The following is a 115,343-nucleotide window of genomic DNA, read 5'->3' on the forward strand; positions in this document are numbered from 1 at the left end:
CGGGAAGCTTCTCGCCCGGATGTTTAGCTGGAGTCCACACATTCAGGTACAGACAATCCTCGCTCATCGCAATGTCCGGTTCTACGGCCCATTCGCGGGTATAGATGTTATTATCATCCAGCTCTTGCCTTACCTGCATGGAGACCGGTGCGAACTGGTATGCATGCAGCACACCCTCCCAGTCTGCAGCCGGCTGTGGCGCCCGCCAGCGGTTGTCGCCTATAGGCGGAGCAGCGAAGGGTATCCCCTTGAAGCTTGTTATCCGGGGATCGGCTGCCGGCAGTCCCTGGACCGTCCCGTTTTCAACTTTTGCTATTCTAAGCATGTTCCCGACTCCTTTGTGAAGGTGAATGCGTTTTCAATAACTAACTTATACTACAAATTCTAATTTACCGCCCTATCGAAAACAATGATCTAAGCCAAATCATAATTGATGTATCCTAACATTCGAGTGGATCAGAGTTTATGCTATTTTGTACTCCAGACGATTCCCCCTGCTTTATTGATCAGATATGCGGATTGTTCATTGTTGATATCTTTGAACCCTTTGCCTGCTCCGGCTTTGAAATCCCGTACATATGAGAAAGAAGGCTTTACGATCACATCGCCCGCCACATTTTTGAAGCCGTACCCGCCGTCCTTATAAGAAATCATGCCATCGCCATACCCATTAATTTGATCGGCACCTGGAATGGCATTAATATTCCCATTAGCATCAACAAGCCGCTGTGTATAATCGTATTCTCCTCCGCTCAGCGTCAGCACAATATAACCGTCATGGAACTGCCCTACGAACCCATTACCAGTACTGAATTCAGGCTTCAGAATCAACTTTCCTTTGGTATCGAGGAGACCGCTTTTGCCGTTCAATGCCGCGGTAGCAACGCCTTCGGAGAACGAACTCGCAGAGTCATAGATTGGCTTGATTGCCCAATTCCCTTTAGTGTCGATAAAGCCGGTCCGGATGACGCTTTTACCGCCGCTTGTGGTACGTACAGTAACGAGCGCCAGACCATTCGAGAACGACTCGCTATTCTGCAGCCCGGATACGCCTGGTATAACTATTTTTCCACTGTGGTCGATGTACAAGGTTTTGCCTCCGGCTACCTTCGCGAGCCCATCCGAGAAATCATACACACGGCTGTAGATTGCCGGAATGACGATCTTGCCTGCACGGTTCATAAAGCCCATTTTCACTGAAAAGCCGCTGCTTCCCGTCTTGACCATATCCTTGAACCAGGCCAGCCCCTCATAGAACTGTCCCACTTGATAATGCGGCGTATCTAACACCAGTTCTCCTGCCCGGTTCATGAAACCAGCCGTATAGGCGGATGTCTTCACCGGAAGCAGTTCTTCATAACCAAAGTCATACACCGGAGTATTGGAAGTCCGTAGCTGCTCCTGCCCCTGATTATTAACAAATACCGTTTTGCCCTTATCCATGAAGTTGAACCAATACTGCTGCTCCAGCTGCTCCTGGGCATCGCCTGACACGGGACGAAGCTGAATCAGATTTGTCCCGGGAACTGTAGAGTGTCCTTGCCCGCCCATGGCTCCTGCCAGCGCCAGATCAATAAACCATGCACCGTTGTAGTTGCGGGGAATCTGCGCCATCAGCTGCGTTTTCGAACCGCCGTCATAATCGAGCAAAGCTGTTTTGGTGCCCAGCCGGACTACGGCTCTGTGCCCTTCCGCATTCTTAAGCACAATTTCCTTATTGCTTACGGACACAAAGGTATAGCCAAACCGCTCCGCTATCGGGCGCAGGGGCACCATAACCACTCCGTCAATCTCAATTGGCCCCTCCGGAAAAAATAAATGCTCGCCCTGGTCAAACACCTCCCAGCGGTCCGCATGGGCATATGCGCTGCCAAGCCCGAAGAAAGCGGCCAGTGCGAACAAACCCGCTGCCAAAACTGCCGCCAGCCGGTGATTCTGAATAAACGAACGATGTGAGTACATAGAATAAATCCCCCTGTGAAATGCTCCGAATGGATGATACTGGAATCTATTCTTTTAGACGCGAGTATTGTGAATTAGTTGCTGAGCTGCAATACTCCGGATTAGCCTACCCTCTATGCACCTGTGACTGGCGGAGGATAACCTGCTCCCGGTTCGGGCCGACAGATACCGTCGTAATCCCCACTCCCAGTTCTGATTCTATATAATCGATATAATCTCTTGCGGCTTCCGGTAAGTCTTCCAGCTTTGTAATCTGCGATATATCGCATTTCCAGCCCGGAAACTGTTTATATACGGGTTTGGCCAGGCTTAACTTATCCTGGTAAGGGAATTCGTCTACGACTTCCCCCCCGATCTCGTATCCCACACATACCGGAATCTCATCTAAATAACCCAGGACATCCAGGTTTGTAAGAGCTACGCTGGTTGCTCCCTGGATTCTGCAGCCATATCGCGTCGCGACCGCATCAAACCAGCCTACTCTCCTAGGCCGTCCTGTTACCGCTCCGTACTCACCGGCATCTCCACCCCGGCTTCGAAGCTCATCGCCTTTGCTGTCTTCCATTTCCACAACGAATGGCCCTGCGCCGACGCAACTGGAATAAGCCTTTGTTACCGCTACGATCTTCTCAATCGAATACGGCGGAAGCCCGGCCCCTACTGAAGCATATCCGGCAAGTGTAGAGGATGAAGTCGTGAAAGGATATATCCCATGGTCAGGATCTCTAAGCGCCCCAAGCTGTCCTTCCAGCAGAATCCCTTCTCCATTCCGATAGGCATGATGCAACAACGCTGTTGTATCGCACAGGTAAGGAGCGATAGCCTCTGCCTGCTCGCTTAACTTGGCTAACCACTCCTCTACCTGAATCGTTGACTGTCCATAAAGATGCCGGAGCAGTATATTTTTACTCTCCAACAGATTTTCCAAACGTTCACGAAGATAAGCCTTGTTGAATAAGCTGGAGATTTGAATTCCAAGCTTTGCATATTTATCGGAATAGAACGGGGCAATCCCGCGTTTCGTCGAACCGAAGCTGCGGCCTCCTAACCGGTTCTCTTCGAGCTCGTCCAGCAACCGGTGCACTGGCAGTACAATTTGGGCTCTCTCCGATATTCGTAATTGAGGGGCCGGGACTCCTCTAACGGTTAATGATTCCAGTTCATGCAGCAGCACTTCGATATCCACAGCCACTCCGGGGCCGATAACATTCACCACATTGGAATAGAAAACCCCGGAAGGAAGCATCCGCAGCGCGAATTTCCCGAAAGGATTAATTATCGTATGTCCTGCATTGCTTCCGCCTTGATATCTCACCACATAAGATGAAGCAGCTGCCATCATGTCCGTCACCTTCCCCTTGCCCTCATCTCCCCAATTTGCACCCACGATTGCTGTTACTGTCATATTCATAGCCTCCAATCCTAATTTGCTTACAAAACTAATGATAATCTAAGCAAAATATATTAGAATAATGCATATTAGTAATACTAGGTATAAAGAGAGGTAATATGAATGCCTATCAATTTGGAATGGTACCGAGTCTTTTATTGGATTGCCAGAACTGGCAGCTTATCGCGGGCAGCAGAGCATCTTCATATCACTCAACCGGCTGTCAGCCATACCATTAAACAGCTGGAGAACTCCCTTGGTGGACAGTTGTTCTTCCGCACTGCTAAAGGAGTCATCTTGACCAAGGAAGGCGAGGTACTGTTTCATTACCTGGAGCAGGCTTTCAATTTCGTAGATATCGGAGAAAAGGCCCTTGCAGAGATGAATAACTTGAACAGCGGAGAAATCGCAATCGGGGCAAGTGACACGTTGTGCAAATATTTCCTGTTACCGTATCTGGAGCAGTTTCATGCCCTGCACCCCCGGATCAGAATCCGGGTCACTAACCGGACGACACCAGAGACAATAACGCTGCTTAAGGAAGGAAAAATCGACTTCGGTATAGTCAGTCTGCCTGCATCTGACAAACAGGTCGAATTCTACGAGAGCCAACCGATCCAGGACAGTCTTGTCGGAGGAAAGGACTTTCAGAATTTGGCGGCAGAAGGCCCGCTTGCCATCGAAGCCCTCCATCACTATCCTCTGCTGATCCTGGAGCCGGGAAGCAGCACAAGACGTTATCTGGATCATTATGCCGCTTCATGTGGAGTAAAGCTGGAGCCTGAATTCGAGCTGGGAAGCGTGGATCTTCTCGTGCAATTCGCCAGCAGCGGATTTGGTCTTGCTTTTGTCGTGCGGAATTACATCACCGAGGAGCTGAAGTCCGGTAAGCTCTTTGAAATCCCTTTGAAGCCACCGATTCCTGAACGGCGGATCGGAATTGCGACGCTGCGGGGAGTACCTCTATCGTCGGCGACCCGGGCTTTCTTAGAGCTATTACCTAGAATGACCTGAATACGTTCAGGCAAATCGGGTAGGCAATCATAATCCAATCTTCCACTCCGTGTCTCCCTTTGTTACGCAGGAAATTACATTAAATTTGTATGATTATAATTTTCATATCTTCAATTAATGCCAAAAGCTGTCGATATACATTTGACACCTATTTTTGCGCAGCATATTGAGGAGTGGGAAACATGAAAGACACACAGAGAAACCTGTTGGGGAGCATGAAGTTGACGATTCGCATGAAATTATTGATGGGATTTCTGGTTGTGGTTGCACTGCTCGCCTTCGTAAGCACCTATGCCTTAAATCAGATCTATGTAATGTCCGAAACCTCCGAGGAAATCGATCAGGAGTGGATGCCGAGCGTCAGCTTACTTGGCATGATGAATGGTGACATTTCAGATGTGGAGCGGCTGGCTCTTGCCGTCATCGTTGAGACGGATCTGAGTGAAATTGCGAAGATGAATGAAGCTTTGGAGCAGCTCAAAGTCAAAATTGAGGATGAGCGCAAACAGCTGTTTACCCTCATTGAGGGCAGTGACGAAGCGATGGTAATGTATGATGCCTTCAGCACCAACTATGATGCCTATATGGCGAAAATGCCTGCCTTTATCGAATTTGGGTTAGCTAACAACTTTGAGGATGCCAGCAGGCTGCATACAGAGGCTTACCCGTTATGGTATACAGCCAATGACACACTCGCTCAGTTAATTGCCATGGGCAGTGATTTATCGGGACAGGCTACAAAAGATTCACTGTCAGAGGCCAATCGTGCATTCATTATCATTTTGGCGGTGACGATTATTTCCTTCCTGATTGCCTTATTTATAGCCTTCTTCATTGCAGCCATGATATCAAGACCCATTCAGAAAATGAATGCTTCGGCGTTGCTTATAGCGAACGGGGATCTAACCGGTGAAACCATCACACTTAAAAACAAGGATGAGCTCGGTACATTGGCTGCCTCCTTCAATACCATGACTGGTAACTTGCGGGCGATGATTCAATCCGTCTCCATGACTTCCGAGCAGGTAGCCGCTTCTTCGGAAGAATTGCTGGCGAGTGCAGAGCAAAATACGAAAGCCTCCGAGCAAATCTCCGAAACCGTCGAGGAACTAGCCTCTGGTACTTCTAATCAGGTGAAGATGGTGAATAATTCTTCACAGGCAATGAGCGAGATGGCCGATGGTTCGGAGCAGATCGCCCTCCTTGCCCAGAGCGTATCCGTACTCGCTGTAGATGCCGCGAATCAATCGGCTGAAGGCAACAAGGTCATCCGGCAGGCAGTGGACCAAATGGGCTCCGTGCGTACTTCTATATCCTCATTGACTGAGCTGGTTACCGGTCTGGGGGAACGCTCTGCTGAGATTGGCAGTATTACCGGGGTAATTAATACTATCGCAAGTCAGACCAATCTGCTCGCATTGAATGCGGCTATCGAGGCTGCGCGTGCAGGGGAACACGGCCGGGGCTTCGCTGTTGTAGCCGGAGAAGTACGTAAACTAGCCGAGGAATCCTCGAAATCCGCGCAAAAAATTACCGATCTTGTCCAGCTGATTCAGAATGATACGAACCATGCAATCCTGGCTGTGAAGGTAAACAGCAATGAAACCGAAGCCGGAATTGAGATTGTTACAGCGGCTGGAGAAGCATTCGAGCATATCTACGAAGCCGTGAACAGGGTCGCTGATGACATTCAGGGAGTAACTGCCGGTTCAGAAGAAATGTCAGCCAGCGCAGATGAAGTGGTCGGATATATAAGCCAGATCTCCAGCATTGCCGGGGAAGCATCCGGCGGGGTTCATAATGTATCTGCTGCAACCGAGGAACAGCTCGCTTCCATGGAAGAGATTGCAGCGTCGGCAGAATTCCTCTCTAAGATGGCAGAAGAATTGCAGGGACAGATCAACAAATTTAAAGTGTAGATAGTCACCATCAAATACTGCTCGTATGGAAAAGAGTCAGAATAAACAATATACTAGCTATACAGTTATTTGTTGAGGTGAATATCCAATGGATGAAATCGATGAATCAAAACAACTTGTATTACAAATCGGCAGTGCCTTGAAAAGGTACAGAAAAGAAAAAAACATGAGTCTGGAGGATTTAGCAGAATCAACGGGCGTAAGCAAACTTACTCTGGGTAATATCGAACGCGGAGAGACCAATCCGACTCTGGCGATGATATGGAAAATTTCAAAGGGCATCTCATTACCGCTGTTGGCTTTGTTCAAATCAGAGGACCCTGTCAGCTTGTACCGGGCAGGCGAAGGGCTCCGGTTTTCGAATGACAATAAGAATTGGAGCATAGAGCCCGTCTTCAAAAATGCCAGCAACGATATTGAAATGTGCCGGGCTTATTTAAACCCTAATAGTTCGTACCATCCTGAAGGTCATCATGTAAATACAACTGAAATTGCAACAGTAATGACGGGTTCTATTGAAATTCAGGTCAATGGAGAGCGTTACACCTTGAATCAATATGATACAATCAGTTTTCGTGCAGATAGTCCTCACTCTTATACCAATAATACGAATAGCGAAACAGTACTCCATATAGCCTTGAAATATGGTTTCTAAAATTCAAAGCCCCACTACAATATGCAACTCTGTATTCCATTTATATATGGGAACGCAGCGTTGCATTTTTGTTTTTAACGAATGTAATAATTTTAAATATTCAGGCATTAAATTCCTTAAAATCGTTAATTATAAAATACTTATTGTCAATTTTAATATATTATATTATACTTTCGTTGTCCGCGCGGATATTATACTATACTGTTCTGGTAGGAGAATGAAGAATGCCGAATAAAAAAAATTCACCATCATCTATTGGGCTGCTAATACTCGGCATTATCATTATTGCAGCTAATTTACGTGCTCCCTTAACCTCAGTCGGTCCTTTAGTAAGCCTTATAAGGGATGACGTTCATATTTCCAATACTTTAGCGGGCCTCTTAACAACGGTACCTCTGCTTACCTTTGCTTTATTATCGCCTCTAGTCCCAAAACTGGGACGGAAGCATGGAGTAGAACTTTTAATCTTGATTGCCCTGATCTTTTTGACTGTTGGTATTGGAGTACGTTCTTTATCTGGCGCTGTAAATCTGTATATTGGAACAGCAATTCTCGGATTCGCCATTGCGGTTTGTAATGTATTATTACCGAGTCTAATCAAACGTAATTTTCCTCACAAAATCGGTTCCATGACTGGTATTTTTGCAATTTCAATGAGTTTATCCGGAGCCGTCGCATCGGGAATCAGTGTACCGCTAGCCGCGGATGCTGGTTTCAAATGGCAGGGGTCCTTGGGAATATGGGGAATCCTAAGCTTCATATCGATTCTTTGCTGGTTACCTCAAATGAGAAATCATACGAAGCAAACAACCCTGACGGGCCAACAGCAGGCTGGCAATGATGTGAATGTCTGGCGTTCACCTCTTGCGTGGCAAGTGACGCTGTTTATGGGTACGCAGTCCATGATTTTCTATGTACTGATCGCTTGGTTGCCTGAAATTCTACAACAGCAAGGCATTGACTTAAACCAATCAGGATGGTATCTCTCAATTATGCAATTAGCGCTGCTTCCCTTTACCTTTATTGTCCCTGTTATAGCCGGGCGTATGTCAAACCAGCGTTCCCTGGTGGTCCTCACAACCATTTTACTTTTGACAGGAACGCTAGGAATGCTTTATGGAAGCTCCAATATCATTTTGTTGTGGATTATAATACTCGGAATTGGCGGAGGCTTCGCCTTTAGCTTATCCATGATGTTTTTCGGGTTACGTACTCATAACGCGCATCAGGCAGCAGAACTGTCAGGCATGGCCCAATCGGTCGGATACTTACTTGCCGCAATCGGCCCTGCCCTTATCGGTTATCTGCATGATGCCACAAACAGCTGGAACCTGCCGCTCTTCATTCTGCTTGGAGTTTCAGTCCTACTCTTCATAGTCGGCATAGGAGCAGCAAGTAACCGTTTTGTAGGCAGCAAGTCAAGTCAACGTGGTTAATGGCGGCCACAAGGATGTACAGCACGTAGAACATTAGCTCAAAAAAACAGCGGCAGTCAAGGATATTATTACATCCATGGCTGCCGCTAAATATGCTTTGTAGCTGGTAATCATTGCTTTATCACTCATAGCTACCCAATCCAAACTCCAACCTTATCTTTTTCATGAAGTGCTACCTTTATCATTTCCAGCGCATTTCTTATTCTGAATTCAATAAAGTCTTTAATATAGTCAGTGTGTTGGCTTATAATATCTAAATTATCTAGCAAAATGAGGAATTCACTTTTCAGCTTTTCTATCTCCTCATTAAATACATAAATATCTGTATCTTTTAAAGAATGTACTAATTCACACCCAAGTTCACTAATTAATTCATTTCCCCAGAGCGTTTTTCTGCATGACTCGAAACCAAATAAATCATTGTGTGGTGCTGGTACCTGAGCTTCCAGGAGATTAGTATCTATTAATATACCTCTTTTTTCAATTAAACTAACTGTCAAACTCATCTAGTCCACCCTTTCAGTGAGTTCACTTCACAACGTTCGGCTGTCACTGCTTCCTGATCTCCTGTTTCTGAAGTTAACGCGTAAAATATTTGGTAATCACTCTCAATAATAGACAAGTGGGTGGATGAAATTTCAAAAAAAACCTTCATCTTGATTGTATTCATCATTATATTTCAAGGGTGTTCGCTTAAGGATAACACTACCGAATATCCCGTACTTCCCTACCCACCAGTTATTGTATGGAATAACAAAGCCTACGTAGTTACTGATGACACAATCGCAGCAGAGCGGATAGGCAAAGAAATCGGAACTGTAAAAAGGTACATCGACCCGGACAAATCCTTGCCGGAGCAGGATGGCGATTCAACCATTGCCCCGAAGGGGAGTCCATTTTATGAAGTTGAGGGCCAGGACGAGGCTTCCGTTATCGCTGTCCAGATTGAAGGAGAGTATAGAAAAGCTTTCAGATAACTGCACGGTAATAATCACTGCTGGGAAGCCGCGGCATCGTCAGCCTTCACACAATCAATGGCGACCACAATCGCAATGATGACGGCCTCCATCTCCTCTTTGAATACTTGAACACTGTAGCTATCGCCCCAGGTGAACCACTTCTTGTTGACCTCACCTATGACGGCTCCGCGTTGGATGACCTGAAAATCCATGTCCCACCAATTCCCATGCACCTCAATGTCAGCCGAATCTATCGTATAGCGTGCTTTCAGGAAAGAAAATTCCTTCTTAATCGTGAGCACCTCCCGGCCGTCCACCTCCACAAAAAACTTCGGTAAAAAGCTGAATACCTTCTTGGTAATCAATGCGACTTCCTCATCTGCTGTATTCATAATAGAGAAAGTCTTAGGAATCCTCATAAAGCTGCCTTCTACATAATAGACATCCTGCTCCTGCTGATTCTTCACCGTAAACTTCTCTCTTAGACTGAACACCTTCTGCTTAATAAAAAGCTCCGTCATCCCCGTCTCCTCCTATGTCATAGAGTCTGATTGTTTTCTGAATACTATAAGTATGAGGCAACTATTTAACATTAACCAGCAATGTAGTCATTGACATACGCCCATGTATACAAAAAAAGCCTGAACCCTATGAACAGGCTCAGGCATTCAGGCATTTCAGTCACCGGCCGGGCTTGATGCCTACTTGAAGGTCTCCCTCCAATTCTCTGCGTTCGTCGCGAGATATAACTCCTTCAATTTGCCGTATTTCTTATACGGACAGCAAAATTCCTTACGCAGTACAAGCAGGCAGGCGTTACAGGAAATACAATCCGCCCTGGTGAGTCCTTCCCCGTGCAGCCAGCGGTTAGGCAAATCCGGCTCGGAAATAAGCGGACGGCACAGCGACAGGAAATCGGCGTTTCCGTTCTGCGCGATCTCTTCCATCCGCTCGATATTACGGTGTCCGCCTACCAGGATAAGCGGAATGGAGAGACGGATATCCTTGATATAATCATAATAATACGACTGCTTGGCAAGCCCGCCAATCTTCGTTCTTGCTTCGGGAATCGGGACCGGTGTAAAGCCTAATTCGTCCTCGGACCGGACGAGACAATCCCACATGCCCCCGCTTACCTCGATGGCGTCGACGCCGGTCGTTGCAATTTCGTCCAGCAGCTCCGGGAAGTTGTCCTTGTTAATGCCGCCTTCTACGTGATCGTCGCAGTTCAGCTTGATGAGGATCGGAAAGTCGCCAACTTCCTCTCTCGCCAGCGCAACGATGTCCCGGATAATGTTCGCCCGCTTCTGCACCGAACCGCCGTACCTGTCAGTACGCCGATTCGTATAAGGGGACAGGAAGGAGCTGAGCAAATAGCCGTGCGCCGCATGAAACTGCACACCGTCGAACCCGGCCTTTTGAACCCGGACAATCGCATTGGCGAAATACCGGATGATTTGCCCGATTTCATCCGGCTGCAGCTCCCGGGCTTTTTTGATCAGAATCGGAGACTCCACAGCCGAGGGCGCGATGCAGTCCGCCGTTACATAGTGATGCACCTGCCGGCCGGGATGGTTTAACTGCGCGATGACGATGCATTCCGGATCGGTCTCATGAACGGTGTGCGCGATTTTGGCTACCTCGGGAATGAATTCGTCATCGTAGATGCAATATTGGCCCTCCGTTCTTTTGGCCGTCGGCGTTGCCGCCATGGCGCCGGTAACGATGGTTCCGACTCCGCCCAGCGCCAGATCCTTGTACACCTGCAGAACCGATTGCGAGATTTTCCCGTCCGTCGACATTTGGCTCTCACCTGTAGCAGAGCGCACCAGCCGGTTTTTCATGACGAGATTGCCGATTCTTCCTTCGGAATATACCTTATAATGCTGCCTGCTCATGAGTAAGTCCCCCATTCTAATGATTCGCCCTCAGTATTTGATTCTCTTCAATTAACGCAGCGATCGCCTCGGCCGGCGGACCTTCCATACGGTACAGCATTCTGCAAAAGGTTCGTACCGCTTCCATCGCGCGCAGATCGGACAACATCCGGTAATGGCTGTCCGATCCGGCTGTCATAACCGACATGCGGGGCAGCCATTCTTCCCACGCCTTCCAGTAAGGGATAGCGTCAGCCGGTCCTGTCCCGTTGTCATCCAGGCAAAAATAAGGCTCCAGCTCTCCATAGAATGACCCGCCCCGGCAGCGGAAATAATAACAGGACGGTTCTTCCGGTGCATCCAGTGGCGCAATAACGTACCGGTCAAGCCCGTAAGCCTCCTGAACCCGAATGCTTTGCTTCAGCCGCTCGCGCCACGCTGCTTCGGACCCGTTCAACCCCCGTGCACCGGCCATCTCTAGCAACTGCTCCAGGAACAACTCCGGATCTTCGTGCAAATAAGCACGGGCCTCGTCCTGATGGATAAGACGGCCCGCCCATGATTTGGGCTCCGGTGATAACGCGGATAAGAGTGCCGAGTTCACCGCCTGCAGCGCAATCGTTTTTCTGTAGAATGCCTCGTCTTGAAGCGCTTCCCGGTAAGGGGTGTGCAAATAAGAATCGAGCATGACGATTGTCTGAACGCCCTCTCCAAGCTCTTGAAGCTGCCGGGCAACTTCGTAAGCGATACGCCCGCCAAGCGAGAAACCTCCGAGGTCATACGGACCTTTCGGCTGAACAGACATGATGATATGGACATAGTACGCCGCCATCGCTTGAATGCCGTGCAGCGGCTTGCGGCTGGACATCCAGCCCCGGGCCTGGATGCCGTACATCGGACGTTCGGCTTCTTGAGCGATCGGCTTGTAGCCGCTGACGATGGCGCTTCCTCCGTGAATCCAAAACACAGGACGTCCGGAAGTGCGGTGATTGAGCGCAATCAGCTCGGGAAATAAGGGCCGTGAGCTGGCGGCTTGGCCGGCAGCTTCAGGGCGCTCATGCAGCTTAATTGGGGCGGCTTGAGCAGTTGCATGCGCTTCTTCTATAGGCTCATATATGGGCAACGTGACAGTAGGGAACTGTTCCGCAGGGACCGCTGCCGCCTCTGCGTTCACGGCGGAAGCCAGCCATACCGAAAGCTCCCGCAGGCTCGCGTTCGCATGGATATCCTCCAGGGTAACCGGGACGCCGAAGCGGTTATGAAGGTCCCGGACCCATTCGACTCCCGATATGGAGTCCAGCCCAAATTGGGTGAACGGCTCCTCCGCGTCCACATCCCCCGGCATCATGTCAAGAACGCCGGCCAAGCTTACCGCCAGCTCTTCCCTCAGCTTCTCCGCAGTTGCGGTTCCCGCTACAGCGCGGGAATGGCCTTCATCTGCAATGCCCGGCAGCAAGGCTTCGGATAAAGGGCGAAGCGTAATGCCGCCCGGCTTCGCGGATGCCAGGGGAGACACTGCGGGCTCCGCTTCCGGTGATAACCGCTGCACCTGGTGACCAGCCACAGCGTTGTCAGAGTAAGAGCGGGCAGCGGACAGCTCCCCGTTCAGCTCTTCAAGCACATTGCCGTGAAATTGCCGCAGCAAATCAAGCGCCTCGGCCTTAGCCAGACGATGCTGTTTCATCTCATTCAACACATATTGCAGGAATTCAGCCATAGGTCCTCCTTTGACGGATCACGTCTCTTATATTCGATTGGATCTCATCGGCCGCACGGTCGATGCTGATGGAATCGTCCATGATCCGATCCAGCAGCTTGCCATAGAAGCTGCTGTCAAATACATCGCTGCTCAAGCCGCTTGCAGCTGTTGACGCCAGCATACCGGGGGTCCCGGTTCCTGCCGTCATGAGCCCCGCGGCTGCCGGTTCATCCTTATGCGGGACCGGGATCGCAAGCGGCTCCGCCGGCGGCTGTTCCGCCTGAGGCTTTTCTGCCAGTGGCTGACCTTGGCTGCTTCCCCCTCCGCCCTCCGTAAACCAATACCGTTCTCTGGCGAACGGATAGGTTGGCAGGCTGATGCGCTGCGGATGCGGGCCGTCGTAGAGCTGTGACCAATCGAGCTGCAGGCCTCTCGTCCACAAGCTCAGCAGCTTGTCGAACTTGCGCTGCCGCATCCACTTGCTCAGGACCTCCTGCATTTCATCGTCGGAGCTGAGTGCGGCGATTGTGTCTTTGTTCTCCTTAACCCGTCCCCGGTATAGACCCGGCACCTCAGAAACACCGTCGCCGAGAAGCTGCAGCACTGCGCCTAACTCTTCAAGTGTTCCGGCAACGCAGGCAGCTCTTTCTTCCATCGCTTCCCGCCCCGTCTGGAGCGTATAAGCGATCCGGCTCAAATCTGATTCTTCATACCGTCCTTCCTGAATGGCAGACGCAAGCTGCTGGGCGATCAGCTTAAGCTGATCCCCGCTTCTGGCCGACAGCACAATGAGGCACGGCCTGGATGCATCCGTTCTCTGCTGCGGCACGGTGTACGGATTCGGCATATATTCCTCCACGACAAGATGCGCATTGGCGCCTCCCGCCCCAAACGAAGAGATGCCGGCCCGGCGCGGATATTCCCGCCGGGTGCCGTCAATGGTAAGGACAGGCCGGTTCCAATCGGCAAGCTCCTGCTGGACGATGAACGGCGTGTTACCGAACTCGATGCCCGGATTCAGCGTTGTCGCGTGCAGAGAAGGGACGAGCTGCCGGTGGCGGAGCATTAGCAGCACTTTGGTCAGTCCGGCGATGCCGGCTGCGCTCTCAGAGTGCCCGATGTTGGACTTCACCGACCCTAGGGAGCAGAATTGCTTATCTTGCGTATCCCGTTCAAACGCCCGGGTCAATCCGGTGATCTCAATCGGATCGCCAAGCGCGGTTCCAGTTCCGTGAGCCTCTATGCAGCTAATCGTTCTGGCATGGACATTGGCCCGTTTGAGCGCATCTGTAACGACCTCATACTGGGCCAGCGGGTTCGGGACCGTATAACCGTTCGTCCGGCCTCCGGCATTGAGCATGCTTCCTTTAATAACGCCATAGATGTGGTCGCCGTCCCGCACCGCTTTATCCAGCGGCTTCAGCACAATGGCGCCTACGCCTTCCCCATCAACGAAGCCGTCAGCTCCGGCACCGAACGACCTGCATTGATCCCCGGAGGACAGCATGTTCATGGCCGACAGCCTTAAATAATGGTTCGGAGACTGAATCAAATTGACACCGCCGGCGATTGCACATTCGCTTGTGCCGTTGTTCAGGCTGTCAATGGCCAGATGAATCGCCGTTAACGAGGAGGAACAGGCCGTATCGACCGCCATGCTCGGGCCACGGAAATTGAACAAATAGGAGATGCGGTTCGCGATGGACCAATAACTGGCACCCGTCGGATAATTCCCGTTCATCGCCCCGACATATACGCCTACCTTGCCGCTGGCGCATAGCGTAGCAGGCGTATAGCCCGCATCTTCTATGCTTGAATAAGCGGTTTCGAGGAATAGCCGTTCTTGAGGGTCCATCTGCTTCGCTTCTTTCGGCGAAATGCCGAAGAACAGCGGATCGAACCAGTCGTATCCTTCAATGAATCCGCCCCATTTGCTGTACATCGTCCCTCTTTTGCCGCGCTGCGCTTCATAATAATCCGCCCAGTCCCAGCGATCCTTGGAAATTTCGGTAATGCCGTGTCTTCCCGCCTTCAGCTGCGCCCAGAATTCCCGGATGTTTCCGGCACCCGGATAACGTCCCGACAGCCCAACGATAGCGATATCGGCTGACGCCGTTACGGCCGCGGATGTCCGGGCAGTATTCTGCGGAATCGAAGCAAACCGGCTGCCCGGCCGCGGATTTCCGGCTGCGCCTGCAAGGGCCGGCTCCGGCTGTGGCCCTTGGATACCGCCGTCATTAGGCCGTGCCCCGCCGGTCCCGGATTCATCCGGTCCGAGCAGCACCGCGAGCGTCTCCTGATGTGCCGTCAAGAAATATCCGGCAAGCTCTTCGACCGTCTGATATTCGAAGAATACCGTGCTGTTCACGCTGCCGAACTCTTCACTTAACGCATTCGTCAGCTGTACAACCAGAATGGAGTCGATACCGTAGTTTTCGAACCGCTCCCTAGGATCGAGCTGTCCGGTTGGCATCTTGAGCACTTCCGCTATGCGCCGGCGCAAATATGCAATAGTCTTCTCCCTCAGCGTGCCTGCGTAACGCTCTTCTGCCCCTGCCTTCACCGGCTGGACGGGCAGAACGCTAACACGATCCTCCTTGTTCGCCGCCTCGCTTTTCTCTTGAACGGGCTTCACCTGCTGCCGTACCACGCCATCGCTTTCCGCCATAATAATCTGCTGGCCCCATGAGTGTACAGTCTCAGCAGGGAAGTGAACCGAACGGAATCCTTCGTCTTCAAGCACGTTCAGCCACGTCCCCGGCGATAAACCGGGTGAGCCCGGCATACGAAGCCGGGCGTCTTCATACCGCCACCACCCATCGAGCAGCCCGAAGGTCAGATGCGTAAACATGGATTGTCCGTGCAGCTCGTTCAGCAGCAGCAGGCCGTTCTTTTTGAGTACGGCTTTGGCGTTGCGCAGCGTGTGGCGAATGTTCTTCGTCGCGTGAAGTACGTTAGCCGCAATGGCGATATCGTATTCGGCCGGAAGAATCTGCTGGCCGGATAGCGGTGACTCGACATTGAATAGCTGATAAGTCAGGAATGAATGGTCCGGTCCATATGTCTCCTTCGCATGGATCAGGAAGGCTTGCGAGATATCGGTATAGCGATATTCCTGAATGTTGTCGGCATATGCCTTCAGCTTGCGCAGGACCCCGGCACTCGTGCCGCCGGTTCCCGCCCCGATCTCCAGAATGCGAATGCGGGCGGACGGATCTAGCTGAATCCGCTGCTTCACATAAGCGGCAACGACATCGCCGAGCACTTCATTGAAAGCGTCCGCCACCGGATTATGCTTATAGACGCCTTCTACGAGCTCCATGGATGAATTCGGAAACATTACATCCGTTGCCGGAAGCTTGCCCGATAAAATATCCGGCAATGCACGCAGCGCCGTCTCCGCGAGCGCAATCTGTGCCGCCATTCCGCCGAAGGCGAGCCATTCCTTCTTTTTGCGGTCCCAGTCGGACCACAGCGCCTCCATCCTGGCATTGGCTGGATACAGCCCCTTGCCGGCGCTGTCTTGCTGCACACCCTTTCGCTCTCTAAGCAGCGCAATACTCGCATCAAGCCATCTTGAATACCGGCCATGTACGCCGTTTCCCTGCACGTAGCCGGTATTGTCCGCTGCCCGGCTGAACATGCCGGACGCAAGCAGCTGCCCTTCGAGCATCCGGCAGAGCTGTGACTCCATATCTTGAAGCGCCGCATATCCTTCCCCCGTAAGTCCTGCCGCCGCGGCTGCCGGGTCAGGGAGAACACTGGCAAGTTGCTCCGCCGATTGAACGCTGTTGTCCGGATGCAGGAATAGCTGTTCGTCCTGCGAAATGCCCTCGATCGTAAGGCCCCCAGTGGTCTTGAGCAGAGCCAGCTGATTCAGCGGGCCGGACAGAAGTCCGCCGAGCGCCTCCATCGCCTCCTCCGGCTCAATGGATCCTATCCCCATCTGTGCCATTCGTTCCTGATAAGCATCGGAAGCAACGACACCAACGCCGCCCCAGTAGCCCCAGTTCATCGTTTTGACCGGATAAGGCGAGCGGGCGGCAAGCTGATGCGCATAAGCATCCATGAATGTGCATCCGGCGGCGTAATTGCTTTGACCCGCCGATTTCATGAAGGCATTCATGGACGAGAAGAACAGAACGAAATCGGGCGTTTCCCCGGCGAGCAGCTCCGCCATATTGACGCTTGTATCGACCTTGGCCACAAGGGCGGACCGAAAACGGGCTTCGTCCATGTTCGCAAGACTTTGGTCCGCCAGCACGATGGCCGAGTGAACAACCCCGTCAATGCGGCCGAACCGTTTCTTCGCCGCGTCGTAGGCAAGCTGCAGGGAGCTGCGGTCGGATGCGTCCCCGGAAATATAGACAGGTGCTTCACCGAAGGCACCCAGCCGGTCAAGCTTCGCCTGGATCAATTCATCCTTCTCGCGGCGTCCGATCCAGACGATATGCGCCTGCCAGGTGCGGATCATATATTCGCTCCAGACCTCGCCGATGCCGCCGGCTCCGCCGATCACCACGTAGACGCCGCCTTTTCTGTACAAAATCCGTTCCGGGGTATTATTGTTACTCCGGTTGACCGGAATGAGCTTCTGGCGGAACCACTCTCCGCTTCGGTAAGCCCAGGCGTTGCCCTGCCGGTCTGCGGGCAGCGACAATAGCTCCTGAAGCGGCCACTGGCCGCCGGACTCCAGATCGATTAGCCGTACGCTCCAATTCGGATATTCTTTGGCGAGCGAACCAATCAGCCCGTGCACGCCGGCGTGTGCCGCATCGACGTCATCTCTCCGGCCTACGCTCTGCGTATGTCCGGTAATGACCGTCCAGCCGGTTTTGCTGCCTCCTCCGCCTGCAAGCAGCACGGCCTTGATCAGCTTGAACAGCTGGAAGACGCCGGCTTGCTGCGCGCGGGTCAGTGAAACACCGGGCAGCGAGCCTTCGGCAGCATCCGGTGCAATCCAAACGATATGCTCCGGCATCCCTCCGTCCGCAAGCCGCCGGGCGATCTCTTCGATCGTATCCTCCGGCTGGAACCTAAGTGATTGCGCGTGTGGAAGCAGCTGTTCCAAAGCCGAACTGTTCTTAGGACCGGCATCGCCGACAATCGTTATGCGGCTATCAGGCTTCGGCCACTCTTGAACACGTTCGACAGGCACGGTGTCCCATACAGGGTGTAACGTCATAAGAGCGGAAGGAGTCTGTCTATCCGCTGCCGCCGTTGCCATAATACTGGGCTCCGTCCGAACAGCGGGTACGGCATCGCCATCCATCCCCCTTACGGAATAGCCTTTCAGACTTGCGATAACACCGCCCTGCTCATTGCACAGGTCAATGTCCATCTTCCGTACTTTGCCGCTGGCCGTGTCGCCCCCGCTCCAACGGACATAAGCCCATACGACGGAGGAGTAACGGCCGTAAACGGTCAACTCCTCAAGTGTAAACGGAAGCATCGGCTTCAAGCCGGCATCCTCCTGCCCGATGCCGTCCATCAGACCGATCGCAGCTTGGAACGCCGCGTCCGTCAAGCTCGGATGCAGAATGAACCGGTCCGCCGAAGGGATGGCCGATGCAGGAAGAACCAGCTTCGCAAGCGCGCGCCCGTCACCCGCATACACGCAATCAACAGCCCTGTGGGCTGCGCCGTACTCAATCCCCATCCTTTGGAACGCCGAATAACAATCATCGGCCGTCAGGACGCGAATGCCGCACTTTGCGCGCAGGGACGCCAATTCCAGTGCAGGAGCAATTTCACTGCCGCTCCATTCCGCACGTCCTTGGCTATAGATGTTATCCCCGCTTGCTCCTGCATTGCCGCCGTAGATCTCGAATGCGATGTCCCCGCTCTCCTGCGGGCGCAGCCCGATATGAACGTTCGACGTCCCTTCGCTGATTGTGCAAGGTCTCACCCAGACCACCTCCTTCAGCCGAAGGCCCACCGGAATGCCTTCACTCCTGCCGCTGGCTTGGGCCGCAGCATAAATGGCCATCTCCAGCTGCGCCGCGCCGGGCAGCACCTTCTGCCCCCTGACGACATGATCGGCAAAGAAAAACTCGGTTCCCGTAAAGGCCGAGCTGTAACGCTGCTCCGAGAAGTCGGATGTATTGGCGTACAGCAGCGGATGCAGCAGCTCACCGGCAGGAGCAGCAGACCCGCTTCCCTCGCCTGCGGAGCCGGTATGACCGCCTCCCGCATCCGCCCCCGGCTTCGGAGACCAGTACCGGTTCTTGGCGAACGGGTATAGAGGGAGGGCAATCCGCCGAGGCTTCCGTCCCTGGTACATGCTGCTCCAATCGACCGAAAGCCCTTGCACCCACCAGTCGAGCAGCTTCGTATACTTTCTTTTGGCAAGCCATGCATCGACCGTGTGCTGCAAATCCTCATCTGCCGTTAAGACGGCCGCTGCGCCGTCATTAATTCTTCCCCGGCCGTAGAACAGATCCCCTGTCGTACGGTCTCCTCTCAGGTAAGCGGCCAGCTTGCTCTCAACCTCGCCTATGCTGTCTGCCAGAAGCGCGAGCCGTTCCTCCATCACCTCCCGGCCGGTCTGCAGCGTATGGGCTATACTGGCCAAGTCGGCATCGGTGAACGCTTCTTCACGAACTGCATCCAGCAGCGCCTGCGCAAGCGCGCGCAGCCGTTCCTCGTTCTTGGCGGACAGCACGATCACCGCAGGCAGCGGATAAGCCGCCGCGGGACCCGCACCCGCCTCTGCGGCAGGAATATATTCCTCCACCAGCAAATGCGCATTGGAACCCCCGGCCCCGAAGGACGATATACCCGCCCTGCGCGGATATTCCCGCACCGAGCCGGACTCACGCAGGACCGGCCGCTTCCATTCCGCCAGCTCCCGCTGTACGACGAATGGCGTTGAGGAGAAATCGATGTTCGGATTGAGCACGGAGGCATGCAGGGACGGCGCCAGCTGCCCATGCTTCAGCTGCAGCAGCACCTTCGTCAAGCCGGCAATCCCGGCCGCGCTTTCGCAATGGCCGATATTAGACTTGGCCGAGCCGATGGCGCAAAATGCCTTATCATCCGTATATGCCGAGAACGCGCCCGACAAGCCCGCGATTTCTATAGGATCGCCGAGCGATGTCCCGGTACCGTGAGCCTCGATGTAACTGACCGTTCTCGGGTCGAACCCCGCCCTGCTCAGCGCCTGCTTGATCACTTCAGCCTGGGCATTGGGATTCGGAACCGAGTACCCGTTCGTTTTGCCGCCGTGATTGATTGCACTTGCTTTGATCACGCCGTAAATCCGGTCCCCGTCCGCAACCGCTTCGGACAACGGCTTGAGCAGCACCGCGCCGACGCCCTCCCCGGGCACGTAGCCGTCGCCGCCTTCGCCGAAGCTTTCGCAGCGGCCCTTGCTCGACACGAATTTCCCCTGCGCAAGCATCAGATATTTGTTCGGATGAAGCGACAGGTTGACGCCTCCGGCAACGGCTACGCCGCACTCCCCTTGCTGGATGCTTTGGCAGGCCAGATGAATGGCGGTCAAGGACGAAGAGCACATCGTATCGACGGCTATGCTGGGCCCCTGGAAGTTATACCAATAGGACACCCGGTTCGCAATCGAAGACGGGCTGCCGGCGTAAGCGATTCTTCTGCCCGAAAGCTGCTCCTGCGCCCCGTACAGCTGGTACTCCTCATACATGACGCCGGCATAAATACCCACCGGAATCCGGCGGTTCAGCTTCCGGTTGAACGCAACCGATTCCCTCGTATAACCGGCGTCCTCCAGTGTATGGTAGACGCATTGCAGAAACAGCCGCTCCTGGGGATCCATTACTTCTGCCTCCAGGGGCGAAATCTGGAAGAACAACGGATCGAACTGATCCATCCCGTCCAGGAAACCTCCCCATTTGCTGTAAGTGGTGCCCAGCTTGTTCTTATCTTCGTCGAAATAAAGGGAGTGATCCCATCTTTCCGGCGGGATCTCCGTAATGCAATCCCGTCCCTGCTGCAAATTGCGCCAGTATTCCGCCACGTCCGGCGCTCCCGGGTAACGTCCCGCTATGCCGATAACGGCAATATCGATTGGACCGCCCTGCCCGTGCTGCATTAATGACGGGGAAGGGCTGCCTGCCGCCGCCAACGCCGGTGAAACCCGGGAACGGGGCTGCCTCCCTGTAGAAGGCCGGATAAGCCCGGGTGCTGTCTTGGCAGCAGCTCTGTTATCATCCGCAGGTGGTCTGCCGGAGCCCAGAAGCTCCTTCAGTTTGGCTTGATGCGCCCCGAGGAAATAGTCCGTTAAGGCGGCAAGGTTCTGGTATTCAAAAAACAACGTTTTGGACAAGGGGCCGAACACTTTCTCCAGTTCTCCGGTCAGATCCATCACCATAATTGAATCGATCCCGTACTTCTCCAGCGGGACATGCTCGTCGATCCGGTGGGACGGCAGCTTGATCGCAGACGAGAGCAGCTTTTTAAAATATTGGACCGCCTGCTCCCGGAATGCGGCCGGCAAGTCGGCAGGCGCGGAGGAAACCCCTTCCGCATGCACTGCAGGAGCCTCCAGTGGTTCAGCTTCCCTTGGAGTAGGCATACGTTCCGCTAAATGCTCTGCCAGCTGGCGAATGGTCGGATATTCAAGCAGTTCGACTGGCGTTACCTTGAACCCGACGGCCTCGCCTATGCTCACTGCGGCAGTTTGCATCTGATGCGCATCGAAGCCGAATTCGTCCCAATCGGTATCGATATGAATCTCGCTGCCGGGGACGGTGAGCAACCCGGATACGGCACGGACTGCGGCAGCGAGAATCTTCTGCTTCGTATCGCCATCCGTATTCCGCTTCACAGGAGCTGGTGCCGGGGACGGGATAGCCCCAACCTTTGAGCTAGCCGCCAGCTTGTGCAAGGCGCTCCGCAATTGTGCCGGCTTGCCTTGGACGACCATGACCTGGCTTCGCTCTGAAGCGAAGGCGCGATAAAAGGCGGAGAAGCCGCTGTCCGTCTGAAGCGGCACGAAGCCGAACGTATCCTGGAGCCTCTTCACCGTGCTTTCGCTCACGCTCATCCCGCCGTCCTTCCAAAGCGGCCAATTGATGGACAGCGTGCGGCCTTGGCGCTGCCCGGCTGCCGCCAGCTCGCTGCGGTATGCAGCGAATGCATCCATATAGGCATTGGCTGCCGCATAATCGGCTTGACCGGCGTTCCCCATGCTGCCCGCAGTGGACGAAAACAGCACAAAAAAGTCTAGCTCGAGATGGCGGGTCGCCTCATCCAGATAGGCTAAACCGGTTACTTTAGGAGCCAGTACGTCCGCAAGCTCCTGTATGCCCTTCTTCACGATCAAGCTGTCACGCACGATTCCCGCACTGTGGATAATACCGTGCAATTTGCCAAAGCGTTCCCCGATATCCCGTATAAGGCCGAACATGGCCTGCCTGTCGTTCATATCGGCCTGCCGGTATTCTGCCCGGACGCCTGCGGCGCGAAGCTGCCGGAGCTGCTCCTCCTTATCCGCATCGAGCGGAGACCGTCCGGTCAGAACAAGCGTTGCCTGCTTGGCCTGCCGGCCTGCCTCCCTGGCGAATAGCCGGCCGAGGCCGCCTGTGCCGCCTGTAATTAAGTACACTCCATTCTCTCTCCACGGCTCAGCCGCAAGCCCGCCGGATGCTTCAAGCTCATCCCAGCGCAATACATAGCGGATGCCGTTCTGATAGCGGATTCTCGTGTCCTGCGGGCTTCCGCCGTCGTTCTGCAGCTGAATGGCGAAGTCCGGAGCACTGCTTCCGGCTCCGGCTTCCGCTTCGATCAGCTGAACGGCAAGCTTCGGATGCTCCAGGGCGGCCGTCTGCAGCATTCCTGCCAATCCAGACAGCAGCCGCTCTTCGCCCTTGCCGGAGATGATGAGCTGCACCAGAGCCGAGCCGATGGAAGAATCGTTCGCAACGGCTTGCAGCTCGTTCAGTGCCAGCGCTGAGTACCGGCCGAAACGCAGACAGGTTTCTTCCTCCGCAGCAACCAGATTGCAAATGCGCCAGCGGCGGCTAAGCGGCCTGCCGTTCCAGCAAGCATCCAGGCTGTCTGCCAGCTCTTGCTGCCCGCACAGCATGACGAGATGAAGATCGAACGGTGCCGTTCTGCTGCCTTGATCGGATTGGCCCGCTGTTTGCCCTTCCCAGACGGGCTCAAGCAGCAGCGTTTCCATTGAATCTTCTTCCGCCGGGTGATCCAAAGCACGAACGGAGAAACCTCTGATCTTCACGCATACGGCTCCTTGTTCATCGCATAGGTCGGCATCAAGCTTCCGAACGCCGCCGTACACCTCTCCTTCACCTGAGCGGATGTACACCCACATCGACGAAAGGCATGGACTGATCACCTCCACGTTCTCCACGGCAAAGGGGAGAAGCGGGCGAAGGGGCGCCCGACTTTCTTCCCCGATCAGCAGCCCGAGCGACGCCTGTAAAGCGGAATCCAGCATGCCCGGATGCAGAACGAAGGCATCGCCCGTTCCCCATACCATTTCGGGAAGCTTCAGCCTGGCGAGCACCTGTCCCTTGCCGATATACATTTCTTCCAATCCCCGGTGGGCCGGGCCATACCGGATTCCCATCGCTTCGAACCGATCATAGCTTTCGGAGGCAGTTATCCGCGCTGTACCACATTGCGAGCGGATCGCATGCAAATCGATCACGCTCCGCGCTTCGGATGAAGCCTCCAGCATCAGCCGGCCTTGGCTGTGTACGGCCGCAATGTCCCCGGATTCGGCTGAGGAGCCGGTGATCTCGAAGGATACGCTGCCGTCCTCTTCCGGATACAGCGTGATATGAACGTGAACAGGCTCTTCCCCTGCGGCGAGAGGACGGGACCATGAGACATGCTGAAGCCGGATTCCTGCCGTTCCGGCCCGAAGCGATTGCTGTGCGGCAGCATCTGCCGACTTCTCCAATGCGGCCCGGGCCATTTCGAGATAGGCCGATCCCGGCAGGAGCCGCTGGCCGCTGACGACATGATCCCTGAAGAAAAACTCGTCCCCCGTGAACACGGAGGTGAATTTCTGCCCGGCAAGATCGGACGTATTGTGCTGCAGCAAAGGATGACCCGGCGCTGCCGGACCAAAGCCTTCCGCCAAGCGTGTGCTCAAGACAGGCTTGATGTCAGGAATAGCAAACCTTTCCCGGGCAAAAGGATGTGTCGGCAATCCCGCCAGCCGCTTGGCGGCCGTTTGGCGGTACTGGAGGACAGCCTGTCCCACATCGGTTCCGCCAACCCACAGCTCCGCCAATTTTTTGTATTTCCCGCCCGTCAGCAATTGCTGCAGGAATTGTCTGCCTTCCGCCGTGTCGGCGAGATCAGTGCCTTCCTTCTTGCCGGCCACTCCGGCATAGCAGCCCGTTGCCGGTGCCGGTGCAAGCCGCTGCTCCACGGCCAGATCCTCCAATTGCTGCGTAAGCTTGGCTACGCTGCCGGTTACGGCCGCAAGCCGGTATTCCATCGGGGTTCTGGCTGCTTGATACGTATACAGGAAGCTCCCGGTGTCCACGTCAGGGTGTGAACGTAAATACGCATGCACAGACCGGGCGTACTCCCGCAAGCTTGCCTCGCTGGCCGCAGAGAGCATGAACAAGCCTTGTTCCACGGCAGCCGGCCTGTCATACGCCAACGGCACGGCTGCTTCATGCGCCTCAACGACGAGATGCGCGTTCGTGCCGCTGAAGCCGAACGAGCTTACCGCAGCGAGCCGCGACGATTTCGCGTTTAGCGGCCATTCCTGCAGACATGTGTTCACGTAGAAAGGACTGCCTGCGAAATCGATATGCTCATTCTCTTTGCGGAAGTGGATCGAAGGCGGCATCTGCATATGCTTGAAGCTAAGCAGCACTTTTATTAAGCTAAGCACGCCTGCGGCGGCGGTCGTATGCCCGATATTGCCTTTCAGCGAGCCGATGGCACAATACTGTTTGTTCGATGTAAATTTGCCGAACGCATGGCTCAGCGCGTGAATTTCAACCGGGTCGCCCAGCTTCGTAGCCGTTCCGTGCGCTTCCGTATATTGAATATCCTCCACGTTGATTCCATACCGCTCATACACCGATTGCTGCAGCTTGCTCTGGGAGAGGAAGCTCGGCGCCGTAATGCCTGAAGTTTGACCGTCCTGGTTGGTGCCGCTCCCGCGAATAATCCCATAGATCGAATCGTTGTCGCGCAGGGCGTCCTCAAGCCTTTTTAGAATGACGATGCCTGCGCCGTCACCGACGACGATGCCATCCGCATCGTTATCGAACGGGCGGCACATTCCCGTAGGAGACAGCATGCCGGCATTGTTCATGAACAGAAAGGCACCGGGATGGGTATAGATCGTTATTCCGCCGGCAATGGCCAGATCGATAGCGCCATTCCGCAGCTTCTCACAAGCAAGGTCGATGGCGACCAGGGAAGAAGAGCATGCCGTGTTGACCGCAAGCGCCGGACCTTTGAGATCCAGGCAATACGCAATGCGGGCCGCCATAATACTCGTGTCGGTGCCCAGCATAGTATGGTGGGAGTAATCCTGCGCGGAGGGATACCCCATCGAGCCTATGAACGTGCCGACCTGTCCGCCCTGGCGGGCATATCCGGCATCTTCCAGCGCCCGGTAGCATTCCTGCAGAACGATGCGCTGCGCCGCATCCATCGCTTCCGCTTCTTTGGGCGATATATTGAAGAACAGCGGATCGAAGTGCTCGATACCGTCCATAGCGCCATACCGGAGGGGCACAGGCGAGGAGGAATGCGCTTGGATGTAAGCGATCCACTCCGGATTGTCCATCATCCGGGTGCAGTCCTTTCCTTGCGAAACGATCTCCCAGAACTCGTCTTGATTAGCAGCCCCGGCGGTGCGGCACGACAGCCCGATGACGGCGATCCCGCCGGAGACGGACCCTGCAGGGTTCGCCTCCGGCGGCCGGGATACACTCCCCTGTTGCTGCGATTGCTGCACCTTCTCCTCCCGGGAAGGTACACCGGCAGGCATTCCGGCCGGTCCGGGAACCGGAACGAAGTCCACCGCGGGACCCGTTATTTTTGCCGCGTATTCTGATGGCACCTTCGTTACCGGCCCGGCGGACGGCAGAGCACCGCTTGCGTGCAGCTGCCCGGCGACATAAACGGCCAACGCTTCGAAATGATGGCATTCGACGAGAATGCTGGTCGGGAGTGACAAATCGAAGCGGACGTTGATTGCTTCCAGCAATTCGACCAAATTAACGGACGAGATGCCAAGCTCCTTCAGCGATTCCGCCTCCAGCAATTCTTCCCGGTCCAAACCAAGGACCTGCCCGAATACGAGCACCAAGCTTTCTCTAACAACATCCAGCCTTTCTTCAAGTGAATCCGGCCTATTCCCAGAAATCATAAGATTGCTCCCTTCAACGGTCTCTCCTGCTGCGTTATAGACGCCGGCGGATAGGGCTTCTGCCCGAGATGCTTCATTTCGTTCAGCGCTTCCGCGTACGGGGTTTTGTGCGCGATTCTGATTTCGTTGAACGATTTCAGCTCCGCTTCGGTCATCGCCGTCTCCTTGCAGAGCTTGAACAGGCAGTAGCTGGTCCAGCCCCGCTCGAGCGAGATGGCGTTATTGGCATAGCTGCGCAGCGAATCACGCGCGACCGGAACTAATCCCTCCGTGTTCCGCTCGCAATCCGGATCGTACAAATAATTGGCGACCCGGGATGAAACGTCGATAATCTCCTCGATAGCCAGGCCGCAGCGCGCCAGCACGCCGGCCCATTCCGCCGCAGTCGCAATCGCAATGCCAATGTCCGCATCAACGATCGGCCCGCGCAGATTCGCGATGAAATCCATCAGCAGCACTTGGCCGTCTTCCGCCAAGGAAGCGGCAATATTCGCGAACAAGGCGGTTTTGTCCGGGATGTGGCAGCACACCTCAATCCCGATGACGAGATCGTAGCAGTCAGGGAAGCGGTCAACCGCGCTGTCCCGGTGATAAATTGCTGCACGGGAGCTTAGATTCAGCCCTTCAATCCGTTTGTTGCCCAGCTCCGCCTGTCCCTTCGAAATGGTATACCCGTGCGCCTGGATATCTGGATACAGCGAAGCGATTTGAATGACATCGGTACCATGGCCGCAGCCGATATCCAGTACGGAGCGGACACGGCGGAAATCCGCTTTATAGAACAATACCTGCCGCAGTTCGATCTGTTTATCCTTGACAAGGGCTGCTTCATCCGGATACCGCTCCGGATTCAGCAGCACCCTGCTCATCGAGAAGCCGGGAATCCGCGATTCGAACGGGCAAAACGTTAAATATTCCTCCTGAAATTCCGCCGAGCGGTCGACGGTGTTGAACGAGTACAGCTCCGCCGCCTTATTGCCGCCGTCCGGCCCCGAAGGAGGCAGGCTTACAGCCGTATGCTGAACGGATACGTTACGGTTCTCTTGCGGCCAACATTTTCTTCTTCTGAAAGGATACCCCGGAGCTGAAACGATTCTGGCGCTTCCGGCTTCGTACAGTTCTGCCCACGGCACCTGCATCCCCCCGGCCCAAAGCGAGGCGAGCTGTAGAAGGTCGTGCTCCCTCACCGCCTTACCGGCTGTCCCGGCAGTGGCGGATGCAGGCGTCTGATGTCCGTGAGTTCCCGAACTTCCGCCATAGATGGCAAGCCCGCCGGGAAGCGTTGCGGCCGTTCCTTCGATATAAGCGCTTAAGCCCTGCACCAACGCTTCTTTCGATGGTGTCACAATCGCAAGACGACATTTCATCGCCTCTCTGCCCACGCTCAGCGTATAAGCCAGGTCGCGCAAAGCGATGTCAGCCGAACGGCCGCTGTCCATATAATCTGCTAATTGCCGGGCCGCCGCCTGCAGGCGTTCATCGTTCTGCGCAGACAAAATAACGGCATAAGCCGCCGGTGAAGGGCACTCCCCCTGCGGCTCCGTTAATGAAGGAATATATTCTTCAATCACGGCATGCGCGTTCGTCCCGCTAATTCCGGTCGTGGATACCGCTCCAAGTCTGGCCTGGCCTGGCCGGGATGTCCATTCCCGCACTTCCTGCGCAATATAAAACGGGCTTTCCTTGAATGAAATCAGCTCGCTCAGCGATTCAAAGCCGGACACCGGCACAATCGTCTTCCGGTGTAGTGCCGTCACCATTGCGATTAGACTGACAACCCCCGAAGCGGCGAAGGTATGACCGATCAGCGGCTTGACGGAACCGACAGCGCAGTGGCCTTTTACATCGCTAAGCTTCCGGAATGCAGACGAAAGAGCCTCCATTTCGATCGAGTCTCCGATCTTCGCGCCAACGCTGTGTGCCATCAAAAAACCGATTTGTTCGGGACGTATGCCGCTGCGTTCATAAATCTGCTTAATCAGCTGCTCCTGGCTTAACGGGTTCGGAGCGGAAATGCCATTCGTCCGGCCGTCATAATTGACACCGCTTGCTTTGATCGTGCCGTAGATGCGGTCGTTATCCGCGATTGCCTTCGACAGCGGCTTGAGGACGACAACTGCCGCCGCCTCGCCCGGAACGAGTCCGTTGGCCCGGCCGTCAAATACGCTGCACGTACCGTCCGGCGACAGCATGTTCGCTTTGCCGAGTCCGGCATACATGCGGGGCGATACGGTTAGGCTGACGCCTCCCGCCACCGCCATGTTGCAGTCCCCGCTCCGCAGCGCCAGGCAGGCTTGATGCACTGCTACCAGGCCGGAGGAGCAAGAAGCCGTCAACGTGAAATTCGGCCCTTTCAAATCCAGCTTGTATGCGATCCGTGCCGACAAGGTTGCATTCTGATTGGAGCTGATCTGCCCTTCCCCTCCGGTGACATCAGCATATTGGCTCTCTTCCGCTCCCACATACACACCGCAGAGCTTCCCTCTGATCCGTTCGCCCATGTAGCCCGCATCTTCCAGAGCATGCCAGGCTTCTTCGAGGAACAGCCGCTGCTGAGGGTCCATCAGCTCCGCCTCTTTGGGTGAGATCTCGAAGAACAAAGGATCGAACCGGTCAATATCCGGGATGAACCCTCCCCATCGGGACACGCTGGTTCCCGGCTCCTTGCGGGGATCGCCGCTATATTTCCTCCAATCCCATCGTTCGGACGGTATTTCCGAAATGGCGCTTGTTTCCGTCACAAGATTGCTCCAGAAGGTGTCAATGTCGGATGCGCCGGGGAACCTCCCGCTCATGCCGATGATTGCAACCGGCTCCGGAATACCGGCAGTTGAAGCGCCCTTCGGCACCTGCGCCGCCGGCTGCGGCGAACCGGACGATTCGGATACCAGGGCAGATTTCTGTTCACCGGAAACCTCACCGGACACCTCGTTGACAACAGGTTCCAGACTTGCCTGCACATCCGCTTCTTCAGCGCGCAGGTAATAGGACCGGACAGCATTCTCATGGCCCGTAAGCAAATATTCTTTTAGCTTCTCAATCGTCGGATAGGCGTAAAATAACGAAGGCCCGAAGTCGATTTCATACTGCTTGGCCAGCAGCCTGGCGAACTGCGTGAGCGAGATGGAATCGAAGCCATAGTCTACGAGATTCTCCCCGGAATCCAGCTTGTTCAGCGGAATGCTGAGCAGGCTGCCGATATGATTCTTCAGATCACGCTCCATGTACTCCTCCAGTCGGAGAGGACCCTGCGCATACTCCGCTGAGCTCCCTGAGCGGACGAAAGATGCAGGCACGAAGTCCGCTGAAGAGGTACCGGTGCCCAGAAAGCGCCCGATTCTTCTGCTGTCCCCGGCAAGTACCAGATAGCGGCCGCCGGCCCTAGAGATGAGATCACTGAATACAGCAAGCCCTTCTTCCGCTTCAAGATACCGCTGTCCGCTCGCTTTCAGATACATGCCGCTCTGCTCTTCCTCCGAGAAGCCCATGCCCCCGTCTCTCCATAGAGGCCAGCCAACGGCAGCCGTATGGCCGCGCCGCAGCCCCTGCTTCCGCAGCGCGTTCCGGTAATCCGCATAAGCCATCTGGAACCGGTTGGCGGCGGCATAGTCACAGGAACCGAAGTCACCCAGTACGGCAGAGGTTGAAGAGAACAGACAGAAGAAGTCAAGCGGCTCCTCCAGCAGCAGCTCGTCCAGGATAGCCGTGCCCTCCGTCTTCGGAAGAAGCACCTGCCGGAATTCCTCCGCACTCTTCTCCATAACGCTGCGGTTCACCTGGATACCCGCAGCGTGAATAACTCCGTTAATCGGGCCGAACCGTGCTTTGGCCCGGGCGATTCCCTCCTGCATACGCGGAAGATTGCATAGGTCTGCCTGCACGTATTCGACACTGCTGCCCAGTGCCTCCAGTGTCCCGAGCTTCTTCTTAATTGTGTCATCCACAGCCGAACGTCCGGTTAGAATAAGCTGAACCCCGTGCGTCCTGGCGGCGTGCTCGGCGAACAGATAACCAAGTCCCCCGCAGCCGCCTGTAATTAAATAGGTGCCCCCCTTCTTCCATACCGGCTGAACACAGACATGATCTGTTGCCCTGCGTACTGTGCAGACGTTACGCTTACCTTCAACATACAGCACATTCCGTACGCCGGAAGAGCGCAGCTCTGCGCCTATTTGCTCCAGCCAATCCTTCATGCCCGCGTCCTGCCCGTGTAATCCGGCCTCCGCCAGCCATACCCCCATAGACGTATCGGGAAGCACATTCCCAAGCGAGCGCTGTATCCCGATCCACGATTCGGCATAGCAGCGCTCAAGCCCGTTCGCAAAGGCAGCCGCAGCTATTAATTTCCGCACCTCGAACTTCGTAGAGGCAAGTGCCTGAATGGTATGAACAAGTGCAGACGGATCTTGAATATGCTGCGGATTTTCGAGCGGCCACATGTAGAGCAGCGCATCAGCGTTACCATACTTGACGGCTATGTCACAGAAAGCATCAGCCAAGGAGGCGCTATCGTCTCCCCGGGCCCTGTACGTATCCTCAAGCCGCTCGCCGCCGTCTGGTTGTTCGCTCACGAAGACGATGCGTGCAGTAGGTGAGCTAAGCCTCACCGCATTGGATAGAATCTGCTGACTCCGGCGGTCCGACAGGAAGCACACAACCGTTTCAAGCTGAACTTGCCCGGCAGCAGGCATTTCTGCCCCGGTCTCTTCCTCCCAGATTTCCTCAAAGATCATGGGTTCGTCTTGCTCCTGCGGCGCCGGGTGACGATTCGGCCTTTCGGCCTGACTGTTCTTCGGGAGTACCAGCTGCGCACCGGCTGTGTCCATGGCAGGTGCCGCAGGGAAGGGACTTCCCTCCATCCAATACCGTTCTCTGGCAAAAGGATAGGTCGGCAGCGATATGCGCCGCGGCTTAGCCGGCAGACCATCATACAGCCCGCTCCAATCCAGACGAAAGCCCTTGACCCATAGGTCGAGGAGCTTGGCGAATTTGCCGTGCCGAATCCATTTGTCCACGGTTTCCTGCATATCCTCATCCGCCGTCAGCGCCGCCAGCACTTCCTGGTTCGCTTTCACATGACCGTGGTGCAGCTCTGGCTGATAGCCGTCCCCGCGCAGATATTCGTGAAGCCGCAGGTGCAGGTCGGCCATTGATAACGCTGTGAACGCTAACCGTTCCTCCATCTCCTCGCGTCCGACCTGCAGCGTATAGGCGATGTCCGCAAGATCGGCATCAGAATAGCCATTCGTTTCGGCCGCCGCTAGCAGACGCTGGACTCTCTCCTTCAGGCGGTCCCCGTTTCTCGCTGACAGCACAATCAGGAACGGACGGCCTGGTGCAGCCGCTGCGGGTCTTTCGCTCCGAACCTCCGGAACAAATTCTTCAACGATCAGATGGGCATTCGCTCCGCCTGCTCCGAAGGAGGAAATGCCCGCACGGCGCGGAAATTCCCTGCGGATGCCGCCGAGCTCCACAGTCGGCCTTTGCCATTCCCCAAGCTCCTGCTGAACGAAGAACGGAGTCTCGCCGAATGTAATATCCGGATTGGTCTCCTGCGCATGCAGAGTAGGCGCAATCTTGCGGTGCTTCAGTTGAAGCAGCACCTTAGCCAGCCCTGCCATGCCCGAAGCGCTTTCCGTATGGCCGATGTTGGACTTCACAGAGCCTATAGCGCAAAACTGCTTGTCGGACGTTTCCCGTTCGTACGCTTTGGTAAGACCGGAAATTTCGATCGGATCGCCGAGCGCCGTCCCCGTGCCATGCGCCTCCACATACGTAACGGTTCGGGCCGGAACGCCTGAGCGCCGCAGCGCTTCTGAGACCGCCCCGCGCTGCGCATCCGGGCTGGGAACCGTGTAGCCGTTCGTCCGCCCGCCTGCGTTCAAGGCGCTTCCCTTCAGAACGCCATAGATATGATCGCCGTCTGCAAGGGCGGCCTCCAGCGGTTTAAGCACGACTGTGCACACGGTCTCGCCATCGACGAAGCCGTCCGCTCTCGCACCGAACGCCCTGCAGGTATCGCCAGGGGAGAGCATGGTTGCGGCCGACAGCTTCAGATAATGGACCGGGTCCGCGATCAGGTTAACACCGCCGACGACGGCGCATTCGCTCATCCCGCTGTAGAGGCTCTCCAGCGCCAGATGCACAGCCGTCAAGGAAGACGAACAGGCTGTATCGACCGCCATGCTCGGCCCCTGAAAGTTCAGCAGGTATGAGACCCGGTTGGCAATCGACCAGTAGCTGGCCCCTGTCGGATAGCTGCCATTCATCACCCCGGCGAATACGCCGACCTTCCGGCTGGTGCTAAGACTTGCAGGCGTATAGCCCGCATCCTCTACGGAAGCGTAAGCAGATTCAAGAAACAGCCGCTCCTGAGGATCCATCTGGGCGGCTTCCTTCGGCGATATGCGGAAAAACATCGGATCAAAGGCATCGATATCCTCAAGAAAGCCTCCCCACCGGGTATACATCGATCCGCTCTTGCCTTTCTCTTCGTTATAATAACTTCGCCAATCCCACCGCTGCGGCGGAATCTCAGAGATACAGCTTCTTCCCTGCTTCACGTTCTCCCAGAATTCGTTCACCCCGCCGGCCATCGGGAACCGGCCGGATAAACCGATGACCGCGACGTCCCGCACGTACGATGGCTTGGATTCCGAATTTGATACCGTCCTCGGTACGGATTCAGGCTCCGTTACCGTCCTGGAAACAAACCGGCGCTTGGTCATCAAGGATGCCGTAGGTGGACGAAGCGGCGCGGAATGTACAGAAGGCGCGGAACCGGCTCCCGGACCGGCAGCAGAAGCTTCCGGTAATCCGGCTGCCACCGCAATGCCGTTCTCCATGCCGACCAGCTTCCGCAATCCGTCCTCCTGCGTCAGAATGAAATGCTCGACCAGCGAATCAATCGTCCTGTGCTCGAAAAACAAGGTTGAGCTGACCGAAGGTAGCGCTCCGCGCAGTGAATCCGTCAGCTGAACGACCAGAATCGAGTCGATGCCGTAGCTTTCGAACGGTTCTGAGGCGTCGATCCGGTGATCCGGCAGCTTAAGCACGTCCCCGATCAGCCGTTTGAAATAGCTGCGGCTTCGCGCGCGCAGCTCCTCCTCCTCCTGCACACGGGTATCCGCAGCCTCCGCAGCAGCCGCAGGTTGGTTCCTTTGGAAGCTAACGGCTTCAACTTTTGCTGCCGCATGACTCGCCTTTACTTCCTTATGAACCTTTGGACTGCCGTCCGGTTGGGCCTGGAGACGTTGCCTTGCGATCCCGTCACTGTGCGCCGCAATAATCTGCTGCCCCTTGTCATGGGCGGCACCGGCCGGGAAGATGATCCGCCCGAACCCTTCCCCGGCGAGAACAGCCTGCCACGTATCTGGAGCAAGCCCCGGACAACCCGGCGCGCGCAGCGCAGCATCTTCATACGCCCACCAGCCTTCCAGCAGACCGAAGGTGATATGGGTGAACAAATCGCTGCGCGTGATTTCGTTCAGCAGCAGAATGCCCCCGCTCCGCAGCAGCGCCTTCGCATTGCGCAGCGCCGTGCGGATATCTCTGGTCGCATGCAGAGCATTCGCCGCGATGACGACATCGTAGACGCCGGCCGCATACCCCTGCTCCTGAATGCCGTTCTCGGCATTAAAGATGCCATAAGCCAGATAAGGATAACGCGGGCCGTATTCCTTCTCTGCATGCTGAAGAAACGCCCGTGAGAGATCCGTATAGGCGTACTCCTGGATCCGGTCCCGGTAAGGCTCCAGCTTGCGCAGCACCCCGCTGCTCGTTCCGCCGGTCCCTGCGCCGATCTCCAGAATGCGGATCTTTGCGGACGGATTGTGCCTGATACGCTGCTCCACATAGGCGACAGCCGTGCCGGCCAATACGCCGTTGAAGTAATCGGCATGGGGATTGTTCTTATATATTCCTTCGACCAGATGCATGGAGGAATTCGGGAACATGACATCTGTGGCCGGCCGCTGCCCGGTTAGAATATCAGGCAGCGCGCGCAGCATCGTCTCCGCCAGGATAACCTGTGCTTCTAACCCTTCGGTGTCCAGCCATTCCTGCCTGCGGCCGCTCCACTCCTGCCAGAGTGCAGCCGTCTCCTCCTCAGGCAATTCATTCAGCGGATCGGACACTCCAGCGTGCTCCGCAAGCAGTTGTACACTTGCCTCCAGCCACTTACCGAACATCGCCTGCCGCTCCAGCCTGCCGTTAGCAAGGGGGGCAGCGGTTGTACGAAGCTGCTTGAGCAGTAGCCGCGCTATCAGCTGTTCCAGCTCACGGGCCGCCGGGCTGCTCAGCGCTTTGGCCTGCCGGGTCTGCCCTTCCTGGATATCATCCGCCATGTGATGGAATATGCCGGCGCCCGGTGAAGCATCCGCTTGTGCGGAATAGACTGAGGCTGCCTGCCGGACATCGATCATTTCCATAGTCCCGGGGTTCGCCGTCCGGACCAGTGCCATCTGATTCACCGGACCGGCCAGCAGCGACTCCAGCGCAGCCATTGCCTCCGGCGGCTCGATGGAGCCGATTCCCCTGTTAGCCATGCGCTCGCTGTATTCCCGGGATGCGACAGCTCCGACGCTTCCCCAATATCCCCAGTTCATCACCTTGACGGCACACGGCCACACTCCTGCCAAATAGCTGGCATATGCATCCTTAAAAGCGCAGCCTGCGCTATAATTGCTTTGTCCTGCGGATCTTGCAAACGCATTGATGGAGGAGAAGAACAGCACGAAATCGAGCGGCTCGTCCCGGAATACTTGGCCTATCCTCACAGATACATCTACCTTGGCGGCAAGGGCCGCCTGGAAACGTTCTTCGTCCATGTTCGCAAGTAACTGATCCCGCAGCACAAGCGCCGCATGCACAATGCCGTTAATGCGGGAATAGCGCTGCTTGATCTCAAGATAAGCGCGCTGAAAAGACTGCAGGTCGGCCGCATCTGCCGTAATATATCCAGGCGCCGGACCCAGAGCCGCAAGCCGGTCGATGCCGGCTTGAATGCCGGAATCCTTCTCCCGCCTTCCAATCCATATCACATTGGCCTGGTAGGTCCGGATCATATATTCGCTCCACGCTTGGCCGATGCCGCCTGCGCCTCCAATTACCACATACACGCCGCCCTCCTGGAAGAGCGTCGGTTCGGAAGCGGCTTCCTGAATCGGGACGAGCTTCTGCTTGTGCCATTCGCCCGTACGGTAGACCCAGGAATTTCCTTGCGGTTCCGCCGGAAGCCTGAACATGTCTTCAACAGGGAACTCCCGGCCCGCTTCCAGATCGACAGCGCGTATCTGCCAGCCCGGATATTCTTTGGCCATTGACCCTGCCAGTCCGTGAACCCCGGCATGTGCCGTCTTCAGCGGGTCACAGGAATGGATGGGCTGCGACTGCACCGTCACCAGCGTCCATTCCAGCGGCTGGCCGCCATATTTTAATTGAAGAAACGCTTTGATCAGGCGGAATACTTGCAGCACCCCGCGCTCCTGCTCCCCAATCCATGCTTCATCAGCAGGGGATTCGATCGTATTCTCCGCTGCAATCCACACCACATGGCGGACCGGACCCTGCGCCTGAAGCCGCTGCGCAATCATATCCGCCGTTTCTCCCCCCATAAGCTCCATCAGGGAAGCACCGGCAAAGTGCTGCATCACCCGGTCGCGTATCACCCCGGGCGTTCCGATCAGTAATAATCCTTCTCCATCCCGTGTATTGTCCTGCTTCATTGCAGGTTTAACGGCATCCCAGACCGGCAGCAGGCTTAATGTCTGCATCTGCGGCTTCGATGCGCTTGCTGCCGCTCCTTCTTCCTGCTGGCGCAGCGCTTCCGGGCCGGTTTTACGAACCGTGAACCCTTTTAACCGGGCACAGACCTTCCCGCTCCGGTCGCATAAATCAATATCGAATTTGTCGGTGCTCCCGTCTGCCGGGCTTCCATCGCTGTAACGGACATGGGCAACCATCCGGGAAGCGCAGGCTCCCGTCACCTCCAGCTCCTCCAAAGCAAAAGGCAGATAGAGCCCCTGGGCGTCCGCTGCCTTTCCTGCGTCAGCCTCAGCGAGGCGCAGTCCTGCCGACGCTTGAAGCGCCGAGTCGAGCAAGCTCGGATGCAGCATATAGGTATCCTCAGTCCCCGCCAGGCAGTCAGGCAGCGTAAGCTCGGCCAGCACTTGTCCTCGGCCGGTGTGCAGCCTCTCGATCCCCCGGTGGCCGGGCCCGTACCCGATCCCCCTCAAGCGGAAGCTTTCATACACGGTACCGGCATCGAACTGCTGCCCGCTGCAGGCCGCATAAAGGGCGTCCAGGTCTAGCAGCGGGGCATCTTCTACCGCATACAGCTCCGCCCGGCCGCTGCTGTAGACCGGCGTACTGCCGTCTTCCCCGTTCCCGTATATGTCGAACATAATTTCATCCCGCTCACCGGGATGGAGTCCGATATGCACTTGAACGGGCTGTGTTCCCGCGATAAGCGGGCGGGGCCACGTTACGCCGGACAGCCGGATGGCTGTCGGCTCGTCCGTCAAGCCTGCAGCCGCGTCTTCTACGGCAGCACGTGCCATCTCCAGCAAAGCGGCGGCAGGCAGCATGGATTGCCCGTTCACCACATGATCCTCCAGATAAAATTCCGCCCCCGTAAACAAAGAAGTATACCGTTGCTCCGCCAGATCCGATGTATTGACATGCAGCAGAGGATGAAGATAAGCCTGCCCGGCACTGCCGCCGGATACATCGGCATGTTCTTGTCCGCCGGCAACCCAATACCGTTCTCTGGCGAAAGGATAGGAAGGCAGCCGCAACCGCCGCGGCAAGAATCCCGAACCGGTGTAAAGCCGGGACCAATCCACTGCCCCGCCCCTCACCCAGAGCCCGAGGAGCTTGTTCCATTTGCCTTTTGCCATCCAATGATCCACTGCAGCAGCCATATCTTCATCTTGGGCGAGCAATGCCATCATTTCTTTATTGCGTCTGATCCCGTCCCGGTATATGTCCAGGGAGGCTGCCGCAGGGTTTTCTGCGTAAGCCGTCAGCTTCTGCACCGCATCCGTCATCGTCGCCGCCGCAAGCGCCAGCCGTTCCTCCATGGCTTCGCGGCCGACTTGAAGTGTATACGCCAAATGCGGCAAATCCGTATCTGACAGTCCTTTGCAGCGTATCGCCTCGACAAGCCGCTTCGCCTGCTCCCGGAGCCTCTCCTCATCTCTTGCGGATAACAGAATAAGCGCAGGATGCACCGGTGTACCCGCAGACTCCCCGTACATTGCCTCCGTGACGGCCGATACGTATTCCTGAATAATGATGTGGGCATTAGAGCCGCCCGCGCCGAATGATGACAGGCCCGCTGTCCGCCGGTGCTCCTTCGCCGTTCCGTCCAGGTTAAGCAGTGGTCTTGGCCATTCTGCCAGCTCCCGTTGAACGGTAAAAGGCGTATTCGTAAAATCGATATTAGGATTCAGCACTTCCGAATGGAGCGACGGCACGAGCTGTTTATGCTGCAGCTGCAGCAGCACCTTGGTGAGTCCGGCAATGCCGGCCGCGCTTTCGGAATGGCCGATATTCGACTTGACCGACCCGATCGCACAAAATTGTTTATCCTGCGTATAGGTCCCGAAGCATTTGGCTAACCCCGCGATCTCAATCGGATCGCCCAGTGAAGTGCCCGTTCCATGCGCTTCGATATACGTGAGTTCCCGGGCATCGAGTCCCGCTTCCCTAAGCGCTTTGCCGATGACCTCCGCTTGGGCGTTCGGATTCGGGACGGTGTAGCCGTTCACCTTGCCGCCGTGATTGACGGCCGTTCCTTTAATCACGCCGTAGATCGGGTCGCCGTCGGCAATTGCCTGATCGAGCGGCTTAAGCAGAACGGCGCCGACTCCCTCGCCGGGCACATAGCCGTCTCCCCCGATACCGAAGCTTTCGCATCGGCCTTTGCTCGACACGAACTGGTTTTGCTCAAGCAATATATATTTGTTCGGATGAACCGATACGTTGACGCCGCCGGCTACGGCCATCTTGCACTCGCCCAGCCGCAAGCTTTGGCATGCCAGATGAATCGCCGTCAGAGAGGACGAGCACATGGTGGCAACCGCCATACTCGGTCCTTGAAAATTGCAATAATACGACACCCGGTTGGCGATGGATGCCGAATTACCCGAAAGTGCCACCGCTTTTCCCTGTATCTGCTCGCGAACACCATACAGCTGATATTCCTCGTACATGACCCCGACGTATACGCCCACACTGCCCGTATGATACGGGGCGGAGGCTCCGCCTGTCAGGCGCACATAGCCCGCATCCTCCATCGCTTCATAGACACGCTCCAGAAAGAGCCGCTCCTGCGGATCCATCATCTCCGCTTCGCGCGGGGAGATGTTGAAGAATAGCGGATCAAATTCGTCGACGCCATCGATAAAACCGCCCCAACGTTCAGCGTTCCGGCCTTCGCTCCCTTTGCGGTGGCGGCTGTTATCCCAGCGCGCAGCCGGAATTCCGGTAATACAATCCCTGCCGTCCTTCAGTACCTGCCAGAACTCCTCCAAGTCCCATGCTCCCGGGTAACGTCCCGACAAGCCGATAATGGCGATATCCTTTGCGGCAGCCGGCAGACCCGCCGCTTCTGCAGCGGTATCCTCGCTATTACCGCGGTGCAGTCTGCCGGATGGCCGGGAGCGGGGCGTGAGCCTCTTCACCGTGCCGTCTTTTGCAGTCTCAGCCGGAACCTTGGCGGCTGCTGTCTCCTTCAGCCCGGCCGGTTCGCCTGACAATGCGGATATCCTGCCCGGGTAAGCTTTGGTCAGATATGCCGCCAATTCCTGCAAATTCCGGTATTCGAAGAACAGAGTCTTCGGCAGTGTCCCGAATCCTTTCTCCATTTCAGCAGTCAGCTGCATCGCTACGATCGAATCCATGCCGTACTCCTCCAAGGAGGTGACGTCATCAATCCGGCTGACCGGCAGCTTGGTCACTTCGGCCAACAACCTGGTGAGGTACCGTACTGCAAAGCCGTAAAGCACATCTATTTCGGCCAAAGTCCCGTCCGCACCGGCGCCGGTCTGTTGTTCCCATGTGGCGGACTGCTGCTTATCGATGTCCAGCATACGGGCAGCGTCTCCCTCAAGTACCAGTACATGATCCTTCTGTGCAGCCCATGCCCGGTACAATGCCCGGATGCCGGAGGCCGTCCGCAGAGGAATCAGGCCTTTGCTTCCAAGCAGTGCTGTCTCCGCTTGTGCCTCCAGCCTCATTCCGCCTTCCGCCCACAGCGGCCAGCCAACCGACAGCATCCGGCCGTTCCGCTTGCCGGACTGGTAGAGCGTATTGCGGAACCCGGCATAAGCATCCATGAAAGCGTTGGCCGCCGCATAATCCGCTTGACCGGAATTGCCTAGACTCCCGGCTGCCGATGAGAAGGCGATAACAAAGTCGAGCGGAAAACCGGTGCTGGCCTCATCCAGATGAACAAGCCCGTCCACCTTCGGTGCCAGCACCTCCTGCAGCTCCGCAGCTGTTTTGTGCATGAGCATACGGTCACGAACCAGGCCCGCGCTATGTACAATGCCGTTCAGCGTGCCATATTCGGAGCGGATGCTGTTCATTAGTCCGCAAACTGCCGTAAGGTCGCTAACATCTGTCTTCACGTAACGGACGCGGGTACCGCTTCTGCGCAGCTCGTCAAGCTCCGCCTCCTTTGCCTTGTCCAGCTCGGAGCGTCCAGCCAGTATAATTGACGGAGCGTCAACAGAACGTGCAATTTCCCTGGAAATAATCAGGCCAAGCCCGCCCGCTCCGCCGGTGATTAGATAGACGCCTCCATCTTTCCAAGGCAGCGAATGAGGGGCATCTCCGCCGGAAATGTCAACCGCCTGGCGAATGGCAACATGCCGCTTCCCATGCTCGTAACGGATATGTTCGTACTCCAAATCTATGCTGTCCTGCTTCAATTTGTACGCGAGGGAACCGGCATTGTCCCCAGGTTCCAGCTCAATCAGCTGCACGGCCAGACCCGTGTTCTCCAGCTGCATCGTTTTCAGCATCCCGAAAAGTCCGGCATACAGCCGGAGCTCGCCCTGGTTCGGGACCGCGAGTTGAATAAGCAGCCTCTCCGCCGGAGAGCTTGGGCCTATGCGCTGAAGATGCTCGAGCAGAGCGGCCGCAGCCCTACGGTAACGGGCGGCCGTCCCCTCCCCTTCATGAGGGAATTGGACGCATTCTGCACCACCCAGATTGGCACGAAGCGCGGCTAAATCGAACGCCTCCTGTCCGCTAAGGACAACGAGATGCTTAACGTCCAGGCCGGATAAACTATGCGTGAAAGCAGCCGGTCGTTCTACCCATTCTTTATGCAGCAGTAATGTGGAAGCCGGTGCTGACTTCGTACCCGTAAGCGTTTCAAGCTCCAACGGACGAACGGATAAGCCTTTTAGCTGAATGAGCACACTGCCCTGATCATCGCAGAGGTCCAAATCATATTTGAGCAGCGGAGAGCCAGTCCCGCTTCCCGGGCTATAGCGGGTCCAGACCCACATCCGTTCCGTGCAGGCACCGTGAATAACCAGCTCTTCCAGCGCGAATGGAAGCAAAGGCTTGCCGGCCGCGCCTGCCGCCGGAGCAAGTCCGATGCAGGCTTGCAGCGCCGCATCCATAGAGCTCGGATGCAGGACATAGGCCTCTGAAGCGGCCGCTTCCGCCGGCAGCGTCAGCCGCGCAAGCGCCTGGCCCTCGCCTAGCTGAAGCCTGTCCACCCCGCGGTGGGCTGCGCCGTATTCGATTCCCATCGACCGGAACAGCCCGTATAGTGCTGGCGCATCCAGACTATCCTCCGCACATTCCGAGCGAACCCGGTCCAGATCCATCCGGGCGGCTTCTACGGTGCCGGAAGCAATTACCGCAGTTCCCTGGCAGTACACAACCGGCTCCTCTCCCGGCGCATGACTAAAGATATCGAATGTAATTTCATTGTCCGTCTCAGGAAAAAGCGCGATATCGACAGCCGTTCCTTCGCCTGCGATGAAGGGGTTAGACCAGACAATATGCTTCAACCGGATACGGAGCGGCCCTTCCGGCATTTCGCCGGCAGACATCGCCACAGCGGCCCGGACCATTTCCAGGTATGCTGTGGCGGGAAGCATACGCTGTCCGTTCACAATATGATCTGCCAGAAAAAACTCGCTGCCGGTAAAGACCGTCCGGAAGCGCTGCTCCCGGAAGTCCGAGACATTCTCGTGGAGCAGCGGATGCAGCAAGGACGAAGCGGACAGCCTGGCACCCGCTGGATGGCCGGTTACCGGTACCCAATACCGTTCTTTGGCAAAAGGGTACGATGGCAGGCTCAGGCGAAGAGGTACGGATTCACCGTACATCCTCTTCCAGTCGACTTCCCGTCCGTGGACCCATGCGGCGGCAGCGGAAGCCAAGCTTTCAGCAGCCGCCTCCGGAACGAGCCGGTCCTCAGCCGCGTCAAATCCCGACCGGCCAAGCCATACTGAGCCGGTGCTCTCTTCTCCCGCTGCCAGCAGGCGCAGCCCGGCGACAAGCTCCGGTAAATCCCTCACCAGGAAGGCAGCGCGTTCTTCCATCGCCTCACGGCCGACTTGAAGCGTGTAGGCCAGCGCATGCAGATCAACGGTGCGGTAATCCGAATCCGGCTGTAAATGGCCGGCCAGCTTGCCGGCATATGCGTGAAGACGTTCCTTGTTTTTGGCGGAGAGCAGTACAAGTGCGGGACACTGGCCGTTCTCACCAAGTGGCGGATTGACCGGGACCGTGCCTGCCGCGTGAGCCGCAGGGTCGTATTCTTCAAGCAGGAGATGGGCGTTGGAGCCGGTGGCTCCAAACGAGCTGATGCCCGCCCGCAGCGGCACGCTTATCTCCTTGCCCTTATCCGTCACAACTGGCCGCTCCCATGCCGCGAGCTTCCGCTGTACATAGAAAGGAGACCGTTCAAAATCGATATATGGATTAAGCTCCTCCGCATGCAGCGAAGGCACCAGCATCCGGTGGTAAAGCTGCAAAATGACTTTCTGAAGCCCGCAAATGCCGGCAGCCGACTCTGCATGGCCGATATTTGATTTTACGGAGCCGACCGAACAGAACTGGGTATCGTCCGTATGGGAGCGGAATGCTCTAACGAGTCCCTCCATCTCTATCGGGTCGCCCAGCGGCGTCCCGGTCCCGTGAGCCTCGATATACGAAACCGACCGCGCGCCGATACCGGCCTTCTGGAGACATTCACCGATCAAATCGGCATGGGCCACAGGGTTAGGCACAGTAATGCCGCTCGCCGAGCCGCCGTGATTGATCATGCTTCCTTTCAGAACAGCATAAATATGATCACCGTCCGCAATCGCCTTGCTGAGCGGCTTGAGCAGAACGGCGCCGACTCCTTCTCCCGACACGTAGCCGTCTCCGCCGCTGCCGAACGTGCGGCAGCGCCCGTCGCTGGCCTGCATGTCCATCATGCCGTAAGTGGCATATTTGGCCGGATGGAGCGACAGATTGACGCCGCCTGCCAATGCGGCTTCGCAGTCTCCGCTCCGAATGCTCTCCATGGCCAGATGAACCGCAGTCAGCGAGGAGGAGCATACCGTATCGACGGCCATGCTGGGTCCATGAAAATTGCAAACATACGACACGCGGTTCGCTATGGGGGCATAGTTCAGCGATAGCGGAAACGGGTGCCCCTGCGCCGCCGCTTCCGCCCCGAGCAGCGCGTAATCCTTATGCATCACACCGACAAATACCCCGACGCGGCGGCGCTGATGCGGCCCTGCCGGTACTGCCAATGAATCCGGCGTATAGCCCGCGTCCTCGATGGTCTCCCAGCAGGTTTCCAGAAACAGCCGCTCCTGAGGGTCGAGCGTCTCCGCCTCTCTCGGCGTAATTCTAAAAAATTGCGGATCGAAGCAATCCGGATCGTCGATGAATCCGCCCCAGCGGGACATCGGCTTCCCCGAGGCGGAACGAAGGCCCGCCAGCCGCTCTGACTTCCAGCGGGAAGACGGAACCTCGCGGATACAATCTTTGCCGGCCGTCAGATTCGCCCAGAATTGTTCCAGGTTCGCAGCGGACGGATATCGCCCGGCCATGCCGATGACCGCGATGTCATCACCGCGAGCAGACGCGTGCGCTGCCGGTTCAGCCGCACCGGAATTCACAGGCCATACGCCGCCGTCTGCAGCCGGCAGATTCGTGCTCAGCTCCGGCTCCTCCGGACGAAGCTGCTCCGGATAGGCAGCTCCCAAATACTGCGCTAAGCGTTCAACCGTCGGGTACTCGAATAGAAGCGTCGGGGAGATGGCCGTCCCGAGACGGTTCTCCACAGCCTGGGCCAGTGTAAGCATGGAGGCCGAATCAAGCCCCATTTCAAAATAGCCCGCCCGCACATCAATCTGTTTCTCGTCCCGGTCCATCCGCTCCGCAATCAGGCTGACGAGAAAACGGCGTGCGGCGGCAGCCGCGCTCTGAGCCGCTTCCATTACGTCCGGCAAAGCTTCTTGCGGCTGCCGGGGAAGGAGCTGACCAGGGCCCTCTGCCTCCCCGCCGCGGACCAGCTTGTTCGTAATATTCTTCAGCTCGCCGATTTGCCGGCCATCCCAGTTAAAAAACGCCAGCGTAAACGACAATAGTCCATCCCGTTGAATTACCGATGAATGCTTGACTACGGCCATACAGTTCGCTTGAATCAGCTCCGCAGCACAAAATGATTCGATGTAGACAGGCAGAAACAGCCGCCGGTCCTCCGCCAATTGCGTGAAGTGTGCCCCGGCCCCGACGCAGCTTCCGTCGAGCAGTGCCGGGTGGAACATGAAGCTATCTGCTTCCCCGAGGCTATCCTGCGGGAGATCCAGGTCCAGCAAGAGCGAATCGGCCTCGTCAAACAGCCTTCCTTCCGCCTTCATGAATCCGGAATGTACAAGTCCGAGAGCCCGGCACTGCTCATAGAGCAGCGCCATATCTGTCCTGCTGCCGGCCGAAGAACGGATACGGTCCGCATCGACCGAATGCTCGAACCGCACCGGCGGGCAGCGGTGCATCTCGGCGGTCATGAAAGGCCCGGCGGACTCTTCCTCCGTCCCGGTAATTTCGCCTTCCACCCGGATTTGCCATTGTCCCTTCTGCGCTTCCAAACAATGAAGCTGCAGCCGGATCTCCTCGTTCTCCCGGACGGTTACGGGGCGGAAGAGGGTAACCTGGCGCAGCTCCAGCTCTGCGCAATCATATCCCTGCTCCCTGAACCATTGGTAACAGATATCAATGTAAGCCAATCCCGGCAGGATGCCGCTGCCCATCACCTGATGATGGGCCAAGATCGGATGATCGCTTTGAAACCGGAATTCTGTTGTTGTCATCCCGCTTAACCCTCCAGTCTTAATCTCTCTGCTCATCCTCGAATCTCATCAGCCGCTTTGGTCTGCTTCAGCCACCAGTTCGGCTTAACCGCGCCTGCGCCGGCATGCTGTTCAATGGCCTCCTCCGGCAACGGAAGCGGACGGCGGACGGCACTCGGTGCGCGCAGCTCCTCCCAGCTCTCCATGATGACATGCGCGTTCGTGCCTCCGTCTGCAAAACTGTTCAGCGCAGCGGTTCTGCGGCCCGGCCATTCGGCGCAATCCCTGCTGAAATAGAAAGGTGACGCTTCGATATCAAAGTGCTTCATCGGCCTTTGGCCGGACAAATACGGAACTTGCTCTCCATGATTCAGCATCAGCACCACCTTGATCAATCCGGCAATTCCTTCTGCACATAAAGGATGACCGATATTCGGCTTGACCGACCCGATGCCAAGCGGCACTCCGCCGTCCTTGCGGTACACGGCCTGAATTGCCTTCAGCTCCAGCAGATCGGTCACTACTGATCCGGAGCCGTTCGCCTCAATGTAACCAATCTCCTCCGGCCGCTTGCCGCTTCTGGCCAGCGCCTGGCGCATCACTTCCTTCTGTGCCTGCAGGTTCGGCACGGCAGGACCTGCCGTCCTCCCGTCATTGTTCACGGCGGCTCCTTTAATGACTGCGTAGATCCGGTCCCCGTCCTTAACCGCCTGCTCTACAGGCTTGAGCAGCACGACTCCCGCTCCTTCCGACAACACCACGCCCTGCGCGCGGCTGTCAAACACGTGAAAGTTCGGCTCCGGGCTTAAGATGCCCCGCTGCTGAAACAGCCGGTGTATCTTACTGGAGGTCAGCAGGCTGACTCCGCCGACAAGCGCACATTCGATTTCTCCGCTGCGCAAGGCCTGGACCGCCAGATTGAGGCCGACAAGCGCCGAAGAGCAGGCGGTATCCAGGACGAGACTCGGGCCGTGGAGATCGAAATACTGCGAAATGTTGGCGGCCAAATAATTCGACCCGACCGCCAGAATCGGATTCCGGGCTTGAAGCAGACTTGCTTCATCAGGATCATGCTTGCTGCGCGCACCGATGTATACGCCTACTGAACGCTCTTTGATCTCCTCCGGCGTATAGCCTGCATGATGCCATGCCTTGAGGCTTTCTTCGAGCAGCAGCAGTGCCTGCGGGTCCATCGCTTGCGCATCTTCATTCGATAAACGGAATACAGAAGCCGGCATCGCCTGCGGCCGGCCGAGCAGACCGGCATAATATAGCTCCGGCCCCGGCCAGCGCCCCGCCGGAACAAGGCGGATGGCGGAGCTTCCCTCTGACAGCAGGCGCCAGTAGTCGTCCAGCGTCTCCGCTCCGGGAAAGCGGCAGGACAAGCCGATGACCGCGATATTCGGCGCATCCGTGCACGAATCTATCATTCGGCCTGCGGCAGCAGTCTGCGGCAGCGGTCCTGATAACGGTACCGGCGGCTGCTTCAAAGCGGCAGCCGGTTGAAACAGGCGGCTGTCCCCTTGGCCCGGCAGCTCCATCGCTTCCCTGCTGTGAGCAGCGAACGAATCACCGTGATTGTCTGCAAGCCACGCTGATAAGGAACGGATGCTCGGGTGTTCATATAGGATTGACGGGTCCAGCTCAGTGCCGGCCCCCTGCTTAATAATTCGCAGCACCTGCGCCAGCATAATGGAATCCACGCCATATTCGGCAAAAGGCAGTTCGGGATCAAGCCGCAGCGGGTCAAGCTTCAGCTCTTTCGCGAATACGCCTGTTACGAATGCCCCTACCGCCGGCAGCACACTTTCTGCATCCCGCTCTTCTTGCGGCACAGGCTTCCTTGCCTCAATCCGGGCGTCCCCCAGCTCACGCAGGCTGCGCAGCAGCAGCCTCTCCGGCTTCCAGCGCCGGGGATCGACCACGGCCGGCAGCACAACTGGTCCCAGGCCGCCGGACAAAATACGGTCCAGCATCAGTAAGCCCTCGGAATCCGTATGCGTAAGCATTCCCGTCTGTTCATAAGCACGGCTCTTAACCTCGCCGAGGCCTGTCTCCTTCCAGCTCGGCCACTGGATGCTGATCACCGGGCATTCCCCGCTCCATGCCTGTGCGGCGTAATCCATATACGCATTAGCCATCGCATAATCGCTCTGCCCCGCCGCCAGTGTCGGCACGATCGCTGACACCGACGAGAACAGCACAAAAAACTGCAGGGGCTCCTCTCTCATGCAGCGGTATAAGACATTAAGGCCCTTCACTTTCGGCGCCCACACCTCTTCCATCCTGCCGCCTGATTTGCGGATAAATGCCGGCGTGTCCAAATTGCCCAGTCCGGCGCAATGAAGCACGCCGCCGACCCCGCCCCAGGCCGCCTTCACCTCGCTTATGCAGCGGCGTACGGCCGCCTCGTCGGTCAAATCAAGGGCCAGCACCTTCACCTGAGCCCCGAGCGACTCCAGTTCGCGGACCATCCGTATTTTCTGCCCGGTCGGACTGGCCTCGTCCGCCGTATAGTCATCCCACTGTTCGCGGGGCGGAATGGCTTCGCGTCCTGTCAGCACCAGCCTGCGTACACCCCGGCTTCTGACAAAATGCTTCGCGCATAAGGCCCCAATGCCGCGGGTGCCTCCTGTAATCCATAGCGTATGCCCCTCCGGAAACGGGCCGGGCGCCTCTTCTCCGCAATCCTTAGGCAGCTCAGCCAGGCTGGCGCGGTACCGCATCCCTTCTAGATAGCGTACCTCGGCATCTTCGCTGTCTGTCAGCAGCTCAGCCGCAATCGTCTCCGCCATAACGTGCCCCCCGCAATCCGGCGCGAAGTCGACGTGGCGAGAACGCAGGTGGCTGTATTCACTCTGCAGCATCCGGTATAAACCCGCCCGCATAGCCCCGGCCAGATTGACCGGGCCCTGCTTCTGCCCATGCGTTGCTTCCAGACCCGTGGTCACGCCCAGAAGCATCATGCCGTCACGCGTCCCTTGCTCTATCAGCCGCTGAAGCCAGGGAATCCAGCCATCCGGCTCGTCAGTCTGTTCTTTCCCACAGCCGGTCAAGTCGACGACGTATGAGTAGACATGCTCATCCAGCTCAGAGCGAAGCTCTTCGGAGCCCAGTATCCGGGCAGCTGGCAACTGCCGGGCAAGCCGGAGAGCAAGCGGTCTTGTCTCCTCCGTCGTGAGAATAGCCACAGCTCCGGACAGGCTGCGGATAGATACCTGCGGCGGACACAGCTCCCACTGCTTTTGCAGCATCCGCATGCTCCGCTCGGCCGGTAGAGCCCCGCCATCACGGCGGGCAGACATAGGCGGCCATCCCTGTTGTCCAACTGCATGATCGTCTGGAACAGCCATTGAAGGCAGCCAGTACCGTTCCTTCGCGAACGGATAAGACGGCAAGCTGAGCCGTTTCGGAACATTGCTCCCATACAACTGTTTCCATTCAATACCGACGCCGTTTACCCAAAGCTGCGCGATTTTTTCCAGCTGTCCTTTGCTCAGCCACCGCTGCAGCAGCTCGCCGAAATCTTCATCCGCCCGGAATACGGAAGCCAGCTCGCTGCTTGGCTTGACCGCCCCCCGGAACACCGATGCAATATTCTCTTTCCCCTGCGCAATTTGTTCGAGCTGAAGGATCAGCTCCCGGCTGCTGCGGGCAACGCAAATCACGCGATCGTTCATCGGCTCGCGTCCCACTTGCAGTGTATAGGCTATAGCTTCAAGGTTCTCTGCATCCAGCCGGCCTGAACCTCCGGACTTTTCAACGGCGGGTGAAGCGTCTTCCTCTTCTATACCCGCCGTCCCTTCGGCAATCCGTTTCGCCACGGCGGCAGCCGAACGAAGCGCCAGGATCGTCTCGCTGACGAGCTCTATGCCGAAGGCAGTCTTTAATTTATCGTGAAGCTGGATGAAATGGACCGGCTCCAGTCCGTATTCGGACCAGTCCTGCTCCGCATCGATGATTCCGTCCTTCATCTGAATGATGTCCGAGACGATGCTGCATACCCGGTGCTCAGCCGTTTCCAGAATAGCGGCGCCATGCTGCTTCCCGACTGCTGCCGCCTTCTGTTCAGGCAAGGAGGCTTGCAGAAAAGCAGCCAGCTTGGCGGCGTAAGCTTGCAGACGCTCCTTATTTTTGGCTGACAGCGGTATCAGGTATAGCCGTTCTCCCGGCTCAAGGCCTGCTGCGTTTACTGGCTTGACCATGTCCGGTTCCGGCATGTATTCTTCAAGGATGATATGGGCATTCGATCCGGTCGCCCCGAACGAGCTGATACCAGCGCGCCGCGGGAAGACCGTCTCCTTGCCGCCGATAACGGCCTTCGGCCGATCCCAATGCTTCAATGTCCGCTGAATATAAAAAGGTGAGCCGGCAAAATCAATGTACGGATTCGGCTCCTCCGCATGGAGTGAGGGCACCAGCTTCTCGTGGTACAGCTGCAAAATTACTTTGTGCAGCCCGCCGATGCCGGCTGCCGATTCCGCATGGCCGATATTGGACTTGACCGAACCGATTGAGCAAAACCCGGTGTCGGATGTGTAATCCCTGAACGCCTTGACAAGCCCTTGCATTTCAATCGGATCGCCAAGTGACGTCCCCGTCCCGTGCGCCTCGATATAAGAGATAGTCCGCGCGTCGATGCCCGTTTTGTCCAGGCATTCGCTGATCAATTCAGCCTGGCCGACCGGACTGGGCACCGTAATTCCGCTGACCGTACCTACATGATTGATGACGCTGCCTTTAATAACAGCATAAATAGAGTCTCCGTCCCGGACCGCCTTCCGAAGAGGCTTGAGCAGCACGGCGCCGACGCCTTCACTGGACACGTAGCCGTCCCCGCCCTCGCCGAATGTACGGCACCGGCCGTCGCTGGCATGCATATCCATCAGGCCGTAGGATACGTATTTATTCGGATGCAGGGACAGATTCACGCCCCCTGCCAATGCAACCTCACACTCTCCGTGCCGGATGCTCTCAGCCGCCAGATGAACCGCCGTCAGTGAAGAGGAGCATACTGTATCGATGGTCATGCTGGGACCGTGGAAATTGCAAAAATAAGAGACCCGGTTAGCAATCGGCGCATAATTGAGCGACAAAGGAAACCTATTGCCCTTCGCCGCCTCTTCCGCTCCAAGCATTGCATAGTCCTTATGCATCACACCGGCAAATACACCGACCGGCTGCCGCTTATGGCGGCCCCGGGGTTGAACGAGCGTACCCGGTGTATATCCCGCATCCTCAACCGTTTCCCAGCAGACCGTTAAAAACAAACGTTCCTGAGGATCCATAGTCTCCGCTTCCCTTGGGGAGATCCGGAAAAATTGCGGGTCAAAGCAATCCGGATCGTCGATGAAGCCGCCCCAGCGGGACACCGGCTTGCCCGAAGGCGAAACAATATCCTTATAGCTTTCCCATTGCCAGCGGGTGGACGGAACCTGGCGGATACTATCCTTGCCCGACTTCAAATTGTCCCAAAAGGCGGCTAGCCCGTCCGCGTCGGGATACCTTCCGGCCATCCCGATAATAGCAATGTCACCGTCTGCACCGGCATCTGGCGACGGCAGGGCGTTCGCTGCCGCTTGTTCCCCGCCTTGCGGCTCGCCGGCGGACCTGAAAAACGGGATGTTTCCGTACGTATCCTTCCCGTACGTTTCCTTCTCGTACGCCTCCTTCCCGTACGTATCCTTCCTGCCAAAACAACCAGAATAGGCCGATGCCAAATAGTCGGCCAGCTGCACGGCCGTCGTATGCTCGAACAGCAGCGTTGGCGGCACAGCGTCTCCGATCTCATTTTCGATGGCATTCGCAATGGCAAGCAGGCCTGACGAATTCAGACCCAGCTCGTAATAGCCGGCATGGGGATTCAGCTCCTCTTCCGTCTTCTGCAGCTGTTCCGCCAGAAGCTTCCGCACGAGCTTCAGCGCTGCCGCAGCCCCCGCCGCATGGCTCTGCTGCTGTTGTCCGTCCGGGCGAGACTCCCCGATAATAATTTCCGCTCCTGTATTGTCTTGGCGAATCAGCTTCATTGTGAAGTTCGTCAGCTCAGCTACTTTACTCCCTTGATTATCGTAATAACTGATCGTCATCGACAGCAGCTCTCCCCTTTGTTGGACGGACGAGGAGAGTACCTTGGCGGAACAGCCGGTCTGCAGCAGTCCCGAAGCGCGGAACGATTCGTAAAATAACGGCAGCAGCAGACCTTTCCCGGTCTGTAATCCATCCGAGAACAAGCCTCCGAGAATCCCGGCCCCGCTTCCGTCCAGGAGTACGGGATGGAACATAAATTTGTCCGCCGTCAGTAGCGCCTCCTCGCTGACAGCCGTTTCCATGATATAGGCTTTGTCTGTTGCCCATAACGTTCCCGCAGCTTTCATGAAACCGGTATGCAAGACGCCGCGCTGCGTCCACTCCTCGTACATCCTGCCCAGATCCCGGGAACGTGCCGGGGACGACTTGTATTCGTCCGGATAGAGCTGTTCATCGAACAGTACCGGCCCGATCCGGTGCATTTCTGCCGCTGCATATAAAATTTCCTCACCGGAGCATATTCCGCTGCGCCGGCTCTCGCCCCCGAAGCGTACCGTCCAGCGGCCTTCCGCGGTTTCCGTCACCTGGATGGTGAGTACAATATCCTCGCCGGGCCGGGCTGTCAATGGCTGATGGATGGACAGATTCCGCAGTTCAAGCTCATTGAACCGGTATTTGTACTTCCGGAAGATTTGATACAGTATATCGATATAGGCCTGGCCTGGCAGAAGCGATTGTCCGCAGACCTGATGATGCCGAATCATCGGATTATTTTGATTAAAGACCAGCTGCTGCTTCATTCGTGATCCTCCTTTAGGCGTACGATTCCCAGATGATCGGTTCGCTCTCCTCTTCACCCGGCTGCGAATCGTCAGTCCCCTCAAGCCCGGTGGTGGCGCCCGGCCCTCCATCCGGCTCCATAGCCGGCAGCGGCAGCGGACGGCGGAGCGCATCCGGCCCGCGAAGCTCCTCCCAGCCTTCGAGGATGATATGCGCGTTCGTGCCTCCGTCCGCAAAACAGTTCAGCGCTGCGGTACGGGGACCCGCCCACTCCTGATGCTCCCTGCTGAAATAAAAAGGCGAAGCGCCGATATCGAAATGCTTCATCGGCGTATGGCCGGACAGGAACGGAACATACCCCCGGCGGTCCAGCATCAAGACAAGCTTAATCAAGCCGGCGATGCCTTCTGCACACAGCGGATGTCCAATGTTGGGCTTGGCAGACCCGATGCAAAGAGGCGGTCCGCCTGCCTTGCGGTACACGGCTTGGGTCGCCTTCAGCTCCAGCAGATCGTTCACCTCCGATCCTGACCCGTTCGCTTCGATGTAGCCGATCTCCTCCGGCTGCTTGCCGCTCCGGGCCAGTGCCTGGCGCATCACTTCTGTCTGCGCCGTATAATTCGGCGCGGCCGGTCCCGCTGTCCGTCCGTCATTGTTCACGGCAACTCCCTTAATGACCGCATAAATCCGGTCTCCGTCTATCAGCGCTTGCGCTACAGGCTTAAGCAGTACGATTCCTGCTCCTTCCGACAGCACCACGCCACTCGCTTTCCCGTCGAAGATATGGAATTGCGGCTCAGGACTCAGGATTCCGCGCTGCCGGAACAGCCAGTGCGATTTATCGGATACGAGCAGACTGACACCGCCGACAAGCGCGCATTCGATCTCGCCGGCAAGCAGTGCCTGTACCGCCACGTTCAAGCCGACGAGCGCCGACGAGCAGGCCGTATCCAAGACCACACTCGGACCCCGAAGGTCAAAATATTGCGAAATGTTAGCCGCCAAATAGTTCGTTCCGACCGCCAGAATCGGATTCCGGGCCTGGAGCAGGCTGGCTTCGTCCGGCTCATGCCGGCTCCGCGCGCCGATATAGACTCCGATGCTGCGCTCCTTGATCTCCTCCGGCACATAGCCTGCATGATGCCATGCCTTCAGGCTCTCCTCGAGCAGCAGCAGCGCTTGAGGGTCCATCGCGTTCGCGTCTTCCTCGGACAGGCGGAAATGTGAGGCAGGCATCGTGCGCGAACAGTCAAGCAGCCCTGCATAATCAGCTGCTCCACCCGTCCAGTTATCCCGGGTTACCGTTCGGATCGCCGACCTTCCCTCTGACAATAGCCGCCAGTAGCCGTCCGGTGTCTCCGCTCCCGGGAAACGGCAGGACAGGCCGATGACCGCGATATCGGCCGGCCCCGTTCCTGTCCTCACTGCCGTGGCAGGAACGGGGTCTGCCTTTGGTGCGGGAGTCGGTTGAACCGGCTGCTTCTCCCGGCCGTTTAGCGTCGCTCCGAGAATACCCTTGTCCTTATCCGAAGCTTCTTCTTCCGGATTCGTTGCTGCCCCCAGGGAGAACGATGCGCCGTGTTTATCCGCCAGCCATTCCGACAGCAGGCGGATAGTCGGATATTCATATAGTACCGACGGGTCCAGATCAATGCCGGCCGACTGCCGTACGGTCCGCAGCACCTGGGCAAGCATTATGGAATCGACGCCGTATTCGGTGAACGGCGTATCGGGATCAAGCCGCGACTGTGCAAGCTTCAGTTCCTTCGCAAAGATGCCGGTCAAGAGTGCCGACGCGGAATACAGAAGGCCTTCTCTCCCGTCTTGTCCGTTATTATGGGCCGTCCCCTGCCGCACAGGCTGAGACTGCGGTTCCCCCTGCCCGCTCCCCAGGCTGCGCAGCAGCAGCTGTTCCGGCTTCCAGCGCTGCGGATCGATGACGGCCGGCAGCACGACCGGTCCAAGGCCCCGGGCTAGAATACGATCCAGCAGCCTTAAGCCTTCGTCATTCGTATGCGACAGCAGACCACTTTGCCGATAGATCCGGCTCTTCACTTCGCCTATGCCCGTTTCCTTCCAATTGGGCCACTGGACGCTGACAACCGGGATTTCCCCGCGCCATGCCTGTGCCGCGTAATCCATATAAGCATTCGCCATTGCATAATCACTCTGTCCGGATGCAAGCGCCGGCACAATGGACGACACGGACGAGAACAGCATGAAGAACTGCAGCGGCTCGCTTTTCATGCAGCGGAGCAATACATCCAGCCCCGCTGTTTTTGGAGCCAGCACCTCCCGGATGCCGCTGCCTGATTTCCGGATAAACGCCGGCGTCTCCTGATCGACGATCCCGGCGCAATGAAGCACGCCGCCGATCCGGCCCCAGGCGGCTCTGACTTCATCGAAGCAGCGGCGTACCGCCTCCTCATCGGTCAGATCAAGGGACAGCACTTTCACCTCGGCCCCCAGTGCCTCGAGCTCTCTTACGGCCCGGATTTTCCGCCCGATCGCGCTGTCTGCATCCGCCTCGTATGCCTCCCACTGCGCCTGGGGCGGAAATGCTTCCCGCCCCGTCAGCACCAGCCGCCTAACACCCCGGCGGTTGACGAAGTGCTTCGCACAGAGCGCCCCTATGCCTCGGGTGCCCCCGGTAATCCACAGCGTTTGCCCTTCCGGAAACGAGGCGGGCGTAGCTTCTCCGCTATCCATAGGCAGCTCACCCAAGCAGGCGCGGTACCGCGTCCCGCTTAGGTAGCGCACCTCGGCCTCCTCACTATCCGCCAGCAGCTCAGCGGCAATCGTCTCAGCCATAATAGGCTCACCGCAATCCGGCCCGAAGTCGACATGCCGTGAACGAAGATGACTGTATTCGCTCTGCAGCATCCGGTACAAGCCGGCCCGCACAGCACCCGGCAGATTGGCCGGGCCATTCTCCGCCTCCAGCCCCCGGGTTACGCAGATCAGCGTCAGACCGTCCCGGCTCCCGAATTCGACCAGCCGCTGAAGCCAGGTTATCCAGTCTTCCGCCTCATCGCTCCGCTGCTTCCCGCAGCCGATTAAATCAATGAGACCCGAATAGACCGCTTGCTCCGGTGCGGGCTTGTCCAGCTCGCCGCGCAGCTGCTCGGGGCCGATGATCCGGGCCGGAGCAAGCTTATGCGACAGCAGCAGCGCTAACGGCTTCGTCTCCTCCGACGCCAGAATGGCGACCGTTCCACGGTTGCTACCCGGCTCTGCCCGGAGAGGGCAAGGCTCCCATTCCTTCCGCAGCATCCGCAGGCTGCGCCCCGCATGCGCGTCTTCGCCATTACGCTGCGCCTCCTGCCGGTGCTGTTCCGCCGCCGCGATGCCCCCGGCACCTTGTACAGGCGGCAGCCAATACCGTTCCTTCAGGAACGGATACGTCGGCAGGCTGATCCTCCGGGGCTTGCGGTCCCCATACCATGCGTCCCAGTCCGCCGCCGCCCCTTGCACCCACAGCTCAAGCGCCGGCTTCGCCTTCTTTTGCCGGATACAGCGGTTCATCAGGGGTGTCAGCTCCTGCTCCAGCAGGCGCCGGTCGGTGAGTGCGCGGCCTGTAATCATACCGTCTCCCCCGCCAGCAGACAGGTAACTGTTCAATGCATCAATAACCGCTTTTCTGGAATCCGCCTGAAAAGCAAGCCGTACCTCCATTGCATCACGGCCAGTCTGCAGCGTATAGGCAACATCGGCCAAATCGATCTGCTCCCGGGAAGCGATCACAACAGCCAGGCTTCGGGCGTAGTCCGCCAGCTGCTCACCGCTTTTGGCTGACAGCACGAACAACGGCTGAACGCCCGTCCCGGCGGAAGGTCTCTTGTCGTTATATTCCTCAAGGACAAGATGGGCATTGGTTCCGCTGAAGCCAAACGAACTGACCGCCGTGCAGCGCGGCGCTCCTTCGCGGCTCTCCCAGTCCTTCGTCTCCGTATTCACATAGAACGGCGAATCTTCGCAGGAATAATGCTCATTCGGCACCCGGTAGTGCAGCGTCGGGACGAGCTTCTTATGACGCATAAGCAGCACGGCCTTCTGGATGCCGGCGATGCCGGCTGCCCCGGATGTATGGCCAATATTGCTTTTCACGGAGCCGATAGCGCAATAGCCTTTACGGTTCGTTCGTTCCTTAAATACGGCCGATATTGCCTCAAGCTCGATCGGATCGCCCAGCTTGGTGCCGGTTCCGTGCATCTCCACATAACCGATGCTCTCCGGATCAATGCCGTATTTCTCATAGATATCCCGCACAAGCTCCATCTGGCTGCTCAAGCTCGGCGCGGTGATGCCGTTCGTTCTCCCGTCCTGATTGACGCCCGATCCGAGAATGACACCATGAATGGAGTCACCGTCCGCCTCTGCGTCTCCCAGCCGTTTCAGGACGATGGCGCCGACTCCTTCGCCGGGTACGAACCCGTTGGCACTGTTATCGAAGGCATTGCACTGCCCGTCAGGTGAGAGCATGCCCGCATCGCACATCGAAACGTACGTTTCCGGGGTCAAATATAAGCTCACGCCGCCGGCCAGTGCCATATCGATTTCCCGGTTCAATAACGCCTGGCAGGCCAGATGAACAGCAACAAGCGAGGAGGAGCAAGCCGTATCAATCGGGATTGCCGGCCCCTTCAGGTTCAGGTAATAAGCCAAGCGGGCGGCCGCTATGGCGTGGCTGCTTCCCGTCGTATGGGCAAAGCCAAAGCCGGAAGACATGTCCGCCTTTCCTCTCTCTCTGCACAGCGCCCCATATTCGCTGCTCATGATGCCGAGATATAGACCGCACTTCATGCCGTCCAGCCGCTGCGGGCTATATCCGGCGTCTTCAAACGCCTTGTACCCTTCCTGCAAAAACAACCGGTGCTGCGGATCCATCCATTCCGCTTCCGTCGGCGATATATGAAAAAAGAGCGGATCGAAATCCGCAAAGTCTTCGAGCATTCCCAGCCATTTGGCATATATTTTTCCTTTTTGAGGATGCGGATTGTAGTAGTTGCCGGTATTCCAGCGTGACGGAGGAATCTCCTTGACGGAATTCCTTCCCGCCGACAAATTGTCCCAATACTGCGGCAAATCGTCAGCCTCCGGATATTTGCCGGACATTCCGACAATCGCGATGGCTTCCCGGCCGGCAACCGTCCGGTCCGCAGGCTTATTCCGCCGCCCGTCTATGTTCGTATACGATTCGGCTGCGGCTGTCTGTCCTTTGCCGGATGCCAGAAGCGCCTTGGCTTCATCCGGCCGGATTTCCTTTCGCATCAGCGCCTGCAATATCTGTTCCGCATTCATCGGCATTCCCTCATTTGCCATAAATTCAATTCCCGAACAAGTTCATAATCCGGTCCCGCACTTCATCCTGAAAGAATGTCTTGGTGTGCATGTCAAGCTCCTGCTGCACCACTTCCGGAAGCTCCCTGCGCAGAGACGCGGTCAAATGGTCTTTGAGCGTTATTAAGGATATTCTTGGTTTCTCCGCTAACTGTCTGGCTACGCCGTACGCATGCTCCAGCACTTCATTCCTTGGCAGTACAGGGAACGGAATACCTCTTCTCTGCAGCTCCGCGCCCCGATAGCTGCCTGCGCTGAGGAGCATTTCCTGCGCCAGGCTCATGCCCAGTTTACGGGGTACGATCAGCGTGGAGCCGAAGCCGGGCGTAAAGCCGTATTTCATAAAATTCGTATTGTATACGCTTTCCAAACTAAGAATGACTATATCTGAAAATAACCCGAGCACGAATCCGCCGCCAATTCCGTGACCCTGCATGGCGGATATCACCGGGATTTTGCAATTTAAGGCCAGGCTGTACACATCGAGATCGGTGAACCGGGCGCGGCCTTCATGAAGGCTTAGCAGTGACTCACGGGTACCCCCGGAGGCAAAGTAGCTGTCGTATCCGGTCAGAATGACCGCTTTGCCATCCGGATTGGCATCGATCTCCGCAAAGGCCGACCGCAGCCCGGCGATCAGCTCTCCGGAGAACATATTCCGGTTAGCACGGTCCTCCATCGTAATTTGGAAAATGCCTGCTTCCGCTTCATCCAGCCGAACGACCGAAAAGAACATTGCCATCAGCCCCCCCAGCTGTATTCTCGGTGATAATCCCGGACCTGCACAAGCTCCAGCCGGCCTTTACCCCGCAGCGCCTGCCAAGCCTCCGGGATCAGCTGTGAATGGGGTTTCGCATTACGGGTTCCGAATTTGATCGCCTGCGTATCCCGCAAGAGCTCATCGTATTCCGCCATTGACAGCGGATAACGTTCGCCCAGCGCCCGTTCGATGCCGAAACGCCGCTGCCGCCGCTGGCCTTCCGCCGTCACGACACCGCTATAAAACTCGGAGCAGCATCCCGAGCCGTAAGAGAAACAGCCGATTCGCCCCGGCGTCTCGAAGCTGCCCTGGTCGATGGTGCCGGCGAGAGACAGAAACAGGGTCGCACCCATAATATTGCCTACCCGCTGGCAATAGCTGATTCCCGGCATGACACGCCGGAGGAAATCCTCCTCGATTTCAGCTTGACCCGCCTTCGCTTCCTTTCGCATCATGGTGCGGTGGGCGCCTTTGACCATTCCGCCGAATGGCGTATGGCTGGCCAGATACTGGAACGTACTCCGGTAATCCGCGCCGATTACCCGCTTTTTGTATTCCTGGAACGTTTGCTGGCAGCAATCCAGGTAGGAGAGCAAGGATAGATCCACATCGCCCGCCTCCGTATCCGGAACAGGGCGGCAGGTATCCATCACTTCATATCCGTAATAACCGTTCGCTCCGATATCGGCTTCGAATACAGCCGGATTCTCGCCGACCAGCACCGCTGCTGCACCCGAGCCACCGCTCGGTTCAGCGAACGACCAGTCTGCCCCTTCAGCCTCGGCAGCGTCAGCTGCCGAGAACCGGGAGATGTCCGTCGCGATCACCAGCGCCTTGGCTCCGGGCGAGGTTTGCGACAATACGAAATTGACGGCCATCTGGAATCCTGCTGTACCGGAATAACAGGCCTGTTTGATTTCGAATAGCCGGCAGTTCCGGCTTAAGCCCAAATAATGATGGATGTAGGTGCTGAGCGATTTGCCGAAATCGATGCCCGATTCCGTGCAAGTCACAAGCAGCTCTATCCGCCCGATCTCCTCCGGTGTAATATCATCGAGGAGCGGTTTGGCGGCGTTGACGCCGAACGTAACTGCATCCTCGTAGGGCATCGCCACCGTTTTTTCCTTCACCAGCAAATTCTCGAACCGGGAGGTGTCCAGGCTGCGGAATTTGGCCAGCTCGAGAACATCCAGGCTGGCTGACCCGCCGTACACATTCATCGCTTCGATTCCAACCGAGACCATCGTATCGCACTCCCATCGTTTATTTTGAAGCTTCCGTATAGCGAAGCTGCTGCAAGTAATGACCGGCTTGGCCGCTGTCGAGCGTCCCCGTGTATACCTTATCCAATATCTCGTCGACCGACAGCTCGGCCTCAGCCGTGCCCGCGTTAGGCGGACCTTCCTTTTCTGCCTGCTTTTCCTGAACGTATTCCGCAAAATCATACAGCGTCGGATAGGCGTAGATTTGGGTTGCCGTTATTGCTGTACCGAACAGGCGGTTAACCGTCTGAATCCATTCCACGCCGATGACCGAATCCAGCCCCAAATCAACAAATTTCCGGGAAGGATCAATCTCTTCAGGCTTCATATACAAAGCTTCCGCCAAGCTTACAGCCAGCTGCTTCAGCAGAACCGACGGCCCTGCGGATGGAGCGGACACCGGCGGGTGAAGGACGGCTTCCTCCTTCGGCAGATCAGCAATACGCCCCTTGGATGATGCGGATATCAGCTGGACCAAATACCCGGAAAAATCCCGTAGTGTCGGATACTCGTACACTTTCGTTGCCGGAATTTTCGTGCCGTACCGTTTGTTAAGGGTCTGAATCCATTCGACCCCGATAATGGAATCCAGCCCGAAATCAACGAACTTCCCGACCGGGTCGATCTCGCTGCGCTTCATGTAGAGCGCCTCAGCCAAGCTAAGTGCCAGTTCTTCCTGTAACACGTGCTCGTTACCGGCTTCGCTCAGGTCCGTCCTGCGCTGCGGTTCCCTGCTGCTGGACGCTCCGGCGGTAGGGGGCAGCAATTCGGAGGAAAACTTGAGCGAGATGAACGGTCTGGAACGGTCTGCCGCTTGTACGGTGCTCTTGGACCCGTATTCGGTTACGGGCCGCAACGCTGTTATCCCCCGCAGCTCCGAAACTTCCTGCGTGCGGGCTTCAGCCGGTGTAGCCGTCTGCGGCTCTACATGCGGCTTTGCCGCGGCCGGAGCGGAGTCCGCCGGATATGAACCGGACTCGTACCCAACCGGTGCAGTGTCCGGCGCTTTCGGCTGCTGCTCCGAGGCCACTTTGCCCCTTCTGTCACCAATCCAATACCTCTCCCGCTGGAACGGGTAGGTCGGCAGTCCAATCCGGGGAACGGGAACGCCGGCGTACATCGCCTTCCAATCGAGATCGTAGCCTGCGGCGTACAGCTCCGCCAACGCATTAAGGCCGTTCTCCAGGGCCGCGCCCCGTACCGATTCTATTTCCCTGATAATGCCTTGTCCCAGCTCTTCGAAGAGCGGTTGACGGCGGAATTTCCCATTCACGCCAAGGTGCCCGGCACTGAAATACCCGCCCGAATCGCGTCCTTCAAGCAGCGCCTCGAGCTTATCCTTCATGTCTTCCCGGCTCTGAACGACGAAGGCGGCCCGTGCCCCTGCGAAATGCTCCCTGCCGTTCAGCAATGCGGCGCATACTTCGGCGATCCGGTACGATTCTCCATTCCGTTCGAGCCATAGCAGTAAAGCTCTCGCCCGGTTCTGTAACGCTTGCTCCGATTTAGCGGAGATGCACAGCAGTGCGTGTGTACGGTCTGGCGGGGACAGAATCTTCCGCTCCGGCGCTTCTTCCACCAGCACATGGGCATTCGTGCCTCCGGACCCGAAGCTGCTGACGCCTCCCCTGCGCAGCGGATGACCATCCGGCAAAGGCCAGGACTGCTGCTCCGAGGCAACGAAGAAGGGGGACTGGTCTAGCGAGCAATGCGGATTCAGCTCATGAAAATGCAGTGAAGCCGGAATACTCCGGTTCCGCATGCTGACCACAAGCTTAAGCAGCCCGGCGATCCCCGCAGCTCCCTCGAGATGTCCGATATTCGTCTTAATCGAGCCTAAACCGCAGTAAGGCTGCGGGGAATCCTCCGTTTTACCGCCGGACAGCCTGGTGAACGCCTCCTTCAAGCCGCCGATCTCCACCGGATCACCGAGCGAAGTGCCCGTTCCGTGCGCTTCGATATAGCCGACCGTTTCGGGAGCAAAGCCAGCCTTAAGAAGAGCGGCGGCTACCAGATCGGCCTGCTTGGCCGGATTCGGAACCGTAAGTCCGCCGGCCTGGCCTCCATGGTTAACAGCCGTGCCTTTGATAACGGCAAGGATGGTATCCTGATCCCGCAGCGCTTGATCAAGCGGCTTCAGCAGCACCATTCCGGCTCCTTCCCCGCGCACGTATCCGTTCGCTTCGGCATCGAACGTGCGGCAGGCGCCGTCCTTCGACAGCATCCCCGCCTGGTAATAGGTGATGCTGTTGGCCGGGTGGCACATCAGATGGATGCCGCCCACAAGTGCCTGCCCGCATTCCCCGTCAGTCATGGAACGTACGGCCTCATGTATGGCTACAAGCGAGCTGGAGCAGGCCGTATCGATCAACAGACTCGGACCATGCAGATTAAAATAATACGAAAGGCGGTTCGGCAGGGCCGCCATAGAAGCGCCGGGACCGTAGTAAACCTCGTGCTTATCCAGCAGCCTCTGATAATCAGAGCCGCTGGCTCCGATAAACACGCCTGTATCGCTTCCGGCCAGCTCCTTGGCCGGATAACCTGCGTGTTCGAAGCATTCCCAGGCAAGCTCAAGCAGCAGACGCTGCTGCGGGTCAATCCATTCGGCTTCCTTCGGGGAGATCCGGAAAAACGAAGGATCGAAGCCCGAAACATCGTCCAAAAAACCGCCCCTATCGATTCCCCTATGGGATTGAGCCGTATCGACGGAATCCGGCCACTCCCATCTGCCGTCCGGCATACGCCCGACGGCGTTTCTTCCTTCCTGCAGCAGCTCCCACAGTTCATCCAGATTGGACACGCCCCCGGGAAACCGGCAGGCGGCGGCAACGATAGCGATACCGTTATCCGGTGCCGCTTCGCCATTCCCGGCAGCAGCTTGACGCAGGTTCCCGCTATCCGTGCAATCCGGAGCATCAACGGGCTTCACTGCGGCAACCTCCTCTTCGGTTTGCGGCTCCCGGGCGGCAGCCTGCTCCTCCAAGTAAGCAACGATGAGCTGCGGCGTATTATATTGAAAGAAAAAGGCCGGCTCCAGTCGGACAGAAAACTCGTGGCTGATCCGTTCGTTCAGCTCCAGCAGATCCGCCGAATCCAGTCCCATCTCCATCAAAGGCTGGTCCATGGAGAATTCTTGACCGCCCCCCAGGACGAGACCGATAACCTTCGTCACGTAGTCGCGGATCAAGCCGTTTCGGGATGGGACATTTCTGGCCGGCTGCGGCATCTGCACTGCGGGTAACGCTTTCACTTCTTCAGGCGAAGGCGATGCTGCATACTTAAGCTTCTGATGCCGGTGCTGCAAATCGTATTCGATCCAGACGCCTTGGCCCTCGTTCGCGGTATCGAGCGGCCGGTAGCCCGGTATCAATTGCTTGATCTCCGCCCCATGCCATTCGTGAAATCTTAAATTCGGGTCCGCCGGGCTGCCATGCTCGTTGCGCAGCCGGATATAATCCTCCAGCGGGACCCCGGTATTCCGCGAGTAATTCTTGCACCGGGTAATGCCTGCTACGGTATGTACTCCGCTAATCAGGCTGCATCGCAGCAGCATAAATTCCAGCAGCCGGTCCCCCAAATTCCGGTGCTGCATCCCGGGCAGAATGTTCAGTCCAAGAAGCTGGACTACCGGTCCATTCTCCTCTTGCAGCTCTTCCAACCGGCCGAAGGAAGCCTGCCTCAGATGCCCGGATGCTCCAATTCTCTGGGAGTACACCGCTCCGGCTATTCTTCCATCCACTTCAAGGACAAGCTGACCCGCCGGGTCCTGCTCCCATCTGCTCCGGATGGAGGAGGGCGGTGTCCGAAGATCCGGCTCCCAGCATGCCTCCTCCAGTTCCTCTAGAGCCGGCATATCGTCCAGACGGGCATACCGGATTCTATAGTCTCTCCGTTCGAACCGGTTCAAGGTAATACGGCCGAAGGGCATCGTCTTTGGGTATTTGCGGAAATAATTAGAATCCGGAAACAAGCCCGCCTCGGATGCGGCCATTAGAAACTGCTCTGCACTTACAAGAAGCTGCTGGGAGAAAGCGTGGTAGGCATCGAAATGCAAGCTTTCGCATTTGCTTATATAATCGCGTACAGTCCGCGTCTCCAGGCCGTGTACCTCCAGGATGATTATACCGTCCTTACCCATGACGGATGCCCAGCGTTCCAGATGCTCCACCAGGCTTTGAAACACGTCGGTTCCCGGAATCTCATTCCCTTCCGAATCGGTATACGGCTGGTCGAAACGGACCCGCGAGCGGGCAGCGGCCGACACCTGATCTGCCGGCGGCAGGTAGGGGCGGTCATGATCGAGAAACGAACGGACATGCAGAATATGCTCCGTGTCCCCGATCCCCAGCTCCCTCAAATCCCGGATCACCTGGGCCGGATCGCCAATATTGCCCTTAAGCACCAGATGCTCCGTCCCCTGCAGGGTCAGGCTTGTCGCGTCCAGCGCCTTCCCGTTATAATCGATGCCGATCAGCTTAAGCGGATATTCCTGCAAATGCCGGCCCCGGACCGTTTTGTCCCGGATGATGGCATGCATCTTCTTCAGCAGGGAGCCGTCCCCGCATCCCATGTCGGCGATATATTTCGGCTGCTCCGCGAGCGGCTCACGGTTGAATATCGCCAGGACAATTTCCTCCATATCGGAGAAATATTTCTCATGCTGAAATCCGCTGCCCACGACATTCAACGTCCGGTCGATATGCAGCTCATGCCCTTCCCCGTCATGTCCGAAGACCGCCCTGGAATCCCCGAACAGAATCTCGTCCATACTCATGAGCATCGGCCGGTAGGCGGCCATCGCCGCGGTAATGAAAATACGGTCCACCATAAAGCGGCCCGTATCAGTCAGGCAATCCTCTTCCTTAACTTGCGCCAGCCAGCCGTGATGTGAAAAGTAACGCTTAATCTCCTTACGGGTGCGCGCCCCCATGTTCTTCAGCAGCAGCGTGTTGCTTCCGTCTTGCCCGTAGCTTAGCTGGCCGTTTTCTTTCAGTGCCAGGAGGAGCGGAATCACCAGCAAGCCGTCCATAAACCGGGCCATGACCGGGTTCTGCATATCCCACTGCCGCTCCGACCGTTCGATCCAATGCTCCAGTGTGAGCTTGGATGGGTTTCTTTTTAAATATGATTTCATCGGAAAAGACAACAGCGGCACGCCTTCCTCCCGCATCTGTTCATGAACATCGGCCGAAGCCGTGCGGATATAAGCATCCCCTTCGCTTCTCTCCACCCAATGCATCGATTCAAGCATGTTCAGCGCGATGCGTAAAAAACCCTTGTTGGCGTTCAGTTTCCCGGAAAGCTCCTGAAAAGAAACCGGGTCCGTCAAGGACAGCTCCGCGAAAAGTCCCTGCTTGCTGCATGCTGCAATGACGGGAATGGCTACATAGCCATTGCTATAATCGTTCAAAATCGTCAGCATAGATTATTCGTCCTCCCAAGGAAATTGTCCCTTCTCCACATAGCGGTAAATCTTCTCCAGATTCCGGGGGTCCGCGAAAATATTCTCGTTAGCCGCCAAAGCTAACGGTTTGGATGTCGTCAATATCCCGCGCAGCTCGTTCATATAGGTTTTGTAATGCGCAATCGCGGGTTTCGGCAGCTTCTTGAGCCGGAGTAAATGCCTGCGGAGCAGCATTTCGCTGTCCGGGCCGTACCCGTCCACAATCCCCCACGCATGCGCTTCCTGTACCGGAATCGGCTTCGTTGTGAGGGTCATGTAATGAGCCTTCTGAAAGCCCGTCCGCCGAATGAGAAACGGTAATACGCAAGCAGGAAAAAGCCCGAACAGAAGCTCGGACAAGCTGAACTCCGCCTTCTCGTCTGCCAGCACGATATCGCAAGCGGCTGCGAAGCCTACCCCTCCGGCGTTCGCTTTGCCTCTGACATGGGCAATCGTAATGAATGGACCTGTCGCCAGCTTCTGCCACAGGGCATACAAAGGCTCCGGACGATTGTCCAGCGGCTCCCCCGCCGTCAGCTTCGCATGTATACCCTTGAAGTCAGCACCTGTGCAGAAAATACCGTCCATACCTTCCAGAACGATGACCGACGCACTTTCCTCACATTGCGCCAGCGCGTGTGAGCATTCTTCGACCAACCGGTCGTTTATCGTATTGCCGGCTTCCGGACGGTACAGCTGAAGATAACAGACCTGCCCCTCAACCCGGACTTTAATCGTGTCATAGTTCATGAGGTCCACCTGTATTCCCGGTGATATTCCCGGATTTCCTCCAGAACGAGGCGTGCACTCCCGCTTACCGACTTCAGTGCGCCGGGCAGTACTTCCGGATCAATCTTCAGATTGCGCGTGCCGAACCGAAGCGCGTTCGCAGGCTGGAACAACGATTCATATTCGTCAATCGATAGCGGATAACGCTCATCGAGCTGTTGGCCGATCATGAAACCGCGCTGAAGCTCCTGTCCCTTAGCTGAAGCAACTCCGCTAAAAAATTCGGAGCAGCAGCCGGAGCCGTAAGAGAAGCAGCCGATTCGGCCCGGCGTATCGAGACTTGCATGATCGATCGTACTCGCCAGCGAGAGCAGTGCAGTCGCGCCCATAATATTGCCTACCCGCTGGCAATACACCATACCGGGCCTAACCCGCCTTTGGAAGTCCGCTTCAATTTCAGGCGGCTTCGCATGGGCCAGCTTCCGCATCATCGACCGGTGGGCGCCCTTCACCATTCCCCCGAAAGGGGTATGGAAAGCGAGATATTGAAAGGTCTCCCTGTAATCGGCTTCCGGCACCCTTTTTTTGTACTCCCGGAATGTCTGCTCGCAGCAGTCCAGATAAGACATCAAGGATAAGTCGGCATCGCCGGCTTCGCTGTCGGGAACCGGGCGGCAGCTGTCCATCACTTCATAGCCGTAATATCCGCTCGCCCCTACGTCGATCTGAAATACATACGGACGGGAGCTGACCAGCACAGCAACAGCGCCGGCCCCGGCGCTCGGTTCGGCGAACGACCAATCAGCCGTCAGCACCTCCCCCGGCTCCACAGTCATGAAGCGGGAGATATCCGTCGCGACAACGAGCACCTTCGCACCCGGTGATGCTTGGGACAGCACGAAGCTGATGGCCGTCTGCAGGCCCGCGATGCCTGAGTAACAGGCCTGCTTGATCTCGAATAACCGGCAGTTCCGGTTCAGACCCAAATAATGATGTATATAGGTGCTAATCGACTTGCCGAAGTCGATGCCTGATTCCGTACAGGTGATAAGCAGCTCAATCCGATCCTTTTCTTCCGGCCGCAACGCATCAACTAGCGGCTTCGCCGCATTCACGCCGAAGGTGACCGGATCTTCGAACGGCAGCGCGACAGCCTTCTCTTTCATCATCAAATTGTCGAACCGGGTTGTATCCAATCCGCGATGCTTGGCCAGCTGCAGCACGTCCAGAAAGGCTGACCCTCCATAGACATTCAACGCTTCAATTCCGACAGGCATTCTATTCTCGCCCTCTCTGCTTTAAGTTTCTTCCTATCTGCTAAGACATATAGCCGTATTCATTCCGCTAGAGCCCGGTCGGGCAGCAGCGCATATGACGAGCCCCATCCGTAACGCCTTACGCTTCCATATCATACTTATGGTGACAGAGCTGCTCGCCTCCTTTCCTTTGGCAGGGCCCCCTTAGGGTTCATTGCCGGACGATACTGCCGCATTCCCCTTTCCCGGACAAAATAAAAAGACCGGACACAGGTGTGTCTAGTCTTTATATATGTATTGAAATTTGGAATTCATAATGTCGACAGCTTCGCCCTTTCATGCTTCCTTCCGGAAGGCACTACCATTTCTATCCTATATCCATCGGTTGCCATATAACGTGCCGAAACATCGGTTATACAGCTTCCGGTTTCATTAGCTAAAGTTATTCCTGTACAAGATTCGTTTCCGGCTCCAAAAGGATAATTCCTAAATCGATCGTTCTCCCGCCGCCCAACAACTGAAGACTGACCTTCGCGCGCCTTTTGCGTTTGTCAACTTTGGTGACGAGCTCCTCTTTTCCAGTTAAGGGGCCCGACACGACATTCATACGGGAGTTCTCAAAATACACCCTAGAATTCTCCGCCACATCGTCATGATCGAGCAGCCCCAATATAGGACTAATCTCATCTTCCGGTATTTGCTTAAAATACTGCTCCTCAGAGTTCTCCAAATCATTCATAGCTTGGTGCTTATAGATAAGATCCTTGCGGCTGCAGTAGTTTAATAACCGGTAGACATGGGGGTTCTTCTGAAGGATATAATAGGTAGAGTAATTCATTTGAGTCTGGATGAACACATAGCCCGGAAATAACAATCTTTCAATTAAATCATATTGACCGGCTCTTCTTTCCGAAATTTGCTTCTTGGGAACGACGCAGCGGAGCATCTCTCCGGAAAATAGCCGCTGCAGAGATGACTTCACACGGTCTTCGCAGCCGTTTCGAACGAATAATACGTACCAGCTCATAATATCCCCCAATAGTAAAAGATTAGAGACAGGCGGACCTTCCGATGAATGAATGCCCGAACTTGTTATAATCAACATATTAGAAAAGAAATTATATAATTGCTATTTTACTCATTATATACCAAAGGTTAGGAGTCTTCAACGATCAGTTACTAGAATCATTGCGCTATTTCTAATTCTTCATTTATTTGCAGCATTTGCTTCTGAACATTCTGATGTTAACAGAAATCCAGTATATATCCCTCATCAAATGTCATAAATTAAAAGGAGAAATCAATGGTCCAAAAAAACACTATCTTTAAAAATACTATCCTTAATAAAATTCCTATCTTAATTTTCATTTGTTTGTTCTTGCTTACTTCTTGTAATAAGGATGCTGAAGTATTTATTGGAACTGTACACACAATAGATATAGAAAATAAAAGACTGCTAGTTATATCTGGCTTAAAAGAAGAGGATTTGAAGAAGAGTTACAAAGAACTTCTCAATTCTAGTGAATACGCTAAGATCATTTGGGTGAGTAAAGTTTCTCCCTCTAAATTCAAACAAGGGGATGAGCTTGAAATAACCTATACTGCAAGTGATGATTCTTATCCGGCACAAGTAACCGCCCAAAAAATCACTAAAATTAGTAATTGATTCAATAAATAAAATCTAGCAGATCAAAGCATCGTTTCTAATAAGAAGCGGTGCTTTTTTGATGTGAGACTAAAGCTACTCACAACCACTATTAGTATTTCGAGAAAGCTGCTCCACACAAAAATTCCCGATGAGGGAATTGCCTCACCGGGAATTTTTTAAAATATTTCTCTAGTTTAAAGCACTTGGCAGAATCCGTTGCGAAAGTACTCATTTTAATGAGTCAGTCTTATCATCATGCCAATAATCTACTCACCCGCACCGGCTATACCCGCAATTCCCGCAAGTCTTACATCCCTCAATATTAATCAGCGATGCGCTTCCGCAGGAAGGGCAGAGATCCCGCGAAGCAGTCGCATGGCTATGCGCACCATGGCCCCCGTGCCCATCATCAGTAGCCGTAGCTGGAACACTTGATTTCAGCTCGGCGTTCAGCGCTTCATTGAAATCAAGCTCCAGTGTAGCTGCGATAGGTGCAGGCACATGATCGTCATGGGCGTTGTTCAGCACATGGGTTTCCAGCGCCTTGGCTACAGCGTCGGCGATGGACTCGACGCGGTTCGCACCGAAGCCGATGGCGCCGGAGCCGCCGATGCCTTTGAGATGCTTAATCAGCAGCTCGACCTTCTCGCCGTGGTCGCCGTAACGCAGGAACAGCGAGCAGACGCGGCCCAGTGCTTCCGCCATAGCGAACACGTCGGAGCCGGCTTTGCCGACGTTCAGGAAGATTTCGGCCGGTGTGCGGTCGAGATCATTGATGGTGATATACGCCATACCGAATGGCGTGTTGATCTTATAAGTAGCGCCGCGCAGCACCTGCGGGCGTTTCTTGTATTGTTTGTCCACTACATTAGCCGCAGGCTGCGGTGCAGGTGCTGCTGCAACTGTGACCGGAGCCGGAGCAGCTTCAGCTTCCACTGGCTCAGCTTCAGCAGTCTCAACTGCCGCCGGAGCGTCTTTCTTTTCTTCCTTCTTAGTCGTTTCCAATACCTGTACGTCACGGCTGCCGTCACGGTAGATCGTTACACCTTTGCAGCCCAGGTCGAAGGCCATTTCGTACAGCTCGGCAGTCTCTTCTACGGTGAAGTCGGACGGGCAGTTCGCCGTCTTGGAGATTGAGCTATCCACCCAGCGCTGAATGGCAGCCTGTGCACGGATATGATCCTTAGCGGACAGATCCATCGAAGTAACGAAGTATTCAGGGAGCTCTTCACCCGGATGGGCTTCCAGCCATTCCTGGGCAATCGGCACGAACTGCTCGTCATAGCCCAGACGGCTCTGGCGGTAATATTTGAATGCGAAATAAGGCTCGATACCGGTCGAAGTGCCGACCATGGTTCCAGTACTACCTGTAGGTGCCTGGGTAATCACTGTAACGTTGCGCATGCCGTGCTTACGGATGGATTCGCCGACTTCCGGATAGACCTCGGTGATATTACGCATGAAGCCGCTCTGCAGATATTTATCGGTATCAAAAGCCTGGAAAGAACCCTTCTCGCCAGCGATCTCAGCAGAAGCCAGATAAGCTTCGCGCGCCATGAAGCCGTAGAGCTTGTCCAGGAACTCCAGGGATTCCGGGCTGCCGTAACGGATATTCAGCTTGATCATCAGCTCAGCCAATCCCATTGTGCCGAGTCCTACGCGGCGTTCGAGCTTCTGATTGGCTTCATTTTCCGGGAAATGATACGGTGTCTTGTCGATGACATTGTCCAGGAAACGCACGGAATAGCGGGTCGTTGTCGCCAGATCTGCCCAGTCCACGTCGTGATTCTCCGCATCGTAGAACTTGGAGAGGTTGACGGCCGACAGATTGCACACGCCCCAGCCCGGCAGACCCTGCTCACCGCATGGATTGGTGCAGATGATCGGGTTGAAATACCAGCTGTTGGACATCTGGTTGTAATATTCCATGAACACTACACCCGGCTCAGCCGACTTCCAGGCCGATTCGATAATCGTATGCCACACATCGCGTGCTCTTACGGTACGGTAAGGAATGACGCGGCGGCCGTCTGCCTTCCATTTATCCAGATCGCCGTCCCAGATTGTATCGTAATCCGGATCGGTGGTATCCGGGAAGACCAGCTCCCAGTCCAGATCCTCCTTGACGGCTTTCATGAAGGCATTGCTCACGCATACCGACAGGTTGGCATTGGTTACCTGACCCATCGTCTGCTTCACGGTAATGAAGTCCACCACATCCGGATGCCAGTCATTAATCATCAGCATCAGCGCGCCGCGGCGGCTTCCGCCTTGCTCAATCAGTCCGGTCGTATAGCTGAAAAGACCGCCCCAGGACACTGAGCCGCTGGATGATCCGTTCACGCCTCTTACAATCGCGCGGCGCGGGCGCAGCGAGGATAAGTTAATACCTACACCGCCGCCGCGGGCCATAATCTCGGTCATTTCGGAGAGCGTCTGCATGATGCCCCCGCGGCTGTCTTTCGGGGAAGGAACAACATAACAGTTGAACAGCGTAAGCTCCTCGCTTGCTCCGGCACCTGCCGCAATCCGACCGCCCGGTACCAGCTTCCAGTCATCAAGAATAGAGCGGAACTTGCCTGTCCACTCTTCCTGAAGCTCGGGAGTCTGCTCTACGGAAGCCATGGCTGCCGCAAGACGGTCCCACATTTCCTCCGGGGTCTTCTCAATATTCAGTGTCAGCTTCTCCACATCCGATTGCACGAGTTCACCGCTGCGGGTCTTCACCGTAACAATCCGGCCTGTGCGCTCAACAATCTCGCCAACCTCCTTGGTTGGAAATTTCGGATCATCCTTCGTCAGGACAAGCACCACATCGCCTACCTTGGCATTATTGCTGTCCGCGTCCTTCCAGGCATAACGGTCCAAAAATATTTTCTCACTCAGCCCCTCAAGACGCTGCTTGCGTTCCACTGTACTCAATAGAAAAACCTCCCGGATGATTGATAGGTAATACTTCCGTTCCTTGGTGTGGGCTTAGACTTTTTGTAACCCACAACAAGAACTTCCAGCGGCAGGGTAGCCGCAGCCTGCATGTACAGCGGAAGTTCCTCTTGTCAATAACAAATAACCGCAAAAACCCGCGAATAATCAAATTTTCAAGCTTTTGTAACAATATATTGTATACATCAGCTTTTCAACTATACCACATATTGTATCAGAGTTCTTTTTCCAAAAAAGCGGCCCATGGCGGGAATTTCGGAAAAACGGTAAAAGATAGTGGATTTTCTCCCTCTTTCTCGCTTTTTTACAGGTTCCAGATTGATAAGCTTCCGGGCCCGGAAGACAGATTCCGCCACGGATATTCAAGATCCGCGGAAGCCGCCGCAGCACCAGCAGCAGTACCGCTGCAAGGCTCCGCAATATTACTCCACGGCAGCAGCCGGAGGATAGCAGGTTATGAAATCTCTCTTTTACGCGCATACTACTGCTACGCATTTCGATATGAAACCGCGCCGGAGGAGGCTGCAACATGACGCAATTATTCCGCAATTCCTTGCCGCAAGGGGGAAGTACGCCTGCCCCGCTGCTGCCTGTTCCTCTGTCCTTTGAGCGTAACTGGCTGCAGGACCTGGAGTCGAAGCTCGATAAAGGCGGACCCTGGGGAGACTGGAGATTATCCCGGCTGGCCATACAAGGAGAGCAATCGGGACTCGTTACGAGCTTCGATGAGCTGCAGTGTCTGAAGCATCTGTCCGGGTTATCCCCGCTCCCCCACCAGCTGGATACCGCCCATAAGGTGCTGTTTGAAATGTCAGGCCGGGCCATTCTGGCAGACGAAGTAGGGCTAGGCAAGACGATAGAAGCCGGACTGATCCTCAAGGAATATCTGGTGCGCGGGCTCGTAAGTAAAGTTCTGATCCTTGTCCCTGCGTCTCTGGTCCTGCAGTGGGTGCGCGAGCTGAACAGTAAATTCGGTATTTCAGCCGTGGCACAGAAGAAAGCTTACTCCTGGGGCAACGACATTGTTGTCGCCTCCATGGATACGGCGAAGCGTGATCCGCACAAGGAGATGCTGCTGAGCCAGGAATTCGACATGCTGATTATCGACGAGGCCCATAAGCTGAAGAATAAGAAATCAACAAACTATCTGTTCGTACAGCAGCTGCGCAAGAAGTACTGCCTGCTGCTCACCGCCACTCCCGTGCAGAATGATCTCGGCGAGCTGTTCAATCTGATCACATTACTGAAGCCGGGACAGCTCGGGAATCAGGGGGATTTTGCCACCAATTTCGTGGTCGATAAACGCCAGCCGAAGAACGAAGTCCAGCTGAGGGGCGAGCTCTCCAAGGTGATGATCCGCAACCGCCGCGGCGAGGGTCCCGTGAACTTCACGAAGCGCAAAGTGCGCAATATCCCGCTTACCCTCTCTTTAGAGGAGAAAGAATTATATGACGGCGTCACCGCCTTTGTCAAAGACCAATATCAGGAAGCGGGCGGCAATCTCAGCAGCATGCTCTCCCTGGTTACGCTCCAGCGCGAGGTATGCAGCAGCCGGGATGCGGTGTTCGTCACGCTTGTGAATCTGATCAAGAAGCTTCCGGCGGATTCACCGAAACGTGAGCGCATGATGGGGCTGCTCCAGACGATTCGTACTGTTAAGACGAATACCAAAGCGGAGAAGACGATGGAGCTGATCCGCCAAATGAATGAGAAGGTCATCGTCTTCACCGAATACCGCGCGACCCAGGAATATCTGCTGCAATATTTCCGTGAGCATGGACTGCAGTGTGTCACTTACTCCGGCGGGATGAACCGCGGCAAAAAGGACTGGATGATGGACCTCTTCCGCGGGCGCGCCCAGGTAATGATTGCTACGGAAGCAGGCGGCGAAGGGATCAATCTGCAGTTCTGCCACCATATGATCAACTTCGACCTCCCCTGGAACCCCATGCGCGTAGAGCAGCGGATCGGCCGGGTACACCGGCTTGGCCAGGAGAATGATGTAGTCATCTACAATCTCTCTACCGAAGGCACGATCGAGGAGCATATTCTTCATCTGCTGCATGAAAAAATCAATATGTTCGAGATGGTCATCGGCGGGCTGGATGTTATTCTGGAACGCTTCGAGAAGAAGGAGTCGCTTGAGAAAAGCTTATATAAAATCGTCCTCGAAGCCCGCAGCGACGAGGAGCTGCGCAGCGAGCTGGATCAGATCGGCGATTCACTCAGCGAGCTGACCCATGCCAATCTGGATGAAAGCGAGGTGGCTCCTTAATGCTGACCCCTGTGGAAGTACGTAAACAGGTCATGGATTACCTGGAAGCGACAGAGTGTACGATTCTCGAATCCTCTCCGCTGCATGTGACGGTGAAGCTCTCGCCGCGCGCGGACCGGATGCTGACGGACCGTCCTTATTACTGGGGATTCGTGGAGCGCACCGGCGTAGATCCGGAGACCCTGTCCTTCAGCTTCGTCTTCGATCCGGAGAAGTACGATGAACTGGCCGCGCAGGCAGCTGCGCCTGCGGCCCGTCCGCGCGGCGGGGCGGTCCGCCCGGCGGCAGGACCTCTGCCGGGCGGCATCGGCGCGGCGGGTGCTGCGGATGCTGAGGCAGGCGCGGAGCCTGGCGCCGCACCGGCAGCTGCACCCGGAGGCGTTGTGCCGCCCGGGGTCTCCGCTGATCCGGAGGACAGCATCCTCGCCCGGTACTTCGGCATCGTCCCGCAGCTGCCGCGCATCGGGCCGGGCATGATCCGCCGCGAGGATGTGACCTACGGCAGCAAGCGCCTGCGGCAGATCTGGTCAGCGGCACGGGATGAGGGCAAATGCCTGCAGCTGTTCGAGGACCCGGGACTCCGGCAGCGGACCACGCTGTTCTCAGCCGCCTACGAGCCTTGGCTTGCCGTCTGCTATAAGGTGGAGATGACCTGTGATCTTAAGCGTGAAGAGCTGCATTTCATCGCGGTGTCACTGACCTCCGGGCTGATTGTTCCGGACTTCGAGGCCCGGCTGGCTTCGCGGGAGCTTACGCCAAGGCTGCCGGAGAATATCCACATCCAGCCTTCCGAGCTGTCCGTTACTGCCGGAGCCGACAGGCTGGAGGGATATCTGACCTCGAAGCTGGCTCTGCTGGATTACACCTGGGCCGAGGAAGCCCGCGAACGCCTGCGTCTAGAGCTGAGCATCGTGGATATCTATTATGAGGAGCTGCTGAAGGAGCAGGATGAGGAGAAACGCCTCGGCATAGAGGAGCAATACAACCGCCGCCGCAAAGAGACCACCTGGCAGTATGAGCCGCAGATTGCAGTTTCTGCCGTAACGTACGGGCTGTTTCACCTGCGCAGCACATAGAATGCGACCCGGCTCGCTAAAAGCAAACAAAAAAACAGCGGAATTCCTGCAGGCTGCCGCGACAGTAAGCAACAGCCTTTTCAAGGCTTGTCCCCTACAATTAAAAGTATGAAGCAGAACCTCCCGGGCTCCGGCTTGCCGGACCCGGTAATTCTTGCGATTAACCTTTGGAACAGGAAAGGTGAACGATAACATGAAAATCAAAGCGAAGCAGAAGGGGCCGCTAGGGCGGCGTACCCGCCTGCTCCTCTGTCTGACTCTCGGGCTGACTCTGTTCGCCGCGAGCGCCTCCCCGCCTCCGGCGCTCGCGTCTATAGGCAGCCGGGCCACTGTCACACAAGCCGTCCTGCAGGAGCTGCTGCCCGGACTTGTGATGACACAGGCGCCCGCATCTGAAAGCTTGCAGGATTTCACCCGTCTCACAATTAGCCAATTGTCGGCGGATGCTCCGTTTAAGGAATGGAAGAATGCCGGAACTGAGGTCTATCCACTCGGGCCGGGCACACGCAGCTGGCTGGTCAATGTGATGAACGGGGAGCAGCGGATCGGATATCTCATTATTTCTGCTGCGGACGGGGGCAAATATCTGCTGAGTGAATACGGAGCCGGTACCTATGGTCTCCCTTATAGTATGAGTGATCTGCGCCAGTATCTGGTGCAGGAAGGACTGATTACCTCCTCTTATTCAGGTAAAATAGAACTATCGGCGCTGTACGCTCCGCTGCTGCCGGTCTGGAAGCTCACGCTTGCGGACAAGACGCTGTATCTCAATGCCTCAGTACTGCAGGTACTGCCTTGGAGCCTTAGCCAGGCAAACCGTATCCTGGACGGCCAGCTTGATGCTAATGCCCTGGTGGTGTACACCGGGTCTGGACAACAAGTCCGCGCTCCCTTGCCCGCTCTGCTTAGCAGCGGTCAGGATGACCCGTATGCAGATTTACAGTGGCTGACCGCTCCTGAACTGAAGAATATCAGCGAAGCCAGCTTAAATACTTTGCTTAAAAACCGGGGCAGCCTTGCCTTCCAGTCGACAGGACGCAATGATGCCTTGGGTGCTCCGTTCATGATTACAGGCTGCCAGAGCTGGCTTACGGCCTCTGCCGGAAGTAATGGGGGTGCTGAACCGGCAGTTATATACGCCGCTGCCGGTCCAGGGGCGAAACGGTACCTCCCGCTCACGGCCCTTCAGAAGTACGGAACCTTCCACAAGCCGCCGCTGCCGCTATCAGGAGGAACGACGCTCGGAGCGGCGCCACATTAATACTGAAGGTTTCAGCGATAATCCTATATACAGCTGTACATGCCAAACAGCCTTCCCTTCAGCCGTGTCAAGCGGCTTTAAGGGAAGGCTGTTTCGGAATTCGGGGGAGCTGCGGCGCTGCTAGGCTGGCTACTCCCGATCCTTGCGGCTCCATTTGCTGCGCCAGACCGACCAGGCGAGCGGCAGCGTGCCGAACCATTTCTCGGCCCAGGGCTGCTTCTCTGCCTTCCGCCGTGCATGTACGGCGCGCGGGTCCTCCATATATATGACTACTTTCTCCGTAATGTATTTCACCAGATCATCTCCGCTGGATGCCATTACTATCCCTCCCATGCAGGCGCTGGCGGGTCGCCGCCTGCCGCCCTGCCTTTTCTCCATGACTTTAGTGTGCTCCAAATCCCCGCTCTCTAAACCGGAACCGCTAACCTTCGTATAGGTTTGGCTGTTAAGGCACAATCTAACAGAGATTCCACCAAAGATACTGATGATGATTCCGGCAGGGAGGTTATTCACTTGAGAATTTCGGAACATTTACAAGAAGATCATACAGGAGGGGCCAGCCGTCTTGGGCAACATTTCCGGCTAGGGCGTGGGCTGCGGAGGATACTGGCTTCGATAGCGGTGCTGACTCTGCTGACAGCTGGACATGCAGGGACCATCCTGGCCGCCACACCGGGAGTAAACCACTTAACCGACAACCCGTCAGACCGCCAGCATATGCTCGGTCATGACCAGCGGATCATTCTGATTGATGCCGGACACGGAGGGATTGACGGCGGAACCTCACACGGCACCATCCTGGAGAAGGATATTACTCTGGCGATCTCACGCCGGCTGTTTCTCCTGCTGCGCAGTGACGGCTTCGATGCCATATTGAACCGGACCGGCGATTATGCGCCGAGCGATGAGAATCTCTGGCTGCGCAGTAAATCCCGGCACCTGCGTGATCTGGCCCAGCGCAAGGAACTGGCCGAAACGCTGCCGGCGAATGTCGTGGTCAGCATTCATATCAATTGGGCAAAGTCACCCTCCAAGCATGGTCCGCTTGTCTTGTACCGCCAGGAAGGGCGCAGCTTCCTGCTGGCCAGATTGATTCAGGATCAGCTGAACGGGCTGTATGGAATGAAGAATGACCCCAGACAAGGCAAACCCTTCTACCTGCTCAACAAAATAACCGCCACAACGGTTATCGTCGAGGCGGGATTTGTAAGCAGTCCGGCGGACCGCGAGAAACTGTGCACCCCGAAGGGTCAGGAAGAGATTGCCGAGGCGGTTGCCAACGGAATTGCGGCGTACCTTATGGAAGTGTGACCTGCGAATTCCATTTCCACTCTTCCCGGACAAGCTCGGAGATTCCGATAAACTCAACGCTGTCCTTCATTCCGGCAATGCCGCTGCGGATGCCCGCTGCGGTTTCTTTGCCTTGAATGCCGACATGGCCAATCGTCACGCAGTATCTCTGGCTCAGGGCCCGCTCCTGGACCAGCTTCATCTGCTTAACCACATGGCCGGCAGAATGCACGTCGTCCAGGAAAATGTGGTTCTCCACTGGCGGGAGTCCCAGCTCCCGGGCCATTTTACCGGCAACAGAGCGATAATTGGTATGGCTGTCTACGAAGAAAAGGCCGCGCTCCTTGCAGACCGCGAGCACAATACCCATCACCCGCTCGTCACCGGTCACCTTGGAGCCCATATGGTTGTTAATGCCAATCGCATAAGGAACATTCTCAAGCGCCGCCTCCACCCGCTGGCGGACTTCTGCATCACTCATCCTGGTCAGCACCGCTCCCGGTCCAAGCCATTCCGGCTTGCCCTGGCGCGGCTCCATCGGCAGATGAACCAGGACATCGAAGCCAAGCTCATGCGCACGGCGTGCATCCTGCTCGCTCGAGGGCAGGAATGGCATCACCGCAACGGTAATCTTGACCGGCAGCTTGAACATCTCCTCCGTGCCCCGCATGTTGTTGCCGAAATCATCGACAATGATGGCCACCCGGTTGGGCAACTTCTTATTCTCCGCCTGCCGGTCAACTGAACCGCTGTTTCCGCTGCTGTCTGCATGCGTATCAGTTACCGGACGGAGCGTGGAGACTGCAGCTTCAAGGTTACGGGCAGAGTGCCCACCAGGTTGCGATGCGGCAGATACGGACTGAGGCGCTGACGGAATCAGCGTGGTCATCAGAACAACTACGGCGGCCAAAGGATAGAGAATGATGTGCTTTACGCTGTGCTTGCTTTTCTCCAAAATGGAACACCTCCTTCGTGATTCAACAATTGTTCTCATTGTTTGGCTCACGGAGGATAAATATGTACGCTGAAGTTACGCAATAATTAACAAGGCTTAAACTAACTCCCCAAAACATATAAATTATCTTTTAAGAAACCTTTGCCCCGCGGCGGTCGGCTTCAAGAATCGCCTCCAGCACCTGCTGCGGTGTCACGGCAAACGGCATGTTGGCCATCGGACTGCCCTCGCTGCAGCTCGCCTCAGCGGCATAGAGCAGCCGGTCCTGTGCAACACCCGCTAACCTTAGCTCCGCCAGCGTAACAGGCAGACCTGCCCCCCGGCAGAAATCCACCGCCCCGGTAATCTCGGCTTCCGCTGCTCCTTCAAGGATCAGCTGCACCAGTGTGGTGAACGCCACTTTCTCCCCGTGAAGCACGGTCCGGCATTCCTCAAGCAGCGTCAGCCCGTTATGAATGGCATGGGCCGCTGCCAGTCCGCCGCTCTCAAAGCCGATGCCGCTGAGATATATATTGGCTTCGACAATATGTTCAACTGCGGCTGTCGCGCGTCCGTCAGCTGCATCCTGCAGCGCCTGCGCGCCGTCGGCGAGCAGCGTATCCAGACATGTACGGGCCAGTGCCAGGGCCGCGAGAGTGCCTGTCCCTCCTGCGCTGGTAACTGCTCCGGATCTGCTGCAGGCTCTTGCTTCGTAATACGTCGACAAGGCATCGCCCATTCCGGCAGCAAGCAGTCTTACCGGAGCTTTGGCGATAATCTCCACATCCGCGACCACGATATCCGGACTGCGGCGCAGCGGCAGATACCGGTCGAATTCGCCCGATTCGCTGTAGAGGACCGACAGGGCGCTGCAAGGCGCATCTGTTGACGCTACGGTCGGCACAAGCATCACCGGGAGCCCGGCGAAATGACTGACGGCTTTTGCCGTATCCAGTGTCTTGCCCCCGCCAATACCCACGATGACATCCACACCGCTGCTACCCAGCTCCGCCACAATCTGGTCCACCTGTACTAGACTGCATTCGCCCTTAAATTCACGCAGCAGCAGCGGAATCTGCTCCGACGCGAAGCCCTTGCTGATCTCTTGTCCGTACAAGGAGAGAATATAGGGATCTACAATGGCATAGGCTCCTCTCGCCCCCATCTGCAGGCAATACACCCCCAGTCTCGTAATCTCCCCGCTGCCCTGAATATATTTTGACGGTGAATAGATGATCTGTGACATGATGAATTCCTCCTGTTCTAATTCTTTTCATTCTAAGGAAGAATATGGAATCCGGCAATGACCAAACTCCGCTGATCCCTATGTTAATTGCAGATACATAAATAGCAGTTATATAAAATGTCAGTCACAGGGCTGCAAAATTAGCAATTGGAAAAACGTATCTTAATTTCGATCTTTTGGACCATCTGAGGCAAGTAAGTGGATAAACGTCATTTAGTCTCATGCATTCCCTCCACGCTGAACGATTTGCCGCATTTTAAGTGCCGGTTTTCCAACTGTTGTCTGGTAAGGGCTCTTCCGGTCATGAGCAAGTGTTGAAAATCCACCTATTTCCTGCTGCCGACTTAGCAAGTCCATACTAATGCTGCTGTTCCCGGCGCTTTAGCCGCTTCATAGGAGTTATACACATTGTTCCATTGTATTATTTCCTGATAGGTGAGTTATCACGTGAAACAGCTGCATGCCTGCGTAATATTAGCAAAAAGCCCCACTCCAAAGTGATTTGGAATGAGGCTGTGCGGTAATAAGGTCAGCGTTTGCGGCGTTCAGGCATTTTGCGGGTATCGCCGGTCAGCTCACATGTCTGCGGTCCAAGATTGCCATGCTCAATCTTAGTGTCAATAAAATCCACAATCTGCTGCAGCGAAGCGATCTGTTCCAGGATCTTCTGTTTATGATTCAGGATCATCTCATGCAGCTCCGGATATTCGGACAGGTCTGAATCAAGAGACAGGTTGAGATATGGCCGCATATCGTCCAGCGACATCCCCGTCTTCTTAAGGCAACTGATCAGCTTCATCATCTCCAGATCCTGATCGCTGTAGATGCGGTGGCTGTTTCCCTTGCGCTGCGCCCGGGGCAGCAGTCCGATCTTCTCGTAATACCGGATGGTATCTTCCGGGATCCCGGTCCGCTCGGCTGTTTCTTTGATCGAATATCCCTGAATGATATTAGCATCAGCCAGACTCATAGGCCCACCTCATTTGAATTGTATGGTCTTCAGTTTATTCTATTGTATAACTTGGAGTCAGCTCCAAGTCAATCGTTAATTTCCGGCCTTGACTTGGAGTCGGCTCCAAGTTATACAATGGGCACCATTCACCATTACATTTCCAAAGGAGCCCTTATTATGACTATACAACAAGCACAACGCACTGCGCTGATCACCGGCGCGAATAATGGAATCGGACTCGCCTTGACCCGCCGAATGCTGAGCGAAGGCTGGGAGATTATCGCGCTCATCCGTTCAGCTTTTCCAGAGGACGATTCCCTTATCCGTGAGGCGCTCAGCAGCAGACAGCTGCGGACGTACAAGGCAGACCTCTCCGATTTCGCCCAGTTGAAGCGTGCCTTGCAGGATATTACAAGCCATGAAAAGCAGATTGATCTGCTGTTCAATAATGCCGGCGGCAGCTTCCCGGAGTTAAGCTTCTCCAGGCAGGGACGTGAGCTGCACTATGAGCTGCAGACGGTTGTCCCGTATATCCTCACGATGGAGCTGAAGCCGCTGATCCTGAAAGGCACACTGCGCACAGTGATTAATACCTCTTCCAACGCTTTTATGATGAAGCGCAAATTCGACCCGGCCGCCCTGGAGCATCCTGCCAAGTTTCAAAAGCTGACCGGTCCTTATGCGGACACCAAGCTTGCCCTATCCTTGTGGACCAGCGAGATTGCCCCGGCGCTTGCGGCGGAAGGCATCCTGATCCGCAGTGCCGATCCAGGCGGCAACAATACGATCCGCGGGGGCAAGAAATCCGGAATTCCTTTTTGGCTGAGACCGGTTATCCGTATGTTCTTCCCGGAACCCACTCATGGAGCTGGCTTGTTATATCAGGCCGCACTCGGCGAGCACAGCCGCAAGCCCGGTGTGTTCCTGATCAAGAATCAGGTGACCCCGCTTAATTTCACAGAGCACAGCAGCTCTATTCTGAAGAACGTCCAGACCATTTATCAGCAGGAGTTCCGCACGGCCGGCAGCAGCTCCTGATTCATTGGGAAGGCTGCACATACCAAAGAGGCTGTCCCATAATCCATAAAACGGATGCTCGGGACAGCCCTCTGTTTTTAAGCAGGATCAACGTGAGCACATAGGCGAACGCTCCGCTTTTTCACCATCAGTCCGTCCTCTCCGCTGTTTAAGCGGAAAAAGCCTCCGGAAGTTTCGTCAGGATCAGCTGCTCTTTCGGTCCCTTAATGCTCAGCTATCCGTCCAAACTCCCGCAGCAGCAGCATATTCTCTATAACAATATGTGCCTTCCACCAGTTCTCGCTGATGGCAAACTCCCGCTCATAACCGGCCCAGGTCCAGGTCAGGTTCCAGACCCCTTCGGGATTTCCGGTCTCCACGATATGATCCAGCTCCTGGTGCATCAGCCCGGCAAGCTCTGCATAACCCGGACTTTGCGGCGACTTCAGGAAAAAGGACGGTCTGCAGCTGTATCCGTTCCATTGCCCCTCATCGCGGCTGATGAGCTGAATGGTCTGCACCTTGACCGCTTCCTTCAAGGAAACGTAGGGGAACTGCTCCTGCAGCTCCGCCCAGGCGATGCATTCCAGCAGCGTGGCAACACATCTCAGCGGATGCATCTCAAGCGCGGGATCTTGCAGGAATAAATCAGTCAATTCACGGGCGATGCCCATCCCCCGTTCATACAGTGCACTGTTCCTGACAGCATACTTCAGGATGAATCCGGCCAATATGGCTGTCGGATTATAGATACTCCGTGCGGTACTGTTCGAATCCGTGTGCCACCAAGGAGCATGCGGGTAATCATTGTTAGAGGCTACCACATTCCTCCAGGTCCGGTCTTCCATGTCCGCACCGCTGTCCAGATACTTCAGAATGCCCTGCACCACCGGATGGCCGCCATTTTCAAATTCCAATTCCAGCAGTCTCTCCACAGCCGTTCCCGCCATGACAGGTGTAGAATCCGGATTCCACGCATCGGCTTCCAGGGCATGTCCGAAGCCCCCGTCTTCATTCTGATAGGCTGATAATGCTTCCAGCACAGGCGGTATTCCGCCTTTTTCAAAGTGAAACTTCCATCTCGCCAGGTCCAGCGGGCGGGCATTGCGGTACATCCATCGCCGTATAACCTCGTAATCCTCCAGCAGCAGCTTCATGAACAATCTCCTTTTGGCAAAATAGTAATGAACCGGCTCTCAGCAAGTGCTATGATTTCATACATATAATTCTAAGAGATTTCCAGTAAAATACAAGAGGACACTCATTGCCAAGGAGGATACATATGACTGAAGATTTCTACTGTGACGAAGTATTAAGCGGCAAAACAGTTGTGCAAAAAGTACTCGAAACGGACAATGTGCTAGCCTACCACCACACCCGGCCCTTTTATCCTGTCCACATTGTGGCTATCCCTAAGCGGCATATCTCCTCGCTTATAACTCTTCAAGACAGTGATAATGACCTGCTGCTTGAGCTTATCGGAGTAATTAAGCAGGTGGCCGCCCAGGTAACCGGGGAGTATGGGGCTTGCAGAGTGAGCACGAACCTTGGAGACTATCAGGATTCGAAGCATCTGCACTGGCATATCAGCTATGGCGAGCCGCTGAGATAAGTCCTACAGCTTCTCCGGATATTCATCCATCTCCCCCCAGCGGCTGCGGAGCATACGGGCGGCGGCTTTGGGTTGGCGCTGGCGGGTGAATACGCCTTTTTTGTTGCCGTTAATTCTAGTGATGCCCTGCTTGGTGGCAAAATCGGCAAAAGCCCAGACATGCTCCCCGATCACGAAATCCAGCCGGTCGAACACATTGTGGTAGCGGGTGAGCAGCTCTTCCTGATACTCCTCGGTGAACATCACCGGAGGGTCCTGATGAAATCCGGCGATGGCATCGGCGCCATATTCGGTCATGATGACCGGCTTGCCGAAATTCCGGTACCAGTTCGTCAGCTCCCATTCCACCTGATGCTCCACCAGCTCCAGGGCACCCGGGTCCTGGTACCAGGAGTAGTAACGGTTCACACAGATGACGTCAAAAAACTGCGCCACCTTGCACTTATCCGGCAGCGGCCATTGGACAATCGTAATCGGACGCTGCGGGTCCAGCCTGCGGGCGGTATCAGCCAGCTGGCGGAAATACGGCACCGCTTCGTCCTGGAAGGTGGCCGCTTCGTTGGCAAGACTCCACATGACTACGGATGGATGGTTCTTGTCGCGGGCAATCAGATCGCGGAGAACATCATGATGATGAGCCAGCGTCTCCTCATTAGCCTGATCCGGTGTATACACCTTGTCGTTATAATTGAAGAAAGTGAAGCCTACAGCCGGCACCTCGCCGATCACCACGATGCCTTCGCGGTCTGCCATATCCAGCAGCTCTTCGGCATACGGATAGTGGGAGGTGCGGAAGGAATTGGCATTAATCCACTTGAGCAGATTGAAGTCCTTCACATTGACCGCATGGTCCAGCCCCTTGCCCCGGATGTCACTGTCCTCATGCTTCCCGAAGCCCTTGAAATAGAACGGCTCGCCGTTGATCAGGAACCGGGTCCCTTCCACCTTAACCGTGCGTATGCCAGTCTGGAGCTGATAATGGTCAGCAAGTTGTCCGTCAGGATGAAGGAGCTCTACGTGAAGTGTATAGAGATACGCGTCCAGCGGCTTCCACAGTCTGGCGCTCTCCACCTGCAAGATGCCTGAGCTTCCCTTCCCGGCGGCAGCTTCCTTGCCGTCCTCGTCCAGCAGCCTGACCCTTACCTCTCCTTCCGGCTGCGAGCAATCCATCGAATATCTGACAAGCCCTGACTCCCCCTGCACATCAGTAGTTACCGTGATATCCTGAATGAACAATCCGGAAGTCCGGTACAGCTTCACAGGCCGGTGTAATCCCGCATAGTTGAAGAAATCATGAAAATATTCCTGCACCCGGTAACCCTCAGGATGCTTCTCATCCTCGAAGGTCTTGATCCGTCCCGGCGGCAGTGTCTGCCAGTTAAGCACATTGTTGACCACGATCGTTACGCGGTTCTCCCGCCCGGGCACTGCAATCCCTGTAATATCCGCTTCAAAAGGCAGGAAGCCTCCTTTGTGGGAGGCCACCTCCACTCCGTTGACCCAGACAACCGCATGATGGCAGGCACTGCCGACCCAGAGCATCATCCGGTCGCCGGACCAGGAACGGGGGACGATGAAGGTCTGCTCATACCACACGTCACCGATGTGGTCGCGCAGCGCCGCATCCTGGGTGATATCGTTGTAGCTGGCCGGAACCGGCATAGGAATGGTATCCTGAAGCGGCTGATTATGCCACTTCTCTTCCCGCCCCCGGTTGCCGGGATCTGCCTTAAAGCGCCAAATGCCGGACAGATCCTTGATTTCGCGCGTCAATGTATCCTTTGGAAACAGCATGGTTTGTCCACTCCGATCTTCTATATATTATCTCTGACTTTCACTTATGCTCAGACTCATGCCCATGCTAGAACAGGCGTCACTGCTCAAGCCGAACAGTAACCCGATACTCTCTTCCTGCTTCATAAGGAAGCACGGCATCCATCCAGTCCTCTCCGTCAACCGTTACCTTCACCGTTCCCCGGCTAATCCGGGCGGGATTAAGCACATGAATCCGGTACGAGGCGGACCGGTATTTCCGCTCCACTGTATACTCCGGCCATTCCGCTGGAATGCAGGGGTCGATAACCAGTCCAATAGCCGTAGCTCTGATCCCGAGCGCATATTCAAGCGTAGTCCAGAGCATCCAGCCTACCGTTCCGGTAGAGACATGATGGCTGGACTTGCCGTAGTTCGGGGAATCCGCCAGGCCGAAATAATAATTCGGCACAAAAATCGGCACCTGCCCGTTCTGCCCGGGCGGATTGCCCGGGTTCGTCGGCAGCGTCCGGCTGATCGTCTGCCAGGCTTCGCTTCCCCGGCCTACGATGCAGTCGGCGAACGCTTTGAACATGGACGCGTGGCAATAGACGGAGCCATTCTCGGTAGTGCCCGCCAGCTTAAGGCTGATCCGGCCCCATTTGGGATTCCAGCCGCTGAACGGCGGCTCCAGCAGCCGGGGTCCGAACGGTGTATCTAAGCTGTCAATCGCAGCTAGGCATTTCGCAAGCCGCTCCCCGCGGGCAATACCGCTCATGATCGCCCAGGTCTGGGTGTTCAGGAACAGCTTGCCCTCTTCATCCTGCGCGGTTCCGAACGGCGTGCCGTCATCATCGAATCCGGCCACATACCAGCCTCCATCCCAGCAGGTGCGGTTAACGGCATCCGCCAGCTGCCCGGCGAGAGTATTCAGATGCTCTGTATTCTCCTTATCGCCAAGCCGCCCGCAGAAGGGGAGCAACGCCTGAATGGCATAGACCAGCGCCATCGTATTCCAGGCTGATTCCCCGCGGCCCAGCCGCCCCGGTCCGTTAATCGGGTCATTCCAGTCCCCGTCACCCATCAGGCACAGTCCATGCGCTCCGGTCTCACCGGCCATATAATTCACCGCCAGCAGCAGGTGCCGATAGATGGTAGCGCTATCAGAAGATCCCTTGAAGCCCACCTGCCGCAGCAGCAGCTCCGGATCTCCGCACTGGTTCAGCAGTGCCGTCATGCAGATAACCAGCCAGACCGGGCCGTCCGTATGCTTCAGCAGGCACAGATTCTTGGGCGGGGAGCCGTCGGTCATAATCCACTGCTGGATGAAGCCGCTGCTCTCCTGGCCCTGAAGCACAGAGATCATATACTCTGCCGCCCCGGCAGGATCAACCAGCGCATAGCCGAGGGCATCCTGAAGCTGATTGCGGACCGGGCAATAGCTGGACATGCGGTTCGTGCGGGTCTGCATGACGATCTGTTTTTTGAGCCAGATATTCATGAATGCATTCACATCCGCATCCGGTGTCTCCACCCGGAACATGCCGGTGATTCCTTCCCAGTAGTCCTCAGCTTCCTGAAGCAGAACAGCATATCCCTTGACGGCCAGCTCCGCCTTGCTGCTGCGGATCTCTTCCAGGGAAGAGGCGCAGCCCGCTACAAAATGACGCACTGCCTGTTCACCCGGCTGAAGAGTCATGATCTGCTGGAGGGCTCCAAGCGGATTCTCCGCCTCTGCCTGCCGGCCCGAACAGTGCCCCTTCTGCACGGCTGCCGGAAGCTCGTACATATCGTCGCCCCCGAAGAATGCACGCTGGCTGCAGTCATAGGAATCCGCCGGATAATCTGAGTACACGTACACCACGTTGGTATGGTCATCGCATCCGGCCTTCTGTTCATACGTGACATGATAAGGGAAGGAATAGGAGGACAGGATTTGCGATTCCTGATCGAACCGGCATTTGCTGCCCATCACGCCCCCGTTCTCCAGTGAGAACGCCGTGAACAGCGATAAGCTCCTCGGCTTAACGCCCGTATTCGTGAGCGTTACTGTCCAAATCTCCTGCTGGCCCGTGCGTGGTACAAAGACATGAATAGAGGATGTTATCTCCTGGGATACGGAGCGGATCTCGGTACTCCCCAGGCTATGAATACACTCATACGCCTCCGGCTCTGTCTTCAGCGGCTGATAGAACGGCGACCAGGCTTTCCCCGTTTCCTGATCCTTCAGATAAAAGTAGCGGAAGCCTCTGCTGATCGTCCGGTTATGGGGCTGAAATGCAATACTGTCCCCCTGCCCCGTCTGGGATACCTCCATATAATAAGTGTCGTTAAACAAATAGTTGAACCATCTTGCCGGTGTCCGGGGAGTGGTAATGACATAATCTCTCCCCTGATTCCGGAAATACCCGTAAGCACCGCTTTTGTTCAAATGAATTACACACCTTTCCTGTTCTCCTTAAGCTCCTGCTGCCCTGCCCTACACAACACAAGCTGCTATTCCACCAGGTTGGTCCGGTACTGGCCCGGAGTAATCCCTTCCATCTTGCGGAAATAACGGATGAAGTTCGCCGGATTATTGTATTTCAGTTTCATTGCGATCTCGGTGATCGTCAGATCGGTATCCTTTAGCCATCTTTTGGCCACGGTAAGCCGGTATTGCGCCAGATAATCGGTGAAGCTGGTCCCGGTCTCCTGACGGAACACACGGCTGATATACTGCGGATGATAATTCAGCCTGGCCGAGCATTTCTCCAGCGTCAGATCTGTGTCGAAGGCTTCAGCAATCAGCTGCTTCACCTCTTCCGAGATACTGTTGAACTGCGTCTCCTGCCGCTCTTTCAGCAGCCCGATAGCCGGACAAACAATGACCTTCCCGAACCAGGCTTCTATATCACCGGGACTATGCATGCCAAGCAGCTCCTCGAACAGGGAATCCTCCCCTGCCCTCAGCAGATGGTGGGAGATGCCTGCGTCCTGCAGCAGCCGGATCAGATCCATCAGCAGCCGGACCAGCGACATCTGATATTCCTGATGATCGGATTCCTCGCTGGCCAGCGCATTCATCACCTGGGACAGGCGTTCTTCTGCCCGGCCGCTGTCATGTGATTTAATCGCTTCGCACAGCTCATCGGCAATTTTCTTAGGATAGACAATTTCCTTACGGCTTGCCGGCTGCACATCTTCAATGAACAGAATGACCTCTTCCCCGAGACGGGCCCGGTACTTCAGCGCATTCTCCCCTTCTTCATACCCCCGGCTCACTTCAGGCCAGGCTGTACAGGAGCGGCTAATGCCGATGCTGGTCTGCAGCTCAAGATAACGCTTCACGGAAGCCTGTACTTCAGCAGCCCTGGCATACACGGATTCCTTGAAGGCTTCTTCGGACTGCGTACTTGTGCCAGTCAGGATCACCACGGACTCCCGGATGACAATCGGCGGAAGGCGGTCTCCTTCCGGGACCACCTCCAGCGCGATATTGCTGATGGCAAACAGCAGCAGATCCCGGTCCTGCTCTGTAAACCGGCTGCTGTCAAGCCGGTCTATCTGCACAAGCAGCACCCGCATGACTGTCCACTGGCTGGTGTGCCCGTAACCATAGTCCATGAGCCGCTCCTGAATACCCTGGGATCGCGCTTCACCCAGCATCATTTTGCGGACCAGAAACTCCGCCAGCTGCTGCTGCTGTCCTTCAAGCTCAAACTGCAGCTTGGTCTGATCCGAGAGAATGCCCTGTATCCGGTCGGAGATGGCGATGAACTCATCCTTTCGGGGTCTCTGCTCCTTATCAGGCAGCAAGGACGAGTAGATATGCCGCACGGGACTATACATCCGGCGCGAGCCGATCAAAGCTGTAAACACTGTGGCAGCAAGCACACAGAGACTGATCAGGATCGAGGTCCTGCCAATGGCAGTAGCCTGACGGGTAACCGCCTGGGTAGGAACGACCGATACGTACGTCCAGCCGTTATAAGCTGACTTCCGGTAAGAGATGGAGGCCTTGCTCTCATCGGCTATGCCGTTGAATACTCCGGCGGTATCTTCCTTGTCCCGGATTGCAGCGATGTAAGCTTCAGCTGACAGATCCTTATCCAGCAGCGAAGGGTTGGAATGGCTAATCGCCCGGCCATCCTCATCCAGTATGAATACGCTGCCCATGCCCGGCTCATTGGCGATCAGATCGTTCAGCTGCTGGGAGGACAGCACCACCGCGATCATGCCCCGGGGTCTGCTCGAATTAATCGGCCATTTCTTGATATTAATGACGGCGTGGTTCAGTTCAACCATGCCGTCGGCCCCCTGGATGCTGGCTGAATTGCCGCTGATCCACACCGATCCGTTAGGCATTCCGGCGAACGGCCGCAGCTTCTCCTTCAGACCCGGCTGGCTGTAAGCATCCATGCCGGAATTGGTAATCAGCCAGTCCTGTTCCAGACTGAACAAATAGACATCCTTAATCCCCAGCTCGAACGTCTGGATCGAGGAGAGATTTTTATACAGCTCATGGATCATTTCCATATCTTTAATGCCGAGTTTAGTCGCAATTGCATTGGTCACTGTCGGCAGCCCCAGAAGCTGCGTGGTGGAGAAATCAATCATCTTAAGCGTCTGCTCCACCCGCAGCTGGCTCTGCCGGAGCACCTGGGAGTTACGTTCTTCAACCTGCTGAAGCACCGACTGCGAGGAGTAGTGATAGGAATACCACCCTAAGATCAGCACCGGAAAAGCACCGATCACCAAGGTAAGAATGATTAGTTTCAATAAATAGCTGGATATCCGTATTCGCATGACTCACTACCCCCGCAATCGTATGTTGCTTTTATTCTAGCATATGGGGATTCTCAGGCACGTTTATTGCGCATTCGCTTGGTTGTAGGCTGCCGTATATTCTTCAATCACCTTCGCGCCGCCGTCCTGCTCCCATTTCGCGACAGCCTGATTCCACCCGTTCTCGTCCATATCCCCCATGATAAAGCGGACCCGGGCATCATCAATTATTTTGCTAAGCTCCGAGCCCCGTTCGCTGTAGGTATCGGAAATGAATGGCTGAACCGGGTTGACCACAGCGATTTCCGCATTCTTTTTCCACATCTCATCACGTAAATGCACCAGCGGATTACCATAGGTCACCACTTTATCCCTTAGGACAGCCAGCTGGGAGGAATCGCCCATGCCGTATTCAGCCAGCAGCTTGGAGTCGGTGGTCTTGACGTAATTCCCGTTATCCAGCGTGAACTGGCGTCCCTCCAGCCCGTTAACCAGCATATTCTGCATATCCTCATCCGACACTTTGTCAAAAAAGTTCAGAACGGCCTTGAGATCTTCCTCTGTCTTCACCGAAGTCTTGGGAATCATGAAGATGCCGTATGAGCCTGAACCGCCGGGACTGCGGAGTCCTTCCGGACCTTCCAGCGCGTTGACCATCGTAATCGTACCGGCTGGCGTAACCTTCTTCACACTCTCTTCAATGCCGTTGGCATCATTCAGATTCGCAATCCACGAGCCTGCTTTGCCTGCGTTAATCATCTGCTTGCCGTCTTTCACCACAGCGAAATCCAGGTTGATGAGCTTCTCATCATACAGCTTTTTGTAGAATTTCATCGTTTCCAAAAAGGCAGGGGACAGATGAGCCGGACTCGCCTTCCCGTCCTTGATCTCCCAGTCCGCCGGACCGCCCATCCAGGTCAGCATAGCCCGCCAGCCCGCTGCCACCTGCTGCTCGGCCAGGCCGATCGTATCGGCTTTGCCGTTCTGATCCGGATCCTCCTTCACGAATGCCTGCAGCACTTTATAGAAATCATCCACCGTCTTTGGCTCCTGCAGCCCGAGATTCTCCAGCCAGTCCTTGCGCAGCATCAGGCCGTCACGTGCCAGATCCCGTTCGCGGTAGATCCCGTACACTTTTCCGTCAATGGAAATAGCATTCAAGGCTACTTCGTTCATCCGGCTTAAGTTGGGATAATCCTTCAGGTAAGGACCCAGCTCCCAGAACATGCCGGAGCGTACCGAATTGACAATGTAGGGCAGCTTCTGGTCGAGCACAAGCACGGTGCTGGGCAGCTCGCCCGATGCGATGGTGGCGCTGAGTTTATCCGAATAGGTGGTCGAAGGGACCCAGGTGATTTTGAGATCAGTATTCGTCCGTTCCTCCAGCTGTTTGTAGATTTCACCTTCCGGGTCCATCGGCTCCGGATTGTAGCTGGTCAGCATCATGGACATTTTGTAAGGCCCGGCAGGTGATGCGGTTCCGTCTGCGCCTTGAACGGCATTCTCTTCTTTATTGCTGTTACTGCCGCAGCCGGCTAATGCACCCAGCACCAGAGCTGCCGAGAATGTCGTCAGCGCCAGACTTTTAAAGCCTTTTGCCCCTTTGGTTGTTTTCATGATTGATGTTCCTTCCTTAATATGAGGTGGGTGGTGTAATGCGTCGAACTTGAGAAATGGAATACTCGGCTTGGTCGCGGCTGCGGGGAATGTTTGGACTTCCGGCCGCTGTTAGGTATGGATTTCCTGATTTTTTACCGCTGGCTGCGGTTGAAATCCAAAGCTAAAGGCGGACGCTACCGCTCCTACAGTTCCAAACTTCCCCTCCGCACTACTGCCTTTTATTATTTTCTCAAGTTCTCCTTATTTGGGTGTGTGATAGCAATTTCAAGTGCAGGGCCGTGACTACGGGGAATGTTTGGCCCTCCGGCCGCTGCCCGTCTGCAGATTCCTTGAATTGCACCGCTCTTCGCGGTGGGAATCCGCAGACTGATGAGGCTTCCGTAGCAATCCGGTAACGCTCTGGAAATCTTGCACATAATACAACATTTCCCTCACCAAATCGGTCAAAATCCAAAATTGTTGTACAAAATACAGGATTTCACCTTTTCCAAGCGGCTTAGCCGGAATATTATTGTATTTCGTGCAACAATCGTCCCAAACACCTGGCTATCCGTGAATCAAAGTTGTATAACGTACAACATTTCTCTCTACGCTGCCTCCTAAGAGGACTCAAATCAGCCGGTACGCATCAAGCGTACTAAATTTCCGAAGTGTACTGAATTTCCGTGCTGCCAGTATCACAGCGACTGACCGGTAACGTGTATTGTTATTGTCCAGCTCACCGGCGGTATCAAACTCCCCCTCCGCATTCCTGCCCTTCATGAACCTTCAGACCTCAGCCCTTCACCGATCCCAGCAAAGCGCCTTTGGCGAAATGCTTCTGCAGGAACGGGTATACGATCAGAATCGGAATCGTGGAGACTACGATGACCGCCATTTTGACAGCCTGGTCCGGTGGGATAAAGTTACTCTCCAGCGAAGACGTATCTCCCAGACTTCCGCCCTGGGACAGCATTACAATCTGCCGCAGCAGCACCTGAATCGGCCACTTGGTTGAATCGTTAATATAGAGAATGGAGCTGAAGTAAGTGTTCCAGTGGCCTACTGCATAGAACAGCGAGAACGTAGCCAGCACCGGCAGGGACAAAGGTATGACAATCCGCACCAGAATGCCGGGATCGCTGGCACCGTCGATTTTGGCCGATTCCTCCAGATCCGGCGGAAGCTGCTGGAAGAAGCTGCGGACAATAATCAGGTTAAAGGCACTGATGGCACCCGGCAGCAGCAGCGACCAGTACGTATCCAGCATCCCCAGCTCTTTGACCACCAGGAAGGTGGGGATCATCCCGCCGCTGAACAGCATCGTGAAGATGACCATGAGCTGGATCGGAGAGCGGAAATCCATATCCCTGCGGGATAACGGATAGGCCATCAGGCAGGTCAGTGTAATGTTGATCAGCGTACCTGCGACTGTGATGAAGATGGTTACTCCCAGGCTTCGCATCAGCGTATTGGTGGAGAAGATATAGTTGTACGCCTCCAGTGAAAACTCTGTAGGGAAGAGAATAAACCCCTTTTCAAGCAGCTCCCGCTGCGTTGCGAATGAACCGGCAACCACATAAATGAACGGAACAATAGTAATGAGCGCAATGACTGCCAGCACGATGATATTGAACAGATCAAACAGGCGGCTCGGCCATGATGTTTCTTTTACCACAATTCTACCTCCTTTCGCTGTTTTTCCTAGAGAATTCCTTCCTCACCGAACCGTTTGGCCAGGAAGTTGGAGCCGAAGACCAGCACCAGCCCGACAACTGACTTGAACAGTCCGACCGCAGTACTGTAGCTGTACTCTCCCTGCGAGATCCCCGTGGTATACACATAGGTATCGAAGACTTCGCCAACCTCCCGGTTGAGCGGATTCAGCATCAGGAAAATCTGTTCAAACCCCGTATCGAGGAAATTGCCCAGCCGCAGGATCAGCAGAATCACAATGGTCGAGCGGATCGCCGGAAGTGTAATATGCCATAGCTGGCGCATCCGCCCGGCTCCGTCTATTTTGGCAGCCTCGTAGAGCTGCGTGTCTACACCCGCCAGCGCGGCCAGGAAGATGATCGTTCCCCAGCCCGTTTCCTTCCACATAACTTCACCGGTGATGAAGGTCCGGAACCAGCCGGGACTAAGCAGGAACTGGATTTTCTCGCCGCCCACAGAGGCAATCGCTTCATTGACCAGCCCTCCCTCGGTTGTGAAGAACAGGTAGGCAATGGAGACGATAACCACCCAGGACATGAAGTGGGGGATATAGACCAGGGTCTGAATTGTCTTCTTGTACGTCTGCGATCTTAATTCATTCAGCATCAGTGCCAGCACAATCGGCAGCGGAAAAAAGAACAGAATATTGTAGGCCGCCAGCACGAACGTATTCTTCAGCAGCTTCCAGAACAGCGGGTCCCCGAAAAAGCGGTCAAAATGCTTCATCCCCACCCATTCGCTGTCGACAAACCCCAGGAAGGGCTGATAGTTCTTGAAGGCCAGCAGGATCCCATACATCGGTACATATTTAAAAGTGATAAAATACAGCAGTCCCGGCAGCAGCATGATATACAGCCAGCGGTTGCGGGCCAGACGCTTCAGCTTCTGCCTGCGGAATACAGCAGACATTGACGGCTTCGAAGCCGCTAATGGATTTCCCATGTTCCTTCCCCATTTCCGGCACCCTTGGATCAGTTATTTATGTTTATATAAGTGCACTTAAGATTTGAATTTGAAGCTTCATCGTCACTGCGGTGAACATTTGGACTTCCGGCCGCTGTTGTCTCCAGATTTCTTAATTTTGAACCGCTGTTAGCGGTAGAAATCCGGTGACAAAGGCGGTCGCTACCGCTCCTACAGTTCCAAATTTCCCCTCCGCTTCTTTTGCTTTTTGTTTATTTCTTTAGTGCTTATCTAGAACCTGATCCTTCAGTGCATTGAATTGCCCGGTTGCCCGGTTATAAATTTGATACCAGCCATTGTCATCCCATACGGAGAAAGCAAACTGTCCAGCAATAGCCTTGTTCGCGATTTGACGGTACGAATCCAGAAGTGTGTCCGTAATGACTCCCCGGTGCTCGTACCCGAATTCGCCCAGATACACCGGAATGTCATGCACATCGGCGAATTCCCGCTTCACATCGTCCACACGCTTCAGATGATCCGCCAGATTCTGAAAATACGAGTGATAAGTCCCCATAATATAGCGGTCCGTCCCCCCGCCCGGCAGGTCCTGCGGATTGCGGTACGTATCGTACAGCCCCCAGCCGCTGTTGTAGTTGTACCCGCCGAAGATCACAATCCGCTTGGTATGCGGCTGCATGCCGCCGAAGGTATAACCGCGGATCGCCGCATACGCCCGCTTGTTGAGCTCAATGACGCTCGCTTTGGCAGCTGCCCCCGTATTCAGGCTCAGATGCGGTTCATTGAACAATTCGAACACCAGCGTGTCCGGTTCATCCTTGAACAGCTCTGCGATTCCTGTCCAGATGGTCTCCAGCCGCTGCATGTTCGTTTCGAAGGCAGGCTCGCCCTGCACCGCGTTCATTGCCCATTCCTCGTGATGTGCATTCACAATCAGAATGACAGGCGGCTTGCCTGCGCAAGCCCGCTGAACGTTCACATCCTTCAGGACATAGTCCACCAGACGCTTCACTGTCGCCACATTCGGAGCGCTGAAGGAGAAATGCCCCGCTTCATCCGCAGTCGAAGCATATTTATCACCCCGTCCGCCCCAGTTGACCGGAATCCGGATGTTGGTGTACCCCGCCGCAATAAAAGCGTCCACGGCCGCCTTCACCTCATCGTAACTCTGGCTGTTCCAGTTCCCTTCAAACGTGTTGCCCAGATTGGTTCCCCTGCCCATAAGACCGGCCATTTCCTCCGCCGTCAACGGAGTGGAAACGGCAGCTCCAGACGATGTCTCCGCCTTCGCACTGGCTCCGCCGGTCAGCAGTGCAATCAACAGAATGGCACAGACCGGCCAGATCATTGCAGATTTGAAGCTAGTCGGGAATCTCATTAATCATGCCTCCTCAGGATGGTAATGGTTCAATAGAACGGTATACATCTAATGGAAAGCGTATTCATTTCGCAGCTGGATAGAGACATACTTCTCCGGTCCAGCAGGTTCAGGCAGCAGCTGCTTGCTCTGCCACCAATATAGAGGAGCCTTTGAATTGCCGTCTATAGTCATCTTAGTACCACTGTGTGAAGCCTTGCTGCTGCTGGGTTTGCGGCGCCCGGTTATTCATTACAGACTCTGCTGTTGTCATTATCTAACCTGAGCTTTGGCTTCCCTGGAGTCGGTCCGTTTACAGATATCTCTTCCCAAATGCCCATATGTCTACTGCCGGACAGCAAAAAGGACCGGCCCGGCCATTCCCTGGCTCCGGGTCAGTCCTTATTCATTCGATTACTTCAGATTGATCTCTTTAATCTTATCCAGCGGAATTTTCGGCTCGCGTGCCTCTGTCAGCAGACCGTTGATTTCCTGCTGCACATCGGTGAGCTGGGTATAGCAGTACCCGCAGATATAATCCACACTCTTGATCGCCTGAGTCAGGCTTGCGAAGCGGTTCAGGAATTCTTCCTCCGATGCCACCTGATGCCCGTATCCCCAGCCCTTATCGGACTGGAAGGCGATCCCGCCGAATTCCGATATAATGATGGGCTGGCCTCTGTACGCATACCCCTCCGCGAATGCATATTTCCATTGATTGCAGGTGGTCTCTTTATTCACGATGGCTTCTTTATTGTCACCGTATCTGCTTAAGAAGCCTTCACCCATTTCAACGTAGTCATGCAGGGTCAGAATATCCGACACAGTATGCTCCCAGCCGTCATTCGTAATCACCGGTCGGTAGGGGTCAATCGCTTTGGTTAAGTGATAAATACCTTCTGTGAATTTCTGCTGCCTCTGGTCGTGCAGAATGTTCGGGACGCCCCACGACTCATTGAACGGCACCCAGGTAATAATGCTTGGATGATTATACTGCTGCTGGACGATCTCCAGCCATTCATTCGTAAATCTCTCAACGGCGCGGTCATGAAATTCGAATGTTGCCGCCATTTCCGACCATACCAGCAGGCCCTTTACATCGCACCAGTACAGGAAGCGGGCATCTTCAATTTTCATATGCTTGCGTACGCTGTTGTAGCCCATCGCCAGAATATAATCAATATCTGCAACTATCGCTTCCTCGCTCGGCGGTGTCAGGTGGCTCTCTGTCCAGTAGCCTTGATCCAGAATAAGCCTTTGATAGATTGGCGCATTATTAAGCAGCACCTTGCCGTTCCGGATCGATACCTTCCGCATCCCGAAATAGGAATGCACGCGGTCCGCGACTTTGCCGTCCACATAGAGTATAAACTCGACATCATACAGATTGGGCTGTGCCGGTGACCAATAGCTCCGCTTCCAGGGACCGCTTGCCTCATGCAGCAGATCGATTTCCACCGTCTGGCGGGGCCGGTCTATAATCTGGCTTGTGGTCTTAACCGGGACTCCCTTTAAAGTAACTGCAGCCTCCAGCAGGATCTTTCCTGCCGCCGTCTCCAGTCCGTGTACCTGAACATCGAACGAGACGCTGGAGCGGTCGATATCCGGAGTGATTTTTACAGAATCCAGCCTCTGCTCTTCCACATATTCCAGCCAGACGGTCTGCCAGATTCCGGTGCTCTGCACATAAAAGCATTCAAAATTGTCCTTCGTCCAGCGCTGCTTCCCGCGGGGCTGGGTACAGTCATTACTGTCTTCTGCCTTTAACGTAATGTTATTATCCTTCCCGGATACAAGATAGGGGGTAATGTCGAAGGAAAAAGCAGCATATCCTCCCTGATGACTGCCTGCCAGGATGCCGTTCACCCATACTTTGGCGTGATAATCCACCGCCTGAAAGTGGAGGATCACCCGTCTCCCGGCAGCAGCCTCCGGAATGGACACGGATTTGTTGTACCACACCCGGGGATGAAATTCCTGAAGACCGACTCCGCTTGCCTGCGTCTCGTAAGTATAGGGAACGGTAATGGTATGGGTTGCGTTCAGCTGTTCCTGCCATCTCCCGCTTTCTCCGGTATTCTGGTCATCAAACCGGAAGCCCCATTCACCGTTAAGAGACTGCCACTCCCTGCGGACGAACTGCGGTCTGGGATAATCCTTGATATACGCCTTGGTTGTCATGGTGCTCCCCCGTCCCGTGTGTCAGACCCGGTTCTGAATTCCAGTGCATAGACCGATGCCGGACGCAGCAGACAGTCCTCCGCCCATCTTTCAGCGGAAACCTCGTTAACCTTGCAGGAGATACGGCTTGGCGCAAAGACAGAATTGATCTCCCGTTCAGATTCTCCCGTTATTTCATATACAACTACAGTACCGTCAGCCTCGAATCCGTGCAGTGTGAAGGAAGCCTTCACTTCCTGCAGACTCCGGTTAACGGCAAACACGGTGACTGTATCGCCGGACCCGTTCGTGAACGCTGCGATATCCAGATCCGGCAGGGCGTCCAGATTGATCGGCGCCGGTCTGCCGGAGCTTACGGAGAAAGTGCCGCACTCCGTATCCACGGGCAGCAGGCGGGAAATATCACGGCCCGCATAGAGCTTCATGACTTCATAGGTTGGCGTGCCATAGACGGTTAACGGGTGCCCGCTCCAGCCCGGCAGCTTGCCGCAGTATTGATCGGCATAATAATCCCCCACCCGGATACAGCCGCCGAGCCATCCGTTCACCAGATCGGAGAAGCTGCCGATATTTACCATCTCACTGGCACGGAGCATCTCGTTCAAATTGGCAGCATTGGCTACCGCAGCGCCCAGCGTGTGTTCGTCCGGCAGCCCTTTGCGTACCGTGTTGGGATAATACATCGTATTGTATTCGGTAATTGCCAGCTTCACATGACCATGCTTCGGATTGGACCGGATCTGTCCCGCCGTCTGTTCTATATTGTAGCGGGTCCATTCCGGGAATGAAGCTATGGCTTTATAGCGTTCTTCTTCCGGAGTATCATGGTCCATTGCAAAACGGTAGTAGCCATGATAGAGATGCAGGGTCAAATAATCGATCTGCTCACCTGCGATATCCAGTACGGTCCGGTTCCATTCCTGATCCGTATGTCCGCAGGCCAGAATAACAAGGGAGGGATCTGCCTGTTCCATGGCTTGAATGAAGGACACGGTCCGCTTGGCGAACTGCTCCGCCGTAGTTGTTCCGACCTGCCATGGTCCCCACACCTCGTTGCCAATCTCCCAATACTTCACATTATAGGGCTCCGCATACCCGTTGGCGGCGCGCTTCGCTCCCATGGGAGTTTCGATCCCGCCATTGCAGTATTCCACCCACCTCGCTGCCTCCTCCGGCGAGCCGGAGCCGTCATTCACACAGATGAGCGGTTCCACGCCGAGCTCCCGGCAGAACCGGATGAATTCATCCGTACCGAAGTATTTGCTGGTCCATCCTCCCCATGCCTCATTGAACATGACCGGACGCTCCAGCACCGGACCGACGCCGTGCTCGAAATGATAGGCGCTGATATAGTTGCCCGCCAGCCGCATCATCCCGGCGTTCAGGTCTTTCGTCATTTCGACCACCTTACGTTTTACGGTGCCGATGTGGTCTTCCGGGAGCAGAGAGACATGATCAATCCATAACATGCCGGTAGATACATGATCCCTCCATCTGGGGTGTTCGGCCGGCACATACACACGAAACTCTGCATCTGCGCTGTCCCGGCTGACAGACAGCCTGGCTTCATACTGCTGCCAATTATGGCCCGCCAGTCCGACACGCTCAAGCCCCAGCCGTGCCTGGGTAATCCGGTCTATCGCTTCTATAATAATGTAGTCCAGTTCAACGGAAGCTCTAAGCACCAGCTTGACCGTATACCGCCCTTCTTGGAGAGCGGTCCTCTGGGCGATGCCGGCATAGGCCTCATCATCACTCAGCAGGCGGATGCGCTGGGCGCGGCCCGAATGCTTAGGGGCAGACGCTTCAAGTGCATATCCGGTATTCCGTCCATTCGTATAGGCATACCAGCTTCCCGGCACCCCTGCCGTACTCCCCGGCTCACTTTCGAAATCCATATCCTTCAGCGGATACGCCAGCATGGCTTCCATATGATCGCGGATATCCTCCACGAAATGTCCGAACAGGTACGGGTTGACCGTATGCCCGCTTGGCCGGCTGCAGTCGATCGTTATCGTTGCTTGGTTAGACAATTTCAACCCTCCGTTTCCGATTAACCTTTTATTGAACCAATCATTACCCCTTTAACGAAGTGCTTCTGAACAAAAGGATACATCAGCAGCACCGGCAGGCTGGATACGATAATGACCGCGTATTTAATGCTCTCGGAGAGCAGGATTTTATCCTCCAGCCCGACATTCCCCCCGTCTACAGAGGCAGCCTGGCTGATCATCAGTATTTCGCGCAGCACCAGCTGCAGCGGGTACCGGTCCTCGCTGCGGATATAAATCAGCGCATTGAAGAATGAATTCCAGTGTCCCACGGCATAGAACAGAACCATTACGGCAATAATCGGCTTCGACAACGGCAGAATGATAGTGATCAGCAGCCTCCAGTTGGAGCAGCCGTCGATGTGCGCCGCCTCCTGCAGCTCCCACGGGATACTGGATTCAAAGTAAGTTCTCATAACAATGAGATTGTACGTAGAAATGGCCCCGGGAATAATGAGCGCCCACATTGTATCGACCATCCCGAGATTTTTGACCAGCAGATAGCTGGGGATCAATCCTCCGCTGAAGAACATGGTCAGGGTCACAATCAGCATCAGCAGCTTGCGTCCGGGAAGATCCGGTCTGGACAACGGGTATGCGGCAAGCAGAGTCATCATAATATTGACACTTGTACCAACAACTGTATAGATCAGCGTATTGCGGTATCCGGTCCAAATTTTATCGTTGTGCAAAATATTGCTGTAGGCTTCCAGTGTCACGCCTTTGGGCAGCAGCCATACTTCCCCGTTCAGGACTCTGGCGGGATCACTGAACGAAGCGCTGACCACAAATAGTAATGGATAGAGCACTAAAATAATGATTACCGCTGCGAGCAGGTACACGATAACGTCGAACCGCTTCTCATCGGGTGGGGCTTTTATAATTACATCCTTAGGCATTGCCCGTCTCCTCCTCCATTACCACAGGCTCGTATCCGACGTTTTGCGCGCAAACCGGTTCACCAGCAGGAGCAGCGTCAGGTTAATCAGGGAGTTGAAAAGCCCTATTGCCGCAGTATAGCTGTATTCGCCCTTTAGAATTCCGGTAGTGTATACAAAAGTGGAAATTACATCGCTTGCTTCAAGATTCAAATTATTCTGCATCAGCAATATCTTCTCGAATCCGATGTTCATGAACTGCCCAATATCCAGAATCAGTAAAATAACGATAACCGGGATGATTCCGGGCAGAGAGACATGCCAGATACGCCGGATACGGGACGCGCCGTCCATCTTGGCCGCTTCGTACAGCTGAGGATTAATTCCGCTAAGCGCAGCGATGTATATAATGGATTGCCAGCCCATGTTCTGCCAAATGTTTGAGCTGATGAAGATCGTTTTGAACCATGCGGCCGATTCCATGAAGCGGGTCGGCGTACCGCCAAGCGCCTGAATCAGCATGTTGACCGGGCCGCTCGGTGACAGGAGCACTGACAGAATGCCCACGATAACAACAACTGAGATAAAGTGCGGGATATAAGTGACGTTCTGCAGTAATTTACTGTATCTCTTGCTGCCGATTTCGTTGATCAGCAGTGCCAGCATAATCGGAACCGGAAAAGCAATCAGCAGGGAGAACAGGTTGATGGACAGCGTATTCCAGAGAAGTCTCCAGAAATAATAGGAGTCAAAAAACCGCTGGAAATGCTCGAATCCCACCCAGCTGCTGCCGAGAATCCCTTTGCCCGGATTGAAATTTTTGAAGGCAATCTGCAACCCGTAGAGCGGGCCGTAATGGAACACTAAATACCAGGTGACCGGGATCAGCAGCATAAGATACAAGTCGTATCTTCTGGCAATTTGCCTGACCAGGCGGCGCCCCGGTTCCCGGCGGAACCGGGGCGCTGCAGCCATATTATGAATCTCCGCCTTATTCATGAACATCCGCTCCTATCCAATAGGATCAGCCTATTTCTCCATCTTGTCGTAGGCTTCCTGATAAATTTGCTGAAGCTCTTCGACATTCATCTTTTGCAGGGTTGCCTGGAATTCATCCCATTTGTCGAAGCTGAGCGCACCCGCGATGAATTTCGTGCTTTGTTCTTCATAATATTTGTCGATGTCATTGCGCAGCATGTTCACCTTCTGGGCCGTTGCTTCGTCAAACATTGGAGCGGCATAGCGGATTGCCGGCATGTACGGATCCAGCGCCTTTTGCGCTTCCTGCACTTGAGGCGGATTGATATAAGAAGCTACATGCTCACTGATCAGATGCGGCGCCCCTCCGCCGGCGTACGGAGTGATTTTCGGCTGGGTCTCGGAAGTAGAATACTCTTCCTTGTAATAGGGAATCCCGTCCTTCAGCTCATAATGTTCGCCTTCCCGCCCGAACCGCAGCAGCGTCGAGCCTTCGTCGCTATAGAAATAGTCGACCCAGCGCATGGAGATTTCCGGATATTTATTGACTGAAGTAATGGCATACGCCCCAAAGTCACGCGGGATCGGAGCCGTCTGGCTCTGCATCCGGTCTCCGTGCGGACCCGCCGGCGGCGCAATGCCGATATATTGATCCGAGATCGGCAGGAAATTGTTATTCGTCTGGTCGAAGAACATGCCCGTTTTGCCTGAGCCCTGCTTGGCCAGGAACTGGGCCTCCGTATGGGAGAATACTTCCTGGTCCAGCAGCTTATCTGCATACAGCTTGCTCAAGTACATGAGCATTTCCTTGTTCTGTTCGCTGCCCATCCAGATTTCAACCTTATCATTCTCAAGATTGATGTTATAACCGAACTGCTGATCCAGTCCGAACGATCCGCTCATCATCGTCACGACGCTGAGGCCGACGCGCGCGGTCAGCGGCAGCTCATCCTTTTGGCCGTTGCCGTTCGGGTCCTGATCGCGGAAGGCGACCAGCACATCGTACAGCTCATCCGTCGTCTCCGGCACCTTCAGGTTCAGCTTCTCCAGCCAGGCCTGGTTAATCCACTTTTTGTCTGTCCGTGCCGCACTCAGGGTAACGATGCCCGGAATCGCGTAAATATGGCCTTCCGGCGTCGTGATGCCCGCACGGATCTCCGGATACTCATCCATCAGCTTGTTGAAATTCGGGGCATAGTCGCGGATCAGATCCTCCAGCGGAATGAGCTGGCCGCCCGAGCCGTAACGGATGGCCTCCAGTTGGGTGATTCCGGAGCGGTACATCACATCTGGAAGCTCATTGGAGGCGAATAGGAGATTCTTTTTCTCCTGAAAGCCATCGGTTGGTGCTTCAGTGAACTCCACCTGCACATTGCTCAGCTTCTCGTAATCCTGAAAGACCGGCATATCCTTGAAGGGTCCGTTGACGGGAGCGATCCGGGTGAACATACTCAGCTTCACCGGTTCCTGCACGATCGGAAACCCGTCCTTGCTCACCGATTGGTCTGCGGTCGCCTTAGGTGCAGCCTCATTGCCGTTGCCTGCTCCTGAATTGCACCCCGCCATTGCCAGTGCGGCAATGACCATCAGGCTTAGCGCCGTTTTAGTCCGTTGTTTACGCATGTCTGTATAACCTCCTTTTAGATCTCGCTCAACCCATCGTTGTAAGCGCTTCCCTTGATGTGACTTTATTATAGCCGGGCACGCAAGGAGGGGAATTCCACATATATGACTTTTTACTACACTTATCTTACCGTTTCATTTCGCAGCAGGCGGACGGCTCACAAAGGCATGCGGCGTCGTGCCGGTCAGCTCCTTGAATACTTTGAAAAAATAATTGTACGTAGTGAACCCGACCTGAATACTAATTTGTTTAACCGTGTATTTTCCGCTTTCGAGCAGTCTGCAGCTTGCATCAATACGGACACGGTTCAAATATTCGGAGAAGGTCGTCCGCGTCTCTTCTTTGAAAATCCGGCTTAAATAAGACGGGTTGAGCCCGATCAGGTCAGCGGTCAGCTCCAGCGTAATGTAACTCTGATAACGTTCCAGAATAAGCTGAACCGCCTGGGACACATGTCTCGAATAGGAGCCTTGCGCCTGTCTCCGGCGGAGCCGGCCCAGCAGACCTTCATAATAAATTATCAGCCACCGTTCCAGCCCGGCTACGCTATTGATATTGCCGAGTTCTTCCCGGGAAGGCAGTCCGCCATCTGCAGCTTTATCTCTTGTTAATGTCTTTTCCCCTATGGCCAGCAGCTCGCTGACAATCATCTGCACACTTGGCGAATGAAGCGGATGCTTCTGGACAGAGGCGAACGCACTGGTAATTGACCGCTCTACCTCTTCCATATCCAGCCGTTCAATGGCTAGAAGCAGCTGCTTCTGATTCCCGATCGTCATCAGGAGGCGGGGATCGTTAAGACTGCTATCCGGCTCCAGCCGTGTAGCAGCGTTATCGAGGACACGTTCAGCCGAACGGTAACTGTCTTCGAGCTTGGACAGGCTGCTGCACATATGGCCTATAGCATAAGTGCATTTCAAATTCAGGAATAGCTCAAGCGAATGGCTGACATTGCTCATCAGCCGGCCAGCTTCGCTAGCGGCAGCCTGCTCGCTCCGTTCTCTGAATGCGAACAGGATGGCCAAACGGCCATTTTCTACATAAACGGCCATCCGCTCGGGCAGATCGCCGAGACTCTGCTGCATTAGTTCTACCGCCTGCCGGACCAGACCGTTAATCTGCACATCACTGCGTGTTTGGGTCAACAGCAGGAAGGGAACGATTTGGACAGCGGCGGCCATATAACAGACCACACCAGGCAGAAGTCCGCTCAGGCGCATGCTCTTCTCAAGTATGGCGGCAGCCTCCGGCTTGCCGGCCAGCAGCTGAAGCGTCTGCTCACGTAAACTTTCAGATCTGTTGCCCGTATCCAGGCTCCCGTCCTCCAGCCGCAGACCCGATGTTTCGGTCTCCTCCTCCAGCTCCCGGGCAGCCTTCTTCAGAATGGCGATCAGGGATTGGTCATTCAGGCGGTGCTTCAGCAAATAGTCTGCAGCCCCGTTCCTCAGGCATTCCCGCACATAATCATAATCATCATAGCTGCTGAGCATAATTGTCTTTACAGCCGGATACCGCTCCCGGATGGTCCGCTGCAGCTCCACACCATTCATGCCCGGCATATTCACATCTATAATTGCGATATGCGCCTGCAATTCTTCAAGAGCCTGGAGCGCCATTGGACCGCTATAGGCTTCTCCGCAAATCTCAAAACCATGACTCCGCCAATCCGTCATCGTTGACAGATGATGATGTACCAGCGGTTCATCATCCACCAGCAGCACTTGAATCAACATTCAACCTGCCTCCTCTGCGGATCGTTCATCCGTACGAATCTCCGGCAAACGAATGACCACCTTGGTATACAATCCTTCTTCACTGAACAGCGTGATACCGTACGGCTCCCCGTACATTCTGCAGATTCGTTCATGCACATTCCGCACGCCGATTCCGCTGAAGCGCGACGCGCTTCCCTCCCTGCCGGATTCCAGAAGCAGCCGCATTTTCTCCCGCGACATCCCCGGCCCGTTATCCATGATTTCTATGAACAGATCCCCGCCCTCCCCGTATACTCTGATCAGAATAAGTCCGCCTCTGGCCGACGGGACAACCCCGTGCAGGATGGCATTCTCCACAATAGGCTGGAGCATCAGCTTAAGCACCCGGCATTCCAGCAACTCATCATCTTCCACTTGAACCTGAACTGTTATCGGCTCCATATACTTGTATTTCACAATCGACATATAGCAGTTCACATAATCCAGCTCTTCCCTGACGGTAAGAAATTCACTTGAATTCCCCAGCACCCCGCGCATAAGCTCGATTAAAGATCCAGAGACCTCTTCAATATTCGGCACACCGTTCAGATTAGCCAAATACTTGATGGTATTGAGCGTGTTGTACAAAAAATGAGGACGGATCTGTGCCTGCAGTGCCGTAAGCTCAGCTTCACGCTTCGCCTGCTCGCTAATCCGGATATCCTGCATCAGCCGCTTCAGATCATCAATCATGCTGATGAACACAGTGTAGAGTTCACCGATTTCGTCTTTCGAGTTAATCTCCATACGCGGAAAGGATAAATTACCGTCCTTCACCCGCATCATCATCGTTTTGAGCCGCCGGATTTGCAGTGTAGTCCTGGAGGACATCTGCATGGCTCCCAGCAAAACTGCGACAAAGACGATAACTGATACTTCAACCATCAGATTCCGGACCTTCACCGATTCACTCACGAGAGAATCCAGAGGAATAAGCGCCCGGGTAATCCAGCCGGTGTGCCCGGAGCGGCGGCTGACGACAATATAGGACTTACCGTCAATCTTCTGCTCTGCCGCCTCTTGAACAGCTGTTCCCGCAAGCTGCGGAGCGGTATATATCGTTCTTGTCATTTGCGGCGAGAGTGATGCAGGGGCAGAATCAGACTGGTATACCAGCTCCATCTGTTCATCCAGTACATACAGGACACTATCCGCTGTCGGCTTGACGCCATACGTGTTGCGGATGAAATCATAGTTCAAATCCACCATCACCACACCAATGGATTCCCTGTTATACCGGATGACACGGCCGACGGAAATCACATCCGGGCTGCCCTCTTGTTTGAAATAAGCGTGGCGTTCCCCGTTGTTTAACATGTAGTCCATCGCCTGCGTCTGCAGGAAATTACGGTCAACCCAAGGTCCCCCGGTGAAGAAAACCTTACCGTTCAGGCCAATTACAGCGATGCGTGTTATATAAGGCTTATAGCCGATCAGACCTGACAGAAATTCATTAATCCGCTTTTGCTCCAGAAACCACTCATAGCTGATTTCCTCGCTGGGGCTCAGCAATATATCGATTACCGTATTTTTATTCGTAACGGCAACCGTGTTCAGACGATCGATCTCCTCAAACATAAGATTCAGGGATTCGTCGGCTTGACGGATACTGTCCGCAACCGAAGTAATGGCGTTATGCTTAATCGTCTCACGCATATTCAGATAGATAATGGAGGTGATCGTTACAATAGAGAATAGACTGAGCAGTCCGAACGCGATGAATATTTTCCCCTGAATCCCCAGCTTCGGTGATATTTTATTGCGCAGAGCTGTAAATCTCATTCTCGGTCTCTCCTTCACATGAGGGAAATGACTTTCAGTAAGCGCTATCATATTATCAGAAAACAAAACCGTGCCGTTATCCGCCTCCAGCTGAACGGGTATGCAGCGGGGAAGTCTTGTAGTAGGACTTGAATGCCCGGGTAAACGTATACAGGTTGGGATAGCCGAGTGACAAGGCGATTTCCGTGATTGAAGCATCGGTTTCAGCAAGCAGCCGTTTAGCCTTGCCCATACGGATGTTCTGGATGTACTTCTGCGGAGATACGCCGGTCTGGCTTGTAAAAGCACTGGTGAAATAGGATCGGTGTACACCCGCATACGAGGCAACCTGCTGAACGGATATCCCTTCAGTAGCATGGAGGTTCATAAATTCCATACACTCCGATACCCAGCCTGAAGGTGATGGTGTATCAGCCGGGAATGCTCCGGGCATCAGGACGGCCAGCAATTCGCAGGTCTGTCCCTGCAGCTCCAAGGACACAGCCGGGTCCCACCGCCCGTACCTTGTCATTGCCCCGAATATGCGTTCCAGTACTTCCTTAATGCGGGATGTCACCTTACCAAGAGCATACGGCTTCTCAGGCACCATCCCGGTTAGCTTCAGCAGCGGCATCACTCTGCTTCCATCCAGCGCAAGCCAGCTCATCTGCAGCGGTGATTCCGCGGGAATGATGTAATAATGATACGTCTGATCCGGAAACAGACAGAACATGTCGCCCTTTTGCAGTTCAATGTGCTCATCTCCATAGTTAAGGCCAACCTTTCCTTCATACACGAAATGAAGGCTGTAGCACTCGATCCTTTTGGGACCCACCCTGTAGTTCGGCTTAGCCTGACTACGGCCGGCACGGACAGGCCATAGCTGCCCCTCCCTATCCAAATATCCGGGTGAATAGTAGATAAACTCGGCATATTCATATTCGTATTCCTGCAGATTCTGCAACACTCCTGACATATCCCCACTCCCTCCATCTAACAAAATGACAATTCAAATCTAACATCAGGCTATTTAAAAAATGTTGTTTTTTCAATATTATCATAATAGGAGGCGATAACCATTGTCCAGTAGACCTAACATTTTACTAATTACCAGCGATCAACAGCATTGGAATACCATCGGTGCCTTCCAGCCCGAGATCTCCACCCCGAATTTGGACCGGCTGGCACAGCAAGGGACAACCTTCGGCCGGGCTTATTGCCCGAATCCCACCTGCACGCCAAGCCGTTCCTCTATCATCACGGGAATGTACCCGAGCCAGCACGGGGCATGGACACTCGGAACGAAGCTATTGGAGGACCGCCACACGGTAGGGGAAGACTTCAGTGAAGCGGGTTATCAGACCTCGCTGATCGGCAAAGCCCATTTTCAGCCCCTGAAGTCCACGGAGGAATATGAATCGAAGGAAGCTTACCCGCTGCTGCAGGATTTGGATTACTGGAGCAGTTTCCACGAGTCCTTCTACGGATTCGACCATGTGGAGCTTGCCCGGAACCATACGAACGAAGCACATGTCGGCCAGCATTATGCCTTATGGCTGGAAGAACAGGGCTGTCACAATTGGCGGGATTATTTCCTCCCTCCAACAGGGACAATGGACCCGTCTGCAACCTACACATGGCCCATTCCGGAGAAATATCATTACAACACCTGGATTGCAGAGCGGAGCAAGGCCCGCCTGGAAGAGCATCAACAATCAGGAGATCCGTTCTTTCTCTGGGCCAGCTTCTTTGATCCGCATCCTGAATATCTGGTGCCGGAGCCCTGGGATTCGATGTATAACCCTGACACGCTGACTATTCCTTCACTGACGGCCGGGGAACATGACCGGAATCCGCCGCATTTCGGCATGACACAGGAAGACAACCCCGACTTCTCGCAGTTCATGGAAACCGGCTTCGGCATTCACGGGTACCGCTCCCACCTGTATTATGAATACGGGGATAAAGCGCTTCTGACGGATTACGACAAAAAGAAACTGGTAGCGGTCTATTACGGAATGATCAGCATGATGGATAAGTATATCGGCAGCATTCTGGATAAGCTCGATGAACTCGGACTCGCCGGGAACACGCTCGTCGTCTTTACAACTGATCACGGGCATTTCTTCGGACAACATGGTCTGCAGGCCAAAGGAGGATTTCATTACGAGGATTTAATTAAGCTTCCGTTCATCGTCAGATATCCCGGGCATGTTCCGGCAGGCAGACAGACGGATGCGATCCAGTCACTCGTTGACCTGGCGCCTACCTTCTTATCATTTGCCAATCTTCCCGTTCCTTCGTCGATGACTGGTGTGGATCAGAAGGACGTATGGCTGGGCCGCAAGAATCAGGCGCGTGACCATGCCATTTGCGAATTCCGTCATGAGCCTACGACCATTCACCAGAAGACTTATATTGATGCAAGATATAAAATTACGGTCTACTACAATCAGCAGTACGGCGAAATCTTCGATTTAGTGCAGGACCCGCACGAACTTCATAATCTGTGGGACGAGCCGGAACACGGGCAGCTGAAGACTGAGCTTCTGCTGAAATATATTTGGGCGGAGCTGGGCAAGGAACCGCTGCCTATGCCGAGAATTCATCATGCCTGAAGCAGGCCGGTCCATGAAGAAATAAGAAAGCGTGAGCAAGGATTCCTCCCTTCGCTCACGCTTTTTTCAGAATAATATATTTAGTCAGAAAATAACAATGCCTGCTACCGCCGACAGGAGGATCACCGCAAACGGATGCATCTTATATTTGGCAACAAGAACGAGGCATCCGCCGCAGATCAGCAGCGAGCCCGCCATTGTCCAGCTTAACCAGGATCCGCTTTGTCCGCTAAATGCGAAATGAACCGCCGCGTAGAGGATTAAGCCGGTTACAATCGGACGCAGTCCGTAGAATGAAGATCTGACCCAGTCATTGCTCTGCAGCTTCAGAAAGAAGACAGCGATACAAATGACGATAATTAGCGATGGCAGAATAATGCCGACCGTTGCCGCTATCGCTCCCCCCAGCCCTGCTTTGGAGTATCCGATCAGGGTCGCGGTATTCGTCGCGATAGAGCCCGGAGCCATCCCTGCCAAAGAAACAATTTCCTGAAAAGCGCCGCTGCCCATCCATCCTTTTTCGGAAACCTCCCGCTGAATCAGCGTTATAACCGCATAACCGCCCCCAAAAGAAACTAACCCCACTTTAATAAAAACCAGCAACAGCTCCCACAGCATAAGATAATCACCCTTCAGATGTAGTATTCAGGAAACTGCAGGTCACGGCGTTCCTCCGTTCGCACCTTTTCCGTAACTACGCTCATCCCCTGTTTCTTTTTGTACAGAACCACCAGGACTCCGGCTGTCAGCCCGCCCACAATCAGATAAAACGGATGAATCTGGGTGAACAACAGCAAGGCCAGCGATACAGCTACAAGCACAAACGTCGCCGCGTCCAGAACAGAAGCTTTCCACATCTTGCCGGCCGCAACAATAATCAAGGCTGCTACCGCAGCATGAATGCCCTTCAAAGCAGCTTCTACCTTGACGTTGTCTTTGAATAAAAGCCTGAGCCCGCTGAGGAGGAACACGATCAGAAAGGTAGGCAGGGTTATTGCAGTGACGGCAGCCACGGCTCCCGCCACTCCGCCAAGACGATAGCCGATAAACGTTGCGCTATTGACGGCCACCCCTCCGGGAGCGGAACCGGACACGGATATCATGTCACCCATTTCCTCTTCGTTCATCCAGCCCTTTTTTCGTACAATTTCTTCTTCGATGGTTGCAATCATGGCATAACCGCCTCCAAAGGTGGAGGGTCCAATTTTGAAAAATACGCAAAAAATACTCCAAAGCAAATTCATTTTCCTGCCCGCTCTTTGCTTCATTCCAGTTCACCCTTACATTCTTTTCTGCTCTCCCAAGAGATGTCACTTGTATTTTAGCATAATTAATTTCATTTTGGATTAAAGTCATGAATTTTATTGTAAATATTCTGTTAATACTTCATAATCAGAGTGTATAAAGTCTTATTTTCGTTGAATAAAAATCATTTTGGAATTATCTTAGGTATTCCTACTAATAAACTTGGAAATGGAGATAAGCCTGATGCTGCCCCACCCTAATTCGTCTATCAAAAAACAGGTCTATGACCGCATATCCTATCTGGGAACTGCCTCCAAAGCCGATTTGTTGAATGATTTTGCCTTGACCAGCAGCAGTATGACACGTCTTCTTGATGACATGTCATCCCAGGGGTTAATTATTGCCTCCGGGCTGGGAACCTCCAAAGGCGGGAGGAAGCCCATCCTGTTCCAGTGTAACCCGGCATACAGGTATCTGTTCGGGCTGGAAATTTCCCGCATTCATTCTTCACTTGGCTTGTATGATATGCATTTCAATCTGCTGTCTATGACCCGGTGGATAATGGATGATCGCATGACGCCCCCGCTGCTCGCGGATCATGTTGCGGACAGTGCCCGGGCTCTTCTGTCGGAGCATGGAATATCGCCAGGCAGCGTTCTGGGGTTGGGGATAGGCTCTGTCGGTCCCTTGAACTCTGAACGCGGGATTATTCTGGAGCCGGAGCACTTTCCGGCCGCCTCCTGGACAAATGTCCCCATCTGCGAAATGCTGGAGGCACGGCTTGAAATACCGGTCAAGCTTGACAATGGCGCAAACTGCGCCCTCATCGGTGAGCACCGGGCTCTTAAGTCCAACAATTATCAGCACATCCTGTATGTACATGCCGGAACAACTATAAGATTTGCGATGATGTCCGGCGGCCATATCGTTCGGGGCGCCTCCGGGGCAGAGGGAGCGCTGGGACAGATGATTATCCAGACCAACGGCCCCAGACTGCACGGCAAAGGAAACTACGGAGCCCTTGAAGCCTTCGTGTCTGTTCCGGCGCTGGAAGAGCGTGTACGCACACAGTTAAAGATTGGACGCAGCAGCTTACTAGCGGAGAATTCTCCGGAACAGGTCACCTTTGCCTCCTTATCTGAAGCTCTCCAGCAAGGGGACAAGCTCGTTACTGAACAATTCACGGAATCGTCTGCGTACCTGGGGATCGGGCTGGCTAATCTGATTAATACCCTTCATCCGGAGTGTGTCGTTCTGGGCGGCCCCCTGGTCCGGGCACATCAGCTTGTGTTCGACACTTCGGTTGAGGTCGCCAGGAAGAACACTTATCCCTCCCCCGAGAACAGTCCGTTTTTTACGCAAGGATATCTTAAAGAAGAGGCCGTAGCCACCGGAGCGGCCATCATGCTGCTAAATGACTGGTATGTGGAATAAATAGGAAGACAGGAGGGGATTGCTGTGTCTCTCAATTGCGCTGCCGGTTCTCAGTCCGGTTTAGGTGTCATGTGGAAGACGGTATCAGAGGATTGTAATCTGGCTTGCGACTATTGTTATTACAGTACCTGTGGAGGGAAGCCCGGACCGGCAATTAACCGGATCGATTCTTTCGTTCTGGATAAATTCATCCAGGATTATATGCGGCACAGCTCAGGCAGTGCCACCTTCGCCTGGCAGGGCGGAGAACCGCTGCTGGCAGGTCACGAATTCTTCGAAGAAGTCGTATACCGCCAGGCCCTGCATGCCCCGCCGCATACGGTTATCAGTAATTCCCTGCAGACCAACGCTACACTGATCAGCGGGCGGTGGGCTGCCTTCTTCAAAACTTATCATTTTCTGATCGGAGTCAGTCTGGACGGCCCGCAGCAGATTCATGACTCACGCCGGGTGAATGCCGCAGGCAAAGGCAGTTATAGTCAGGTGAAGAACGGCATCGGCCATCTTCGCCGGCACCAGGTTGACTTTAATATTTTGACAGTAATTCATAAAGGCAATGTGGGCAAAGCCCGGGAACTGATGGCGTTCTACCGGGAGCAGGACTTCCGGTTCATTCAGTTTATCCCCTGCATGGACTTCAGAGCCCAGCAGATTGATCAGCCGGGGGAATATGAAATTTCAGCGGACGAATACGGGGAGTTCCTGTGTGAAGCCTTCGACGAATGGTATCAGGACGGCAAGCCCGAAATATCGGTACGGTTCTTCGATAATATGCTCAGCGTCTACCTGGGCGGGGAAGCGGAATCCTGTGTACACCGCGCAGCATGTCCTACAAGCCTGGTGCTGGAGCAGAACGGGGACGCCTTCCCCTGCGATTTCTACATCAATGAGGAGTGGAAGGTCGGCAACGTTGCCGAAGATTCCATTGCGGATATGCTTGCCCATCCCAACTTTAGACGGTTCCACCGGATGAAGCCCGCTCTCCCGGACAAATGTCAAACCTGCGAATGGCAGCGGTTGTGTTATGGCGGATGCCCCCGGAACCGGAAATGGAACAATGAGGAAGGCCTCAGCGGTCCAGATTATTTTTGCCAGAGCTATATGCGCATCTACGCTTACGCTGATGAGAGAATGCAGAAGCTGGCGGACCGGCTGCGTCTTCCCAAGGTCATGCCTTAACTTGTTCCGTAATTAATAGTCCACTGCCATTCTGTTTCTTACCTCCCCCTGTGTTAAAATAAGACCAAGCTTGCTGAACCTAAGGATAATTTTGTGCGGGACACATATATATGGATATATTTTCATAAACAAGCCTATACCGCAATAAGTGAAGGAGGGCTATATGAGCAGAAGGACTGCCGGTTCCGGCGGCACATTCACATTCATCAAACAGCTGCTGCAAAAAATCAAAGCCGATGATGTCCAGGGGATCAGCGCACAGCTGACCTATTATCTGATTCTGTCGCTGTTTCCCTTTCTGATCTTCATTATGACCCTGATCGGGTACGCGAATATTTCCCTGGAGGACAAAATCCAGCAGCTGGAACAGGTGATGCCTGCCGAAGCCGTCTCTATTATAGAAGAGATTCTGCAGGATGTGTCCGAGGGACGCAGTCAGGCGCTGTTATCCTTCGGGATGCTGGCTACACTCTGGGCCGCTTCCAAGGGGGTCAATGCAATCATTAAGGGGCTCAATCGCGCTTACGACATTGATGAGAGCCGGGCCTTCTGGAAAATTAGAGGGATCGCCTTCCTCGCTACCCTGACGATCGGTTTTGTCGTGCTGCTCAGCATTCTGCTGCTAGTCCTCGGTACCTGGCTCAAGACACAGGTCTTCCTGTTGACCGATCTGCCTTACGGTTTCCAGAAGCTATGGGATCTGCTGCAATACGCCGTGCCGCTGCTGGTCATGTTCATTGTGTTCACCCTGCTCTACTGGATCGCCCCAAGCCGCAGGCTGGCTCTGCGTGAGGTGGTGCCCGGTGCGCTGTTCTCGACCCTCGGCTGGATTATTACATCAGTCCTCTTCTCCATTTACGTCAATCAGTTCAGTGATTTCACCAAAACCTACGGCAGTCTCGGAGGCGTAATGATTCTGCTCATCTGGCTGTATATCAGCTCGATTATTATCCTCGCCGGAGGCGAGATCAACGCGATCCTACTCAAACGCAAGGTTGACGGAGCAACGGTAGAATAACCGGATTATCAATATTTTTAACAGCAACTAACTTGGGGCTGCATCCGCTGGGATCAGAGGGATGCAGCCTCATTCGGCTCGTCTACCCTATCATTGGCACATTGTATTCGGTTTTTCGCATACATTCGGCTCGTCCACCCTATCATTGGCACATTGTATTCGGTTTTTCGCATACATTCGGCACGTTTGCCCTGTCATGGGCACATTGTATTCGGTTTTTCGCATACATTCGGCTCGTCCACCCTATCATGGGCACATTGCTCCACAGCCCCCTAAAGAAGTTGGAGTCCTCCCCCACAAAAATGTAGACTAGATACAGGAGGAGGATGAACGGAATGGGACACTTAACAGGAACAAGAGAGAAGGCAGCGCAAGAGGTGTTGTCTGGCATTAAGGCGGCGGTGGTTGCCCGAAAGTATGGGGTGACTCCATCAACGGTGAATCAGTGGGTGAGGGATTACCGGGAAGCCCATGGGGAGCAAGATCATCCGTATCCCCAGGACCAGGTGGAGGAACGGAAGCGCCTGCTGGACGTCGAGCAGAAATATGAGAAGGCCGTCAAGATGCTCGGTGAAAAGGAGTTAGAGATTGAGATTCTGCGTGAACTGCTAAAAAAGCCAACCCCTGCTTATCCGAAAAAATCGAGGTAGCCGATATGTTCATTAAGCAGGGGAATACCGCAGCCTTGGTGCTCCGTCTCGTGGGGCTAGCAGAGTCTACGTACTACGACCGTAAGAAACGCAAGAAGCAGGAGGCGCAGGCCGTCCCCCAGGGGCGTGGAAGACCCCTACCCGGCTACTCCCTGACCGAGTCGGGAGAGAAGATTAGCGACGAGCAGATCCAGGAAATGCTCCTGGAACTGGTCGCTGGAGAAGAGCACGTGTACGGGTACAAACTGCTGGCCAAGTGCTTGTGGAACCAGCACGGGCTGAGGCTCAACCACAAGAAAAGCTACCGGCTGTGTCAGGCGCTGGAGATCCTGCAGCCCCAGCGTCAGAAGCGCTTTAAGCATCCCCGGAAGCTGCCGGAGAACCGAGTCATTACCGGAGCGGGCCAGCTCTGGCAGATGGACATTAAATACGGGTATGTGGCGGGCCGGGACCGGCATTTCTTCGTCCTGAGCATTATCGATGTGTTTACCCGGGTTATCGTCGGGTATCACCGAGGATCGTCGTGTGAGGCCAAGCACGCCTGCCAGACGCTGGGACGCGCCATGGAGCAACACTGCGCCCCTGGCAGCGCGCGCCCGGTGATCCGCACCGACAACGGCCCCCAGTTCATCAGCCATCTGTTTGGCGACATGTGTGAAAGCTGGGAGATGACCCATGAACGCATTCCGCCTCGAACGCCGGATTTAAATGCTTTTATTGAATCGTTCCACAGCAATATCGATCGGGATTTGTTCCGCAAAGAGGCCTTCGACACGTTCGAAGAGGCCTATGAAGCCGTGGACCGGTACATGGACTTTTACAATAACCGCAGAATGCATACGAGTCTTCGCAACATGCCGCCAGCTACCTTTGCGGAGTGGGTGCTGACCCTAGAAGACCAGTCCTGCTTCTTCTGGCCGAGAGAAAAAGCGAAATAAAGAGCAAGGCTACGACAAGTACCGATTTTATACGGAGGACTCCGGGATAAGGGGGTCGCACCGATTGTATTCGGTTTTTCGCATACATTCGGTTCATCTCCCCTGTCATGGGCACATTGTATTCGGTTTTTCGCATACATTCGGCTCGTCTACCCTATCATGGGCACATTGTATTCGGTTTTTCGCATACATTCGGTTCATCTACCCTATCAGGGGCACATTGTATTCGGTTTTTCGCATGGCTCGTTAACCCTATCGTCTCTTAGGCCCCTCGTTAAAGCGTACGATTCCTGTACAACAAGACAGGCAACCCCCCGCTGACCGGGGGATTGCCTAATTGGAAACAACAACTATATGCTAGCTAGCATCATTTTCCTTAATGTCTCAGTGATACCTCACCGGTTCTTCCTCTTCTCCTGCCGCCGCACCCGGATCACCAAATACTGTTCCTTCTGTGGCATCCGGCAGATAAGCTCCCTCCTC

Annotated in this window: 60 protein-coding genes (2 of these 60 only partly in view); 18 read left to right on the plus strand and 42 right to left on the minus strand. The window is 55.2% G+C overall.

Going from position 1 to position 115,343, the window contains the following annotated elements; all coding sequences use genetic code 11:
• The 3 genes from MKX70_RS26880 to MKX70_RS26890 form a co-directional block, all read right to left on the minus strand.
• Positions 1-325, minus strand: the start of a protein-coding gene (locus MKX70_RS26880; RefSeq protein WP_042235139.1) for a carboxylesterase/lipase family protein. It extends 1,199 nt beyond the left edge of the window; the window shows 325 of its 1,524 coding nt (coding positions 1-325); its start codon is at positions 323-325; the stop codon falls past the left edge of the window.
• A 143-nt stretch (positions 326-468) separates the two neighbouring features.
• The gene (locus MKX70_RS26885; RefSeq protein ID WP_340841218.1) at positions 469-1,962 is read right to left on the minus strand and encodes a WG repeat-containing protein; all 1,494 of its coding nucleotides are present in this window, start codon (positions 1,960-1,962) and stop codon (positions 469-471) included.
• A gap of 106 nt (positions 1,963-2,068) precedes the next feature.
• Complete coding sequence (locus tag MKX70_RS26890) at positions 2,069-3,367, minus strand: adenylosuccinate synthase (protein WP_340841219.1); 1,299 nt, start codon at positions 3,365-3,367, stop codon at positions 2,069-2,071.
• Positions 3,368-3,475: 108 nt separating this feature from the next.
• On the opposite strand from MKX70_RS26890, the gene MKX70_RS26895 reads away from it, so the two are divergent.
• The 4 genes from MKX70_RS26895 to MKX70_RS26910 all read left to right on the plus strand — a co-directional run bounded on the left by MKX70_RS26895 (position 3,476) and on the right by MKX70_RS26910 (position 8,376).
• Complete coding sequence (locus MKX70_RS26895) at positions 3,476-4,366, plus strand: LysR family transcriptional regulator (protein WP_039306225.1); 891 nt, start codon at positions 3,476-3,478, stop codon at positions 4,364-4,366.
• 215 nt (positions 4,367-4,581) lie between these two features.
• Entirely contained in the window at positions 4,582-6,285 is a 1,704-nt protein-coding gene (locus MKX70_RS26900) for a methyl-accepting chemotaxis protein (protein WP_340841698.1), read from the plus strand.
• Between the two features lie 88 nt (positions 6,286-6,373).
• Positions 6,374-6,940 (plus strand): helix-turn-helix domain-containing protein, encoded by a 567-nt coding sequence (locus tag MKX70_RS26905; RefSeq protein WP_042135880.1) that lies wholly within the window; start codon positions 6,374-6,376, stop codon positions 6,938-6,940.
• Between the two features lie 224 nt (positions 6,941-7,164).
• Positions 7,165-8,376, plus strand: coding sequence for a CynX/NimT family MFS transporter (locus tag MKX70_RS26910; RefSeq protein WP_340841220.1), 1,212 nt, complete (start codon positions 7,165-7,167; stop codon positions 8,374-8,376).
• 131 nt (positions 8,377-8,507) lie between these two features.
• Here MKX70_RS26910 and MKX70_RS26915 read toward each other — a convergent pair whose 3' ends face one another.
• On the minus strand, positions 8,508-8,882 hold the full coding sequence (locus MKX70_RS26915) for a hypothetical protein (RefSeq protein WP_076244342.1): 375 nt from the start codon (positions 8,880-8,882) through the stop codon (positions 8,508-8,510).
• A gap of 120 nt (positions 8,883-9,002) precedes the next feature.
• Between MKX70_RS26915 and MKX70_RS26920 the strand changes: the two genes are divergently transcribed.
• A complete protein-coding gene (locus MKX70_RS26920; protein ID WP_042135878.1) occupies positions 9,003-9,353 on the plus strand; it encodes a hypothetical protein in 351 nt (116 codons plus the stop codon).
• Between the two features lie 14 nt (positions 9,354-9,367).
• Here the strand turns inward: MKX70_RS26920 and MKX70_RS26925 are convergent, their stop codons facing one another.
• From MKX70_RS26925 to loaP, 13 genes are all read right to left on the minus strand, one after another.
• Complete coding sequence (locus tag MKX70_RS26925) at positions 9,368-9,856, minus strand: LURP-one-related/scramblase family protein (RefSeq protein WP_042135876.1); 489 nt, start codon at positions 9,854-9,856, stop codon at positions 9,368-9,370.
• Between the two features lie 180 nt (positions 9,857-10,036).
• Positions 10,037-11,233 (minus strand): NADH:flavin oxidoreductase, encoded by a 1,197-nt coding sequence (locus MKX70_RS26930; RefSeq protein WP_340841222.1) that lies wholly within the window; start codon positions 11,231-11,233, stop codon positions 10,037-10,039.
• Between the two features lie 16 nt (positions 11,234-11,249).
• The gene (locus MKX70_RS26935; protein WP_340841223.1) at positions 11,250-12,929 is read right to left on the minus strand and encodes a thioesterase domain-containing protein; all 1,680 of its coding nucleotides are present in this window, start codon (positions 12,927-12,929) and stop codon (positions 11,250-11,252) included.
• Positions 12,922-26,259 (minus strand): SDR family NAD(P)-dependent oxidoreductase, encoded by a 13,338-nt coding sequence (locus MKX70_RS26940; protein WP_340841225.1) that lies wholly within the window; start codon positions 26,257-26,259, stop codon positions 12,922-12,924. The genes MKX70_RS26935 and MKX70_RS26940 overlap by 8 nt, the downstream gene beginning before the upstream one ends.
• A complete protein-coding gene (locus MKX70_RS26945; protein WP_340841226.1) occupies positions 26,256-44,603 on the minus strand; it encodes an SDR family NAD(P)-dependent oxidoreductase in 18,348 nt (6,115 codons plus the stop codon). Before MKX70_RS26945 ends, MKX70_RS26940 begins: the two co-directional genes overlap by 4 nt.
• A gap of 32 nt (positions 44,604-44,635) precedes the next feature.
• The gene (locus MKX70_RS26950; RefSeq protein ID WP_340841227.1) at positions 44,636-51,409 is read right to left on the minus strand and encodes a beta-ketoacyl synthase N-terminal-like domain-containing protein; all 6,774 of its coding nucleotides are present in this window, start codon (positions 51,407-51,409) and stop codon (positions 44,636-44,638) included.
• A gap of 13 nt (positions 51,410-51,422) precedes the next feature.
• Entirely contained in the window at positions 51,423-56,711 is a 5,289-nt protein-coding gene (locus tag MKX70_RS26955; protein ID WP_340841228.1) for a type I polyketide synthase, read from the minus strand.
• A 4-nt stretch (positions 56,712-56,715) separates the two neighbouring features.
• Positions 56,716-57,465: a polyketide synthase gene (locus MKX70_RS26960; RefSeq protein WP_340841699.1), complete on the minus strand. Its 750-nt coding sequence runs from the start codon at positions 57,463-57,465 to the stop codon at positions 56,716-56,718.
• Between the two features lie 5 nt (positions 57,466-57,470).
• Positions 57,471-58,733: a hydroxymethylglutaryl-CoA synthase family protein gene (locus MKX70_RS26965; RefSeq protein ID WP_340841229.1), complete on the minus strand. Its 1,263-nt coding sequence runs from the start codon at positions 58,731-58,733 to the stop codon at positions 57,471-57,473.
• 19 nt (positions 58,734-58,752) lie between these two features.
• Positions 58,753-64,176 (minus strand): AprA-related methyltransferase, encoded by a 5,424-nt coding sequence (locus tag MKX70_RS26970; protein WP_340841230.1) that lies wholly within the window; start codon positions 64,174-64,176, stop codon positions 58,753-58,755.
• A gap of 3 nt (positions 64,177-64,179) precedes the next feature.
• A complete protein-coding gene (locus MKX70_RS26975) occupies positions 64,180-64,947 on the minus strand; it encodes an enoyl-CoA hydratase/isomerase (protein ID WP_340841231.1) in 768 nt (255 codons plus the stop codon).
• On the minus strand, positions 64,944-66,203 hold the full coding sequence (locus MKX70_RS26980; protein WP_340841232.1) for a hydroxymethylglutaryl-CoA synthase family protein: 1,260 nt from the start codon (positions 66,201-66,203) through the stop codon (positions 64,944-64,946). Before MKX70_RS26980 ends, MKX70_RS26975 begins: the two co-directional genes overlap by 4 nt.
• Before the next feature lie 421 nt (positions 66,204-66,624).
• Complete coding sequence (loaP, locus tag MKX70_RS26985; RefSeq protein ID WP_042135864.1) at positions 66,625-67,209, minus strand: antiterminator LoaP; 585 nt, start codon at positions 67,207-67,209, stop codon at positions 66,625-66,627.
• Positions 67,210-67,485: 276 nt separating this feature from the next.
• Here loaP and MKX70_RS26990 point away from each other — a divergent pair, with 276 nt between their 5' ends.
• Positions 67,486-67,848, plus strand: a complete 363-nt coding sequence (locus tag MKX70_RS26990; protein ID WP_340841233.1) for a DUF3221 domain-containing protein — start codon at positions 67,486-67,488, stop codon at positions 67,846-67,848.
• A gap of 252 nt (positions 67,849-68,100) precedes the next feature.
• Here MKX70_RS26990 and MKX70_RS26995 read toward each other — a convergent pair whose 3' ends face one another.
• Positions 68,101-70,752 carry an adenosylcobalamin-dependent ribonucleoside-diphosphate reductase gene (locus tag MKX70_RS26995; RefSeq protein WP_340841234.1) on the minus strand — a complete coding sequence of 884 codons (2,652 nt, stop codon included), beginning with the start codon at positions 70,750-70,752 and terminating at the stop codon, positions 68,101-68,103.
• A 550-nt stretch (positions 70,753-71,302) separates the two neighbouring features.
• On the opposite strand from MKX70_RS26995, the gene MKX70_RS27000 reads away from it, so the two are divergent.
• The 3 genes from MKX70_RS27000 (at position 71,303) to MKX70_RS27010 (ending at position 75,385) form a co-directional block, all read left to right on the plus strand.
• A complete protein-coding gene (locus tag MKX70_RS27000; protein ID WP_042135858.1) occupies positions 71,303-73,048 on the plus strand; it encodes a DEAD/DEAH box helicase in 1,746 nt (581 codons plus the stop codon).
• Positions 73,048-74,124: a YqhG family protein gene (locus MKX70_RS27005; RefSeq protein ID WP_340841235.1), complete on the plus strand. Its 1,077-nt coding sequence runs from the start codon at positions 73,048-73,050 to the stop codon at positions 74,122-74,124. Before MKX70_RS27000 ends, MKX70_RS27005 begins: the two co-directional genes overlap by 1 nt.
• Positions 74,125-74,317: 193 nt before the next feature.
• On the plus strand, positions 74,318-75,385 hold the full coding sequence (locus MKX70_RS27010) for a hypothetical protein (protein ID WP_340841236.1): 1,068 nt from the start codon (positions 74,318-74,320) through the stop codon (positions 75,383-75,385).
• 129 nt (positions 75,386-75,514) lie between these two features.
• Here MKX70_RS27010 and MKX70_RS27015 read toward each other — a convergent pair whose 3' ends face one another.
• A complete protein-coding gene (locus tag MKX70_RS27015; protein WP_042135853.1) occupies positions 75,515-75,703 on the minus strand; it encodes a YqzE family protein in 189 nt (62 codons plus the stop codon).
• Between the two features lie 195 nt (positions 75,704-75,898).
• Here MKX70_RS27015 and MKX70_RS27020 point away from each other — a divergent pair, with 195 nt between their 5' ends.
• A complete protein-coding gene (locus tag MKX70_RS27020; RefSeq protein ID WP_063779793.1) occupies positions 75,899-76,696 on the plus strand; it encodes an N-acetylmuramoyl-L-alanine amidase family protein in 798 nt (265 codons plus the stop codon).
• On the opposite strand, the gene MKX70_RS27025 is transcribed toward MKX70_RS27020, so the two are convergent.
• The 3 genes from MKX70_RS27025 to MKX70_RS27035 all read right to left on the minus strand — a co-directional run bounded on the left by MKX70_RS27025 (position 76,683) and on the right by MKX70_RS27035 (position 79,825).
• Entirely contained in the window at positions 76,683-77,630 is a 948-nt protein-coding gene (locus MKX70_RS27025; RefSeq protein WP_336101926.1) for a divergent polysaccharide deacetylase family protein, read from the minus strand. The genes MKX70_RS27020 and MKX70_RS27025 overlap by 14 nt on opposite strands.
• 130 nt (positions 77,631-77,760) lie before the next feature.
• Positions 77,761-78,855 carry a glycerol dehydrogenase gene (locus MKX70_RS27030; protein WP_076244301.1) on the minus strand — a complete coding sequence of 365 codons (1,095 nt, stop codon included), beginning with the start codon at positions 78,853-78,855 and terminating at the stop codon, positions 77,761-77,763.
• 529 nt (positions 78,856-79,384) lie between these two features.
• Complete coding sequence (locus tag MKX70_RS27035) at positions 79,385-79,825, minus strand: MerR family transcriptional regulator (protein WP_042135848.1); 441 nt, start codon at positions 79,823-79,825, stop codon at positions 79,385-79,387.
• 159 nt (positions 79,826-79,984) lie between these two features.
• On the opposite strand from MKX70_RS27035, the gene MKX70_RS27040 reads away from it, so the two are divergent.
• Positions 79,985-80,845: an SDR family NAD(P)-dependent oxidoreductase gene (locus MKX70_RS27040; RefSeq protein ID WP_340841238.1), complete on the plus strand. Its 861-nt coding sequence runs from the start codon at positions 79,985-79,987 to the stop codon at positions 80,843-80,845.
• A 203-nt stretch (positions 80,846-81,048) separates the two neighbouring features.
• On the opposite strand, the gene MKX70_RS27045 is transcribed toward MKX70_RS27040, so the two are convergent.
• Entirely contained in the window at positions 81,049-81,981 is a 933-nt protein-coding gene (locus tag MKX70_RS27045; RefSeq protein WP_336101924.1) for a hypothetical protein, read from the minus strand.
• Positions 81,982-82,106: 125 nt separating this feature from the next.
• Between MKX70_RS27045 and MKX70_RS27050 the strand changes: the two genes are divergently transcribed.
• Positions 82,107-82,436 (plus strand): HIT family protein, encoded by a 330-nt coding sequence (locus MKX70_RS27050; RefSeq protein ID WP_340841240.1) that lies wholly within the window; start codon positions 82,107-82,109, stop codon positions 82,434-82,436.
• Positions 82,437-82,439: 3 nt separating this feature from the next.
• Here the strand turns inward: MKX70_RS27050 and uidA are convergent, their stop codons facing one another.
• The 16 genes from uidA to MKX70_RS27130 all read right to left on the minus strand — a co-directional run bounded on the left by uidA (position 82,440) and on the right by MKX70_RS27130 (position 106,754).
• Positions 82,440-84,230 (minus strand): beta-glucuronidase, encoded by a 1,791-nt coding sequence (gene uidA, locus MKX70_RS27055; protein ID WP_340841241.1) that lies wholly within the window; start codon positions 84,228-84,230, stop codon positions 82,440-82,442.
• Positions 84,231-84,309: 79 nt separating this feature from the next.
• The gene (locus MKX70_RS27060) at positions 84,310-86,619 is read right to left on the minus strand and encodes a 3-O-beta-D-glucopyranosyl-beta-D-glucuronide phosphorylase (protein WP_340841242.1); all 2,310 of its coding nucleotides are present in this window, start codon (positions 86,617-86,619) and stop codon (positions 84,310-84,312) included.
• A gap of 65 nt (positions 86,620-86,684) precedes the next feature.
• Positions 86,685-88,976: a helix-turn-helix domain-containing protein gene (locus MKX70_RS27065; protein WP_340841243.1), complete on the minus strand. Its 2,292-nt coding sequence runs from the start codon at positions 88,974-88,976 to the stop codon at positions 86,685-86,687.
• A gap of 63 nt (positions 88,977-89,039) precedes the next feature.
• Positions 89,040-90,572: an extracellular solute-binding protein gene (locus MKX70_RS27070; protein ID WP_340841244.1), complete on the minus strand. Its 1,533-nt coding sequence runs from the start codon at positions 90,570-90,572 to the stop codon at positions 89,040-89,042.
• Between the two features lie 612 nt (positions 90,573-91,184).
• Positions 91,185-91,337: a hypothetical protein gene (locus MKX70_RS27075; protein ID WP_179093522.1), complete on the minus strand. Its 153-nt coding sequence runs from the start codon at positions 91,335-91,337 to the stop codon at positions 91,185-91,187.
• Positions 91,338-91,350: 13 nt separating this feature from the next.
• Complete coding sequence (locus MKX70_RS27080) at positions 91,351-92,232, minus strand: carbohydrate ABC transporter permease (RefSeq protein WP_042135835.1); 882 nt, start codon at positions 92,230-92,232, stop codon at positions 91,351-91,353.
• Between the two features lie 26 nt (positions 92,233-92,258).
• Entirely contained in the window at positions 92,259-93,179 is a 921-nt protein-coding gene (locus tag MKX70_RS27085; protein WP_269323272.1) for an ABC transporter permease, read from the minus strand.
• 274 nt (positions 93,180-93,453) lie between these two features.
• Positions 93,454-94,572 carry a glycoside hydrolase family 5 protein gene (locus MKX70_RS27090; RefSeq protein ID WP_340841245.1) on the minus strand — a complete coding sequence of 373 codons (1,119 nt, stop codon included), beginning with the start codon at positions 94,570-94,572 and terminating at the stop codon, positions 93,454-93,456.
• Positions 94,573-94,965: 393 nt separating this feature from the next.
• Positions 94,966-96,732 carry a glycoside hydrolase family 2 protein gene (locus tag MKX70_RS27095; RefSeq protein ID WP_340841246.1) on the minus strand — a complete coding sequence of 589 codons (1,767 nt, stop codon included), beginning with the start codon at positions 96,730-96,732 and terminating at the stop codon, positions 94,966-94,968.
• Positions 96,729-98,765, minus strand: coding sequence for an alpha-L-arabinofuranosidase C-terminal domain-containing protein (locus MKX70_RS27100; protein WP_340841247.1), 2,037 nt, complete (start codon positions 98,763-98,765; stop codon positions 96,729-96,731). Before MKX70_RS27100 ends, MKX70_RS27095 begins: the two co-directional genes overlap by 4 nt.
• A gap of 20 nt (positions 98,766-98,785) precedes the next feature.
• A complete protein-coding gene (locus MKX70_RS27105) occupies positions 98,786-99,682 on the minus strand; it encodes a carbohydrate ABC transporter permease (RefSeq protein WP_340841248.1) in 897 nt (298 codons plus the stop codon).
• An 18-nt stretch (positions 99,683-99,700) separates the two neighbouring features.
• Entirely contained in the window at positions 99,701-100,660 is a 960-nt protein-coding gene (locus tag MKX70_RS27110) for an ABC transporter permease (RefSeq protein WP_445323684.1), read from the minus strand.
• A gap of 30 nt (positions 100,661-100,690) precedes the next feature.
• Positions 100,691-102,262 (minus strand): extracellular solute-binding protein, encoded by a 1,572-nt coding sequence (locus tag MKX70_RS27115; RefSeq protein ID WP_171718399.1) that lies wholly within the window; start codon positions 102,260-102,262, stop codon positions 100,691-100,693.
• Positions 102,263-102,397: 135 nt separating this feature from the next.
• The gene (locus MKX70_RS27120) at positions 102,398-103,996 is read right to left on the minus strand and encodes a response regulator (protein ID WP_340841252.1); all 1,599 of its coding nucleotides are present in this window, start codon (positions 103,994-103,996) and stop codon (positions 102,398-102,400) included.
• Positions 103,997-105,799, minus strand: coding sequence for a sensor histidine kinase (locus tag MKX70_RS27125; protein WP_336101910.1), 1,803 nt, complete (start codon positions 105,797-105,799; stop codon positions 103,997-103,999).
• Positions 105,800-105,875: 76 nt separating this feature from the next.
• Positions 105,876-106,754: an AraC family transcriptional regulator gene (locus MKX70_RS27130; protein WP_305954206.1), complete on the minus strand. Its 879-nt coding sequence runs from the start codon at positions 106,752-106,754 to the stop codon at positions 105,876-105,878.
• A 103-nt stretch (positions 106,755-106,857) separates the two neighbouring features.
• On the opposite strand from MKX70_RS27130, the gene MKX70_RS27135 reads away from it, so the two are divergent.
• Entirely contained in the window at positions 106,858-108,396 is a 1,539-nt protein-coding gene (locus MKX70_RS27135; RefSeq protein WP_042135818.1) for a sulfatase family protein, read from the plus strand.
• An 84-nt stretch (positions 108,397-108,480) separates the two neighbouring features.
• Here the strand turns inward: MKX70_RS27135 and MKX70_RS27140 are convergent, their stop codons facing one another.
• Together MKX70_RS27140 and MKX70_RS27145 are read right to left on the minus strand one after the other, a co-directional pair.
• Positions 108,481-109,014, minus strand: coding sequence for a chromate transporter (locus MKX70_RS27140; protein ID WP_042135816.1), 534 nt, complete (start codon positions 109,012-109,014; stop codon positions 108,481-108,483).
• Positions 109,015-109,028: 14 nt separating this feature from the next.
• On the minus strand, positions 109,029-109,664 hold the full coding sequence (locus MKX70_RS27145) for a chromate transporter (protein WP_042135815.1): 636 nt from the start codon (positions 109,662-109,664) through the stop codon (positions 109,029-109,031).
• 220 nt (positions 109,665-109,884) lie between these two features.
• Between MKX70_RS27145 and MKX70_RS27150 the strand changes: the two genes are divergently transcribed.
• The 5 genes from MKX70_RS27150 (at position 109,885) to MKX70_RS27170 (ending at position 114,860) form a co-directional block, all read left to right on the plus strand.
• Positions 109,885-111,075, plus strand: a complete 1,191-nt coding sequence (locus tag MKX70_RS27150; protein ID WP_340841253.1) for an ROK family protein — start codon at positions 109,885-109,887, stop codon at positions 111,073-111,075.
• A gap of 24 nt (positions 111,076-111,099) precedes the next feature.
• Entirely contained in the window at positions 111,100-112,254 is a 1,155-nt protein-coding gene (locus MKX70_RS27155; protein ID WP_340841254.1) for an anaerobic sulfatase maturase, read from the plus strand.
• A gap of 163 nt (positions 112,255-112,417) precedes the next feature.
• Positions 112,418-113,272 carry a YihY/virulence factor BrkB family protein gene (locus MKX70_RS27160; RefSeq protein WP_042135811.1) on the plus strand — a complete coding sequence of 285 codons (855 nt, stop codon included), beginning with the start codon at positions 112,418-112,420 and terminating at the stop codon, positions 113,270-113,272.
• A 335-nt stretch (positions 113,273-113,607) separates the two neighbouring features.
• Positions 113,608-113,922: a helix-turn-helix domain-containing protein gene (locus MKX70_RS27165; protein ID WP_052415919.1), complete on the plus strand. Its 315-nt coding sequence runs from the start codon at positions 113,608-113,610 to the stop codon at positions 113,920-113,922.
• Positions 113,923-113,927: 5 nt separating this feature from the next.
• On the plus strand, positions 113,928-114,860 hold the full coding sequence (locus MKX70_RS27170) for an IS3 family transposase (protein WP_081956614.1): 933 nt from the start codon (positions 113,928-113,930) through the stop codon (positions 114,858-114,860).
• A gap of 384 nt (positions 114,861-115,244) precedes the next feature.
• Here the strand turns inward: MKX70_RS27170 and MKX70_RS27175 are convergent, their stop codons facing one another.
• On the minus strand, positions 115,245-115,343 hold the 3' portion of the coding sequence (locus MKX70_RS27175; RefSeq protein ID WP_340841255.1) for an FAD-dependent oxidoreductase. 1,311 nt of this gene lie beyond the right edge of the window; 99 of the gene's 1,410 nt are visible here — the last part of the coding sequence; its start codon lies off the right edge, out of view — the gene reads right to left on this strand; its stop codon occupies positions 115,245-115,247.

The organism is Paenibacillus sp. FSL R7-0312, from assembly GCF_038004445.1.
GTDB lineage: Bacteria > Bacillota > Bacilli > Paenibacillales > Paenibacillaceae > Paenibacillus_AQ.

Excerpts from the sequence above, each read along its gene's own strand:
- MKX70_RS26885 (WP_340841218.1), bottom strand. The coding sequence starts at position 1,962 with ATGTACTCACATCGTTCGTTTATTCAGAATCACCGGCTGGCGGCAGTT.
- MKX70_RS26890 (WP_340841219.1), bottom strand. The coding sequence starts at position 3,367 with ATGACAGTAACAGCAATCGTGGGTGCAAATTGGGGAGATGAGGGCAAG.
- MKX70_RS26895 (WP_039306225.1), top strand. The coding sequence starts at position 3,476 with ATGCCTATCAATTTGGAATGGTACCGAGTCTTTTATTGGATTGCCAGA.
- MKX70_RS26900 (WP_340841698.1), top strand. The coding sequence starts at position 4,582 with ATGAAGTTGACGATTCGCATGAAATTATTGATGGGATTTCTGGTTGTG.
- MKX70_RS26905 (WP_042135880.1), top strand. The coding sequence starts at position 6,374 with ATGGATGAAATCGATGAATCAAAACAACTTGTATTACAAATCGGCAGT.
- MKX70_RS26910 (WP_340841220.1), top strand. The coding sequence starts at position 7,165 with ATGCCGAATAAAAAAAATTCACCATCATCTATTGGGCTGCTAATACTC.
- MKX70_RS26915 (WP_076244342.1), bottom strand. The coding sequence starts at position 8,882 with ATGAGTTTGACAGTTAGTTTAATTGAAAAAAGAGGTATATTAATAGAT.
- MKX70_RS26925 (WP_042135876.1), bottom strand. The coding sequence starts at position 9,856 with ATGACGGAGCTTTTTATTAAGCAGAAGGTGTTCAGTCTAAGAGAGAAG.
- MKX70_RS26930 (WP_340841222.1), bottom strand. The coding sequence starts at position 11,233 with ATGAGCAGGCAGCATTATAAGGTATATTCCGAAGGAAGAATCGGCAAT.
- MKX70_RS26935 (WP_340841223.1), bottom strand. The coding sequence starts at position 12,929 with ATGGCTGAATTCCTGCAATATGTGTTGAATGAGATGAAACAGCATCGT.
- MKX70_RS26940 (WP_340841225.1), bottom strand. The coding sequence starts at position 26,259 with ATGATTTCTGGGAATAGGCCGGATTCACTTGAAGAAAGGCTGGATGTT.
- MKX70_RS26945 (WP_340841226.1), bottom strand. The coding sequence starts at position 44,603 with ATGACAACAACAGAATTCCGGTTTCAAAGCGATCATCCGATCTTGGCC.
- MKX70_RS26950 (WP_340841227.1), bottom strand. The coding sequence starts at position 51,409 with ATGAAGCAGCAGCTGGTCTTTAATCAAAATAATCCGATGATTCGGCAT.
- MKX70_RS26955 (WP_340841228.1), bottom strand. The coding sequence starts at position 56,711 with ATGGCAAATGAGGGAATGCCGATGAATGCGGAACAGATATTGCAGGCG.
- MKX70_RS26960 (WP_340841699.1), bottom strand. The coding sequence starts at position 57,465 with ATGTTCTTTTCGGTCGTTCGGCTGGATGAAGCGGAAGCAGGCATTTTC.
- MKX70_RS26965 (WP_340841229.1), bottom strand. The coding sequence starts at position 58,733 with ATGGTCTCGGTTGGAATCGAAGCGATGAATGTGTACGGCGGGTCAGCC.
- MKX70_RS26970 (WP_340841230.1), bottom strand. The coding sequence starts at position 64,176 with ATGCTGACGATTTTGAACGATTATAGCAATGGCTATGTAGCCATTCCC.
- MKX70_RS26975 (WP_340841231.1), bottom strand. The coding sequence starts at position 64,947 with ATGAACTATGACACGATTAAAGTCCGGGTTGAGGGGCAGGTCTGTTAT.
- MKX70_RS26980 (WP_340841232.1), bottom strand. The coding sequence starts at position 66,203 with ATGCCTGTCGGAATTGAAGCGTTGAATGTCTATGGAGGGTCAGCCTTT.
- loaP (WP_042135864.1), bottom strand. The coding sequence starts at position 67,209 with ATGAGCTGGTACGTATTATTCGTTCGAAACGGCTGCGAAGACCGTGTG.
- MKX70_RS26990 (WP_340841233.1), top strand. The coding sequence starts at position 67,486 with ATGGTCCAAAAAAACACTATCTTTAAAAATACTATCCTTAATAAAATT.
- MKX70_RS27000 (WP_042135858.1), top strand. The coding sequence starts at position 71,303 with ATGACGCAATTATTCCGCAATTCCTTGCCGCAAGGGGGAAGTACGCCT.
- MKX70_RS27005 (WP_340841235.1), top strand. The coding sequence starts at position 73,048 with ATGCTGACCCCTGTGGAAGTACGTAAACAGGTCATGGATTACCTGGAA.
- MKX70_RS27010 (WP_340841236.1), top strand. The coding sequence starts at position 74,318 with ATGAAAATCAAAGCGAAGCAGAAGGGGCCGCTAGGGCGGCGTACCCGC.
- MKX70_RS27015 (WP_042135853.1), bottom strand. The coding sequence starts at position 75,703 with ATGGCATCCAGCGGAGATGATCTGGTGAAATACATTACGGAGAAAGTA.
- MKX70_RS27030 (WP_076244301.1), bottom strand. The coding sequence starts at position 78,855 with ATGTCACAGATCATCTATTCACCGTCAAAATATATTCAGGGCAGCGGG.
- MKX70_RS27035 (WP_042135848.1), bottom strand. The coding sequence starts at position 79,825 with ATGAGTCTGGCTGATGCTAATATCATTCAGGGATATTCGATCAAAGAA.
- MKX70_RS27040 (WP_340841238.1), top strand. The coding sequence starts at position 79,985 with ATGACTATACAACAAGCACAACGCACTGCGCTGATCACCGGCGCGAAT.
- MKX70_RS27045 (WP_336101924.1), bottom strand. The coding sequence starts at position 81,981 with ATGAAGCTGCTGCTGGAGGATTACGAGGTTATACGGCGATGGATGTAC.
- MKX70_RS27050 (WP_340841240.1), top strand. The coding sequence starts at position 82,107 with ATGACTGAAGATTTCTACTGTGACGAAGTATTAAGCGGCAAAACAGTT.
- uidA (WP_340841241.1), bottom strand. The coding sequence starts at position 84,230 with ATGCTGTTTCCAAAGGATACATTGACGCGCGAAATCAAGGATCTGTCC.
- MKX70_RS27065 (WP_340841243.1), bottom strand. The coding sequence starts at position 88,976 with ATGCGAATACGGATATCCAGCTATTTATTGAAACTAATCATTCTTACC.
- MKX70_RS27070 (WP_340841244.1), bottom strand. The coding sequence starts at position 90,572 with ATGAAAACAACCAAAGGGGCAAAAGGCTTTAAAAGTCTGGCGCTGACG.
- MKX70_RS27075 (WP_179093522.1), bottom strand. The coding sequence starts at position 91,337 with ATGAAGGGCAGGAATGCGGAGGGGGAGTTTGATACCGCCGGTGAGCTG.
- MKX70_RS27085 (WP_269323272.1), bottom strand. The coding sequence starts at position 93,179 with ATGTCTGCTGTATTCCGCAGGCAGAAGCTGAAGCGTCTGGCCCGCAAC.
- MKX70_RS27090 (WP_340841245.1), bottom strand. The coding sequence starts at position 94,572 with ATGAGATTCCCGACTAGCTTCAAATCTGCAATGATCTGGCCGGTCTGT.
- MKX70_RS27095 (WP_340841246.1), bottom strand. The coding sequence starts at position 96,732 with ATGACAACCAAGGCGTATATCAAGGATTATCCCAGACCGCAGTTCGTC.
- MKX70_RS27105 (WP_340841248.1), bottom strand. The coding sequence starts at position 99,682 with ATGCCTAAGGATGTAATTATAAAAGCCCCACCCGATGAGAAGCGGTTC.
- MKX70_RS27110 (WP_445323684.1), bottom strand. The coding sequence starts at position 100,660 with ATGAATAAGGCGGAGATTCATAATATGGCTGCAGCGCCCCGGTTCCGC.
- MKX70_RS27115 (WP_171718399.1), bottom strand. The coding sequence starts at position 102,262 with ATGCGTAAACAACGGACTAAAACGGCGCTAAGCCTGATGGTCATTGCC.
- MKX70_RS27120 (WP_340841252.1), bottom strand. The coding sequence starts at position 103,996 with ATGTTGATTCAAGTGCTGCTGGTGGATGATGAACCGCTGGTACATCAT.
- MKX70_RS27125 (WP_336101910.1), bottom strand. The coding sequence starts at position 105,799 with ATGAGATTTACAGCTCTGCGCAATAAAATATCACCGAAGCTGGGGATT.
- MKX70_RS27130 (WP_305954206.1), bottom strand. The coding sequence starts at position 106,754 with ATGTCAGGAGTGTTGCAGAATCTGCAGGAATACGAATATGAATATGCC.
- MKX70_RS27140 (WP_042135816.1), bottom strand. The coding sequence starts at position 109,014 with ATGCTGTGGGAGCTGTTGCTGGTTTTTATTAAAGTGGGGTTAGTTTCT.
- MKX70_RS27145 (WP_042135815.1), bottom strand. The coding sequence starts at position 109,664 with ATGAAGCAAAGAGCGGGCAGGAAAATGAATTTGCTTTGGAGTATTTTT.
- MKX70_RS27150 (WP_340841253.1), top strand. The coding sequence starts at position 109,885 with ATGCTGCCCCACCCTAATTCGTCTATCAAAAAACAGGTCTATGACCGC.
- MKX70_RS27160 (WP_042135811.1), top strand. The coding sequence starts at position 112,418 with ATGAGCAGAAGGACTGCCGGTTCCGGCGGCACATTCACATTCATCAAA.
- MKX70_RS27165 (WP_052415919.1), top strand. The coding sequence starts at position 113,608 with ATGGGACACTTAACAGGAACAAGAGAGAAGGCAGCGCAAGAGGTGTTG.
- MKX70_RS27170 (WP_081956614.1), top strand. The coding sequence starts at position 113,928 with ATGTTCATTAAGCAGGGGAATACCGCAGCCTTGGTGCTCCGTCTCGTG.